At 41.8% G+C, this 115343-nt stretch carries 95 protein-coding genes and 1 tRNA gene (1 of these 96 running past the window's edge); 51 read left to right on the forward strand and 45 right to left on the reverse strand.

Going from position 1 to position 115343, the window contains the following annotated elements:
* The 6 genes from ftsA to G511_RS0108740 form a co-directional block, all read left to right on the forward strand.
* Positions 1-747, forward strand: a 747-nt coding sequence (gene ftsA, locus G511_RS22285; RefSeq protein ID WP_036551732.1) for a cell division protein FtsA, incomplete at its 5' end; no start/stop codon positions are given.
* Positions 748-825: 78 nt separating this feature from the next.
* Entirely contained in the window at positions 826-1989 is a 1164-nt protein-coding gene (ftsZ, locus tag G511_RS0108720) for a cell division protein FtsZ (protein WP_028469296.1), read from the forward strand.
* 91 nt (positions 1990-2080) lie between these two features.
* The gene (lpxC, locus tag G511_RS0108725; RefSeq protein ID WP_028469297.1) at positions 2081-2995 is read left to right on the forward strand and encodes a UDP-3-O-acyl-N-acetylglucosamine deacetylase; all 915 of its coding nucleotides are present in this window, start codon (positions 2081-2083) and stop codon (positions 2993-2995) included.
* 194 nt (positions 2996-3189) lie between these two features.
* Positions 3190-5937: a preprotein translocase subunit SecA gene (gene secA, locus G511_RS0108730; protein ID WP_028469298.1), complete on the forward strand. Its 2748-nt coding sequence runs from the start codon at positions 3190-3192 to the stop codon at positions 5935-5937.
* 83 nt (positions 5938-6020) lie between these two features.
* Positions 6021-7238 carry a bifunctional glutamate N-acetyltransferase/amino-acid acetyltransferase ArgJ gene (gene argJ, locus G511_RS0108735; protein WP_028469299.1) on the forward strand — a complete coding sequence of 406 codons (1218 nt, stop codon included), beginning with the start codon at positions 6021-6023 and terminating at the stop codon, positions 7236-7238.
* A 20-nt stretch (positions 7239-7258) separates the two neighbouring features.
* On the forward strand, positions 7259-8191 hold the full coding sequence (locus G511_RS0108740) for a Nudix family hydrolase (protein WP_245573876.1): 933 nt from the start codon (positions 7259-7261) through the stop codon (positions 8189-8191).
* Here the strand turns inward: G511_RS0108740 and G511_RS24195 are convergent.
* From G511_RS24195 to G511_RS24505, 4 genes are all read right to left on the reverse strand, one after another.
* The gene (locus G511_RS24195) at positions 8172-8381 is read right to left on the reverse strand and encodes a DNA gyrase inhibitor YacG (RefSeq protein WP_084629052.1); all 210 of its coding nucleotides are present in this window, start codon (positions 8379-8381) and stop codon (positions 8172-8174) included. The genes G511_RS0108740 and G511_RS24195 overlap by 20 nt on opposite strands.
* The gene (coaE, locus tag G511_RS0108745) at positions 8378-8992 is read right to left on the reverse strand and encodes a dephospho-CoA kinase (protein WP_028469301.1); all 615 of its coding nucleotides are present in this window, start codon (positions 8990-8992) and stop codon (positions 8378-8380) included. Before coaE ends, G511_RS24195 begins: the two co-directional genes overlap by 4 nt.
* A 67-nt stretch (positions 8993-9059) precedes the next feature.
* Positions 9060-9926 carry a prepilin peptidase gene (locus tag G511_RS0108750; RefSeq protein WP_028469302.1) on the reverse strand — a complete coding sequence of 289 codons (867 nt, stop codon included), beginning with the start codon at positions 9924-9926 and terminating at the stop codon, positions 9060-9062.
* 770 nt (positions 9927-10696) lie between these two features.
* Positions 10697-10867 (reverse strand): hypothetical protein, encoded by a 171-nt coding sequence (locus tag G511_RS24505; RefSeq protein ID WP_169565744.1) that lies wholly within the window; start codon positions 10865-10867, stop codon positions 10697-10699.
* A 149-nt stretch (positions 10868-11016) separates the two neighbouring features.
* Between G511_RS24505 and G511_RS0108765 the strand changes: the two genes are divergently transcribed.
* Both G511_RS0108765 and G511_RS0108770 read left to right on the forward strand, forming a co-directional pair.
* Positions 11017-11886, forward strand: coding sequence for a BrxR family transcriptional regulator (locus G511_RS0108765; RefSeq protein ID WP_028469303.1), 870 nt, complete (start codon positions 11017-11019; stop codon positions 11884-11886).
* 1001 nt (positions 11887-12887) lie between these two features.
* Positions 12888-13079, forward strand: coding sequence for a hypothetical protein (locus G511_RS0108770; RefSeq protein ID WP_028469304.1), 192 nt, complete (start codon positions 12888-12890; stop codon positions 13077-13079).
* Here the strand turns inward: G511_RS0108770 and G511_RS0108775 are convergent.
* A protein-coding gene (locus tag G511_RS0108775) for an IS3 family transposase (RefSeq protein ID WP_156905184.1) occupies positions 13055-14232 on the reverse strand; the annotation gives its coding sequence in 2 pieces (ribosomal slippage) (positions 13055-13974 and positions 13974-14232; 1179 coding nt in all). The genes G511_RS0108770 and G511_RS0108775 overlap by 25 nt on opposite strands.
* A 1113-nt stretch (positions 14233-15345) precedes the next feature.
* On the opposite strand from G511_RS0108775, the gene G511_RS0108790 reads away from it, so the two are divergent.
* The 4 genes from G511_RS0108790 to G511_RS0108805 all read left to right on the forward strand — a co-directional run bounded on the left by G511_RS0108790 (position 15346) and on the right by G511_RS0108805 (position 20123).
* Positions 15346-16308, forward strand: a complete 963-nt coding sequence (locus G511_RS0108790; protein WP_028469308.1) for an Abi family protein — start codon at positions 15346-15348, stop codon at positions 16306-16308.
* A gap of 355 nt (positions 16309-16663) precedes the next feature.
* On the forward strand, positions 16664-17866 hold the full coding sequence (locus G511_RS0108795; protein WP_028469309.1) for a hypothetical protein: 1203 nt from the start codon (positions 16664-16666) through the stop codon (positions 17864-17866).
* On the forward strand, positions 17863-18306 hold the full coding sequence (locus tag G511_RS0108800; RefSeq protein ID WP_028469310.1) for a three component ABC system middle component: 444 nt from the start codon (positions 17863-17865) through the stop codon (positions 18304-18306). The genes G511_RS0108795 and G511_RS0108800 overlap by 4 nt, the downstream gene beginning before the upstream one ends.
* Positions 18303-20123 carry a DUF3732 domain-containing protein gene (locus tag G511_RS0108805; protein WP_036551735.1) on the forward strand — a complete coding sequence of 607 codons (1821 nt, stop codon included), beginning with the start codon at positions 18303-18305 and terminating at the stop codon, positions 20121-20123. The genes G511_RS0108800 and G511_RS0108805 overlap by 4 nt, the downstream gene beginning before the upstream one ends.
* Positions 20124-20498: 375 nt before the next feature.
* On the opposite strand, the gene G511_RS22290 is transcribed toward G511_RS0108805, so the two are convergent.
* Positions 20499-23393: a UvrD-helicase domain-containing protein gene (locus G511_RS22290; RefSeq protein ID WP_156905185.1), complete on the reverse strand. Its 2895-nt coding sequence runs from the start codon at positions 23391-23393 to the stop codon at positions 20499-20501.
* A 121-nt stretch (positions 23394-23514) separates the two neighbouring features.
* Positions 23515-23766, reverse strand: coding sequence for a carbon storage regulator CsrA (gene csrA / locus G511_RS24820; protein ID WP_051221766.1), 252 nt, complete (start codon positions 23764-23766; stop codon positions 23515-23517).
* A 440-nt stretch (positions 23767-24206) separates the two neighbouring features.
* Here csrA and G511_RS24510 point away from each other — a divergent pair, with 440 nt between their 5' ends.
* Complete coding sequence (locus tag G511_RS24510; RefSeq protein ID WP_169565746.1) at positions 24207-25397, forward strand: HNH endonuclease; 1191 nt, start codon at positions 24207-24209, stop codon at positions 25395-25397.
* Between the two features lie 67 nt (positions 25398-25464).
* On the opposite strand, the gene G511_RS24935 is transcribed toward G511_RS24510, so the two are convergent.
* Positions 25465-25707, reverse strand: coding sequence for a helix-turn-helix domain-containing protein (locus G511_RS24935; RefSeq protein ID WP_036551737.1), 243 nt, complete (start codon positions 25705-25707; stop codon positions 25465-25467).
* Between the two features lie 68 nt (positions 25708-25775).
* Here G511_RS24935 and G511_RS0108835 point away from each other — a divergent pair, with 68 nt between their 5' ends.
* The 4 genes from G511_RS0108835 (at position 25776) to G511_RS0108850 (ending at position 27556) form a co-directional block, all read left to right on the forward strand.
* Positions 25776-26426, forward strand: a complete 651-nt coding sequence (locus G511_RS0108835; RefSeq protein ID WP_156905186.1) for an NIF family HAD-type phosphatase — start codon at positions 25776-25778, stop codon at positions 26424-26426.
* A gap of 9 nt (positions 26427-26435) precedes the next feature.
* Positions 26436-26762 (forward strand): MbcA/ParS/Xre antitoxin family protein, encoded by a 327-nt coding sequence (locus G511_RS22305; protein WP_036551739.1) that lies wholly within the window; start codon positions 26436-26438, stop codon positions 26760-26762.
* On the forward strand, positions 26759-27142 hold the full coding sequence (locus G511_RS0108845; RefSeq protein ID WP_028469314.1) for an antitoxin VbhA family protein: 384 nt from the start codon (positions 26759-26761) through the stop codon (positions 27140-27142). Before G511_RS22305 ends, G511_RS0108845 begins: the two co-directional genes overlap by 4 nt.
* Before the next feature lie 81 nt (positions 27143-27223).
* Positions 27224-27556 carry a low molecular weight phosphatase family protein gene (locus tag G511_RS0108850; protein ID WP_036551740.1) on the forward strand — a complete coding sequence of 111 codons (333 nt, stop codon included), beginning with the start codon at positions 27224-27226 and terminating at the stop codon, positions 27554-27556.
* Between the two features lie 475 nt (positions 27557-28031).
* Here the strand turns inward: G511_RS0108850 and G511_RS22310 are convergent, their stop codons facing one another.
* The 6 genes from G511_RS22310 to pilB all read right to left on the reverse strand — a co-directional run bounded on the left by G511_RS22310 (position 28032) and on the right by pilB (position 37347).
* Positions 28032-28505 carry a hypothetical protein gene (locus G511_RS22310; protein ID WP_051221769.1) on the reverse strand — a complete coding sequence of 158 codons (474 nt, stop codon included), beginning with the start codon at positions 28503-28505 and terminating at the stop codon, positions 28032-28034.
* Positions 28505-31216, reverse strand: coding sequence for a hypothetical protein (locus G511_RS0108860; RefSeq protein WP_028469316.1), 2712 nt, complete (start codon positions 31214-31216; stop codon positions 28505-28507). The genes G511_RS22310 and G511_RS0108860 overlap by 1 nt, the downstream gene beginning before the upstream one ends.
* Complete coding sequence (locus tag G511_RS22315; RefSeq protein ID WP_051221771.1) at positions 31209-32915, reverse strand: site-specific integrase; 1707 nt, start codon at positions 32913-32915, stop codon at positions 31209-31211. Before G511_RS22315 ends, G511_RS0108860 begins: the two co-directional genes overlap by 8 nt.
* The gene (locus tag G511_RS22320; protein ID WP_051221773.1) at positions 32908-34122 is read right to left on the reverse strand and encodes a site-specific integrase; all 1215 of its coding nucleotides are present in this window, start codon (positions 34120-34122) and stop codon (positions 32908-32910) included. Before G511_RS22320 ends, G511_RS22315 begins: the two co-directional genes overlap by 8 nt.
* Before the next feature lie 248 nt (positions 34123-34370).
* The gene (locus tag G511_RS0108875; protein ID WP_028469317.1) at positions 34371-35594 is read right to left on the reverse strand and encodes a type II secretion system F family protein; all 1224 of its coding nucleotides are present in this window, start codon (positions 35592-35594) and stop codon (positions 34371-34373) included.
* Between the two features lie 37 nt (positions 35595-35631).
* Entirely contained in the window at positions 35632-37347 is a 1716-nt protein-coding gene (pilB, locus tag G511_RS0108880; protein WP_028469318.1) for a type IV-A pilus assembly ATPase PilB, read from the reverse strand.
* Positions 37348-37710: 363 nt separating this feature from the next.
* Here pilB and G511_RS0108885 point away from each other — a divergent pair, with 363 nt between their 5' ends.
* From G511_RS0108885 to G511_RS0108895, 3 genes are all read left to right on the forward strand, one after another.
* A complete protein-coding gene (locus G511_RS0108885) occupies positions 37711-38130 on the forward strand; it encodes a pilin (RefSeq protein ID WP_028469319.1) in 420 nt (139 codons plus the stop codon).
* Between the two features lie 76 nt (positions 38131-38206).
* Entirely contained in the window at positions 38207-38635 is a 429-nt protein-coding gene (locus tag G511_RS0108890) for a pilin (protein WP_051221775.1), read from the forward strand.
* A gap of 30 nt (positions 38636-38665) precedes the next feature.
* The gene (locus tag G511_RS0108895; protein ID WP_028469321.1) at positions 38666-39013 is read left to right on the forward strand and encodes a hypothetical protein; all 348 of its coding nucleotides are present in this window, start codon (positions 38666-38668) and stop codon (positions 39011-39013) included.
* A gap of 80 nt (positions 39014-39093) precedes the next feature.
* On the opposite strand, the gene G511_RS0108900 is transcribed toward G511_RS0108895, so the two are convergent.
* Positions 39094-39483 carry a 3-phosphoshikimate 1-carboxyvinyltransferase gene (locus G511_RS0108900; protein WP_245573878.1) on the reverse strand — a complete coding sequence of 130 codons (390 nt, stop codon included), beginning with the start codon at positions 39481-39483 and terminating at the stop codon, positions 39094-39096.
* Positions 39484-39511: 28 nt separating this feature from the next.
* Positions 39512-40366 (reverse strand): carboxylating nicotinate-nucleotide diphosphorylase, encoded by an 855-nt coding sequence (gene nadC, locus G511_RS0108905; protein ID WP_028469323.1) that lies wholly within the window; start codon positions 40364-40366, stop codon positions 39512-39514.
* A 107-nt stretch (positions 40367-40473) separates the two neighbouring features.
* On the opposite strand from nadC, the gene ampD reads away from it, so the two are divergent.
* The 3 genes from ampD (at position 40474) to G511_RS0108920 (ending at position 44047) form a co-directional block, all read left to right on the forward strand.
* Complete coding sequence (gene ampD, locus G511_RS0108910) at positions 40474-41037, forward strand: 1,6-anhydro-N-acetylmuramyl-L-alanine amidase AmpD (RefSeq protein WP_036551742.1); 564 nt, start codon at positions 40474-40476, stop codon at positions 41035-41037.
* A 147-nt stretch (positions 41038-41184) separates the two neighbouring features.
* Entirely contained in the window at positions 41185-42231 is a 1047-nt protein-coding gene (locus tag G511_RS0108915) for an ABC transporter ATP-binding protein (RefSeq protein ID WP_028469325.1), read from the forward strand.
* A 238-nt stretch (positions 42232-42469) separates the two neighbouring features.
* Entirely contained in the window at positions 42470-44047 is a 1578-nt protein-coding gene (locus G511_RS0108920) for a PglL family O-oligosaccharyltransferase (RefSeq protein WP_169565748.1), read from the forward strand.
* Between the two features lie 29 nt (positions 44048-44076).
* Here G511_RS0108920 and G511_RS0108925 read toward each other — a convergent pair whose 3' ends face one another.
* The 3 genes from G511_RS0108925 to G511_RS0108940 form a co-directional block, all read right to left on the reverse strand.
* A complete protein-coding gene (locus G511_RS0108925; protein WP_036551745.1) occupies positions 44077-45747 on the reverse strand; it encodes an ABC transporter permease in 1671 nt (556 codons plus the stop codon).
* A gap of 90 nt (positions 45748-45837) precedes the next feature.
* Positions 45838-46866 carry a Fe(3+) ABC transporter substrate-binding protein gene (locus G511_RS0108930; RefSeq protein WP_028469328.1) on the reverse strand — a complete coding sequence of 343 codons (1029 nt, stop codon included), beginning with the start codon at positions 46864-46866 and terminating at the stop codon, positions 45838-45840.
* A 192-nt stretch (positions 46867-47058) separates the two neighbouring features.
* A complete protein-coding gene (locus tag G511_RS0108940; RefSeq protein WP_028469330.1) occupies positions 47059-47775 on the reverse strand; it encodes a 16S rRNA (uracil(1498)-N(3))-methyltransferase in 717 nt (238 codons plus the stop codon).
* A 106-nt stretch (positions 47776-47881) separates the two neighbouring features.
* Here G511_RS0108940 and G511_RS0108945 point away from each other — a divergent pair, with 106 nt between their 5' ends.
* Both G511_RS0108945 and phbB read left to right on the forward strand, forming a co-directional pair.
* A complete protein-coding gene (locus G511_RS0108945; RefSeq protein WP_028469331.1) occupies positions 47882-49228 on the forward strand; it encodes an MATE family efflux transporter in 1347 nt (448 codons plus the stop codon).
* Between the two features lie 183 nt (positions 49229-49411).
* Positions 49412-50161, forward strand: a complete 750-nt coding sequence (phbB, locus tag G511_RS0108950; protein WP_028469332.1) for an acetoacetyl-CoA reductase — start codon at positions 49412-49414, stop codon at positions 50159-50161.
* A 60-nt stretch (positions 50162-50221) separates the two neighbouring features.
* On the opposite strand, the gene G511_RS0108955 is transcribed toward phbB, so the two are convergent.
* Positions 50222-53056, reverse strand: a complete 2835-nt coding sequence (locus G511_RS0108955; RefSeq protein ID WP_028469333.1) for a DUF349 domain-containing protein — start codon at positions 53054-53056, stop codon at positions 50222-50224.
* Positions 53057-53218: 162 nt separating this feature from the next.
* Positions 53219-53647 carry a YchJ family protein gene (locus G511_RS0108960; protein ID WP_028469334.1) on the reverse strand — a complete coding sequence of 143 codons (429 nt, stop codon included), beginning with the start codon at positions 53645-53647 and terminating at the stop codon, positions 53219-53221.
* Between the two features lie 85 nt (positions 53648-53732).
* On the opposite strand from G511_RS0108960, the gene sbcB reads away from it, so the two are divergent.
* A complete protein-coding gene (sbcB, locus tag G511_RS0108965; protein ID WP_028469335.1) occupies positions 53733-55187 on the forward strand; it encodes an exodeoxyribonuclease I in 1455 nt (484 codons plus the stop codon).
* The gene (locus tag G511_RS0108970; protein WP_028469336.1) at positions 55184-55636 is read left to right on the forward strand and encodes a hypothetical protein; all 453 of its coding nucleotides are present in this window, start codon (positions 55184-55186) and stop codon (positions 55634-55636) included. Before sbcB ends, G511_RS0108970 begins: the two co-directional genes overlap by 4 nt.
* An 85-nt stretch (positions 55637-55721) precedes the next feature.
* On the opposite strand, the gene G511_RS22325 is transcribed toward G511_RS0108970, so the two are convergent.
* Positions 55722-58535: an insulinase family protein gene (locus G511_RS22325; protein ID WP_051221777.1), complete on the reverse strand. Its 2814-nt coding sequence runs from the start codon at positions 58533-58535 to the stop codon at positions 55722-55724.
* Positions 58536-58718: 183 nt separating this feature from the next.
* Between G511_RS22325 and G511_RS0108980 the strand changes: the two genes are divergently transcribed.
* The 4 genes from G511_RS0108980 to G511_RS0108995 are packed head-to-tail and all read left to right on the forward strand — an operon-like array spanning position 58719 to position 62554.
* On the forward strand, positions 58719-59099 hold the full coding sequence (locus G511_RS0108980; RefSeq protein WP_028469337.1) for a DUF6394 family protein: 381 nt from the start codon (positions 58719-58721) through the stop codon (positions 59097-59099).
* A gap of 3 nt (positions 59100-59102) precedes the next feature.
* Positions 59103-60791: a potassium channel family protein gene (locus G511_RS0108985; protein WP_028469338.1), complete on the forward strand. Its 1689-nt coding sequence runs from the start codon at positions 59103-59105 to the stop codon at positions 60789-60791.
* 12 nt (positions 60792-60803) lie between these two features.
* Positions 60804-61700, forward strand: a complete 897-nt coding sequence (locus G511_RS0108990; RefSeq protein WP_028469339.1) for a DMT family transporter — start codon at positions 60804-60806, stop codon at positions 61698-61700.
* Between the two features lie 35 nt (positions 61701-61735).
* Complete coding sequence (locus G511_RS0108995; protein ID WP_245573890.1) at positions 61736-62554, forward strand: Tim44 domain-containing protein; 819 nt, start codon at positions 61736-61738, stop codon at positions 62552-62554.
* A gap of 68 nt (positions 62555-62622) precedes the next feature.
* On the opposite strand, the gene yaaA is transcribed toward G511_RS0108995, so the two are convergent.
* Positions 62623-63399, reverse strand: a complete 777-nt coding sequence (gene yaaA / locus G511_RS0109000; protein WP_028469341.1) for a peroxide stress protein YaaA — start codon at positions 63397-63399, stop codon at positions 62623-62625.
* A gap of 229 nt (positions 63400-63628) precedes the next feature.
* Here yaaA and trpS point away from each other — a divergent pair, with 229 nt between their 5' ends.
* The 3 genes from trpS to G511_RS0109015 all read left to right on the forward strand — a co-directional run bounded on the left by trpS (position 63629) and on the right by G511_RS0109015 (position 66859).
* Positions 63629-64909, forward strand: coding sequence for a tryptophan--tRNA ligase (gene trpS / locus G511_RS0109005; protein ID WP_028469342.1), 1281 nt, complete (start codon positions 63629-63631; stop codon positions 64907-64909).
* A 55-nt stretch (positions 64910-64964) separates the two neighbouring features.
* A complete protein-coding gene (locus G511_RS0109010) occupies positions 64965-65828 on the forward strand; it encodes a sulfurtransferase (protein WP_036551748.1) in 864 nt (287 codons plus the stop codon).
* A 101-nt stretch (positions 65829-65929) separates the two neighbouring features.
* Positions 65930-66859, forward strand: coding sequence for a Dyp-type peroxidase (locus tag G511_RS0109015; protein ID WP_028469344.1), 930 nt, complete (start codon positions 65930-65932; stop codon positions 66857-66859).
* Positions 66860-67026: 167 nt separating this feature from the next.
* On the opposite strand, the gene G511_RS0109020 is transcribed toward G511_RS0109015, so the two are convergent.
* Positions 67027-67713: a DJ-1/PfpI family protein gene (locus G511_RS0109020; protein WP_051221779.1), complete on the reverse strand. Its 687-nt coding sequence runs from the start codon at positions 67711-67713 to the stop codon at positions 67027-67029.
* 16 nt (positions 67714-67729) lie between these two features.
* Complete coding sequence (locus G511_RS0109025; RefSeq protein ID WP_084629053.1) at positions 67730-68362, reverse strand: FMN-dependent NADH-azoreductase; 633 nt, start codon at positions 68360-68362, stop codon at positions 67730-67732.
* Between the two features lie 96 nt (positions 68363-68458).
* On the opposite strand from G511_RS0109025, the gene pdxR reads away from it, so the two are divergent.
* From pdxR to G511_RS0109040, 3 genes are all read left to right on the forward strand, one after another.
* Positions 68459-69970: a MocR-like pyridoxine biosynthesis transcription factor PdxR gene (pdxR, locus tag G511_RS22330; protein WP_051221781.1), complete on the forward strand. Its 1512-nt coding sequence runs from the start codon at positions 68459-68461 to the stop codon at positions 69968-69970.
* A 269-nt stretch (positions 69971-70239) separates the two neighbouring features.
* Positions 70240-72360 (forward strand): TonB-dependent receptor plug domain-containing protein, encoded by a 2121-nt coding sequence (locus G511_RS24515; RefSeq protein WP_211224885.1) that lies wholly within the window; start codon positions 70240-70242, stop codon positions 72358-72360.
* 2 nt (positions 72361-72362) lie between these two features.
* Positions 72363-72911, forward strand: a complete 549-nt coding sequence (locus tag G511_RS0109040) for a YfiR family protein (protein WP_028469348.1) — start codon at positions 72363-72365, stop codon at positions 72909-72911.
* Positions 72912-72955: 44 nt separating this feature from the next.
* Here G511_RS0109040 and cysK read toward each other — a convergent pair whose 3' ends face one another.
* Positions 72956-73924: a cysteine synthase A gene (gene cysK, locus G511_RS0109045; RefSeq protein WP_028469349.1), complete on the reverse strand. Its 969-nt coding sequence runs from the start codon at positions 73922-73924 to the stop codon at positions 72956-72958.
* A 211-nt stretch (positions 73925-74135) separates the two neighbouring features.
* Between cysK and G511_RS0109050 the strand changes: the two genes are divergently transcribed.
* From G511_RS0109050 to G511_RS0109060, 3 genes are all read left to right on the forward strand, one after another.
* Positions 74136-76868: an ATP-binding protein gene (locus tag G511_RS0109050; RefSeq protein ID WP_028469350.1), complete on the forward strand. Its 2733-nt coding sequence runs from the start codon at positions 74136-74138 to the stop codon at positions 76866-76868.
* A gap of 13 nt (positions 76869-76881) precedes the next feature.
* Positions 76882-78996: a putative bifunctional diguanylate cyclase/phosphodiesterase gene (locus tag G511_RS22335; protein WP_051221784.1), complete on the forward strand. Its 2115-nt coding sequence runs from the start codon at positions 76882-76884 to the stop codon at positions 78994-78996.
* Positions 78997-79058: 62 nt separating this feature from the next.
* On the forward strand, positions 79059-79529 hold the full coding sequence (locus G511_RS0109060) for a tetratricopeptide repeat protein (RefSeq protein WP_028469351.1): 471 nt from the start codon (positions 79059-79061) through the stop codon (positions 79527-79529).
* Positions 79530-79546: 17 nt separating this feature from the next.
* Here the strand turns inward: G511_RS0109060 and G511_RS0109065 are convergent, their stop codons facing one another.
* On the reverse strand, positions 79547-80947 hold the full coding sequence (locus G511_RS0109065) for a DUF4139 domain-containing protein (protein ID WP_028469352.1): 1401 nt from the start codon (positions 80945-80947) through the stop codon (positions 79547-79549).
* Between the two features lie 589 nt (positions 80948-81536).
* On the opposite strand from G511_RS0109065, the gene G511_RS0109070 reads away from it, so the two are divergent.
* The 5 genes from G511_RS0109070 (at position 81537) to G511_RS0109090 (ending at position 87560) form a co-directional block, all read left to right on the forward strand.
* Positions 81537-82025, forward strand: a complete 489-nt coding sequence (locus G511_RS0109070) for a DUF2271 domain-containing protein (protein ID WP_051221786.1) — start codon at positions 81537-81539, stop codon at positions 82023-82025.
* Positions 82026-82031: 6 nt separating this feature from the next.
* A complete protein-coding gene (locus tag G511_RS0109075; protein ID WP_028469354.1) occupies positions 82032-84206 on the forward strand; it encodes a PepSY domain-containing protein in 2175 nt (724 codons plus the stop codon).
* Between the two features lie 15 nt (positions 84207-84221).
* Positions 84222-85592 carry an ankyrin repeat domain-containing protein gene (locus G511_RS0109080; RefSeq protein ID WP_028469355.1) on the forward strand — a complete coding sequence of 457 codons (1371 nt, stop codon included), beginning with the start codon at positions 84222-84224 and terminating at the stop codon, positions 85590-85592.
* Positions 85593-85869: 277 nt separating this feature from the next.
* Positions 85870-86517: a YccT family protein gene (locus G511_RS0109085; RefSeq protein ID WP_028469356.1), complete on the forward strand. Its 648-nt coding sequence runs from the start codon at positions 85870-85872 to the stop codon at positions 86515-86517.
* A 116-nt stretch (positions 86518-86633) separates the two neighbouring features.
* Complete coding sequence (locus G511_RS0109090) at positions 86634-87560, forward strand: porin (RefSeq protein WP_028469357.1); 927 nt, start codon at positions 86634-86636, stop codon at positions 87558-87560.
* 279 nt (positions 87561-87839) lie between these two features.
* On the opposite strand, the gene G511_RS0109095 is transcribed toward G511_RS0109090, so the two are convergent.
* The 3 genes from G511_RS0109095 to kdsA form a co-directional block, all read right to left on the reverse strand.
* Positions 87840-90023 (reverse strand): esterase-like activity of phytase family protein, encoded by a 2184-nt coding sequence (locus tag G511_RS0109095; RefSeq protein WP_028469358.1) that lies wholly within the window; start codon positions 90021-90023, stop codon positions 87840-87842.
* 98 nt (positions 90024-90121) lie between these two features.
* The gene (locus tag G511_RS23810; RefSeq protein WP_051221790.1) at positions 90122-92098 is read right to left on the reverse strand and encodes an SUMF1/EgtB/PvdO family nonheme iron enzyme; all 1977 of its coding nucleotides are present in this window, start codon (positions 92096-92098) and stop codon (positions 90122-90124) included.
* Positions 92099-92175: 77 nt separating this feature from the next.
* Positions 92176-93021, reverse strand: coding sequence for a 3-deoxy-8-phosphooctulonate synthase (kdsA, locus tag G511_RS0109105; RefSeq protein WP_028469359.1), 846 nt, complete (start codon positions 93019-93021; stop codon positions 92176-92178).
* 97 nt (positions 93022-93118) lie between these two features.
* Here kdsA and G511_RS0109110 point away from each other — a divergent pair, with 97 nt between their 5' ends.
* Positions 93119-93616: a HugZ family pyridoxamine 5'-phosphate oxidase gene (locus tag G511_RS0109110; protein WP_051221792.1), complete on the forward strand. Its 498-nt coding sequence runs from the start codon at positions 93119-93121 to the stop codon at positions 93614-93616.
* Between the two features lie 3 nt (positions 93617-93619).
* On the opposite strand, the gene G511_RS0109115 is transcribed toward G511_RS0109110, so the two are convergent.
* From G511_RS0109115 to G511_RS0109140, 6 genes are all read right to left on the reverse strand, one after another.
* Positions 93620-94528, reverse strand: a complete 909-nt coding sequence (locus G511_RS0109115; RefSeq protein WP_028469361.1) for a hypothetical protein — start codon at positions 94526-94528, stop codon at positions 93620-93622.
* A 14-nt stretch (positions 94529-94542) separates the two neighbouring features.
* Positions 94543-95121, reverse strand: coding sequence for a LemA family protein (locus G511_RS0109120; protein ID WP_028469362.1), 579 nt, complete (start codon positions 95119-95121; stop codon positions 94543-94545).
* Between the two features lie 50 nt (positions 95122-95171).
* On the reverse strand, positions 95172-95378 hold the full coding sequence (locus G511_RS0109125; protein WP_028469363.1) for a DUF2788 domain-containing protein: 207 nt from the start codon (positions 95376-95378) through the stop codon (positions 95172-95174).
* Positions 95379-95496: 118 nt separating this feature from the next.
* Positions 95497-96411, reverse strand: coding sequence for an HDOD domain-containing protein (locus tag G511_RS0109130; RefSeq protein WP_028469364.1), 915 nt, complete (start codon positions 96409-96411; stop codon positions 95497-95499).
* 130 nt (positions 96412-96541) lie between these two features.
* Entirely contained in the window at positions 96542-99277 is a 2736-nt protein-coding gene (locus G511_RS23815) for an EAL domain-containing protein (protein WP_051221794.1), read from the reverse strand.
* A 333-nt stretch (positions 99278-99610) separates the two neighbouring features.
* A tRNA-Tyr gene (locus tag G511_RS0109140) sits at positions 99611-99694 on the reverse strand.
* Between the two features lie 382 nt (positions 99695-100076).
* Between G511_RS0109140 and nrdA the strand changes: the two genes are divergently transcribed.
* The 3 genes from nrdA to yfaE all read left to right on the forward strand — a co-directional run bounded on the left by nrdA (position 100077) and on the right by yfaE (position 103839).
* A complete protein-coding gene (gene nrdA / locus G511_RS0109145; protein ID WP_028469365.1) occupies positions 100077-102341 on the forward strand; it encodes a class 1a ribonucleoside-diphosphate reductase subunit alpha in 2265 nt (754 codons plus the stop codon).
* A 93-nt stretch (positions 102342-102434) separates the two neighbouring features.
* Entirely contained in the window at positions 102435-103565 is a 1131-nt protein-coding gene (nrdB, locus tag G511_RS0109150; protein WP_028469366.1) for a class Ia ribonucleoside-diphosphate reductase subunit beta, read from the forward strand.
* 10 nt (positions 103566-103575) lie between these two features.
* On the forward strand, positions 103576-103839 hold the full coding sequence (yfaE, locus tag G511_RS0109155; RefSeq protein WP_028469367.1) for a class I ribonucleotide reductase maintenance protein YfaE: 264 nt from the start codon (positions 103576-103578) through the stop codon (positions 103837-103839).
* Positions 103840-104233: 394 nt separating this feature from the next.
* On the opposite strand, the gene nth is transcribed toward yfaE, so the two are convergent.
* The 9 genes from nth to cysD all read right to left on the reverse strand — a co-directional run bounded on the left by nth (position 104234) and on the right by cysD (position 114101).
* Positions 104234-104878, reverse strand: a complete 645-nt coding sequence (nth, locus tag G511_RS0109160) for an endonuclease III (protein WP_028469368.1) — start codon at positions 104876-104878, stop codon at positions 104234-104236.
* Between the two features lie 240 nt (positions 104879-105118).
* A complete protein-coding gene (locus G511_RS0109165; protein ID WP_028469369.1) occupies positions 105119-105835 on the reverse strand; it encodes an electron transport complex subunit E in 717 nt (238 codons plus the stop codon).
* Positions 105832-106464 (reverse strand): electron transport complex subunit RsxG, encoded by a 633-nt coding sequence (gene rsxG, locus G511_RS0109170; protein ID WP_028469370.1) that lies wholly within the window; start codon positions 106462-106464, stop codon positions 105832-105834. The genes G511_RS0109165 and rsxG overlap by 4 nt, the downstream gene beginning before the upstream one ends.
* Entirely contained in the window at positions 106464-107513 is a 1050-nt protein-coding gene (locus G511_RS0109175; protein WP_028469371.1) for an RnfABCDGE type electron transport complex subunit D, read from the reverse strand. The genes rsxG and G511_RS0109175 overlap by 1 nt, the downstream gene beginning before the upstream one ends.
* Positions 107514-107528: 15 nt before the next feature.
* Positions 107529-110093, reverse strand: a complete 2565-nt coding sequence (gene rsxC / locus G511_RS0109180; RefSeq protein ID WP_028469372.1) for an electron transport complex subunit RsxC — start codon at positions 110091-110093, stop codon at positions 107529-107531.
* The gene (gene rsxB, locus G511_RS0109185) at positions 110090-110701 is read right to left on the reverse strand and encodes an electron transport complex subunit RsxB (RefSeq protein WP_028469373.1); all 612 of its coding nucleotides are present in this window, start codon (positions 110699-110701) and stop codon (positions 110090-110092) included. Before rsxB ends, rsxC begins: the two co-directional genes overlap by 4 nt.
* A gap of 13 nt (positions 110702-110714) precedes the next feature.
* Positions 110715-111296, reverse strand: a complete 582-nt coding sequence (gene rsxA / locus G511_RS0109190; RefSeq protein ID WP_028469374.1) for an electron transport complex subunit RsxA — start codon at positions 111294-111296, stop codon at positions 110715-110717.
* Positions 111297-111458: 162 nt separating this feature from the next.
* On the reverse strand, positions 111459-113135 hold the full coding sequence (cysN, locus tag G511_RS0109195; protein WP_028469375.1) for a sulfate adenylyltransferase subunit CysN: 1677 nt from the start codon (positions 113133-113135) through the stop codon (positions 111459-111461).
* A gap of 48 nt (positions 113136-113183) precedes the next feature.
* Positions 113184-114101 (reverse strand): sulfate adenylyltransferase subunit CysD, encoded by a 918-nt coding sequence (cysD, locus tag G511_RS0109200; protein ID WP_028469376.1) that lies wholly within the window; start codon positions 114099-114101, stop codon positions 113184-113186.
* Positions 114102-114368: 267 nt separating this feature from the next.
* On the opposite strand from cysD, the gene G511_RS0109205 reads away from it, so the two are divergent.
* Positions 114369-115154, forward strand: coding sequence for a sulfite exporter TauE/SafE family protein (locus tag G511_RS0109205; protein ID WP_028469377.1), 786 nt, complete (start codon positions 114369-114371; stop codon positions 115152-115154).
* A 79-nt stretch (positions 115155-115233) separates the two neighbouring features.
* Positions 115234-115343, forward strand: the 5' portion of a protein-coding gene (locus G511_RS0109210; protein ID WP_028469378.1) for a nitrite/sulfite reductase. Its footprint extends 1549 nt past the window's final position; only the first 110 of its 1659 coding nucleotides appear in the window; it begins with the start codon at positions 115234-115236; the stop codon falls past the right edge of the window.

A 115343-nucleotide genomic window follows, 5' to 3' on the forward strand; every position in this document is an offset into this window, starting at 1 on the left:
GTGCTAGAGCAATTGGCCTCTAGTTATGCCGTATTGACCGAAGATGAAAAAGACCTTGGTGTCTGCATGGTGGATATCGGTGGCGGTACCACAGATATTGCTATTTTTACCGGCGGCTCTATTCGCCACACCGGTGTGATCCCTATTGCGGGTGATCAGGTCACCAATGACATTGCAATGGCGTTGCGCACACCGACTCAGCATGCCGAGCAGCTGAAGATGAAATACGCCTGTGCCTTAGCGCAATTAGCCAGCATAGATGAAACCATTAAAGTGCCGAGTGTCGGTGATCGTCCTCCTCGTGACCTATCACGCCAAGCATTGGCGGAAGTGGTTGAGCCACGTTATGACGAACTGATCTCGCTGGTACAGGCCGAACTGCGCCGCAGTGGTTTTGAAGACCTCGTGGCCGCGGGCATTGTTTTGACGGGCGGCACAGCAAAAATGGAAGGCGTTGTTGAGCTTGCTGAAGAGATTTTCCATATGCCGGTACGTTTGGCGATGCCACACGGTGTACGTGGCATGGATGATATTTTACAAAACCCTATTTTTGCAACCGGCATTGGCCTGTTGCACTATGCGAGCCAAGGCGGTCAAGTAGGAAGTGCATCATCAGTACATATGCCTTCCAAATCAGCAGTTTTAGCTGGTGAGAAAAGAGAAAGTAAACAAGAAATTTTAAAACCAGTAAAGCAAGGCCCTGGGCTGTTTAGTCGGGTTAAAGACTGGTTTAAAGGCAACTTTTAATTTATTTGATACCCTGGGATGGGGTCAATATGTATCGTCGGATTGCTGTAAAGGCGTTGAGTCCGACAGGAGAATGAAATGTTTGAGCTATTAGACAGTGATCCACAGAATGCCGTGATCAAAGTGATCGGTGTAGGTGGCGGTGGTGGAAATGCCGTTGAGCATATGGTTAAGACTGAGCTTGATGGTGTTGAGTTTATGTGTGTTAACACTGATGCTCAAGCGCTAGCTAAGATGTCTGCTAAGGGGTTGTTGCAGCTGGGTAGTGAAACAACAAAAGGCTTGGGCGCGGGTGCTGATCCTGAAGTAGGGCGCTTGGCTGCAGTAGAAGATAGAGAGCATATTGCTGAGCTGTTGGAAGGTGCTGATATGGTCTTTATCACAGCAGGCATGGGCGGAGGCACCGGAACAGGTGCAGCTCCTATTGTTGCTGATGTAGCTAAAGAGCTTGGTATCCTAACGGTTGCTGTTGTTACTAAGCCATTCCCGTTTGAAGGCCGTAAGCGAATGAAGTTGGCCGATGAAGGGATTGCTGAGTTACGTGAAAATGTAGATTCTTTAATTATCATTCCTAATGAAAAGTTAATGAAAGTACTGGGGCGTAATTGCAGCCTGATTAACGCGTTTAACACAGCCAATGATGTTCTACGCGGTGCTGTGCAGGGAATCGCTGATTTGATTACTCGTCCTGGTATGATTAACGTCGATTTTGCAGACGTGCGTACAGTAATGTCCAAAATGGGCATGGCGATGATGGGTACTGGGTCAGCGAAAGGTGAAGACCGTGCGACGGTTGCTGCTGAAGCAGCGATTAATAGCCCACTTTTGGAAGATGTCGACCTAAAAGGTGCGAGCGGTATTTTAGTTAACATTACAGCAGGCTTGGATTTGAGTCTGGGTGAGTTTACTGAAGTTGGTAACATTGTCGAAGAATATGCCTCTGACGATGCAACAATTGTTGTCGGCACCGTTATAGATCCTGAAATGACTGATGACATTAAAGTAACAGTCGTTGCAACAGGTTTTGATAAGCGTGCAGAGCCGATCAAGGTTGTAACGCCAACGCATCAGCGTAACGATGGCTCAGTTAATTTTAACCAAATTGAGTTGCCAACGGTGTTACGACGACAGAAGCAGGAAGCATTACTTGAGCCCTCATCAGGCCAAGAGTTGAAGTCGGATAAGCAGCAAGATGTTGAGATGTTAGATATCCCAACTTATATTCGTCGACAAGCGGATTAAGATGGTTTTGCGTTAACGGCTTGTGTTGCCGATTTGACGCTATTTTGTTACCATTTTGGGTTATTGAGACAATTAAAATATTGGCGGACGCATGATCAGACAACGAACACTGAAGAACAGTATTAAGGCTACCGGAATTGGTCTGCACACCGGACAAAAAGTGTATCTGACTCTCCTGCCAGCCGCCGTAAATACGGGTATTGTTTTCCGTCGTACTGATATAGAGCCAGTCATTGATATTGCTGCTTGCACCGAAAACGTTGTTGATACCACACTGTCAACTAATTTGGGTAAAGACGGTGTGCGTGTAGCTACTGTAGAGCATCTATTATCTGCTTTGGCAGGTTTGGGTATTGATAACGTTGTTATTGAATTGAGCTCTGAAGAGGTGCCTATCATGGACGGTAGTGCAGCACCGTTTGTGTTCTTGATTCAGTCAGCGGGTATTGATGAGCAAGATGCGCCTAAACAGTTTATTCGCATTAAAAAAGAGATAACGGTTAGTGCTGATGGTAAGTCTGCGACATTCCGTCCTTTTGAAGGTTTTAAAGTGGGTTTTTGTATTGAGTTTGAACACCCCGCTTTTGAAGGCCGTAATAAAGAAACGACATTGGATTTTTCTAGTACCTCGTTTGTAAAAGAAGTGAGTCGTGCAAGAACTTTCGGTTTTATGCGTGATTTTGAATACCTGCGTTCACAAAACCTAGCTCTAGGCGGCAGTTTAGAGAATGCTATCGTTGTGGATGACTATCGTATTTTAAATGATGATGGTTTACGTTACGACGATGAGTTTGTAAAGCATAAAGTACTTGATGCCGTTGGTGATCTTTACCTGTTAGGAAAAAGTTTAATAGGTGAGTTTATTGGTTTCAAGTCAGGGCATTCTTTGAATAACTTACTATTAAATAAGTTATTAGAAACTAAAGATGCTTGGGAAGTGGTTACTTTTGAAGACCATGAGCAGACTGCTCCAATCTCTTATCAAAAGCCAGTTTTGGCAGATTAGATTATTAGAACATTAGAATGCCGGGCTTTGCCCGGCTTTTTAATATAAAGCGATCTGAGTTATAAGATTGTGAGTTAAGTGGTTGAAATTTATAAATCAACCCTAATAGAAAAGACATTCACTTTGTTATTTACCTTAATCATAAAAGTGCAGTTGCTTTCGGCTTCTGGGACTCACGGAAAGATAATCAATATATGTTTACCTCATTGTTTAAAAAAGTCTTTGGTAATAAGAACGATCGAGAGTTAAAACGTATGGGGAAGCTAGTTAAGCTGATCAATGCGTTTGAAGAAGAGATCGAAAAATTATCAGATTCTGAAATAATTGCCAAAACTGAAGATTTTAAGCAGCAAGTAGCGAATGGTACTTCTTTGGAGGCTATTCTTCCTGAAGCATTTGCACTGGTACGTGAAGCGTCTAAGCGCTCAATGGAGCTGCGCCATTTTGATGTACAGTTGATCGGTGGTATCACGCTGCATGAAGGTAACGTAGCTGAGATGCGAACAGGTGAGGGTAAAACGCTTGTAGCAACGCTAGCCGTTTATTTGAATGCACTTGAAGGGAAGGGGGTTCACCTTGTTACGGTGAATGATTATCTAGCAAGCCGTGATGCGGAATGGATGCGCCCTTTATACGAAGCATTGGGGTTAAGCGTCGGTGTTGTTTTATCCCGCCAAGATCCGGATGTAAAGCGTGCTGCCTACGCAGCGGATATCACTTATGGAACTAACAATGAATTTGGCTTTGATTATCTGCGCGATAACATGGCCTTTAGCCTTGCAGAGAAAGTGCAGAGAGAGTTTCATTACGCGGTAGTGGATGAAGTTGATTCCATCCTTATTGATGAGGCGCGTACCCCTTTAATTATCTCAGGTCCAGCTGAAGACAGCTCTGCGATGTACCATAAGGTAAATCTGCTCATCCCTAACTTGTTACGCTTTGATGGTGAGATAGATCCTAAAGATACGGAGCAAGAAATTAATGAGCACTTTGTTGTTGATGAAAAGAACCGCACGGTTGAGCTAACGGAGGCGGGTCATCAGGTTATAGAAGAGCTACTGACTAAAGAAGGGATTCTGGAAGAAGGTGAAAGCCTTTACGCACCTCATAACCTTAACCGTTTGCATCATGTATTAGCGGCCCTTCGTGCACACAATCTCTTCATCCGCGATAAAGATTATATTGTTCAAGATGATCAGGTTGTTATTGTTGATGAACATACGGGCCGTATTATGCCTGGGCGTCGCTGGTCAGAAGGTCTTCACCAAGCCGTTGAGGCTAAAGAGGGCGTTTCTATTCAATTAGAAAGCCAGACTCTAGCATCGACGACGTTCCAGAACTACTTCCGTCTTTACGGTAAGTTAGCGGGTATGACGGGTACCGCAGATACTGAAGCATTTGAGTTGAATCAAATCTATGGGTTGGATGTTCTTGTAATACCGACGAACAGAGAGGTAGCCCGAAAAGATTCTAACGATATTATTTTTCTAACGATGGAAGAAAAATATGATGCAATCGTTAAAGAGATAGCTGATTGTCGTGAGCGCGGACAACCTGTATTGGTAGGAACTGCATCTGTTGAATCATCTGAATTAATCTCTAGTTATCTGAATAAAGCCAAGGTCGAGCACAACGTACTTAACGCTAAGAATCATGAGCGCGAAGCGACCATTATTGCTGAAGCAGGAAGCCCGGGCGCAGTTACTATTGCGACTAACATGGCTGGGCGTGGTACTGATATTAAGCTTGGCGGTAAGTTAGAGCTAGAGCTAGAGAACTTGGTTGATCCAACGGAATCTGATATTGAATTAGCTAAAGCTGATTGGGGAAAGCGTCACGAGCAAGTACTTGCTGCAGGTGGTTTACACATTATTGGTACAGAGCGCCATGAGTCGCGCCGTATCGATAATCAGTTACGTGGACGTTCTGGTCGACAGGGTGACCCAGGTTCTTCCCGTTTCTTCCTGTCATTAGAAGATGACTTAATGCGTATCTTTGCATCCGACCGTGTGCGTGGTTTTATGCAGGCCTTGGGTATGGAGAAGGGTGAAGCCATTGAACATAAAATGGTTTCAAATGCGATTGAGAAAGCGCAGCGTAAAGTAGAAGGTCGTAACTTTGATATTCGTAAGTCTTTGTTGGAATATGATGATGTAGCGAACGATCAGCGTACAGTTATTTACAATCAGCGAAATGAATTAATGGCTTCAGATGATATTTCAGACACGATGAAAGCGATTCGTGAAGAAGTTGTTGATAATTCTATTAGTAACTACATTCCTCCCCAAAGCCTCGCTGAGCAGTGGGATGTTGCAGGCTTAGAGCGAGCGCTAGAAGCTGAGTTTTCATTAAATATGCCTGTTAAGCAGTGGCTTGATGAAGATAGTTCTCTACACGAAGAAACGTTAAGAGATAAAATTCAAGCAGAAATTACTGGCGCATATGATGCGAAAGAAGCCATTGCTGGCGATGAAAGTATCCGCTTATTTGAGAAGCAGGTCATGCTTCAAGTGCTGGATACCCTATGGAAAGAGCACCTACAAACAATGGATCATCTGCGCCAAGGTATTCATTTGCGTGGTTACGCTCAGAAAAACCCTAAGCAGGAATATAAACGTGAGTCGTTCTCATTGTTCCAAGAGCTTTTAGAAAACATTAAGCGTGATGTAGTAAAAATTCTCAGCCACGTGAAAGTGCAAATGCCTGAAGAGGTTGAAGTGATTGAGCAACAGCGTCGTGAGCAATTAGCACAGCAGCAAATGAATTTTGAGCATCAAAGTAATTCTGGTTTTGCTGAAGATTCGGCTGAAGACACAAGCAAAAATGAAGCGCCTGAATTACCTGAAACATTTGTACGAGACGAGCGTAAAGTTGGCCGGAATGAACCATGCCCATGTGGCTCGGGGAAAAAATACAAGCAGTGTCACGGACAATTAAATTAAGACGGTTAAGTAAACTTTTTAATAATATATTATAAAAGAAAGCAGCCTTGGCTGCTTTCTTTATGTTGAGAGAGGATAAGAAAATGGCAATCGGACCCGCTACATTACCAGTACTACACCCGGTGAACGGTGTGCGTTTAGGTGTGGCATCTGCAGGTGTTAAGACAGCAGGACGTAAAGATGTAGTCGTTATCGAAATGGCTAAAAAGTCTACCCTGGCTGGGGTTTTTACTAAAAATGCTTTCTGTGCCGCTCCGGTTATTGTTTCTAAGGAGCATTTAAATCAAGGTAAAAACCGCTTTCTATTAATTAACACGGGCAATGCAAATGCTGGCACTGGTGAAAAAGGCTTAAAAGATGCTTATGCATGCTGTAGTGCTTTAGCTGATGCCGCCCATGTGAAGCAAGCGGATATCATGCCTTTTTCGACAGGTGTTATTGGTGAGCCACTTCCTGTTGATAAGATCATTAATGTTTTCCCTGCTGCTTTGGATAATCTAGATGAGAGTCATTGGGCAGAAGCTGCTGAAGGCATTTTAACCACTGATACACGTCCTAAAGGAGCCTGTGTTCAGTTCATACATGATGGCCAGACGATAACCATTACGGGTATTTCTAAAGGCTCCGGTATGATTATGCCTAACATGGCTACTATGTTAGGTTTTGTTGCAACAGATGCTGCTATTAGTACTGAGTTATTGCAGTCCTTACTTGTTGAAGCCGCAGATTTAACGTTTAATCGTATAACGGTTGATGGTGATACTTCAACAAATGACTCATGTATGTTGATAGCGACTGGGCAATCTGGCGCTGTTCTTACGCAAGAAAATGAAGCGCTTTATCGCCTCTTTAAAGATGCACTTCACCAAGTTATGTTGGAGCTATCGCTAGCCATCGTGAGAGATGGAGAAGGGGCTACTAAGTTAGTAACTATTCGTGTGGAGCAAGCCGCCACTCAGGAGGAGGCGTTAGCGACCGCTTATACTGTTGCACACTCGCCACTAGTAAAGACTGCACTTTTTGCAAGTGATCCAAACTGGGGGCGTATCTTAGCTGCAGTAGGTCGTGCAGGTGTAGAAAATTTACAATTGAATGACCTACAGATCTACCTAGATGAAGTATGTATTGTTGAGAATGGCGGTCGTGCTGATAGCTATACGGAAGAAGCGGGTAAAAGGGTTATGAGTCAGGAGAACATACTGATTAAGATTGTTTTAAATCGTGGACCTATCAATGAAACGGTATGGACCACTGATCTTTCTCATGACTATGTCACCATTAATGCTGACTATCGCAGCTGATGCTTCATTCAGAGAAAAAAATGATACATGTTGCCGCTGCTGTCATTGACGATGGCGAAGGTAATATTTTTCTGGCAAAACGCCCTGATGATAAACATCAGGGTGGTTTGTGGGAATTTCCAGGCGGTAAAGTTGAACAGGGAGAGTCTTCCGAAGTAGCGCTGGCAAGAGAGCTAGATGAAGAGATTGGTATTAAGGTTAATCAGGTTGAGCCTCTAATACAGATCCCTTATCACTATTCAGACAAGTCTGTTTTTCTAGATGTATTTCGTGTCACTGGATTTTCTGGCGAGGCATGGGGGAAGGAAGGTCAGGAAGTCCGTTGGGTACCGCTCAATGAGCTTGATAGTTATCCTTTTCCTGCGGCAAACAAGCCTATTCTCAATGCTGTTTTACTACCTGATAAGCTTTTAATTACGAAGGTTTATAATTCTTTGTCCGAGTGTATTTCTGGGACTGAAGGTGCGATAAATAATTTCTCTTTAAGTTGGTTTATGCTTCGGCAAAAGCAACTATCTGAAGAGGAATATGTTCAATGGGTAAGGGGTATGCGTGAAGTTTCCCCGTTAAATAGTAAGCGTTTGATGCTGAGCTGTTCGGTAGGACTTGCCAATAGCTTAAAAGCAGACGCCTTGCATTTGACTTCTCAGCGCTTGATGGAAATGTCTGGTCGAGAAGAGTTTTCTGGGCGCTTTTTAGGGGCTTCCTGCCATACGCAAGAAGAGCTTAATAAAGCGCAATTAATGCAGTGTGACTATGCGACCTTGTCGCCGATCAATCCAACTAAAAGTCATCCTGATACACCTGCATTAGGCTGGGAAGCCGCCTCAAGCATCATTGCTCATGCAGCTTTACCGGTGTTTTTATTGGGAGGCATGAATCAGAACGATTTAATACAAGCTAAGAGTATTGGTGCTCAAGGTATCGCTGCTATTAATGCATGGTGCTCGTAAAGTTGTGGCTGTCGCTACTGGGCTGGTCATCATAGTCATCGACAGATGGTGACACCGGTAGTTGGTATTCCTCACTTGCCCATGCACCTAAATCAATAAGCTTACAACGATCACTACAAAAAGGGCGCGAACTATTAGTTTCATCCCATATTGATGGGCCGGAACATTGAGGGCATTTTATCTTTTTCATGTGCGGTACTCGTTTACTGCTAACTCACGTAATTTTATGTCGAGTAGCTTTATTTGGTTTATTAGATTGCCTAGATTGGTGCTGTTATCTACTACAGTATCAGCAAGCTCGAGCCTAGCCTCGCGACTTAGCTGTGCTTTCATAATACGTTGTACCTGCTCTTTATTGTTTTGATCACGCGATATAACCCGCTCAACTTGTAAGCTTTCAGGGACATCAATAACAATAATATGATCAACCATTTTATGTTGATCTGTTTCAAGCAAGAGAGGAGAAGCTAAAATGACAAAAGGTGCAGTTCCTTGATAGCTCTCTATCTTTTCCATAATTCGGTTACGAATGATGGGATGCAGCAACTGCTCAAGCCACTCTCGTGATTTAATATCAGAAAAAACAGTTTCCCTTAAGCTGGCTCGATCTAATTTTCCGTTCTCTGACAGCATGTGTGAACCAAATTGTTCAACTATTTTTGTTAGTGCTGCCTCGCCCGGCTCCACCACTTCACGGGCTACAATATCAGCATCAATTATAGGTCTTCCCAATAGTTCGAACTGCGAAGATGCTGCACTTTTTCCGCTACCAATACCGCCAGTTAAACCAACCACTAACATAATAAGGACCTAATGAACCTTGGGAAAATATTTTTAGAACTAAAACTGTTTACTATATAGGCACTATTTATAACATTAAAAGATAAGCCGCGGTTATCTGATCACCCCAAAGTAGTGCTACCCAGCCGGCAATAGCAAGATAGGGCCCAAAAGGAAGCGGGTTTTGGGCTTCGTGTCGTTTAAATGACATCAGCATAACTGCAAGAATAACACCGGCCACGGAAGAGAGTAAAATTATTAACGGAAGTGCTGCCGCGCCACACCATGCGCCTAAAGCCGCTAATAATTTGAAGTCCCCATACCCCATGCCTTCTTTGCCAGTCAGCAATTTGAATGCCCAGTAGACTGACCAAAGAGATAGGTACCCAAGTGTGGCTCCCCATACAGCCGCTTCCAAAGATGCAAAGCTATTTTGTGTATTAATCAACAGGCCTAACCATAGCAATGGCAATGTGATTCTATCTGGGAGGAGTTGATGGTCAACATCAATAAATGTGAGTGAAATTAAACACCATGTGAAAAATACCGCTGCCAGTCCGTAAGCATTGAAGCCGAATTGATACATGGCAACAACGCTTAACATTGCAGTTAATAACTCAATTAAAGGGTAGCGTAGAGGTATGTGGTTTTTGCATGAAGAACACTTTCCACGTAGTACGATATAGCTAACAACAGGAATGTTTTCATACCAGCGGATTTTATGCTGGCAAGAAGGGCAGGTTGAATCGGGTTTCGATAAATTAAATGTATCAGTTTTGTGTTCAGATTCTTCGTCACTGCCTTCTCGTATGCTTTCTTGCCACTCACGCTCCATCATTACCGGAATGCGGTAAATAACGACATTAAGAAAGCTGCCTACTAATAGAGAGAAAGTAAAAGTAAAGATGGCCGCATATAGCGGTTCTGAGCTTAACCAGTTTATTAATGGGGTCATATTGTGTGTAATACCAGAACTTAAGTTACAAAGAATATAAAACTCGGATGGTTCTTCATATTAAAGCAGTAAAAAAATGTTTCATTGTGTTGTTTTTGAATTAAAATCCTTAATATTCAATCTCTTACACCTCTTTCATATTGTTAGTAATTATATTTGTTTCAAAATCATTCAAAAATAATAGGATTTCTGTAAAGAATTAGAGTTTATGAAACGATTGCTTCGCTTAATAAGTAGTCCAGCGAAACAATCTTAAGATTAGCCAAGAAACAAAAAAAAGCAAAATGGTTGATCGGGGCTCTAATACAATCCTCGCAAAAGTTTGATGATGTTAAGCTTAGATTGGCTCATGTGTGGCCATTGTAGCAGCCAGTCATTGCCGAGATTATCTTAAAGTTATGCACTAATAGATACTAGCATCTGTTGAGCTTTTATAAATAAAAAGAGATCTTTTCCTTAAGATCTCTTTTGTTAGTTAGTCTGGCATAGAACGAAAATGTGTACCTACTTCTTCCCAGCGACCTAAGCGAAAACGCAAGTAACCACACACATGGACAATCTTCGGTTTAACCATAATGAGACCTCTTAACTAAAAGTTGAGAAGGAATCTCTTGAAATATTCGACGCTTCCATCTAGTCTTCATACTGTTACGTAGGCATGAGTATTAAATGAGTTGGTATGAGACCTCCTTACATAATACCAGTAGCAAGCTTCTTTAGAGCTTATTACTTGTCGAACTGATGAATAGGCATTGATGTGGAGTCAATGTCTATTTTTCTTTGCGTACTCCCTTATACGGCTTCCCATCCTGTTTTACATCCATAATTCTCCCTGTATCTGAATCCCTCTTTGCCCAATTTCCTGCAGGTGTTTGGAATTGAGAGCGCTTGCGAACGGCTCCTTGTCTATGTCCATCACCATAAGGTGCATTTGTAGCCATTGTTTAATACCTCTTTATCGTTAAGATTTAACAATATCCGCCAAACTTTTAGTGGATATTAATCATACTATACCGATCATATTGATTATGTCAATAAGTCAAAATAGTGCTATTGTTATAATCATAACTATTATAATTAAGGCAGTGCTATGAACTTTCCTAAAGCAACTCTAGAGCGTTTCAAGCATATTGAATTCCTTCTGCAGTTTAGGGGCTGGGTTAACAGAAGCGACTTAATTGATTACTTCGAGATTGGGGAGGCTGCTGCGACTAGGGATTTCCGACATTATAAAGATCTATGCCCAGAGAATATGGCGCTAAATAAAAGCAGCAAAAAATGGGAATTACAGGCAGAGACTTTTATCCCTCGATTTCCACTTACGTCATCAACAGTGTTTGCCAAGCTTAGAAATCCACAACTGAGCGAGGCAGTAGGCCTTGGTATTGGAGACTATGCTCTAAGCCCTCCGCGCCTTTCATTCCCTGATACTGAGACGCTTGCTGTAATAACACGAGCGATAGCATTAAAGTCGGCAGTAAGAATAGTATATGTTGCAGCTTCTAGAGTTTCAGAGTTCGCTGAAATAGTTCCTCACTCATTAGTGGATAACGGATTAAGGTGGCATGTTCGATCATATGATCGAACAAATAATAGGTATTGGGATTTTGTATTAGGGCGAGTTAGTAGTGCAGAGCTAATAAACGGAAAGCTCCAACTCCATGAAACAATTGAAAATGACACTCAATGGAACAGGCAAGTACGTCTTGAGTTAATTCCACATCCGAACAAAGAGAATCTGCCTAATGCTGAAGCGCTTATGCTTGAATATGGAATGGAAGAGGGATTATTAATTCATACTGTAAGGGCTGCGGTAGCGGGCTACTGGTTAAGGTTATGGAATGTAGATTGCTCGAAAGATTCCTCACTTAAGGGGAAACATTACCAGCTTTCACTTAATAATCCTCAGACACTCTATGATGTCTCCAACGCACTCATGGCCCCAGGGTATTTGAGCTAGGGGTTACCCATATAATCTTGTATCAGCACTTACTTCTACTTGATTATTTCATAAAAGGGCAGAGTTGACGCGAACTAGCTGTCTTTCTGGTGATTATCAGCTGAATTGTTAAGTCAGAATAACCTAGGTATTCGACTGCCCCCCAAGCTCCTGTACTTTGAGCTCGTGTTTGCTTATCCATGATTAGAGATAGTGGTGAGTTAAAACATCGGTATCTGTTAAGCATTCCTACAAAGGCCAGTTATTGGGTAACATATTATTAGTAAATTTAACGGAAAATTTGTGTTACGTCGTAACAAATTAAATAAGCATGGAATACAACGCGCGAATAACATGGGTCCTTCCTACCTTGAAGAACACATAACTCCTGTGCCTTCAAGTTTACCCCCCAACGAACTCAAATTATGAGAAAGACTATCTTGGATTGTGCTCACAAGTACCCACCTGAGAATCCTTAAGTACTGTTTGGTGGGATAAATCCAGACTGAGAGTCGATTACAAGTCTGCTAATATAAAGTAGCTTCTTAGGTGAATTATATCCACTAAAGCAAGAGTGACTGAACGTGACATTCATAAGATAATACAGTGCATAGGTTTTGTGCACAGCTATAAAAATTACCACTCATTCGTACTGATCACTGCATGATCGATAAAGGTTTCAAATGAGAGGGGTAGAGCAAAAGCTATAGTAGGTTGGGTGCACGAAAATAGTGAGAGATCGATATAGTGATCCCGTTGTAACGCCAAATGCTTTTTTACCAGCGATGGGTATGAATCTTTACTAACAACGCGAAACTCGGTGAGTGATTACCAGGCATCAAAAAGATGCTGTTAAAGCACTGTCTAAGGCTTTTCAAAGAAATGTTGGTTTACAGCTAGTGGTGAAACATGAGCAATTTTAAAAAAACTACAAAATATGTATTTAGAATGATTTTGTTCTAAAGTTCTTCCATCGTGTTCTCTACTCTTCGTGACGAAAATTGGCATACTTAGGAATATATATGGCAAGCAAAAAAATGCTCAGTGTTGATGAGACTTGGTATTTTAAAGAATATGTAATTAAGCTGCTAGACCCTTACAGTAAAAGCTATAATAAGTGGTTTGATCTTCGAGGAAAAATTGAATTAAAAGAATGCTTATCAAAGCTAATCGATGCTCTGTGTAGTGGTCAAGTAAAACTAGCCACGTTTTGAGAGGTATTCCAGTAACGAGCTTCGACTACGTTAGGTGAAACACCCCCGTTAAATTGATGCGGTCTAGTCTGGCTGTAGTAGCCAATGATATATTCAACTATTGAACACTTGGCTTCAGCCAGTGAACGGTAACCTAGCTTGGGTACCCATTCTGTTTTTAAGCTTCTAAAAAATCGCTCCATGGGCGCATTATCCCAACAGTTTCCTCGGAGACTCATGCTTTGCTTTATGCGATAACGCCACAATGTCTGTCTAAATTTAAGACTGGTGTAATGACACCCCTGGTCAGAATGAAACATAACATCGGCGGGCTGCCCGCGTGTCTCGTAAGCCATTTTCAACGCCCTGACAGTCAGCTCACTATCAGGTGATCGAGAGATAGCCCACCTCACAGGTTTACGGCTAAATAAATCCATCACCACTGCGAGATAAGCCCAGTGTTGGCCCGCCCAGATGTAAGTTACATCACCGCGCCATATCTGGTTGGGCTGTGTAGGTGAGAATTCACGATTCAACGTATTAGGAATCACCCTGTGTGGCTTCGTTGCTTTTGTATACCTTGGATGTGGCGGCTGACTACTGTGTAATCCCAGCTTTTTCATCAGCTTAGCTGCTCGATAACGGCTTAGCTTAGTGCCTTCATTCGTTAAAATTCCCGCAATGCTTCTTGCGCCAGCAGAGCTATTACTGAGTTCAAACGCTTGATTAACTTGAACTTTAAGCTGTTCGTTCGCTAGATCGATTGTATCCTTATGATTAACCCAGTAACGATAACTACTGCGATTAACATTGAACACTCTACAAGCCAACGCTACCGAAAAGCTCTCTTGTAATTGATGAATTAACGTAAACCGTTCACCGAGTCTGACATCAAGAGAGCCGTAGCCTTTTTTAGTATCTCTTTCTCCATCTCAACACGCTTAAGTTGCTTCTCCAGCTCTTTAATACGTTGTTGATCAGGCGTGAGTGGTACGCCAGAACTAGGCTTGCCATCACGTTCTGCGCGTAACAATCTAGCCCACTTATCGATTGTAGATTTCCCTACGTTCATTGCCTCAGCGGCTTCTCGTACGGAGTAGCCTTGATCAACAATGAGCTGAGCACATTCGAGTCGAAACTCAGGTGAGAAATTACGTTTACTTCGGGTAGTCATTTTGCTTACCTGTATTATCAAGAGGTGATGATATCACCTCTAATCAGGTGGCCAAATTCACTATGCCACTACAAGCAGACTTGCTTTGAAGGACAGGCAATATCTATTATGCAGGGGAGAGTGTGAGATGCTCACAATGAATGGAGCCTTTTACTTCATATTTAAACTTCTCTGTGGGGGAAGTAATCCTTCTGCCTATGAGGTTGAAAGGGTAAACAATAGTTAGTTCTTGGCTAAAATGAGCAACGAAAGCAGCTTTGAAATGAAAGATTTTAAGGTCAATTCTGAGTAACTATACCTTACCCCTTATTGTGCTCTATTTATTCACGGGATGTTTCTTTCAAATATCTATATTTCTTTTAAGTTTTGGTGTTTGTTGGGATGAAGGGCGTATGTTTTCTTTTTTGCTACTTGCAGCCAAATTTAGTACCAATGATCCACCCATGTAGGTTGTATCGAACATGCGGCAGAACCAATAGGTAGGCGAAAACTCAGCTTTAGAAGTTATTAAGTTGCTAAGCACGTTGATTTCAAAAAAAGATGGCATCCCATATGCTGTCTACTTGGATAATAATAGTCAGAGTTTGCTAGATGACTTATGAATAAGACCGTCTTTTTGACATTTAGTCTAGCTGATTAGGATTTCACTCCTAGCAGAACGAAAAATCACTTGTTCTAAAACGAGAAAAGCCACCCGAAGGTGGCTTCCTGAAACTATTACGTCTTGTTTATCACCAATAAATGTAGCCAACTGGGAGGGAACGCAAAACGTGTATATGAGGTAATTATCTAGTAGGTGTTAGTGGTTGTCAAGACATGCCTAGGCTAGATTGGTTGAAAATAGCTTATTATCTACAACAGAAAAAAATATCTGCTTAAGAACGAGAAAAGCCACCCGAAGGTGGCTTCCTGAAACTATTACGTCATGTTTATCACCAATAAATGTAACCAATTGGGAGGGAACGCAAAACGTGTATATGCTGATTAGTATCTAGTAATACTTAGCGGTTGTCAAGATAGTAAAGGCAGCGCATGATACTTCTTAGGTAGTTAATTTAAGGAGTTATATAGGATATTATCACGGTATATTGTATTACATGGACTGTCGACATAATGGAAACGTTTATTTCTAATTCTAGGTTAAGAACCTATGAAAGAATACTATCTTTATCCACTGCTGATAAACAGCTGAAAGCATACTACTGGAACAAACGATTGTGTGCAGCTCTCTATCCTGCTATGCAGGCCTTGGAGATTACTCTAAGAAACGCCCTTAACGAATCAGTAAAAAGCAATGGGGCAGGTACATATAAAGGAAATGATTGGTGGTTTGAACATATAGCGATCAAAGTTCAGGACAAGAAAATAAAGAACATGAGCGCTTATAGCAAGACAAAATGGCTTAAACCAGATGGAAACAGGAAAAAACAAGGGTATCAGGAAGCTGCAATTAAGAAGGCTATTAATGATCTAACAAAGGAAGGTCGAGTACCAGTTTTTCATGATGATGTTCTAAGTAGACCTACTTTTGGTTATTGGTTGGCATTTATTCATAAAGACTACGAAGATGTAACAAATAAAAATCTTCTTTGGCCAAACTTACTTACTTCTGTTTTTCCCAACTGTCCAGGAAAGGTAAGTCTTGATAAAGTTTCAGAAAGGCTAGGGTGGATCAAGGATCTCCGCAATCGTATGTCACACCACGAACCCGTTTGGAAATTTTACAGCAATAAACCAAACGGGTCACCCGATTACTCAAAGCCTATTTATGGTCTAAATGCATCTATAACCATTCTTGCAAAGCAATACAATGAAATTCTAGAAACAATAAGTTGGATGTCTCAAGGAAGGTACGAAAGTTTTCTAGACGCAGGTCTAGATATAGAATTTCGAAAACTGTGCTCAATAAATGGTTTTAATGCACTTGTTAAGCCTCATTTGGTGAAGCCTGTTGTTGCAAGATCTAGAGCTAAGCGCGAAGCACGGAAAATTTTAGAAGACTCTAGAAATGGTATAGTAACCCGCATAACTAGGGCTGGAAAAACCTATGCGATTATTGGAGTTCATGGATATTAACTTGCGGAGTAACATTCCTAATGTTTTCGTTGGGTCAATGTATTTATTTGCAATTAAGCCCTTACAGGCGGCTTACTCTTACTATAAGAGACTAGTGGGGTCGGTGTAAGGGTTTTGGACAGGCCCTCCAAATAACAGTTTGAGTATTAGAGAATGTATTTTAAAGTGTTGGAGAAAAACAAGGCGAAATTTTAATAGAAGATTATATCAGGAAAGCCTCTTCTCTGATGATCTGAACCTTTATTATAATACGAAGGAAAGGGGCATATAACAACACCACGGATTTGGATGTTAAGGCTCTTTTACAAGGACATCCAGACCGTATGCTTTAATAGAGAAGGTAATTGAGACTCGTATGTCAAAGGGATTTTTTGAGAAAGTTGCGGCCGACAAAACACAGCTAGGGTTTGACTACCAAGACTTTGTTTGTCTCGAGTACCTAATCGATCTGAAACCAGGTGAAACAGTTGGTCTTGAAGTGTTTGATGATGTTCATCATGAAAGAGTTTGTGGTGGCAATGCCCTTATTCAAGTAAAGCATTCCGTTAATGGTGGTAGTACTCTTACAAACAGAGATATAGATCTTTGGAAAACACTACATAACTGGAGTAAGGCTTTAGAGGAGCTCGGTCCAAGTGGTATTGAATTTATCTTCTTTACTAACAAAAAGAAAACAAAACAGAGTGGGATTATTCAAATATTGGATGCTAAGCAGCCGAATATACCTGATTTAGTTAGGTTTATTTCTGAAACTAAAGCAGGTATTAACCTGAAGGAGAATGAAAAGAAGGCTGGTGAGGCAGAAAATCCAATAAAAAAATATGTAGATTATATTGATGGTTTGAATGAAATAAGCAAGAAAAATTTATTCAGTAAGATTAATATTATTTTCTCGACTGAGGATATTATTTCTCGTTTGGCCCAGAAAATACAGTTCTTTTCTATTAGGAAGGATCAGACATTAAATGTCGTATATCTCCTCATTGGTGCCTTTAAAGAGCAAAAATATAAATTAATAAAATCTAATAAGAAAGTTTCAATAGACTACGCTACATTCAGAAAACTATTTCAATTTGATCGAATCATACAAATATCGCAAGATAGAAAGATAGATTTTAGTCGATATCATCAATTCAAAAATGTAAATAACATTGATCCCAAAGATGGTTTGTTTGCAAAACAGCTTTCTGATATTGATATTTCGCTAGAAGATATAACTGAACACGCAATTGAATATGCTGCGACCAATATGTATATACAAAAACTAATTATTGACGGTCAGTTTAGTGAGTCTGAGAATGAATCTATTAATGAAGAGGTTTTTTATGGGTGGAAATCTTTGCATGACACACTGTATGACCAAGGTGGAATAGATGGCACTAAGGAACATAATCGCGTTGCAAGAAGGTGCTTTCGTAGTATTGGAGATACACCTGTAGTTGTTGCAAATTCGTCACTGTCTCGAGCAATGGTAGTAGGAAAAGGAGTTGAATTGTCCGATATGTGCCGTATCGGATGGAGGAAAGACTGGGAATATATATATGGAAATAAAAAATGATCGGGATTCTGAATAATGAAGCACTAGGTTTGATCGCAATACAGTCTGTCTTGGCAGTAAAACCACGCCTTAATATTGCAAATTCTTACATAATAGCCCCTCTTCTGTTTGACAAAAAAATACGCGGGTATCTCAAGCGTAAAACTACAAATGTTCTATCTGCTCAAGAAATAGTGACAGCACGGAATGACTACTTTATTGGATTTAATGAGAAATTTATTGACTCATTGATAGTTAGTACAAATGCTATCGCAATGGGTTTAGAGCTTAAGTTATTCGACTTGGAAGGCCGTTATTTGATTGAAGTGGTGCCACCTTCTATAGAAAAAGGGGAGGCTGGGCGCAAAGTTAATGACATTCTCCTAGCTTCTGAAAATGTTTCAAAGATGTTATCCGAACCACCAGTATCACTTTATGCGTTATTGAGGATAGAAGTATGACTGTGCAGATTAAAAATATATTGATTTGGCAGAAAAGTGGTGTTCTTCGAAACTTGGAGTTAAAACGTAACTCTGTAAACGTCATCACTGGGGGATCTGGAAAGGGAAAATCATCTATTCTTCATATCATTGATTACTGTTTGCTCTCGTCTACAGCAAATGGAATATCAAAGGCAAATATTGATGATAAATCCAGTTGGTACGGACTAAGGTTATATACTAGTAAAGGCCTAGTTACTATTGCTCGCACTGCTTATCATGTTGGAGAGATGGATACAGTTTATTTTTCTGATAACGGTGAAATTCCTGACTTCCCTATACAGAATCTGAAGGTCGCGAGCTTAAAAAAGGTTTTAGATAAGGAATTTGGTTTAGATAGTGACCTTAGAATTCCGTATGGTGGTAAAACTATAGCGGCTGGTTCAAGAGTTTCTTTCAGGCATTTTTTAAGCTTCTGCTATCAAGACCAAAACGCCATAGTTGCTCCAGATTATTTATATAATAAGCCTAGTGATCTAAAAGTTACTGAGAGAATTGAACGTACGTTTAGAATGGCTTTGGGCATCGTTGACGTTAAAGGTGCAATTGTAAGCGAAAGGCTCGCTAAGTTGAGATTGGAGCACCTAAGCATGAAGCGTCGTTCAGAGGTTATCGGAAAGAAACGGCTAGAGTTTGAAGAAGATGTTTTTCTTCTTGAAGAAGAAGCTATTTCTTTGGGGCTTTTAGAAAAAACTAATAATGATATCCTGTTAACGTTAGAAGCTTTAGGAAGAATTGCGAACTCTCCAATTGATCAATTTGATAATATAGGTGAGAAAGTCAAAGCGCTTGAATCAAGGGAGTTTGAAATCACCAGAAAGCTACGACGATTCAAAAATTTTAATGAGGGCTATAAAAAATATCAATCTGTTCTCAAAGAAAGTGATGATTCAATTCGCCCTGTGTCATACCTAGTTGATAAGTATAGAGAAATTTTGCCAGGGACTAAAACTAGTGAAGTTCTACAAGCATTAGAGAATGAATTAGCTTTAGCGAAGGAAAGTTGGAAGAAACGTTACGATTCTTTATTGTATGTTGATATTTCTGATCAAACTAAGACTCTGAAAGCAGAACTCAATGACCTTTCCATTAAGCTCAGAGAGCTTAGAGGGTTATCTGCACGTTTATCTTCACCTAAAGAAATATATCGTTACCAAGGTAAGCTAGAAGTTAAAGTTGAGCTTTATTCGGATAAGGCTACCCCACTAGATTATACCGATAAGCTGTCTGAAATAGATGCTAAAATTGCTCAACTAGATGGTGTTGTTCAAGACATAGAGTCGAAACGAGAGTTTGCGATAGGAAGGCTCAACGACAAAGTCAATGAGCACTTAAGCCGACTAAAACTAAAAGGTTATGAAGCAAGTCAGGCCGTTTTCTTAGAGAGTGAAAAAGCTATAAACCTGATCCTTGATAATGGGCTCTCAGTAGAGAAGATGATTGATATTGGTAGTGCTTCTAATTATTTATATATACATTTATCTTACTTCATGGCATTACATGAAGTCGCACGTGAGAAGAAAGTTTCTTGGATGCCTCATTTTTTAGTTTTTGATCAAGTTAGTACACCTTATACACTTGAAATCCCTGATGACATATCCAGCCTTGACCTAGCTCTTCAAGAGTTAAATATATTTGTAGAGAGCATGAAAGAAAAAGGCGGTATTCAGGTTATCCTCATGGAGCATATTTCCGAATCTCATTGGAAGAATCTAAAACTTGATAATTTTAAATTAGTAGATAAAGAGCTTATCGATGAGTATGGACTTATAAATTAGCTAGGAATGAGATTTCACTTGTCGCTTCCTAGCTAATTTTTGAAGTTGAGAATTTGGTAGTAACTTTGCAGACGAATCTGCTGGAAATTATTGTAGTAGTTACAAAGTTAATTTTGTTTTTTAATTCTTTGGAAATACTAAATTTTCAGATTCGGCCATTAATATTTTCTGTTGAATAGGGCAGAGGTATATTCAAATATATTTCCAGAATATATAAGTTATTGGTCAACGTAATTTATTACAACACTCTTGGTAGGCCTGTAAGAGAATTCTTCCATGAGGGTTTGGTAATAATTCAACGAGTCGCCTGACTATGTGCCATTTAAGCTTAGGCTGCGGTTTCTTAACTCCTTAACTCCTTAACTCCTTAACTCCTTAACTCCTTAACTTTGAGGGGGAAGAAATAATCTTTTCTTTGTGGCCACAGCTAGGGCCTTTAGATCTATAGCTGCTACATCCCCAGAATTTACCATAACGCCCGTCCCGACTCTTTAAATCACCATGACATTCAGGACATGTTGGTATCCACCCGTCACAATTATCACTTGAACAGACTCTATATCTACCTGACTGCTTCATGTTGCTGTTACACTGTGGGCAAGTGCTTTCTTTATGAGCACAAAGAGGGTAATTGGTGCACGCTAAAAATGAACCATACTGTCCTTTTTTCTTCACCAGTATTCCTGATACACAAGATGGACATTCATATTCGGAAACCGCTAACTGAGATACTTCAGTGTCGAATTCATTGAGTTCAATATCGTAGTTATCTTTTAACAGCTCTTTTACGAAGTCGGACTTTTTGTTTATGTCTGTGAGCAGGTAGCATCGATGCTTAGCACGCGTCATTGCTACATAGAACAAACGCCTTTCTTCGGCATCTGGATATGGTTCGGCTTTAGGTAACAACAAATCTAATAGCGGATCTGTAATTTTACGTGAAGGAAATCCATTTTTACTGTTATCTAATCCCAGGATGACGACGTAATCAGCTTCCTTTCCTTTTGACGCGTGGAATGAATGTTGTTCGATTTTAAGCGTAGGAACTGAACGCTTTAACTGCGCCAGTTCGTTAGATTCTAAAAGCCTGAAGTGATATCTAGCCAACAGGTATACAGTATCACCTTGCTTAGATATTACTGCTAGTTTCTGAAGTATTTCTAAAGTGTGCTTGAATACTTCTTTATTTGAAATAGGCTTCATGACCAAAGAAACAGCAGGCTCCTGCACAAATGTATGTGTCGTGATTCGTTTCTTTACCTGCGATGGGTTCTTCATGACAAACTGCGAAGCCACATCATTAATGCTGTTGTTAAATCTGAATGTTTTATCTAATGATGTTATTTGTGTAGGACCAAACAATGACTCAAAGCCTGTTGTAAGGCCTACATCACTGCCAGTAAAACGATAAATGGCTTGCCAATCATCTCCTACACAGAAGATGGAAGAGTTCTTTCTGGAGTCTCTTAATGCTTTGACCAATCGTGCACGAGGTTCGGAAATATCCTGAAACTCATCAACCAAAATATAAGACCATGATGAATTGAATGACCCATCGTCAATATATCCAATGGCCTTAGCAATCATATCCTCAAAATCGATTTCGTTATTTGACTTCAGTAAGGCTTCATAACGCTCAATAATTGGCCTTAGTAAATCCATGGCTGCTTTCAACTGGCCTGCTCTTTCTGAATAGCCCTCTAACCGCTCTAACTCACCTGGAGCATAACAATTTGCGCGATATCGTTTTAAAAGACTGGATAGCAGAACGGAAAAATGAGTGATTGCCCCGAACTCACGCAATGTATGTAAAACAGCATCAGCGGGTAAAGGCTTGAACTGAACACCCGCGCTCGCTAACTTTGATTCTAGGCTAGATAACAAACACCTTTCGCGTTGTTCATAGTGGTAAGTCTCAACGAGACGGGTTGAGTGTTCGCTATGCAGTTGTCGTTTCCACTGTATTCCTGCGTTATAGCTTTCTTTATCTATATATGGAGCCGTGTTTCCATTTCTATCTATACCGAAGTGCTCAATATAAATACCAAACTCTGTTAGATAAAAATCAGGTTGATACTGCCTGAAGTCAGGCGTTCTGGTGTTACTTTCAAGATAAGATGGCTCGTATTTGTACTCAATCCCCATCGCAAACAACCAATTGGCAATGAGACACTCTTCAAAGCTCTTAACATTTTCGCCTTTTAGCGTTCTTATTTCATTTTCTCGGATGTATTCGTAGTACTCACCCTGGTTTTTAAAGTCGAAGGGGTTGGCCTCAGGAAAAAGGTAGTTTTCAAAATATTTAAGAGTTATTTCTTTGTATCCTGGCACTTCCAGTAAATCTGAAAACCATTGGTTTACATGGCTATTCAGAAGTTTTTCATCCGTAGCTAAAGGCGAAATAGACGGTTTCTCACCTTCTACACTGGAAATTATCTTTTGACCTAATATATGAAATGTCCATGCACTTACTGCGGTAGTCCCCAGCTTCTCAGTGACACGGTCACGCATTTCCTGGGCAGCTTTATTACCAAAAGCTAACATCAATATTTCTTGCCCAAGCGCCTGCTTACTCTCTAATAAGTAAGCAACTCTACCGACCATCGTGCTTGTTTTGCCTGTCCCTGCGCCTGCTAAAACAAGGTTGTTGTCTTCATCGATGATACAGGCTTCACGTTGCCGCTCTGTTAACGGATTTGATTCAATATTGTCGAATAGTTTTTGATAGCAATGTTTCTGCTCAAAGACATACTTCGACCTCATTCCCTGAATCATAGAGGTATCTAGTTCAGCCCAACGCGTAAGTTCATAAAAAATCTCTTTGATAGCGCTAGGCAGAATTACCTCGTCAGAGGGCATTTGTATCGTCCCCAACGCCTTAGTGATGAATCGACTAATAGTGATACAGTGACTACTTCTTAGGTAGCCTATTTTTTGAAGATGGCTAGATATTTTGGCGAGTGCCTTCGCAGCTTGGGCGGAATGATAAGTGTAATATTTTTCAGTAAATAACGTCGACAAAGTTAATGCGTCGGATTGATTTAGCCATCCGACAGAGATTGCCTTTCCACTCCATTCAAATCCAACCTTGTCAAAAAATAGACTCGGGGATAGTTTGCAGGCACTGCTTACGTCTTTCCAGTCAAGTACGGTTTGCTTTTGATCGGTACTGATCAATATGACGCCTGTGTCTTCTAGGCGTATTTCTTCAAATCGATTACCGAAGTACTTTCCTAACCAATGAGATTTATAAGACAGTTTTTCTACCACTGATCAGTTCCCTTGACGTGTATAAACAATGCAGTATCAATATTTACTCTGATACATTAAGAGCATACGTATACTTTGATTCAGATAATGGTGTGAATCAAAGGAAGTACTTAATGTTTGATTATCTATGTAACTTATTGGATAACAATCTTAATACAGTTTTTGTGGCTCTACATTCCCTAGCATCATCAAACTTATCACTGTCTAGAGTATGCCCATGTATACGTTGATAAAGCTCTTCACGATGAACGGGTATGTCTTTAGGTGCTTCAGTACCAAGGCGCACCTCTTTGCCTGCTATTGCTAAAATTGTGACGGTGACATCATCACCGACCATCAAAGAACCTCCATTTTCTAGCGTGAAAATCAGCATTTCTCAACATTCTTGTTTGTAGAGTCCTTATATCCATAAATCAATATAAACTTAGCCCGCATGCCATATCAAACCATAACAGATAAATTAATAAATCTCTTATTCTGTGTGTATAAACAGTATATGGTTTTTGCATGCCAACTTTCATTCCATTAAAAGCTCAAGCGGGTATCGCAGGGTTTGAACGCACTGATCTATCGTTAACCTAGGAGCAGATTTTAATCCATCACCCGTCCGCAACCTATCTATGTATTCTCTATCCTTTAAATAACCTAACTAAAGTATAGAGTTTTATCAAAAGTCTAGTTTAATATAATACGCTGCTTCGAAAACAGCCTATATTCGACGCCTTTCAAGAATATCATGGTAGGTGTTTTCTTAAGATACTTCATTAATATGAATAACAGATAAAATAAATCATTGTTTAGGTAGAGCCTCTGATGGGATACCCCTTTGACTGCAACCCCTTTGATACCCATTTGCACTCTCTCCAACGGGTATTACTACTTAAAAGAACAGTGGCTAATTCTGTCGATCTTTTAAAAAATAGTCTAGCTCGCCCTCTACTAGTAGCAGAGTTAAAACAGCTAAGTGACATTGAAGCTAAACTAATAAAAAAGCTACATTTGGAGCCTAGGTCTTTTGACTTCTTTGGCACGGGTTTTGATCTTGAGTGGCAGGCATTCCTGAAAGAATTTCCTCAACCTCCTGAACCTTCGTTGTGTCTTCATAATTTGAGTGAGCCGAGATCCAAGTATCACTCTAATGGCTCACTTCATATAGTAGTGCAATGCCTAGAGTGTGGTAATTCATTGAAAACACTTAAACGGTCAGATTATCCAAATTGGAAACAATGCAGTGAATTTGATTATGAGTTGCGATTCAAAGATCCGATTGCAAAGGAATATAGATATTGGCGGGAAATAAAGAGCGAGCATTATCAAATGCTTATGGAAAAGTATCCAAAATTTACACCCACAGGACAAGCGGTACTTGAGCTCATTAAAGATCAACATAAACATGCAAAGGAAAAGCTTCTTCAAGACTTTCCAGAGCCCATCCACCGTGATAACTGTGATCACAGTAGTACAGACGTTACTATTCGGCTCCTTTCTTCAGGAAAGCAGGTTGTTCAACAGTGTCTTAGTTGTGGTCATCATCTTAAGGCTATTTCCAAAAACAAAACAGAAGATATAGGCTGTCTTCCCCTTTTTGATGAGGAAATTGAAAAGCTTAGAGAGCCCGAGTTAGCTCTATGGCAATCGAGAGTTAGAAGTTTGGATAAATACTGGGGTGGTCTTTATCGTAACGCCTGCAACGAAAACAGCCAGCCTGTTCGAACATTTGAGCAATACTATTCATCTGAGGAGTGGTCGCGAACACGACAGCGTATTTTTTATAGGGATGATTGCATATGCCAAGCCTGCAGATCAAAAGCAGAAATCGTCCACCACATAGTGTACGACCGTCTTGGTAGAGAGAATGATCTAGACTTAATTTCTCTATGCAGTGATTGTCATGACCAGCTTCACACTATGCAGAATGCGGTCTCTAAAGCTTTATATAATATAGCCTATCGTTTAACCCCGAATGACATCAGGAGGCAAATCTGGTTGAAGCCTGATGATTAAAATTGGAAATTTTTTGAGACAAAGCTTTTCAATCGGATTCGTTATAAAATATTTAGCTTATAGAAGTCTATTCTTCGGTATTTTCTAAAATCTGAATTCCATCAATTGGCTCAAGTTTGAGCGCCTTACAGTATTGATAATATTCAAGAGCGCTGAGCTTCCTCGATCTTGTTTCAATTTTAACGATCACTGAGTGTCGTTCATTGAGTAACTCTGCTAGGTCGCGCACAGTTAATCCTTGCCTCTTACGAGCAGAAATCAGCCATTTAACTAAGGCTCTATATTTGGGGTGATGAACACTTTTAATCATTGAGTTTTTATATGGGGACGTGATACCGTGGTTCGAAATTGGAACCACGATATTTACTGAGGTGTTAAGTGTATATCTGCACAAAAACTAATAAACCAATGGAGTTAACAGAGAAAAAAAGCTTAATTGTTGACCTAAGTAGCTTGAAAGATGACTTCAGTGAAGCAGGCCCGTTGGTTTGTATTAGTTTAGAAGGAACACTTTTTCGTAAAATAAGGCCATCAAATATCTCTTCAACTCCAAAGCAATGGCTTGATGGTGCTATCGAAATAACTTATTCGCAAGCTGATCAAGTAGAAAAAAATATTCTAATTCAACGGCCTGGGGCTGCTGACCTGCTCGTTGAGTTGAGTAAACATGTTAGTTTGATGGTTTACTCGTCACAGACCTCCGAGTTTATTGACGAGGCATTGTTGCAACTATCGATAGTCCAGGGTGATCCAGATAACTGTACTGATTTGGAATATGCTAGAGCAGAGGCATATTACAATCTTGACGTATGGTCTAGAGATCAGTGTATTGAGGCGAAGGAGGGATATAGGAAGTCGCTTGGTACACTCTCAGAATTTTTTGATAGCGGAATCAATGATATTTGGCTTATTGATCATAAGCCTGAGCAGGTCGACTTTTCTAATCATGTTATTTGTGTTTCTGAGTTCTTTGGAGACCCTGATGATCGGGAGCTTTACAAGCTCATCGATAAAATGTTCATTAATTAGCTGTCTGTTATGACTATGTTTGAGTTGAGCAACATTGCAGAACAAGACCTTATTACAGCAAGAAAAATCGTATCACGTATTCTGCAAAATCACTGGAGTCTTTCAGAAAGACAGATTGAAGATCTCTTTTTTTTTGAAGAAGAAGTGATTGTTATCTCAAGGGTTTTTAATATATATAGGGCATTAAGAGAATTATTTCAGAATGAGCAACAAGCTGACAGTTGGATTCATAAATCCAATAAGGCTTTTGGCGGAATTATCGCTCTGGAAATTATGATTAGCGATTCGAATGGCCTGAAGAAAGTGCAAGATTACGTTTGTAGTCAACTTGTATGAAAATTTCTGTATATATTTATTTGGCTCCTCATTCTGAGCCACTGGTGAGAGATATCGACGTTCTTGTTCAGATGAAATGGCTAGATCTTGATAATTACTGGCTTCAGTTCATTTCTAGTGAAATCCATATCTATATGCCAAATGGAAATCAGTATATTCGTTTGTGTGATTTAGAGTGTTTTTGCTCTCAAAATAAAATCAAGCTCGATATTTTAAAAGGGCTAGATGCACAAAAGTCTCGAGCGTTTGCTATCGCTAATTGTCGTCTTTCAGGTTTGAATCTAAGCGCTCTAACGTTAGAGCTTCTCGATAGAGTGAAAGTGGGTGAGCTATCAACTAATGAAGCGATCAATATATTGTTATCAAAATCGAAACAGTGAAATGGCTTAGCCTGTTTCTTGTATTACGGGTTAGTCTATTTTCGTACGACTCATATTTCCAGGCGATATGGAATCACACTTATGAAAATACTGTTTTTGTGTACATCTAACATTCACCGCTCACGCACAGCAGAAGATATTTTTTCGTGTGAAATGCCCCAACATCATTTTAAATCAGCAGGCTTAAGTGAAAAAGAATGTCGAAAAAATGGTACGACTATTTGTAACGAAGAAATGCTGAAATGGGCGGATAGGGTCTATGTGTTTGAGGCGATGCACTTTGAACGTATTAAAAAGCATACTGGATGCATGTATATTGATAAAATTCAGTGCCTCAATATTGAGGATATTTATCAGTACATGCAGCCTGAATTGATTAATTTACTGCATTGTGTACGTTCCCATTTGGGTTGACTGCTTGACCGAACTAAACATTTTTCAAGTACGCAATATTTGAAGTGGTTTATGTACCAGCGCAGGGGGGGAGGGGCGGTTATCTGTCTAGATCAGCGATGCATTTGAAGATGAGTGGACTGGACGCTTTAGCATTGAGACACTGTGTTGAACAATTTTAAAAAAGCTATCAATAGGCTGAACGAAACGTCCATTAGCAGAGCTATTTAGTTTTTTTCATTCCGTGCCGTCTTTATACGAAAAACCCCAGTACAAGGACTGAGGTTTTAGTAGGTAATACAAGGAATTTGAGTTTTTAACGTGGGGATGTTCCTACCACCACAAGCGATTTATTATGTTCCATCAATAGAATCTTAGCAAGTTTAATACCTACTTATCAATTCTAACGGTCAAGCTATATCGAGTTGTCTTTGGGAATTATCCTGCAATCTACTTCTGAATACTGTCTACAGCTATTATAGTTTCTGCTGATTATTCATTTTTTCTTGTTCCTTAGCATAGCAATAACTGGATCATTAAAGTCGAGAATGTTGTCATCTTTTTTCTTACGGTTCGCTTTAAGTAATGGAGATTTTTCAGTGAACTCTTCTGGGTCTATGTTTCTGCGCCGTGCGACCATTGCAGCGTAAGCAAGTGATTCTCGCGCTCGATCTCTTTCATCTTCAACATTTTTGATGCGCAGCTTTAGCTTTTCTATTTGAGATTCGAGCTCGCTTACTTTTGAGCGCTCTAGTGAGTACACCAAACCTTTGTTTTTGTAGCTTTTGACAAGCGTCTGGATGCGATTGAATTCTGATTTAAACTCTTTATTTCGCCACATCGTAGGCTTGCTTGCGCCAACCTTTTCGATGAAGTAATCCCATTTAAATGACGAAGGTTCTAAGATTTGGCGCTCGAACTGAGAGAGTAAATCAAAAGCTTTATTCCATTGCTCTTTACTAACAGCCATTAGTCATCTCCACACTGAAAGGGGCAGTCGTCTGGGTAAGAGCCATTCTTTTGAAATGGCATAAACTCATGCTTTGTTTCGGCAAATGACGTGCCCAATAATGTATCCGCCATTTCTAATGTCGTGTTTGCATTTTTGTATATGATAAGGTGGCGATCTATGTGTAATTTCGCTGCTTTAAGTCCATTTTCATAGACTTCTATGAGTCGTTCTAATTCAACAGCTGTCTTGTCGCGCTCGGCGATCAAAGTTTCTCGCTGATACTCATCTTTCAAGTCAAAAATGTAATGTTTGCAGCCATCACCATCAGAACCCACTAGACACATCATGTTCAGTTCGCATGGTTTGAGATTCAATGAGCGAATACAGTAGCCAATAGGGGTGTGCTGCGCTGTCTGCATATTTGCATCAAGATATTCAGTAATGTCCGTCACTGGAATCTTATCATGCTGAAATTGGCGTATTTTTTGAGGAATATTGCCAGCGAATCTATTCGAATCTTCTAGCATTAGCTCCCCGACAGCTTTCGCTCTCTCTGAGCCAGTGTTGTGATCATAGTGACGGCCTTGAAGCTCTGTACGGCCCATCCAGCGGTTAACAATGGCATCTGAAACACCTGCTCTGAAGAGAGAGGTTGTACGCCAATGCCGTCCTTTGTGTGATTGCCAGGTCTCAGTCACATGCAGAGGGGTGTTAACTTCATATTTAATAAAGCCATTATGATAGCGATCATTGCCAGTAAAAAAGTATCTAACGGCATTATATCCTAGTATTTCTGGGGCAAGAGGGTTCGGCTCAGTGCCTCCAGTTCCAAGATCTGAACGTAGGAATAGATGCTCAGATACCTTTTGCTCAACTTTGAAAGATTTTGACTGGATTGTTAGGGCTTTTGCTTCAAAACCTTTCTCTTTTGCTTCCTTTCGATCTTCGTTTGCATCTCTAAGGTCGGCTTCGTATAGCTCCTTCTCTAATGCGAAATTATTATCAGTAAAGCGATTGTAGACATATCTATCGATAGAGCTGTGACTGATGATAAATGCAGAGCTGACTGAGTAACGAACATACTGATCTTCAGTTTTTACTTTAACTGTAATCTTTTGCTTGCCAGTGATATCGAAGTCTTGGTTAAGCTCTATGAAGCTTTTATCGCTATTAGAAGACATAAGAGTTATTTCTGGAAACAGCTTTCTGAATGTCAGAACATCGATATGAGTAGTAATATCGTAGCTTCCATACGCATAACTAGTTAGCTTTGCAATGGCATCGTCCTTGCTCATTAGGGCGGGAGCGCGACCCTTTCCTTCGAATCCAGCAGGATTAAACGTATAGCAGCTCGCAGTACTTCCTTCAGCTGCCTTGGTGAGCGCTGAGATAGATTTATCACCAGAATTTTGCCTGTGAACGTCACGGCCATGAAGTAAAGTCAAAAACTCCTGTTCTGTGATTGAAGATGTGCGAAGTTGGATTTGATGCGCAACAAAATCAAGAATTGCCTTGCCGCCTACTGAATATTGATTTTTCCTAGCTCCAAGCGGTGTAACAGTAAGTCGTAATTCCCACTTTTCATAGGCTTTTACTTTTGATGGTGTTGCCTTAGCTGTACTGTAAATTGGGAGAATATCGTTTAACTCATCAAGTGTATATTCACGTAAAGGATCAACAGTTTTCTTCAGCGTCCATGCGGTTTGAGCTTCTATGTTCTTGAGTTCTAGAAATGTTTCTAAGTCGTTAGTGAGTATTTTCGCATCTGCACGACGCTCCACTTTAAACTTCTCTAAACGGGTTCTGATAGCTGATAGATACTTATTTTCTTCAAGCTCGATGGCGTGCTTGCGATACGGCTCTGTTAACGTATTTATCTGTTTAACAATATCAGTTAAAAGTGAACGCCAGACCTTTGGAATATAGCGTGAGTGAGGCGTCATGCCCTTTTCAGTCCAGACCTTACAGAAAAGTTCACCATTGACCTCTTGTATGCAGTCATGTGGTAGCCTCAAAACTTCGCCAATTCGCAGCCCTAGTCCGTACTGAAAGGATTGTGTGTAGATCGACAGAAGGTCTGAGATAATGCGATGATTGTTTGGGTTTTGTTCAAACTCTTCTTCGACTTTCCACTTCAGTTGAATTACTGCCCTTACAAGTTCAGGAATTGGCATCTTTTCCTTTAGTGCAGGAAGTCCTTGCTTCTCCTGTACTGCCTTGTTTTTCGTGGGGCTGAGCGTATCTATTGTTCCAGATAGAAGGTATTCATTTTGAAGAAATTTAACATACGCATTTAGGTCTTGAAGAGGATGTGCAGGTTGAGCGTAATGATCTGTCATCATCTGGAATGCTTGGTAATAGACATCATATGTCAAATCTTCAAGCTTGGTCATTCCAGCTTTGATAAGAAATGGAGTAATATTTCTAAAAGATGACGCCCGACTAAATGAAAGTGGGGTTGCTCGAACACGTAAGTCCCAAAGGTGCCCTAAGGTTAGCAGCTTGATGGTTTCTTCGACTTCAGTCGGCCAGTGTGTGCGTTTTTTGCCTTTGCTATTATCTGAAAAATAGAGATTTTCTCCAAGGTATCTCCATACGCTTGAATCGTAGCTTTGGCCTTTAAATACATCGAGCTTTGAGAAACGATCACGTGCTTGCTCACAAAGAATTTGATAGTTCGACTCAATAGAACGTTCGCGCTTATCGTTTAAATTAATAATGTTATTCATGCTGACTGCCGATGATAGGGGTTGCTGTTGAGGTCTCACCATTTTCAATAAACATAACTGCTTCACCTTCGGAGAAAGCGATAGCGGCTTTACACCCAGCAACTGCTTCATCTAATTGGTGAACGGCTGGCCCAGTAGATGTTCTCTCCAGTTTGTCAGTCTTTTCAAGTAGATTCTCTAGTGCGTTCTTATGCGCCTTCGTATCTTTGTTCGGGCAGAATCGGTCGCATTGATAGCAAGCTACAGCAGGCTCAAGCATACAGAGAGAACCTTTATGGCACTTACCGATAACGGTGAAGTATTTAAGTTCAATTATCTCTTCACCATATATGTTTCCCGTCTGGTCGCCTTCACGAGTCCAAGCTGCAACGAAGTGGCGTTGCTCGACACGCTTGTTAGTTGCGTCATTGAGAATTTCAAACATCTCCTGGGTATATCGAAAATAATGCTTCACTGAGCCTGTATTGCTATGATCCAGAAGATCCGCCACCTCTGCTTCTGTCTTACCTTCTGAAACTGCGTTGGTGCCAAGCGTGTAACGGAATCGATAAGGATTTAAGTGAAAGCGCATACATGTTCGAGGGGATCGCGGGATGAAGTTTGCGATGCAATTTAGACGGTAATAGATACCGTTGGAACTGAGGTGATGGCCTTCATCGGTTTTTTCGCTGTCATCGTACAAGTCCTGATATGGCTGGACTGTGTGATTAGTATGTACACCAGCTTCATCTGCATTCTCGCTATAAAAAGAGTTTTCGTGACGCAGCATATAGGGGTGTAGCTGGGAGTAGAAAAGTTTGGTTCTACGCATAATCAGAGGTGGATCTTTCAGATCTAATTCTCCATAAACCTCTCCATGTACTTCTATCAAACGACGAATCATCCCCGCAAGCTCATCACTTAAAATACGTTTCGTGAATTGCATTCTTCTAAGTTTCTGCCGCTGTTTAACACGGGGTACATTAAGGTAGGCTATTCCAACCTTATCACTACCCACAAAGTCTGATTGTTTCATCAATGAGATTTGAATAGGTCGCATTCCGAAGACGATGCTGAGGGCTAGAATTACACGGTCTTCAAGATGAATATATGGATTATTCACTGCTTCTTGAATGATTAACATCTCCTCCCGAACAAACGGCCCCATCTCTGCATCTAGGGTAAAGAGTGTTGAATATGCATTCTGAGTGCCACCACGTGAGAGTTTTATAACTTCAGCGTGAAAGTCGTATGGATATTCTTCATGTTCGTATGCGATCAGCCATTTGGATAGGGTTTTAATTGCAGTCAGGTCGCTATCTTTTCTAATATCTAAAATAGCTGCTTGAAAGGCATCAACAATACTCTCACCTTGTATAACGCGGGAGGTTATAAGCTCAATGCCTTCGCCATAGTAATTAACACTGCTGGGCATGTAGTGTTGGAGCATGTGAAACAACATGGCAGAAGTAATGCGATCTAGCTCTTCATCACCAGTAAAGAAAGGTGTGGTTTTTACTCTAGTAACCCTGCCGTTATCATCGGGCCATTGAATTTCCTTTAGCCACGAGCCTGAGTAATCCTTGATCTCAATCCGATACTCATGACGGCTGCTCATGTAGCGCTCAGATTCAGGGCTAACTGGCTGGAGGTAGTCTTGTCTGCTGTCGTTGTGTAACGCTTCTACTTCGATCAACTCTTCAGCTAATTCATTACTCATTATTTGAGTCGCCTTTTAAAACTCGTGATTGTACGGAAAGGGTAAAATCGCAAACCTTGCGCTGAATTGAACCTTTGGCATAGTGATCAGGCATTGCGCTGCCTTTAGCCCAGCCACCTGAGTACTCCATTAGTTGTGCCATGATGCCTTGCTTAGCAATCGGGCCTTCTGCCTCATGCTCCTTATCAATTTCATCACGTAACGTATCAAAATAGGTATTGCGTAAACGGTGTGGACTGAGCTTTCCTTTAAATTCGGGGTGCTTTTTGATCAGTGCATTTAAAGCATCATTAGGGGCTTGTACACTCATAGGTTTGTGATCATCGAATGATAAAAACACATAGTCTGAGTATTTGGCGTTTTTAAGAGTTGGAAGCACCTGAGTGATGTAATAGGTAAAGATTTCAACAAGCACATCGTTTAGGTGTACATCCCGCTCTTTGGTCTTTACAGAAGGGCGTTCTTTACGTGCATAGCCTTGATGTTCATCTTTGCGGATTTGGAAGTATTTACGCGCTTGCTTAGGGCCAACCAGGTTAAAGTCAGCGGTTTTTAAGCCAAGAGATTCCCCTTTGCGATTTCCGCCGAGAATCATTGTGAGGAAAAGACAATAATTGCGCCAACGAACATAGTTACTTTTCCACGGATTGAGCTTGTTCTCTTCAAGCGGATTGATGATCGATAGAAACTTTACTTTTTGCTCTTCATCCAAACCGATCTTATCGGACTTATTTCCTAAATACGGTGTTTTTCCGTGGAGGCCAAATGAAGTTAGCATCGTTTCAAGCTTGGCGCTGGCAGCCTTAATTTGAAGAGGGTCTTTAAGTCGTCCCTGATAAAAGCTCCAAACAAACTTCACAAAAGCTTTGGTTACGATCCACCGAAGTTTAAATGTGCCTGAGGCAACTATTTCTCCAGTATCCACACGTGCAGAGTAGAAAGCACTTAGACCCTCTATTTCACCTATCTGTAAATGGTCGCCAGCGGCGAATCGAGCACTGAGACTAAATCCTCTATTGGCACAGAACTCGTAAAGCTTCTTGATAACATCTGCTTCGGCTTTGAGTGTTTTATAAGGGTGCCCCTCATCGTAGCGCTGCATGGTGTAGCTCGCTGCTGTGAGATCCACAGATCCTTCGATTATCACTAAAGGAAGATGCTGATTGGCTAATTTATCAAACTTAGTACTGGCAACTTGTATATTCATAAGTATTGCTCAAAATGAAACACTTTTTAAGTCCTGCGACTTATCTATTTTAGGATAGGGTTTTGAGAAAGCCAACAAAATAATGAAACGATAGTTATGGCATACGACTAACGTAAATTTTTTATATTAAATGAAACGTTTTATTTTGGAGCCTAAAAAGAAGGAGGTGCCTGAAAGATAATAAAAAAGGGGGCTGTAGTGGAATAGCCCCCTTAAAATGAAACGTTAGTAATTTTGACTTAGCTAAGCTAAACGACGTTACCTAGCTGGAATATTGGTAAATACATAGCAATAACCAAACCACCAACTAAGACGCCTAGAACAGCCATAATCATTGGTTCCATAAGGCTAGAAAGATTATCTACTGCATTGTCGACTTCTTCTTCATAGAAAGCTGCCACCTTATCGAGCATCATGTCTAGTGAGCCAGCTTCTTCCCCTATAGCGATCATCTGAATAGCCATATTAGGAAAGATACCTGTCATAGTGACTGCGTTTTGCAGGGATTGGCCAGTCGATACGCCGTTACGGATCTGAATGATTGCCGTACGATAGACGACATTGCCGGCAGCTCCTGAAGCAGAATCTAACGCGTTGACCAGAGGTACGCCGGCAGCAAACGTGGTAGAAAGCGTACGAGTGAAACGAGCTATGGCAGCTTTGTGAAGTATTTCACCAAGCACGGGTAATTTTAATACTGCTCTATCGATAAAATCCGCAAACTTTTGTGATTTCTCTTTTACTTTGACGAAGGTATAGCCGATTAATATGAATCCTACAAGGGCTATAAACCAGTAGGATTGGGCAAATACCGAAAGCTTGAGTACAAACTGAGTAAATGCAGGCAGTTCTGCACCAAAACTTGAGAAAACACTTTCAAACTGAGGTACTACTTTAACCAACAAGATAGCGGAAACAATAATACCAACAAATAGCACTGCTGCAGGGTAGGTCATTGCTTTCTTGATTTTTTTCTTTAATGATTCAACTTTTTCTTTGTAAGTGGCGATACGGTCAAGCATTGTCTCTAGTGCCCCTGACTGTTCGCCAGCACTAACTAAACTGCAATATAGGTCATCAAAGTATTTAGGGTGGTCGGCTAAAGATACGGCAAAATCTTGTCCGCCATTGACGGAGGAGCGTATGTCATAGATTAATTCTTTAACTTTAGTCTTTTCAACGCCATTGGCAACAATATCCATGCCTTGAAGTAGGGGGACCCCTGCACGCATCATAGTGGCTATTTGTCGGGTGAAGTAAGCAATATCTAATGGCTTTATTGGCTTGTTCTTATCGCTGAATAGAGATATTGACGATTCTCTAGTAAGTTTCTTGGGTAAAATTCCTTGCTTGCGCAATAGTGCTTTAGCATTTGCTACATCACTGGCATCAATTTTACCTTTACTGGTATTGCCGCTTTTATCTTTGCCTTGCCAATTATAAGTGATGGATTTTTTTTGTTTTGCAGCCATGTCAATTGATCTCTCTCAAGCCATTAAGTTAAAGCTATTAGGTCTTAATAACGCGATTCATTTCATCTAGGCTAGTAAGCCCTTGTGCAACTTTGTCTAACCCGGTTTGACGAAGTGGTCTGAAGCCTTGTTCTTGAGCAATGCGGATAATATCAATAGAGGAGCCGTTGTTCATAATGACTTCAGCTATTTCTGGCGTCATGGGTAACATTTCATAGATACCAACACGACCTTTATAGCCTCTAGTGCATTTAGGGCAACCATCAGGGTTTGCTTCATATAGATCAATACTACGAAGCTGTTCTGGAGAAAACCCTTCTTCTATTAAAGCAGCTTCTGGTACAGATGCAGGTTTTTTACAAGGCTCGCATAAGCGTCGTGCGAGGCGCTGTGCAATAATTAAGCTAACAGAGGTGGCAATGTTGAATGATGCAACGCCCATATTACGCAAACGTGTTAATGTCTCAGGGGCGCTGTTAGTGTGCAGGGTTGATAAAACCATATGGCCAGTTTGAGCCGCTTTAATAGCAATTTCGGCTGTTTCCAAATCACGAATTTCCCCTACCATAACTACATCCGGGTCTTGACGTAAGAACGAGCGTAAGGCTTCTGCAAAGTTTAAACCTACTTTTGCATTAACATGTACCTGGTTTATCCCCTCAAGGTTTATCTCGACGGGGTCTTCAGCAGTAGATATGTTTAATTCAGGGGTGTTCAGAATATTAAGCCCGGTATAGAGTGTTACTGTTTTACCGCTACCAGTAGGGCCTGTAACTAGTATCATCCCTTGCGGCTTATGCAGTGTGCTCATATACAGATCATTTTGGACTTGGCTAAAACCTAAAGCATCTACCCCCATTTTCGCACTGGAAGGGTCCAGTATACGTAATACTATTTTTTCTCCCCATAGCGTAGGCAGGGTATTAACACGAAAATCAATGGCGCGATTTTTTGAGATTTTCATTTTAATACGCCCATCTTGAGGCATACGCCGTTCAGAAATATCCATTTGTGACATGACTTTTAAACGGGCTGATAAACGTTTAGCAAGGTTGTTTGGTGGCTTGGCAATTTCTTGTAATATGCCATCGATGCGGCTACGGATACGGTAGCTTTTTTCATATGGCTCAAAGTGAATATCCGAAGCGCCTTTTTTTATGCAGTCTAGTAATATCTTATTTACAAACCGCACGATAGGAGCGTCTTTAGAAGCATCCTCGCTGGTTTGTTCCTCTTCTTCTTCTTTGCTGCTGCCATCATCAATTTCTAGAGAGTCTAAATCGGTATCATCTAGCTCTTCAAGGGCTGAGCCTTGGTCATCAAGGAATGCCTCAATAAGTTGTTTGAGTTTGTCTTCTTCAACAATAACGCCCTCGGTCGTTATTCCAGTGTGGAATTTAAACTCATCAAGTGCTTGAATATTGGTTGGGTCTGCTAAAGCAACATATAGCCGGTTATCACGCTTTACCAAAGGCAGGGCATGGTGCTTAGAAATCAAATTATCAGCAACGACTCCTTGGGGAATAGATTCTGTATTAACACAGTTTAGGTCGAGTAAGGGGAGACCAAATTCATCAGAAGCAGCACTTGCTGCACGGTGAGCGGTGACTAAACGTTCATCAATTATATGACTGATAAAAGGTTTTTGAGAAGCGCGGGCTTTTTCAATGGCGTTGCGCGCTACATCCGCTGAAAAAACTCCATCTTTAACCAGTCTTCTTGCTAAACCGCTTAAAGGTTGCTGAACCTGCATGATCTCTCCTTAGTTCTACTGTAATTGCTAGTTCCATCACTGTCGTAATTATTATAGCTCTTGAGAGCTATAATAGAGGTTGCACATAATAATAGTTTTAATTTGGATCCCCCCCTTCACAAGCCGTAAATAATTATAGGCTAAAATACTGGCAGCAACATCATTAACTAAAGCGTATAAATAAAGGTGGAGTTTTTATATTAGATTTAATCAATTTTTTTCTTGTGTCTGTGGTAATTACAAAAAGCTGGTCTACACTGGTCAGTAAGTAGCACTTGTACAGAGGAATCGATACAAGGGAATACGGATTTACCAACTTAATTTGAGTTTCGAAAAATCGCTGGAGAAGTACAAATGAGAAATATGAAAAAACAACAAGGTTTTACATTGATCGAGCTGATGATTGTAGTTGCGATTATCGGTATTTTGGCAGCGATTGCTTTGCCTGCGTACCAAGACTACACAACACGTGCCCGTGTAACTGAAGGCTTGTCTTTAGCCAGTGGTTTTAAAGCGACGGTAGGTGAGAATATCTCATCAAATGGTGGAGTAATAAATGCTTCTGGTGGTCAGTGTGCTGGCGTTACAGATCTTGGTGCAACAGGTGCTGTAGCTTCTGTTACATGTGCTGATGCGACTGGGATTATTACAGCAACTATGGCTGCTAATGCTAATAGTGCTGTGCTGCTGCTAACTCCTACAGCTGCTGCAGGAACTCCGATTACTTGGGCGTGTAGTACTACAACTGATCAGCGCTTTGTTCCTGGTGAGTGTCGTAACTGATTTAGCGTAAATGCTCTAACTTAAATGCCGTGCTCTTAACCAAGAGCGTGGCATTTTTAATTTAAAGCGATAAAAAATGATGTTAAAACAAACTGGCTTTACATTAATTGAGTTAATGATTGTTGTGGCTATTATTGGTTTGTTGTCTGCTATTTCAATTCCTGCCTATCAAAACTTCACTATACGATCGAGAATTTCAGAGGCATTGATTTTTGCTGGGATGGATAAAGTTACTGTCGGTGAAAATATTTCACTGAATAATGCCATAAATTCGGGTTCTTGTTCGGGTGTACACATAGTTGCAGTAGCCAGTAGTACTGCTAATATTCTTTCATCTTCATGCGATGCATTAACAGGTACGCTCGTTTATAATACGACAGTAAAAGCGGGCAGTATTACACTACGCCTTCAGCCTACATTAGATATCACTGGTTCAGTTACATGGGATTGTTTGGTTGATACAGCGGCGAACAATAAATTTGTTCCTTCGGAGTGTCGTATATAAATACAAAATTTTTTGAATCAATGGACATATATGAAACGCACAATCATTATTCTTCTTATCGCTGCTTGCGTAGCTGTCACTCTATATATCAACCAGACAAAAAAACTAATACCCCCTGAGGTTAAGGCAAAGGTTGAGCAGACTTTGTTGGATGATGTTTTGTTTCCTGCACGTCCTGTATGGTGGAGCGATGATAAAATTCTTGCAGTGGGTATCGCATCAGAAAGCATGACGGGTAATGCCGCAGCTGAGAAAGCATGTCAGTTACTTAAAAACCGTTCATTGCCTATCTCCGGGTTAATTATTGAAGTTTACGATGTGATTAAAATTCAAAAGGCCGATGACTGGAGCCTGTTAGGCTCAGGAAAGTGCCCGTAAGGTAGATTTTTATACTGTAAAACGACGTACTAAAATGATATAAAGTGCAGCCATTTCTTATTAATGGCTGCATATCGTATTTACATTAAGAACTGGTTCTTAAACCAACCCCACAGTCCTAAAGAGTAATTTGGGAATAGATCTATACCCATTGCAGACTTTATTAAATAAAGAACAATAAGTCCTAGCAATGTAGCAAAAGCCAAAAAAAGAGCTATCGCAAATGTCGTAGCCATGCGGGATAGCTCCTGTTCACGTCTTGTTAGATCGCGTTTGTTTCTACCTGCAAGAAAAACAAAATAATAACGCCAGCGCCAGATACGAAGAGTACCGCGCAGGTCTACTTTGTGCTGCCCCCATTTTCTTGCGCCAAAGGCTACTTTGAGGGCAGATAGCTGTTCTTGGCTAAAAGACTCTTTCAGATCATCAGGTAATCGTTCTTTCAAACCGTTTATAAAAGAGTCGCTCACTATTGATTCTTGTCCTTAAGGTGAATAGTTAGATCAGACGCATGGACAAGTCAGTTGCACGACAGTGCTTTGTTAGTGCGCCAATTGATATGTAGTCAACACCGGTCTGAGCTATTGGCAGTAGAGTTTCATCTGTAATGTTACCTGATGCTTCTAATTTAGCTTGGGAGTCTTTTGCTAGTGCCTGATTGATAGACACGGCTTCGCGCATTTCATCTTCTGTGAAATTATCGAGCATTATAATATCGGCTCTAGCCTTAAGCGCTTGGTGGAACTGTTCAAGAGTTTCAACTTCAACTTCAACTTTTTTATTAGGAGCATTCTTTTTTGCTGTTTCAATAGCTTGAGCTATACCACCGCAAGCCATGATGTGATTTTCTTTAATCAAAAATGCATCATAAAGACCGATACGGTGGTTGTAACACCCACCACAAGTAACAGCATATTTTTGAGCCATACGTAGTCCGGGTATGGTTTTTCGGGTATCAAGTAAGCGTACTGAAGTGCTGGCCACTTTATCTGCATATTGCTGGCTAATAGTTGCGGTACCAGAAAGTGTTTGTAAAAAATTAAGAGCACAGCGTTCTGCTGTTAGTAGTGAGCGAGCCGCTCCTGTAGCAGTAAAGAGAACTTGATCGGGTTTTATTCGGTCGCCGTCTTTTACTTGCCATTGAATTTGCATATCAGGATCTACTTGATGAAATACCTCATCAACCCATGCGGAACCGCTGATCACTGCAGACTCGCGTGAAATAACACGTGCAGTTGCTTGCTCTGTTTGAGAAATTAACATGGCAGTGATATCGCCGGTGCCGACATCTTCAGCTAATGCGGCAGTGACGTTTGCGAAAATAACAGGTTTAAGGTCAGTGGTAGTTAGCATGAAGGTCCGGCCTTTTAAATAAAGGGTTGTATAAATTTTACGTGGTAAAATACGTAAATTGAAGCAATGACGATTTTAACTGAATAGTATCAAGGCGAGTAGGTAAAGTGCTGAAAACAGCTTATAAAGTTCATGGTGGCCGATTGCAAGGCAGTAAGTGGTGCCCTTCGCCTAATTATAATGAGCGAGCGCAACAAGTCAGTGTTGATGTGTTGGTCATTCACAATATTAGTTTGCCTCCTGCACAGTTTTGTAATGGCTATATTGAGGCATTTTTTCAAAATCGTTTGCCTACAAATGAGCACTCATACTTCACTGAAATTGCTGAGTTACAGGTGTCGGCTCATCTTTTAATTACACGCAATGGTGGTGTGATCCAGTTCGTTAATTTGAATGACAGAGCCTGGCATGCGGGAGAGTCTTGCTTTGAAGGGAGAAATAACTGCAATGATTTTTCTATAGGTATAGAGATGGAAGGTACTGATGATTTACCCTATACCTATCAACAGTATCAAGTGCTTGTTAGTGTAACAAACTCGCTTATTGAAGCTTATCCTCAGATTAGCCGGCGGTCGATTGTTGGTCATGTTGATATTGCGCCGGGAAGAAAGACTGATCCTGGAGAATCGTTCAATTGGCCTTATTTTAAGCAGCTACTTTGTGAATTATAGCCGAATCCTTAGAGGCCCTGTTTGGGTACTTTATTAGAGGTGAACGTTATTCTTAAGTACAGTTTTCTCGACGCATTAACGCTATAACTGATAATTGTTTTCATCTATTATACGTTTTCGAATATCAGCATACTTGGTTGTTTTTACATGTCTTCATTGTTATCTGTTGAGTCTCTTTCCTGCTCGTATGCCAATCAATTGATTGTTGAAGGTGTTAGTTTTTCAATCAATGAAGGAGAGATTGCTTGTTTGTTAGGCCCCAGTGGTTGCGGTAAGACGACATTGCTGCGTGCATTGGCTGGTTTTAATACGGTAACTTCGGGCTCTATCTATATGCAAGGGCAGGAAGTCTCATCTAAAAATACTACGTTGCCACCTGAAAAACGCCAAATGGGCATGGTGTTTCAAGACTATGCACTTTTCCCTCATTTAAGCGTTGCTGATAATATTGCTTTTGGTCTTAAAAAAAGCTCAAAAGCTGATAAGGCCGCCATTATTCAATCTATGCTGCAACTAGTCAGGTTGCCGGACTTATCTAAACGTTACCCTCATGAGCTCTCAGGAGGACAGCAGCAGCGCGTGGCATTAGCTCGGGCTCTAGCGTCTCGCCCTCGTCTATTGTTAATGGACGAACCTTTCTCAAATTTAGATACAGAGATGCGTAAAGAACTTTCGTTAGAAGTTCGTGACATTATAAAACAGCAAGGAATAGCAGCGGTTGTTGTAACACATGACCAAGAGGAAGCATTTGTTATCAGCGATGTACTGGGTATTTTGGCAGATGGGAAGCTGCAGCAGTGGGGTACTGCTGAGTCTCTTTATTACACACCGCAAACTGTACAGGTTGCTAAATTTGTTGGTGAAGGCGAGCTGTTTGAAGGGGTTTGTCTATCTGAAACTAAAGTGCAGACCGAGCTTGGGCTTTTGGAGTTCGCAGAACCGCTTTTATTGGAGCTACAGCAAGCAGTAAGCCTGTTTATCCGCCCCGCAGATATCTTTCCTATAGCTGATAATAGCGGTCACGCAACAGCGCAAGTGCTTAGCAGAGAGTTTATGGGAGAAGCCACACGCTACCTTTTAAAGCTTGAATCAGGAAGAATTATTTCAGCATTAGTAAGAGAGTTACTACCGTTTAAAATTGATGATGTAGTCGGGATCAAAGTGGCTGTACATCGGCCAATTGTTTTTGCTTAAGCGCAAAACAATCAATCCTATCCTATTATTTAATTCCGACGGTTAGAATAAGCATGCTAAAGAGTGTGCGGCCGATACAAATAAGGATTTCTCTTTGCGTTTTACATATTTGTTCTCGTATACAAATGCATCCTTTTGGTTTGCGTGCACTTTTTTATTTTTTTCTGCTTTTTATTATCATCCTAATATGGGAGGTGAAGGGCTATTTTTTCCTTATAATTCTGTAGTGTGGATAGCTATGGCGTTGGTTATTCCGCTGGCTATTTGGAAAATGTTGGAGCAACAGATTGTTCGGGTGCCTGCTTTTACTAGTTTGATTCTAGCTATGCCTTTATTAATCTTATTAGCAGGTTTTGTTGTTGGTATGGAGCAACCTCTCTCTTGGATGATGCGCATATTGGCTATATTACTAGGGTTTTCAGTCTTTTATTTGTTTTTCCAGTTCAATATTTCGCGCCGAGATATTCATGGTTCGTTGTATCTTCTTTGTTCGGCGTTTATTGTTCATGCTTTTATTGGAATTGTTCAATTATTACCTGGCTCACTACTTTCGACATTAATTCCGAATGTAGGAAGCCAAATACCAATAGGTATGTTCCAGCAGCCTAATTTACAAGCTAGTCTTATGGCTACCGCCCTTAGTTTATCAGTCTATCTTTTGAGCGCGCCTGATTTTCATGGTCGTTCCACATGGGTTAAATTACTGCCAATAGTCTGTTTATTGCTCTCTTCTTTTGTATTACTTAGTGCCAGCTCACGTGTTGGTCTAATCGGTGGTTCGGTTGGATTGGTTCTTATATTATCGGCACGTTATCGTTTGCTCAAACGTCGCCGGCAATGGGCATTAGGAATGCTGGTTGCGTTGCTGATTGGAGGAGGCTCGGGGTTAATAGTTAATGATGGAGTGGTGCGCGCGTATTCTAAAATGGAACAGCTTGGTGCTGATGGTCAAGATGTTAGAAAGTATATCTATCGTATTGGTTTAGATATTATTAGCGATAAGCCGCTTTTAGGTCATGGGATTGGTAGCTTTCAGCGGGTCTTTCATGATAAGGCTGCTGAGTATCAAGCTGAAGACAGTAATTTTAATCTTGGTGTAAGCTTTAGCCATCCCCATAATGAATTGCTTTTATGGGGGATTGAAGGCGGTATTGTTGGACTATTGGCTTTTGGGTTTGCTATAGGTGCTGTTATACGACAATTACTATGTTTGGGCTGGCAGAGAGGGGGGGCAATGGCAGGGCTATTGCTACCAATAGCTTTACATACACAGGTTGAGCACCCCTTTTATATCTCTGCTTATCATTGGTGTGTATTTTTATTTTTGTTATTTGTTCTATTTCAGCCAGGATGTAAGAGTTTTTCTCTGAACTTGAGCTCATTTTCAGAGCGATTGATTAAAGGTTTGTCAGGTGTATTGCTAATAGTTGTTCTTGGTTTTTGTGGAACATCACTATATTACTCATACCAAATAACTTACATAGTTTATTCAGGCGAAGCTAAAGTATCGGACTTAAGCTCAATGAGTAAACATCCCTACTTTTCTGATGTGGCGACTCGCTACATGTTGGCTAGCCTTTCAAGAACTGAGCAGTTATCAAAGGGTTCAGCTATAACACTAAATTATGCTCAATGGATGGAAACCTATCTTAAAAATAAACCTAATGCGGGGATATTTGTAGACTTGATCCGAGTTTATAGTTATCTGGGAGATTTTGAGCGAATGATAGTGACGATTAAGCGTTCACTTTACCTTTTTCCTGATCAGCCTTTATTGTTGAGCGTTGTTGATGAGGTGCTATCTAAAGATAAATAAACTAAGGTTATAGAAAACGCTGAGCTATCTCAATGCGCTGAACGAGTTCCTGTAATAGATTTGCTCAGCATTATTACTGGAATAATGCCTACCAAAACTATTAATAGTGCCGCTAACGCGCATTCTTCTAGTTGCTCATCTGATGCATATTGGTACACAAAAGTGGCCAATGTGTCGTAATTAAAGGGTCTTAAAATCAGTGTTGCTGGCAGTTCTTTCATACAGTCCACAAATACAACTAGCATGGCAGTTAATAGGCCACCTTTAATCAACGGGAAGTGAACTTTCACTAATGTCTTTCCAGGTGACATGCCTAATGAGCGAGCCGCCATGTCCATGGTTGGAGTGACTTTATTGAGTGAGCTATCAACAGCGCCTGTTGCTACAGCTAAAAAGCGTACACAGTAAGCAAAAATAACGGCAAAAACAGTTCCGCTAAGTAACAATCCCGTCGATATATCAAATTGTTCACGCATCCAAGCGTCCACTCTATTGTCAAACGCAGCCAGTGGAATGATGACTCCTATAGCCAATACAGCCCCAGGAAGAGCGTACCCAAGACTAGAGAAGCGTACTGCAGATGTAAGTCCTAAGCGGTTTGGATTTAAGCGTTTGGCGTAAGTTAGTAATACGGCCAGTATTAGGCATAGTAGTGCTGCACCACCTGAGAGTAAAAAGCTGTGGCTGGCATGTTTTAAAAAATCTGTAGTGAAAAATTGATCGAGATGGCTGATTGAATATGTAATTAGCAAAGCGACCGGAATAATGAAACCTAATAGTATCGGTAGTAAGCAGGCAATAAAGGCGAGTATGCTGCGGGTGCGGTTTAAAGGGTAGGCTTGAATAGCTTTGAATCGATCGGTGCTATGAAATTGCTTTTGTTTAGCGCGAGCTATGCGCTCTAGGGCAATAAGAACAACAACAAAGATCATCATCATGGTTGCTATTTGGGCAGCGCCGCCCAAGTTTCCCATATTGAGCCATGTATCATAAATGCCAGCACTCATGCTTTGTACCGCAAAATAGTCGACTGTTCCAAAGTCATTAAGCGTTTCCATTGAAACCAATGACAAGCCGACAGCAATAGAAGGGCGAGCGATAGGTAATGAGATGCGGTAAAAACTTTGCCAAGGAGTACAGCCCATCAAACGGCTAGCATCTTTTAGGCTCATAGATTGTTCTAAAAATGCCGCTCTAGACATCAAGTACACATAGGGATAAAGCACTAAGGTGAGCATCGAAATTGCTCCTGATAGCGATCTGATCTCAGGAAACCAATAATCTTTAGCGGTTTGCCAACCAAAAATGTCTCTTATAAATACTTGAACGGGTCCTGCAAACTCAAGGATGTCCGTATAGATATAAGCAATAACATAGGCGGGAACTGCAAAAGGGAGTAATAAAGCCCATTCAAAAAAACGCTTTCCTGGAAATTGGCACATAGTTACTAGCCAAGCAGTACTTACGCCGATAATGACAGAAAGAGAGGCGACACCAACCATTAGCTTTAAGGTTGTACTAATATAAACAGGTAAAATAGTGTCGGCGAGATGTCGCCAGATATTTTCTTCTGGAAAGAAAGCCAGGTAGAACACCGAAAGAACAGGAAGCGCAACGAATAATGCCGCTCCCCAGCTACTGATGTACCAACCGGTAGTGTTACTAGCGCGTATTGGGCGTGTAATAGTGTTTGTATTCATTAGCCAAAGCAATAAAACGATAGCCGCGAAGACTACCGTTTTAACTTATTAATGTCACTAGTGTATTAGTTAATTAAAAGACCCCATTCCTTAGTTATCAAAACCAACTTTATCAACCAGTTTCGCTGCTGCAGCACGTTGTGCAGATACTTTTTGTAAGTTGATCGAATCGCCTTTAAATTCACCCATGAATTTCTCGACCAATTCTGAGCGTGGAGTGTTCGGGCGTACAGGGAATTCGAAGTTAACATCAGCATAAAACTTTTGAGATTCTTTCTTTGTTAAGAACTCAATTAGTTTTTGTGCCGCAGCTGGGTGAGGGGCATTTTTAGTGATCCCTGCACCTGAAATATTCATGTGCGTACCGCGGTCTGCTTGGTTAGGGAAAATCAAATTAACAGATTTCGCCCACTCTTTTTGCTCTGGATTTTTCTCGTTTGTTAACATCTTTCCGAAGTAATAAGAGTTACCTAGTGCAAGGTCACATACACCTTCTTTTACCGCTTTAACTTGAGCGCGATCGTTACCTTGAGGTTTGCGCGCAAGGTTTTCTTTAACAGCGTTTAACCAGTTTTCAGCTTTTGCTTCGCCATGGTGAGCGATCATGCTACCAATAAGAGAAAGGTTGTACGTATGCTTACCGCTACGTGTACAGATGCGTCCTTTCCACTTTGGATCAGCCATCTCTTCATAAGAGGTGATTTCACCCTCTTTAACGCGCTCTTTAGATGCATAGACTAGGCGTGCACGTGATGTTAGTCCTACCCAGCGACCTTCAGGATCACGGAACTGCTGAGGTACGTTCTTATTAACTACTTCACTTGTAAATGATGAAAACAGACCTTTTTCGGTCGCATCAAATAGAGGGCCGATATCAGAGGTTAATAGAATGTCAGCTGGTGAATTACGGCCTTCATGCTCTAAGCGTTCTAGTAATCCTTTCTTTGCAAAAACAACATTAGTTTTAATGCCAGTCTCTTCTGAGAACGCTTTCAATAAAGGTTCAATCAGGAAGGGTTGACGGTAAGAGTAAATATTTACTTCTTCTGCCTGCGCCATGGAGTTGAAGCTCAGCGCTGTTGTGAGAGTGGCAAATGCAAACAGAGACTTGCGTAACATAGTTTTTACCCTACTTATTAATGAATAAAATGATTGAAAAAGTGAAACATGAAAAGATAACGCGAATTATTATCGTTAAGACATACAAAGTCAATGCGGATGAGTATAATTCTCAATACGATTCTCTTATAAGTTTATATTCCTTGATTCAGATCATATCCCTGTGGGTAATAGTGCTAATATTTTATGAGATCAAATAATTGGAAATATCCGTGAAATGATGGCCGGAATAGCGGTTTCAACCCGTAAAATGCGTTCACCAACATGAAAAGGGGTGAGACCTGCTTGTTGAAGTTTCTCAACTTCGTAAGGAATGAAACCACCTTCAGGACCAATTGCTAATGTAGTAGGGTCTATAGTGGGTTCTGGACAAGTAATGGCGTCGTAGGGGTGCGCAACTAAACCTCTAGTATTTAGGCTAATAGAAGGGAGTTCGTCTTCTACAAAGGGTTTGAAGCGCTTTCTTATATGTACGCAAGGCATTTGTGTATCGCCCGCCTGCTCTAAACCTAATTGAAGCTGTTCCTTAATCGAGTCTTCCGATAGTAAAGGAGTGGACCAATAGCTTTTGTCTACCCTATAACTATTTAATAGGTAGAGTTCTTTGACGCCCATTGTGCTGATGGTTTGTAAAATACGTTTTAACATCTTTGGTCTAGGCAGTGCTAAAAGTAGTGTAAGCGGTAATGCTACTGGAGGTGGTTCGGACAGACTCACATGTAGGGTGACTTGTTGATCGTCAATACTGACGACCTCTCCTATACCTTTGTGACCGTTGATTTGTCCTATACGTAATAAAGAGTTCGGCTGCGCTTTATGAATATCGGCAATGTGTTTATGGCGTCTATCACGTAAACAAATATGTTGAGTGCTGCAAAAATCACTGTCTGTAAAAAGAATAAGATTCATTAATTATTCGCTTGATTGCATCTTGGGAACATATTCTTCCATTATGACGGTTTTTCTTTTGCTTATCAGCCGTTAGGATAGCTGCTTACTTTGAATCGAGTTCTTTATGGCAACGCCTGATTTACTTAAGGACACAATTCGTCCGACGCTCCTTCGTATGACCGTTCCAATGATGGTTGGGATTGTCAGTTTAATGCTGTTTAACCTTGCAGATATCTATTTTGTGTCCCTTTTGGGTACAGCCCCCATGGCTGCTTTAGCATTTACTTTTCCAGTGACGTTTTCTGTTGTTAGTTTAGCTATTGGTTTTGGGATCGGAACATCGGCGATTTTAGCTAAATTAATTGGTGAGGGGCAGCAGGAAAAAGCGGCAGAGCTAGCAACAGATAATTTGATGATGACGCTTTTATTGGTGTTAAGCATTAGTTTGGTTGTGCAGTTATTTATGGTGCCTTTGTTCACGTTAATGGGAGCTACTGAACAACAACTACCCTATATTTTAGAGTATATGGATATATGGTGGTTCGGTGCTGTTTTTCTTGTGACTAATATGGTGGCAAACAGCGCATTACGTGCCAGAGGTGATACCAAAACTCCTGCATTGGTGATGGCTGGATCCTCCGTTTTGAATATGCTGCTGGATCCGTTATTAATTTTTGGTTGGGGCTCTGTACCTGCATTCGGTATTCGAGGGGCGGCGATGGCCAGTGTTATCTCCTGGTCCTGTGTTTTTGTGATTGTAATTTACATTCTTTATCGGCGATATAACTTAATTATACTCATGAAGCCTGTTGCTAGAAGAATCGTTGATCATTGGCTTAAAGTTATGAAAATTGGCTTGCCTGCAGCGTTGTCGAACATGATGACTCCGTTGGCAGGAGGGGTGCTCACCGCAATGGTTGCGCAGCACGGTGCTGAAGCTGTAGCGGCATTTGGTGTGGGTAATAGGCTTGAATCGTTATCTTTACTGGTGTGTCTCGCTCTATCCATGACGTTGCCGCCTTTTGTTAGTCAGAACTTTGGTGCTGGACAGATTCAGCGTGTAGTGTCTGCCTATAAAGGTGCTATTAAATTTGCTCTGATCTGGCAGTTCTTAGTTTTTATGATGTTATGGATATTTAAAGATGCCATTGCTGACTTGTTTGCAGCTTCTGATTTAATCAAAGGCCCTTTGATTATGTGGCTTGGCATTGTGCCTCTTGGATTTGGGATGCAAGCAGTTATCTTTTTGAGTGCATCAACATTAAATGCATTACACCAACCATTAATAGCTATGCGTATCAGTATATTACGCTTGTTTGTGTTTTTTATACCCATGGCATGGATCGCTAATGAATTATGGGGGTTGCAGGCAATGTTTATAGCTTTCGTGTTAGCTAACAGTGCGGCGTCATGGGTTGCATATCGTAGCGTTAGTAAGGTCTTAGCAGTGAAAAGTGCGGTACATCAATGAAGATTAAGGTAAATCGGGCCTATCATTAATCATTAACAATCAGCTACTATCCTAAAGACTATAAACCAAAAGTCATATTATTAAATGGCAGTCTTAGGTCTATGATCGATCTTAAGGCTGCTTAGAAAAATAAAAAAGCAAGTCACATAAAACACAATAAATTGAAAGAAAAGGGATGTGAATATGGGTAAGTTGGTTGCTCTTGTAACAGGTGGTACTGGTGGACTGGGTGCTTCAATATGCCGGACTCTAGCAGATAATGGGTTTACAGTAGTAGCAGGTTATAACAGTGGTGGTAATCACGAAAAAGCTAAAGCATGGCAAGCAGCACAAAAAGCTGATGGATATGATATTCATGTAGCTTATGGTGATGTGACTAATACAGCTTCTTGCGAAGCGTGTATTGCAACAGTACAAGAACTAACGGGTGGTTCAGTTGATGTACTAGTGAACAATGCAGGTATTACCCGTGATGGTCAGTTCAAGAAAATGAGCTGGGATCAGTGGGACGAAGTACTAACAGCAAACTTGGATTCAATGTTCCATATGACTCGTTTGGTCATTAATCCAATGCTAGAAAAAGGCTTTGGGCGCGTTATCAATATTTCTTCTGTAAATGCACAGAAAGGTCAATTCGGTCAGTGTAACTACTCTGCTGCTAAAGCCGGCATTCACGGTTTTACAAAGGCTCTAGCTCAAGAGGTTGCTTCTAAAGGTGTGACTGTTAATACGGTTTCTCCAGGTTATGTGATGACGCCGATGGTAGCTAAAATTGCTGTCGAAGTTCAGCAGAAAATCTGCTCTACTATTCCTGTAGGACGCTTTGGTACACCTGAAGAGATTGGTCGTATTGTAACCTTCTTGGCTGAAGAGCAGTCTGGATATATCACAGGTGCTGATATGTCTATCAACGGTGGTCTTCATATGTCTTAATGACATATCGGTAGAATAAAAAAACCCGCTCTATAGCGGGTTTTTTTATTGGTAATGGGTTCAATTGAATACAGTACTTACCAAATCCTGAAAGCGCTCATTAAGTGGCTCATTGGCTTTACGAAAAGGAATGCTGAGAGATTCTAATTCTAGCTTCTTAATATCTGTTAAGTTCACTGCTTGCTGCTGTTGCTCCAATGCTTTTTGCAGTCGCTGCATTTGGTACTCCATCCGCAGTGCTTGGTCATAGCTAGGGGACGGCAAGTTAAGCGCTATTTCAAGGCGTATGCATATTTCACGCAGCTCTTTATCGGCATTGATTAACAAAGCGCCTAGTTCACTTTCCCCTGCGGCTATTGATTCAATTAAGCTACGGCGGTTGTGAATTTTCTTATGTAAGTCGCTACTCTGCTGAAGATTCCAGTGCGCAAAAAAATCTTGATTGGGTTCAGTTGTTGGGTTGTTGAGCAAGTGCGTTTCAAGCTGGTCACACAAGACAGAATGTTCTCGGAGTTGAATATTATCGGCGTGATCTGCAAAGCGTTGGAGCGCGTTTGCTTGCTGTTCAACATAGCGTGCGGCTTTACTGAACCGCTCCATATCTTTAGCAGTAAGGCTCTCTTTAAATGTTTCAACGAGTTGACGAGCTTCGATAATACTTTTTATTTTTTGTGCCGTATGTAATGGGACTTCTTCAAAGCTTAAAAGATCATCTGTCACTTGGTTTAGCGTTACTTTGGCTGCGTGTGCAGCCTCGCGTGAAGGAGTTTGGTCGTGAAGGCGCTGGAAGATAACATCACAGTGAACTCTAAATGCTTTCCAAAGCTTACGTTCCTGGCTATGGAAAGTGGGCCCGCATTCCTTCCAGTCTTTTTGTAGTTTTTTAGCTTGCTCTGCTGCGTCGATAATATCATCTGCAGTTGTTAGTGCTTGTGCATCAGCAATGAGCTTCTCTTTAGCCGCCATTGAGTCTTCTTTAGCGGCCTGGAAGTGGTTTTCTGCATCAAGCAGTAATTCATTAAATTTGATTTGTAATGCTTGTCCAGGGTTCCTATCAACGGGAGTGAAACGTCTCCATTCTTGCTTAGCCGTTTGAATGATCTGTTCAACCGCACGCCAGTCACATGTTTGCCAATCTATCTGTTGAAGATAGGCGGCGACTTCTTGATAGATGAGCTCTTTTTGTTGCAAGTTATAACGACGCGACTCGTTTTGTGATGCAAAATACACTTCACAAGGCTCGTACGCCTTATCGGAAGCGGTTTTAAAACGCTTCCAGATAGCCTGAGAGTGGAATGGGTCGGTAGCGTCGAGTAGCTTCCATTGTTGCTGAAGTTGTTTTATTTTCTTGGCTTGTTCTTGAGGAAGGGCCTCTGCATTAATGAGACTCTCCATATCTGCGCAAAGTTGTTCTTTTTTCGGGGTTACTGCATAACCCTGCCAGTCTTTAAGCTCTTCAAGACGAGTATTTAAGCCTTTATATTGCTGCTCGAAAGAGTCTCTGGCAGTGCCTTTAATTTGTGTTAATAACTCGACTGTTTTACGTGATTCTTTCTCAGCAGTTTTAACTTCACCTTTCTCGATAAAGCATTCCAATTGAGCAAGTTGTAGTCGTAGTTTCTCAGTTAGCTCTAGTGATTTTTGAGTAAGTAACTGCTTTTCGTTTGTAAGCTTGGCTATTAGGTTATCAAGTTGTTGTAATGTATCTGGACGCTCTAGGTTTATAGGCCAGGCTGTTTTTGTAAGAATTTTACTCGCTTGTTTTAGTTGTTCTGGGACTGCTTTTTTCTTGAAGCTGTTCTGTTCGCAAAATGATAAAAATTCTCTGATATCGTTTAGCTTACTATCTACAGATACGGCATGTGAGTGAACTCTACTGAGTATTTGAGTAAGCCGATTGTAAGTTTTCAGTTGATTGGCAGACGCTGTGTTACTAATGCTCGTCCACTGAGTTTGGAAGTTTTCTTGTGCTTTTACTAATTCAGAAATACTTCCATCTTGTTGCGAATATGAAGTTGCTTCTGCGCTAGTAGCAAAGTCTTGGAGCTGCTGCAATATGGTTTCAGCTTTCTCGCGGGCAAGCTTAATATTGAGTTGCTCTTGAGCTTTTTCAGCTTCTTCCGCAGCGATGGCTTGTATTCGCTTTTGGCATGTATCGTAGGCATTAGAGAATGGTTGTTGGAACTCTTCCGTTACAGAAGATGAAAAGCTATTCCATTCTTGAGTCAATGCTTCAAATTTCGCAGGGTAAAGAGGGAACCACTCGCCTTTAGAAAGGCTTGTGACTTGCTCAATCACGCTCATCGCACGATCACGTAAAGCCTGTTGTCGCTTTGTGTGTTCGCGTAGTTCATTGCATTTATCGCGCATGATGCGGTAAATGGCTTTATCATTTTGCTTTGTTGCTTTTAGCAACTGCTCAAGCAATGCCGGGTTTGAAATTCGTTCGGCGGCGACTTTTCGAGTGTTAACAGGAGCAGAAGAGGTCGCAATTTCTACTAGTAAACTCTGATCTTCAATATCGTTAATCAGCGTTATTTGTAATTTTGGGTATGATGTTTGGTTGATGATTCGCCACATGACTGTAGTTTCGAGCTTGCTTGATAGCTGTTCGAACAGTGTTTGTGGGTTAGCGTCATTACTCAGTTTATGAGCTAAGCGCGTTTCTATTGCTAAAGAGTTTACATCAGGCTCTTTCAAAAGCTGGATGAGGTTGTTGATGCTCATAATCTGAGCTATCGCTGCTTGCCTGACGCTAACATCAGGGTCTCGAATAGCTAGCCCCGATAAAATAAGATATTGATCATTAGATTCGTCACTTAAACTTTTAACGGCGTTCAAACGAATGACTGGGTTGGTATGTTGCCACTTAGGCTTAAAAAAATTCGATAACATGAACGGTTTCTTGTATTAGCAAAACTGGATGATGGTTATCCAGGTGAATGGGGGAGGCTTATTCTAAGGGCTTGAAGCAACCAGTAAAAGCCTTGACGAGTAAGTTTAACCAGGGAAGTTTATAATCACCTGATTAAACTGTTGTGCTGATGCTGTCTTTCATCAAACGGCGGGTCTGACTTCAACCTCGCCGTCTAGATAGAACCACTGGCCATCTTTCGCGTAGAAGTTTGAGCGTTCGTGTAAAACACATTGTTCTTCTTCGGTTTCAAATGCTGCTTCAAACTCGATCATGCCTTGGGAGTCTTCTTTATGTCCTGCCTCTTTCTCGAGTATTGTTAGGCCAGTCCATGTCGTAAACTGAATCTGCTCGGCAATAATTGCGCGATCTATTAACTCGCGCTTTTCAGGAGCAGTAGTCTCTATAAGATAATCAATGGCGCCTAGCGCAAAAGCGGTATAACGACTACGCATCAACTGTTCGGCAGTGGGTGCTAGTTTTTGGCCTTCAATATAGGGCTCGCAACAAAATGCAAATGGCTTTCCTGATCCACATGGGCAACGATGTTCTGTTGTTTGACTGGTCAGCATATGTAATCCTCCCTATCATACTTGGTACTATTTGACTGTTATTATAGCCTGCTTACTTAGCATTTATCACGGATATTTGAAAACAATGACTGCGGAACGTACTTTTTTTTGGCACGATTATGAAACCTTTGGTATCGATCCTAAAAGAGATCGCCCGGTGCAATTTGCTGGTATTCGTACTGATGAAAACCTGAATATCATTGATGAACCTATTATGTTGTACTGCAAGCCTGCTGACGATATTTTGCCACACCCTCAAGCTTGCTTAATAACAGGTATTACACCGCAAAAAGCGATACGTGAAGGGCTATGCGAGGCGGAGTTTATTTCCCAAATTCATGCTGAGTTTGCTAAGCCTGGTACATGTGGGGTGGGTTACAACAGTATTCGCTTTGATGATGAAGTGACGCGTTATACCTTGTATCGTAATTTTTTCGATCCTTATGCGCGAGAATGGCAAAATGCTTGTTCACGGTGGGATATTATCGATATGTTGCGATTAACGCGTGCCTTACGTCCTGAAGGTATTGTTTGGCCGGATCATGATGATGGCACTCCTAGTTTACGGCTTGAAGATTTGACCAAAGCAAATGGTATTGATCATGGGCATGCGCATGATGCGCTTTCGGATGTTTATGCCACGATTGCGATGGCGAAATTGATTAAAGAAAAGCAGCCAAAGTTATACGAATTTGTATTGTCTAATAAAGGTAAAGCTTCAGCTCAGCGTATGTTAGATGTGCTTTCAATGAAGCCGGTACTCCACGTTTCATCAAGATATTCAGCATCATTGGGTAACTTAGCGGTAGTCGCTCCAATGGTGCAGCACCCTATTAATAAAAATAGCACGTTAGTGTGGGACTTGCGGGTAGATCCTACACCACTGCTGACCTTATCGGTGGAAGATATTCGTCATTATATGTACCTGCCTCGCCACGAACGGACAGAGAGTGATCCAGCCATTGCTTTAAAGCAGGTACATGCTAACAAGTGTCCGATTTTGGCTCCAGCCGGTATGTTGAATAAAGATGAGGCTGCTCGATTTGGTATTAACGGTGATGAGTGCCGAGCTCATTTGGCTATTTTAAGAAATTATCCTGAATTAAAATCAAAACTAGCCGATGTAATAAGTGAAGATAGTTTTGAGTCGGATGGTGATCCTGACCATATGTTGTACTCGGGTGGTTTCTTTAATGACACCGATAAGAAAATGATGCAGCAGGTGAGGGAAAGCGACCCTAATACACTGGCTGAATTGGAGTTTGCTTTTCAAGACCCGCGATTAGAAGAGATGCTGCTTCGCTACCGTGCTCGTAATTATCCTTGGACACTTAATGATGAGCAGCAATCACAATGGGAACAATACCGTAGTGATAAGTTGCTAGTGACAGATAAGCGGAGGTTGTTAACCATGAAAGAATTTTACGAGCACTTGAATAGCTTGTATCAAGATCAGAATCTCGCTGCCGCGCAACGCGAGATTCTTGAAGAGTTAGCAATTTACGCTGAATCTATCTACCCAATGGAGATGACGTGGTGAAACAGATCTGGTTCTCAGGTTTGGCTGTAGGTTTGGCTTTGTTGACTCAAACCTCGCAAGCACAAGGTCTTGTTGTTTCAGAGAATAGCCTTATTGCGTACGAAGTTGTTTCACCTCGTGGTTATGCTGAAGGCGTGGATAATGGTAAAACTGCTTACCACAGGAAAAAACGCGGCGTATTTGATACTGAGCCTATGTATGAGGTTGCTTACATTAATAAGCCTTCTGATTTACCCCCGCCGACGGTAATTGCTCCTTCGCCATTACCGCTGGTAAGAGAGTATAGAGCGGGGAAAGTGCTTTCTAAGTCGGATCTTAAAGGTGAAGATGCCGTGTTCCAGCGCATCTACGATGATAAAGAAGCAGAAAAGTGCTTATGGGAGCCTGAGTCTTGCGAGCTTGCTAAAGGCGCTCAGCAACGCCGTCAGTTTGTGGTCCCCAAGCCCTAATCAAGCCAATAAAGCGGCTCGTTACTAAAGCCGCTTCCTTTCATAAGTATTTACACTATGAACAACTCATCTATACATTAACTCCCTATTTTGTACTCTCGAGTGCTGTTGCATCGGATATGAGGTTTTGCTTAGCACCAGCTCCCGTGTTTTGTAGTACAAGCTGTCGAGATAGTAGCTTGTTATAAATGTTAACTAAATCACTATTATCCAACTGATTAATTGCTTTAGTTAGCTTCTCTTGAGTATCAAATTTAGTATTGTTTTGATCAATTTCTTGCCAAAAGCGGTTACTCAGTTCTTGGAGTTGTCGCTCTTGGGCGTTAATTCTAGCCACTAGACTGCTTTTAAATTGTGCCATTTGTTGCTTTGGTATTTTTTCTAGTTTGCTTCTGAAATTATTTAAGAAATTGCGAATGCTTTCTAAAATTGCTTCAGGGCTAGATGCGGGAGATTGAACAATAAAAGCTATGCCAGGAACTTTTCTAAGCGGCATAGGTGTCGCAAATACGATGTATCCGAGTTGTTGCTCAGTGCGTAGCTGTGTATAAAAAGGAGCAGATAAAATCTCACTTAATAAAGCGGTTGCTGCCCGCGTTTGAGTGGATAGGTCATTGCCTTGAAGGTACAAAATAGTCGCGGAGTCGTTGTGCTCAATATCTAACGTTTTTGTTAATACGCTATCTTCTTTTAAGCGAAGTATATCTACTTGTGGTGCTACCTGAGCAGTTTGTATTGGTTGTAGCTCTTGGAGTAGAGAGTTTGTGAGTTTTTTAGCTTGAGAGGCGGTTAAATTTCCGTGAGACAGTACCCGCACTTCTGTTGACTTAAATAACTGCTCTATTAGCGATGAAAGTTGATCTAATGAATAATCGTTGGCTGCTTTTTGCAGTTCGCCCAATCTAGCGTTATGCATCAACACTTCATAGCCGACACGAAAAAGCTGGTTGTAGGGTTTGTCTTTATCTGAGTTATTTAGCTGCTCTTGGTAGGCTTGTAGTACTCGGTTAAAACGCGCTTGTGACAACTCGGGTTTTCTCAGAGTTTTAGCTATTAGCTTGCTTAGCACTTCAATTTTATCATCAAAGCCAGAAATGCGTACGCTGATGCCACGTTGGTGGGCGTAAATACGTGCGCTTAACCCGGCTGTTCCTGCGTCATAAAGAGATTTATTTAACTCGTCGCTAACCATGTCTGTATATAGGTTTAGCCCCGTTGTTACCTCAGCACCATTCCTAGCCAGTGGCGTTAAAAGTGTAAAGTATAGATCTGCCTTTGGGACTTTAAATGTTGTATCTTGGAGTTGCCATAAGGTTACTCCAAGTTTACCTGTATCTAATTGTATAGGCTTTAGCAGGTCTTCAGTCAAAGGCTGTAGATTAGTGTTTTCGGCAATAAAAGGGTTGGGGTTTCGAATATGCAGGTTGTTAATTAGTTCTGCTTGTTGCCAGTGCTTGATGCGGCTAGCACTAATCTGATTAATGCTATATTCGCTATCATAGTAGGGCTCAGTCATATTCGTTTCTAGGTTTTTGGCCTTAACCGATAGCACCATATTGTTAGGGCGAATAGCTTGAATAAATTGAGTGATGGCATCAAGGTCATATTGTTCAAGTATATAGGGTGCATTCAACCAGTTTTCTTGCGGGTAATCCTGCATGCTTTGGGTTAGCTGTGTGACGTAATGTATAGGCTCTTGTTCAGCTAAAAAACGAAATTGTTGCGCATTGAGTAGCTTTTCTTCGTTATAGATCGCTTGGCTAATACCTTCTTTTTTAATGCTCTGAATAAATGAGAAAAATAGACTAACTATATCGTCTGTATGCTTGAGGCCTTCTGGCGTTAAGCTTACTTGAATATGAAAACTCGACTCGGATACGAAATTTTGCCCCGGAGAAGCGCCTAGCCCAGTTGCCCAACCTTTTTCTTTAAGCAAAGCCAAAAGACTTCCTTCTCCTTCGTAACCAATTAGGCTGCTCAGTAGGTAAAGGGGTTTGCTTTTCCAAAAGGGTAAGTTGGCTTGAGTAGGGAAACTTAAGCTTAGAGACTGGGTGTCTTTGAGTGTCTTGATGGCTAACTCAAGAGGGAGGTCTTCGGGTTTGAACTGAGGTTCTTTGATAACAAAAGTCTGTGCTTTAGTGTTCTTTATGGTTGAGAAATATTGCTTTGTAATCGACTCAAGCTGACTCAGCGGTTGTTTACCTATAATGACAAGATTCATCTGGTTCGCAGAGTAATACTGCTGATAAAAATTGATTAAATCGCTTCGCAAGCTTCCCTCTTTATCGTTAGGCAGTGTATCAAGATTGCCGACAGCAAATCGGCTTGCAGGATGAGAGGGGTTCATCGCTTGCTGGCTAGCAGCGTAAGCCCTGCGTCCATCGTCTCTTATTTTAGCGCTGTATTCAGAGTTGACGGCGTGTCTTTCTCGGTCGGTATACTCTTTAGAAAAGAGCGGTGCAATAAAGAATTGAGAGAAGCGGTCAAGAGCCGGTTCAAGGTCGTCAGCGTTGATATCGAAAAAGTAGTTGGTGTTTTTTAATGCAGTAAAAGCATTATGTGAGCCGCCATGAGATTGGATAAATGCTTGGTATTCTCCTGCTTCTGGGTACTTATCAGTACCCAGAAATAGCATATGCTCAAGAAAATGCGCTAATCCTGCACGGTTTTTTGGGTTGGCTGCAGAGCCTACGCTTACATTAAGCGATGCTGCTGCTTTGTCTGTATTGGGGTCTGATACAAGCAATACACTTAAACCGTTCTCTAGTGTGATGGACTGATAATCACGCATATCATTCTGGCTTTTTGTGATATCAGAGGCATAGGAATAAGACGCCGCGCAAAAAACAACAACTAATGAAGTAAGTAACTTTCCTAGTGAAAAATGCTCTGTACGCATTAAACAGTCCTCAAAACTCAGAATGAAATCAAATAGCTACCCCTGCTTGGGATAATCAGCCAATAGACATTAACTTATCTGGCTGGTTCCGTGAATCAGCATAGCCATATTTACCAACAGTCGATACAATCGGCTGGTAAGTGTGCATGATAGCTTTGTTTTAGTGAAATAAGGGATGTTCTGATGAATCGTGAAAAAGTGATTTTTGCTTTCTTTATCGTATTGGCATTGACGCTGAATTTTGGTTTTTTTCTCGGTGAGATAGATAAAGAAATTCATCATAATGTTTTCGAGCTATTCGCGGCGTTGGTTGTCAGTATGATCTGTACGGTATTGAAATTTGGGGATCGAACTCACCTAGGTGCTTTAATGTTGGCAACTAGCTTAGTGGCCGATTTGCAATTAGTAATTGCAGCTATCCTTTGGGGTTTTGCCGAACAAATTAGTGGCGGCATGACTGACTCGATGATGTCGAGTGTCGTATCTCTTTCAGGTGGTGCGCTTTTAGCTAACGTTATCTCTGTAATACTTCTCGTGGTTGAGACGATTGTTGTTCGTCGTTAAATCATGAATAACGTCTTTTATCTGCTTTTACGGCGGCTTCGTGTTCCTTTTATCACGATGATCGTGGTCTATTCGATTTCTATTCTTGGCTTTGTACTAATACCGGGCCAAGATGATGTGGGTAATGTGTGGAGAATGGATTTTTTCCATGCCGTTTACTTTGTGTCCTTTATGGGAACCACTATCGGTTTTGGTGAAATTCCTTTTGCCTTTACTGATGCGCAAAGGATGTGGACTCTACTGATGATCTACGCAACCGTGGTTGCATGGTTATATGGTATTGGGTCTATGTTAGCGCTTTTACAAGAGCCTGTTTTTGGTCGCTTATTACGGCGTCGTTCTTTTACCAGTGAAGTGGCCGGTTTCGCCGAGCCTTTCTATTTGATTTGTGGGTATGGGGTGACGGGTCGTCTCATCGTCCATAAATTAGCTAATAGAGATATCAGAGCGGTGGTTATAGATATAAGCCAAGACCGTATTGATGATTTAGAAATGGATAGCTTACCTATTCGTGTCCCGGGTTTATGTGCAGATGCAGGGTTACCCGATGTGTTGGATGATGCAGGATTACAGCATCCGCATTGCATAGGCGTACTGGCACTTACTGATGATGATAATTCTAACTTGTCCGTTTCTATTGCCAGCAAACTGTTAATGCCTAACCGGATGGTGATAAGCCGTACGGAGGCAGAAGTTACGACGGCTAATTTACTTTCCTTTGGTACAAACCAGGTCGTTGATCCTTTTGAAGCCTATGCCGGCTACTTGTCTATGGCTATACATACACCTTATAAACATCTGGTGTATGACTGGCTAGTAAACCCTTACCATCGACCACTTTCCAGTGTTTATCAGCAAAAACAGGGTCGTTGGATTATTTGCGGCTTTGGTCGTTTTGGGCGAGCACTTTATAAGGCCTTTAAAGCGGATGATGTTTTTATTACGGTTATTGATTCCAAAGAACAAAATGTAAACCAGACAGAGCAACAAATCTGGGGCATTGGAACCGAGGCTAGAACGCTTGAAGAGGCCAATATACATGATGCAGTGGGCATTGTTGCAGGCACTGATAATGATGCTGATAACCTCTCTATTATTATGACCGCGAGAGGTATTAAACCCAAACTGGTAACGGTTGTTAGACAGAATCTAGATGCAAACCGCTTAGTTTTTCGTCACTCGGGCGCTGATTTTGTCATGGAACCTGGTCGAATAATCGCTAATCAAATAATGGCGCAAATCAAGACACCCCTTTTACCTGCATTTATTGAGGCATTAAAAGAATACGATGATGTATGGGCTCATACATTGTTAAATCGTATGAGTAGTGTTGTAGGAGAAGATGAATTAGAGAGCTGGGCTTTTGTTCTCGGTGAGGAAGAAACGCCAGCAATTAGGATGGCACTGGAAGAGGAGACGATCATTAAAATGAAAATTTTCCTTAAGGATCCTCGCGACCGCAGCCAGATGTTGCCAGGTTTTCCTTTAATGTTGCGTAGAGGTGATGACATTAAAATTTTACCCGGCGAGCTCACTGAGCTGCAACTGGGAGATGAAATTCTTTTCTGTGGTTTGAGTAAAGCGTTTACCCAAGTCGAGTGGACGGTTAATAACTACAATGTATTGCAATATATTTTGACAGGTAAAGATGCAAACAACACACTTTTGTCCCGCTGGTTTAATGCCGATTAATAAAGGATTGTAATGGCTTATCTTTTACTCACACTAACAACACTTTTCTGGGCCGGTAACTTTGTTCTTGGGCGCGCGATGAACGATGTACTGCCTCCGGTTGTGATGGCCGAGATGCGCTGGGGGCTGGCATTAATACTTATATTGCCATTTTTGTTACCTAAGCTAAAAGCACATTGGCGAGTCATCTTAAAGCATTGGAAGTGGTTACTGCCAATGGGTATGTTGAGTGTCGGCAGTTTCAATACTTTTATATATATTGGCTTAACGATGACGGGTGCAACCAATGCAACTCTTTTACAGTCAGCTATTCCTATTTTGATTTTGGTTATTACAGGTTTTTTTCTAAAAGAAGTTGTAAGTACTCGGCAATGGCTGGGAGTGGTGTGCTCTTTGTTCGGGGTGCTTACCTTGGTCTCATTAGGAGATCTAAGTCAGTTATTTAGTTTGGATATTAATAAAGGCGATCTTTGGATACTCGCTGCGGTGCTTTGTTGGTCAGGGTATTCAATATTGTTACGTTGGCGCCCTGCAGAGTTAGATGGTTTTACATTTTTTGGAACAACCGTTGTGATTGGTGTTGTTGTGTTATTACCCTTTGCATTATTTGAGCTTAGTGAGGTCCCCAGTTTTGAGCTAAAGCCTGAAGCGCTAGGCTCAGTTTTATATATGGCTATCTTTCCATCCATCCTAGCTCACTTGTTCTGGAATCGAGGTGTGGCAGAATTGGGGGCAGCTAAAGCGGGCTTATTTATCCATCTTATGCCATTATTTGGTATGTTGCTTTCAACAGTTTTTTTGGGAGAAGAGATTCACACTTACCACCTGACTGGTATGATATTGATATTCATTGGAATTTACCTTGCAGTAGTTTCTAATGTAATGAAACGGATTTCTCAACAAAATTGAGGTAGTTGATGCGAAATGTTCTTTTAGCAGTTTTTATGATGTTTTTTACACTGAGTATTGTTGCGTCAGAGGTACAAGCAAAACGATTAGGTGGAGGGTTTAGCCTCGGAAAGTCATTTTCATCACCTAAGAAAGTTAGTCCATCACCTACTCAGCAAAAAGCACCTGCGCAAAATACGTCGGGTAGCAGTGCTAAAAAATCAGGCTTTGGTGGAATGGGCGGTATGCTAGGAGGGCTTTTGGCGGGTGGTCTTCTTGCTTCTTTGTTCATGGGTGGCGCGTTTGATGGTATTCAAATGATGGATATCTTGATGATTGCAGCTTTTGCATTTATCGCTTTTAAACTATTTTCAATGATGCGAAAGAGCCAAGTGACACCAAGTTATGCCGGTGCACAGCATCGTTCAATGGAGCCTTCAGAGACGCATCACTTTACACCTATGTCTGCTGCGAATACGCAGTTATCTCAACCAGACTTGGTATTACCAAAATGGTTTAATAAAGTGACTTTTCTTGATGGTGCACGCGAGCACTTTACTCATTTGCAGTCTTCTTGGGATAAGCAAGATTGGGATGATTTAGCAACGTATACATCAGAAGAGTTGCTGGAACAGCTTAAACAAGAACGTTCAAAATATCCTGCTCAGCAACATACCGAAGTTGTTTCTGTCATGTCTGAATTAATTAACTTTATTGATAATCAGGATCATGTGGTTGCTAGTATTAATTTTTATGGATGGCTTAAAGAATCTGGCGATCAACAAACAAGCGAATTTAATGAGATCTGGCACCTGACACGAAATATGGCTGAAGAAAATGCTTCATGGCACATTGTTGGGATTGAGCAACCTTAATCAATCGTTGCTTGAATTAAACAGATAAAAATGGCGTCCTAGGACGCCATTGTTTTAGCTATTAAAATCTACTCTTCATGATCACGGATAAATACCCATGAGTCGCCTTCGGACATCGACTCTGCAAAGCGGTAGCCTTCATAGTCAAAGTTTTTTAAGGCGTCTGGTTCGTTAATTTGGTTTTCAAGAATATAGCGTGCCATAAGGCCACGGGCTTTCTTCGCGTAAAAGCTGATGATTTTGTATTGCCCTGATTTCCAATCTTTAAAGATAGGCATTACTACTCTTGCATTGAGCGCTTTGGGCTTGATTGCTTTAAAGTACTCGTTGGATGCAAGATTGATAATTGTCGGATGATCATCTTGGCTTAGTTCTTCATTCAGTGACTCAGTTAACTGAAGATCCCAGAACTGGTAGAGATTAGTGCCGCGGGGTGTTGCTAATTTGGTACCCATTTCTAAACGGTACGGATACATAAGGTCTAGTGGTCGTAATACACCGTATAGACCAGATAATATACGCAAGTGTTGTTGGGCATAATTTAGCTGGGCTTCAGATAATGTGGAGGCATCCAATCCTGTGTAGACATCGCCTTTAAAAGCAAAGATAGCTTGTTTGGAGTTGTCGCTCGTAAGATCGGTTGGCCAAGAGTTATAACGTGCCACATTTAAGCTAGCGAGTTTGTCACTGAGTTTCATCAATTCAGCGACGCCTTGCACAGATAAAGTGTCTAAAACATTGATCAGCTCAGCAGAGTTCGATAAAAAACGAGGCTGCGTAGATTGCTCGATATGCGGCGGTGTTTCGTAATCTAGCGTTTTTGCAGGTGAGATAACTGTCAGCATAGTATTCCGTTGTTACTTTAAGTGGTTAGCCAATAAGAAGAGTATGACATTAATTTCTTAAGTGTTGCCTATAAATAGATTCTCTTTTTACCATTCATTGATGGTCCGGGGAAGTTATTGGATAAAGTTCATTTGATGGGAGAGATAAGTTAGCTAAGGGCGAATAACCGTTTGAATTTGTGTATTATTAATCTGATTTTTCTCTGTTTTGTCTTAGGGTTTATTTGCAATGTCGAAAAAGACTGTACTCACCGGAATCACTACAACCGGTACACCGCATATTGGTAACTATCTTGGTGCTATTAAGCCAGCCATACAGGCGAGTGAAGATGCTCGTTATAATAGCTTTTTCTTTCTGGCTGATTATCACGCACTGATCAAATGTCATGATCCAGCGCGCGTTGCTCGCTCATCTCAAGAGATTGCAGCGACGTGGTTAGCATTAGGGTTAGATACAGATAAAGCGACATTCTATCGTCAAACAGATATTCCCGAGATTACAGAGTTAACCTGGTTGCTAACCTGTATGACTTCAAAAGGTTTGATGAATCGCTCTCATGCATACAAAGCATCGGTAGATGCTAACCGTGAGGCAGGAAAAGACGATGTAGACGACGGCGTGACGATGGGGTTATTTGGCTACCCTATATTGATGGCTGCAGATATCCTTATGTTTAACGCAGATATTATTCCGGTAGGGAAAGATCAGATTCAACATATTGAAATGGCACGAGATATCGCTGGACGTTTCAATCATACATATGAGCCTTTATTTACCTTACCCAATGCACAAGTGGATGAATCATCGCAGTTAATTCCTGGGCTTGATGGCCGGAAGATGTCAAAAAGCTACGATAATACTATTCCTCTTTTCTGCTCAACAGACGAGTTGCGTAAGCTAGTCAGCCAAATAGTTACAGATACGCGTGGCCCTGGTGAACCCAAAGACCCTGAAGGTAGTACTTTATTTCAGCTTTACAGTAGCTTCGCTTCTCCAGAGCAGGCAACAGACATGCGGCAGAGATACTTTGAAGGTATTGCCTGGAGTGAGGCGAAATCTGCACTGTTCGAATGTCTTGATAATCAATTGAGTGAGCCGCGAGCTCGTTATAATGAGTTGATGAGTGACCTTGGAACAGTTGAGGATGTACTGCAAAAAGGAGGAGTTAAGGCGCGCGAAAAATCAGCACCTTTCATGGATAATGTGCGTATAGCCGCAGGTATTCGCCCTTTAACTTACGTGCCAGCAAAACCGCAAGCTGATGTTCCTGCTAAAAAAGAGAAAAGTGTGGAGGAGCTTGCGCGTGTTGAACAAGGGCGTCGTAGGGCTATTATGATGCAACTTAAGCCTCTGTTTGAACGAGTAACGGCGGCTGATGATAAAGCTGAAATGGCTAAACAGGTTTTGGCTGAAAAGTCAGCTGAAGTTGAGCAGTTAAAGAAAAAGCAAAAGCAAAAAGCACAAAATGAATTAGACGTTTTAGCTGAAGAGTTAGCTCAATACTTGTGATATTGAGTGCTGGCTTTGAAGCTAGGTCGGTAGGTTATGAGTTGGGGGTGTGGGCATGTACCAAACGTTAATAAGTGTTGAAGAATTACAGCAGAATAGTTCATCCCAAGGTTGGGTAGTGGTTGATTGTCGTTTTGATCTAGCCGACCCGTCAAAAGGTTATCAGCTGTATCGAGAAGGTCACATTCCCCATGCTCAGTTCATGGATCTTGAAGAAGATTTATCTTCGCCTATTGCTAGCACTTCAGGCCGGCACCCTTTACCTGATTTACAGAAATTTAAAGAAAAACTCGGCAAGGCAGGTATCACTGCTAGATCGCAGGTCGTGATTTATGATGATTGTTCAGGAGCAATGGCTTCGCGTCTTTGGTGGCTATTACGTTGCTTAGGTCACGAAGCTGTTGCTGTCTTAGATGGTGGTTTTCCTGTGTGGAAGCAGCAGGTAGGAGAGATCTCAACAAATGTATTCTTGCCTGTAAAAGAAGTTTATCAAGAGGTTGGTGTGAATACTGACTTGCATGATGGCTGGAAAAACCTAGCAATGTCAGTTATTAGCAGTGAGAAACTGTTCCGATCTTTGGCGGATGTTCAGTTGGTTGATGCAAGAGTCGCCCCTCGATTTAATGGGGAGGTTGAGCCGATTGATCCTGTTGCTGGGCACGTTCCTGGAGCATTGAATCGACCTTTTGTCGATAATCTGACAGCTGCCGGCATTTTCAAACCTGCTGATCAATTAGCCAAAGAGTGGTCTGCATTAGTTGACGTTGATAAATCAGTAGTGCATATGTGTGGTTCGGGTGTGACGGCTTGCCATAATATATTAGCGATGATGCATGCAGGTATGACTAACACAGTATTGTATGCCGGGTCGTGGAGCGAATGGATTCGTGACAGTCAGAGGCCTGTTAGTCGTTTGTAATGTGCTTATAAAAAAAGACTATCAACTCATTTGATTTTAGTCATTGGTGTAGATACCTCGTTCCTCGTTATGATCAAGGTATACTTTTAGGGAGATGAAATATGCCAGCCAACTACCAGTCGGGCACTGTTGCCGATGCGACGAGTGATGCATTATTCATTACTCTTAACGTTAAGCCGGGTTATGAGTATCAAGTTAGCCAAGCGCTTAAGCAAAGCCAGAAGACCGTCGCTACGTATCAAGAGAAATTTTCCGGGCAATCTTTACATGCAGTTATTGCGATTGGTAGCGAGTATTGGGACAGACTAAACTTCTCTGAAGGAGATACCTCTAAACCCGCACTACTAACCTCTTTTCCGCAGCTACATGGCGCTGTAAATATGCCGTCTACACCTACTGATCTATTATTGCACTTACGCTCTAATCGGCGTGATATTACCTATGAACTTGCGCGTGAGCTGTTGGGCGAGTTGCCTGATGCTGTGGAAATAGTAGAAGAAGTTTCTTGTTTTCGTTACCTAGATGCTCGTGATCTTACAGGCTTTGTTGATGGCACTGAAAACCCACAAGGCGATCATAAAAAAGCGGTGGCTTTGGTGGGGGAAGAAGATGCAATTTTTTCGCAAGGCTCCTATATACATCTACAGCGTTACGTACATGACTTGAATCATTGGGAAAGACTGTCGCTCAAGGAGCAGGAAGATACTTATGGGCGGACGAAAAAAGATAATATTGAGTATCCGTCTGCAGAAAAGTCATTAAATGCACATACAAAACGAGCTTCTTTAAAAGATAGAGAAGGCAACTCCCTCGAAATACTGCGTCATAGTATGCCTTACGGAAGCTTATCGGAAGCAGGGTTGCTGTTTGCTAGCTATTGCCGGACACCTGAAAACTTCACCTTGATGCTTAAAAGTATGGTTGAAGGTGATGCACATGGTCATACAGACCATTTGATGCAATTCACTACAGCCGTTACTGGACAATCTTTTTTTGCTCCGCCTTTAGACTGGTTCAACAAGTTATCGTAAGTGTTTTACAGTGCATAAGTGGGTGGTTATCTATGTCGTAAAATGGATAGCCACCGTTTGAGCAGCTTTATTCTCTTCACGTTGCGCATATGTTCACCATTAAACTCTCATAGAAAATTATAGCTGACAACTCTGTGAGTCATCAGCCAATAAAGCGCTTAAGCATTCTAAAATGCTGTTTCCAGCCGGTTAAACTGTATTAGTTCTGAGATTTCTTTAGAGAAATTTTCAGAACTAAGTTTCTCTAGTAAAGAAAATGCGGCTTGATAACTGACTGGACCGCCATTTGATGTTAATACTCCGTCGTCAATAACAACGTTTTGGTCGAATTGAACTTTTACTTTTGGGTAAGCACTAGCGAAATCTTTTTCGCCACCAGCCCATGTTGTTGCTTTCTTACCATCGAGAACGCCTGCTTCGGCCAAAATAAGTGCACCAGAGCAGTTACTTGCCATCCAGCTTGCCTGACGGTGTTGGGTTTCAACAAATGTAATTAGTTTTTTGTTGTTAATCACCGAGTCCATATCATATGAACTTGCTACGATTACGACATCCAAAGTCAGTGGGTCATAAATCGTTTTATCTGCAGTTATGACGAGCCCTTCTTCCGTCTTAATTGTCTTGTTCTTTGTTGCAGATACAACGACAACTTCATATTCAGAGAACCAGGATTTTTTGCTAGCAGCACCAAAAACTTCTATAGGGGCTGTTACATCGCTCGTTAATACCCCGTCATAAACAATAATACCGATTTTGGCATTGGCCGCATGAGCATGAATATTTAACGTTAAGAGTAGGCAGACAAGAATTGACTGCCAGATAAGGTTATGACGTTTTTGTATATAGTTTTTCATCGTATAACTCCACATTTTATTTGAAATTTTTGGCGAGCAAGCTGGCTTGGTCATAGGCTTGTCTTTTTGCAGTTAGAACTCTGCTTTCATCCGCTTCGGTTGGTGCGGAAGCAATTTTTTGTACATGACAGTTCATGAAAGTTACCAGCCAGCGCTCAATATAATTAAGCCCGAAATCATCATTTTCATTGCCCGAACCTGGATGAAAACCTTGTCCGCTAGAGCTTAGTACCAGTGCTGTTTTATTCTGCAATAGCGATTGGTAGCCAGTTTCTTGGCTCCAGCTAAAACACAGGCCTGGTTGGGTGATCACATCAATATAATGTTTCAGTACGTAGGGAACATTAAGGTTCCAGATTGGCATTACTACTACAACAGCATCAGCACGACTGAATCGTTCTAGATGCTGTCTTACTTGTGACCAGCCATGTGCCTGTTCATCATTTAACGGTTGCCCCTCAAAAAAAGCATATTTTGCCGTTAAAATTTCACCATTCATTTCAGGAAATGATTCGTCCCACAGGTTTAATTTATCAATGTTCCAGCTAGGGCCACTGCTTTGTAGGCTTGTAATAAAGTGTTCAGCTAACGGCATAGTATTGGAGTTTTCATTTCTCGGAGTGCATTGAATTACTAAGAGAGTTTTCATGCGTTGCCTATTCCGCGTTTGTTATTGATGTGCATCATAGACTATAGTGGTTCAGCTTAAAGGAGCCGCTTTCTTGTTTTTATAGGAACCACTATTGTGGCAATCAAACAGTTACGTTTTCAGTTTGAAGCGTTATCGGTGGATCTGAGTGACTCTACTGCTCTTTTTCGTCAGCTTGAAAATCAAATACGTGAGGCTATTTGGCAGGAGCGTTTAAGTGCTGGAGAAAGGCTTCCTTCAACTCGTCACTTGGCTAAGCAGCTAGGTATTGCCCGTAACACTGTTATTAATGCTTATGAGCAGCTTACGGTAGAAGGTTTTATTGTTACTAGGCACGGCTCTGGCACTCATGTAACAGATAATTTTCCTCAGCGAGATAGTATTTTAAAAAAGAAAAGTAACGAGCTGACGGTGTCGATAGAGCCTTTCGACTTTTCTACACGCTACCAAAGGTTAGTAAGCCATAATGTTTCAATATCACAAGGAGGTAGTGGTGCCACTCGTCCCTTCAGAGCTAACATACCAAACTATTTTGAATTTCCTAAAGCCCAATGGGCCCAACTGGTCACCAAACGGTTACGCCAGAAAACCGCTAGCTGGATGGAGAAAGTTCATCCATGTGGCTATGAGCCTTTAAGGGCGGCGATTGCTAGCTATCTTGGTGCTGCGAGGGGGCTGAGTACGACTGGCGAACAAGTGATCGTAACGGCTGGGGCGCAACAGGCTATCGAACTACTCGCAAAACTATTGATAAACCCCGGTGATATCGTTTGCTTTGAAGACCCCGGGTATACCCATGCAGCGATGGTTTTTGAGTTGGCCGGAGCTAAGGTTGTTACCGTTCCTGTTGATGAAGATGGTTTGGATGTCGATGAGTTAAGAAAAACCGTGAGCAAAGCAAAATTGATTTATGTAACGCCTGCTAATCACTTCCCTTTGTGTGTAACTTTATCACAATCAAGACGACAGGCTTTGCTGCAGTGGGCTAAAGAAACAGGCGCAATCATTCTGGAGGATGATTATAATGGCGAGTATCGCTATAGAGGTCGACCATTACCCACTCTACATACGATGGCTAGCGAAGGACGAGTCATTTACATCGGCAGTTTCAGTAAATTATTATTTCCAGCACTCAGGCTAGGTTATATGGTTGTTTCGCATCAATTGATAGAGCCTCTTAGTAGCATTCGTTGGTTGTTAGACCGCCACTCTCCCGCTTTGGAGCAGATTGTGCTTACCGACTTTATTAATCAAGGGCATTTTTCTCGACACATAAGGCGGATGAGGGTGCTTTATGCTGAGCGACAAAAAGCTCTACTTGACGCAGCGAAAGAGTATTTAGTAGGGATTCTTGATGTTCCCCCTCTAGATGGTGGCCTGCATTTGATAGGTTGGCTTCAGGTGGGTGTTGTACAAAAAGATGTGCTCGCAGCTGCCGCAAACGTTGAAATAGAATTAATATCCACTTCATTATTCAGTTTTAAAGAGCCTGCTAAAGAAGGAATTGTTTTTGGTTACGCGCCTTATAGTACTGATAGTATTCGTCACTCTATGAAAGAGCTGCGGGCTGCTTATTTTAAGTTAAAAGATAGAAACGTATTGTTGTAAGCTGAGGTGTTTGTCTTGATTTTAAGCGAGGTAGCATTTCAGGTTTTTTAAGGTGCCATGTTATTTCAGATGAGATTCAACATGATTGCCGGTAAACTACTTTTCTACGCATAGCTGTTGTTTTTCAGGACTTTCACATGTTTGTAAAAGAGGGTCTATACTCAGATAGCAATCATTTTAAAATAACGTAAAAACTTTTTTTATGCTTTGCTCACTCTATTCTAGTCGGAAAACTTATGCTAGGAATTTGTAATTACAGGACGTTTATCTTGGCAGGAGCGTTGCTTTTTAATAGCAGTGCCGAGGCTTCAGGCGACTTAACAATTGATGACTTGAAAGCTTTACCTATTGATGAACTCTCTTCGCTCGAAGTGGGTATTGCTTCAAAAATTCCTTCTCGAATTAATGAAACACCTGCTGCCGTGTTTGTACTTACCGCTGAAGGTATTAGACGCTCGGGAGTTCGAAGCGTACCTGAAGCTTTGCGAATGGTGCCGGGGTTAAATGTTGGCTCTGTTAGTGGCAGTGCTTGGGCGGTTAACTCTCGTGGTTTTAATGAAACATTCGCTAATAAATTCTTAGTATTATTGGATGGCCGAAGTCTATATAACAATACTTTTGGTGGTGTGTATTGGGATATGCAAGATGTCCGTATGGAGGATGTTGAGCGTATAGAAGTCATTCGAGGGCCTGGCTCCGCTGTATGGGGAGCTAATGCGATGAATGGTGTTATTAACATTATCACGCGCTCCTCATATGCAACACAAGGCGGAGAAGTTGTCAGCTTAGTGGGTAACCAGCATAAGGAAGTTGGCTTTCGTTATGGTGGAGAGGTAAATGAAAGAAGCAGTTATCGATTGAGCTTGAAAGCACTCATCAATAATGAAAACTCACCAACACCCTATTCTGGTTTTAACAGCCAAGGTGCTATCGCTAATGATGATGGAAAGCATGCTCGTTTATCTTTTCGAACAGATACTGATTTTGGTGAAGGTGAGTCGCTTTTAGTTGATATGGGGTTATTCAGTGGTGAATCAGATCAACGGCTTTTTGCATCAGAGAAGGTAGCTTCTGCTCCTGATTTTAATACAGTAGTAGCACCTGCAATTAATAGCCTGATTGCAAACGGTGCTTCTCAAGAGCAAGTTTTTGCAGCATTGGCGTTTCCTGAATTTGGTTTATGTACATTTTGTATGATGGACATTAGGGATAAGCAGAAATATAAAGGGGGCCATATACTTTCACGCTGGAAGCAGGTGAATGATGACCGTTGGCAAACGATACAAGCGTATCTGGATTATACGCAGCGCGAGGATTACCAGCTTGACCAGCAAGCGATTGCTTTAGATCTGGATTATGAGCGTGGTTGGCAAAACCAAAGAGGTAAATTTGCTTGGGGAGTGGGGCTTAGGAGTGCAGCTGATGATTTGAAAGCAAATTTGTCTCCGACGTCGGTGCTTTCCTTTGGGCCAGCGTCTCAACGTAATAACATACTTAATGCTTTTATACAGAGTGAATTAAATTTATTACCTGATGTTAAGTTGTTAACGGGGGCAGGTTACGAGTACTCTTCAGTATCGGGAAGTCAAATACAGCCAACTATAAGAGGGATTTGGTCTGTTAATCCTGAAACACAGTTTTGGAGCTCGGTATCATACTCTTCTCGTGTTCCATCAAGGGCAGAGACCTCAAATGTCAGTGCAAAAAACGCCTATGAGTTTACTGGTAACCCTGATCATGATTCAGAGAAGCTGACTTCATGGGAGCTTGGGTTGCGGTACACACCAAGCAGCACTTTATCGTTTGATATAACGGCTTTCCGTTATTGGTATAGTGATCTGACAACGATAAAAATTGAACGCCCATTTAATCCCTTTATAAGTACCAGTGATGCCGGTGTGTTAAGCATTGGTAATGACGCCGATGCTGATTCCTATGGTGCTGAGTTATCAGCTAGGTGGCTAGTTCGTCCAGGCTGGGATATTCAGGCTTCTTATAGTTGGTTGCAACAATCACTTGAACATTTACCTTCGTTAACAGAGCCTCTGCTAAGTACAAGTAAAGCGCCTGTACACCAGTTTTCACTGCGTTCAAGCTGGGATTTAACCTCAAATGTGGAAGTAGATTTGGGGGTGTATTATGTGTCCGCCCTGTTTCCTACCGGGTCTGACTTTCTGGTTTTTGGTGATTATGGTGTAGATGAATATGTAAGAACTGATCTTCGCGTGGGGTGGCAAATATCACCTGAGGCAGAGCTGAGCATTATTGGTCAAAATCTGTTGAATAAAACGCACCAAGAATTTAATTCATCTCCGTTAAATGTCGCTGGTTTCCCAGAAAATACTGAAATAAACCGTAGTATTTCTGCTAAATTGACGGTTAGGTTTTGAAGATGCCAGTATTCTTATTCAGGCATATGTCTCTTTTTAGATCCGTTTTTATCAGCGTTTGGTTGATCTCTTCAGCTTCCCTAGCGTTAGCAGATGATAATGTTATCGATAAAATAAAATCAGTCTATATTTATAATTTCTTGTCGTTCATTCAGTGGCCTGAGCCTAAGGTACCAATGACGGAATATCAGTTATGTATGATTGCTGATCAAGAGATCATACAGAAACTCAAGAGTGTTGTTGTGGGTGAACTGATGAATGGCTTGCCCATAATAGTTACCTTGCTCTCCGATAATAACCTTATAACTGGCTGTCACCTTCTTTATATACAAGGTAATAGAGAGGTGTCCTCGGTTTTATTACGTGAGGCTTTTCAGTCTGGAACTTTGCTTATAGGTGATGCTAAAAGTCTTAACTCGAAAGGCCTAGGAATGGTAGGCTTTGAGACACGTGGACGTAAAGTACGTGTGGCAGTTAACCTTACTCGGTTGAAAGAAGCGGGTTTTAAAGTAAGTTCAAAGCTTCTTAGAGTTGTTAGAATTGTAAGGTAAAAGTAAAAGGTCACTCAATGAGAGTGACCTGTGTGGAAATACACTTATTGAACTTGTTCATTCTCAGTGAACATACCGTCGTATAACACAGTTGAAAGATAGCGTTCACCAGAGTCCGGCAAAATAACAACAATAGTTTTACCTTGATATTCCGGTAACGATGCAAGACGTAATGCCGCAGCGGTTGCTGCCCCGCAAGAAATACCTGCAAGAATCCCTTCTTCTTTCATTAACCTTTGTGCTGTAGCGATTGCTTCATCATTTGTGACTGTTTCAACAAGGTCTACGAGATCAAGATCAAGGTTGCCAGGTATGAAGCCAGCGCCGATTCCTTGTATTTTATGCGGGGCTGGTTGGACTGTGTCGTTGTTGATTGTCTGAGTAATAACAGGTGAATCAACGGGCTCGACAGCAACGCTAGTGATGGCTTTGCCTTGTGTATTTTTAATATAACGAGAAACTCCGCTGATAGTACCGCCAGTGCCTACTCCAGCAACGAGTACATCCACAGTTCCATCGGTATCCCGCCAGATCTCAGGTCCTGTTGTTTCTTCATGGATCTTTGGGTTTGCAGGGTTTTGGAATTGCTGCAGCATTAAGATGTTATCAGGGTCGGTATCAACTATTTCCTGGGCTTTATCAATCGCTCCTTTCATGCCTTTTTCAGCAGGGGTGAGAATGATCTCTGCTCCCAGTGCTTTCATCAGTTTACGTCTTTCGATACTCATTGACGCTGGCATAGTTAGTATAAGTTTGTAACCACGTGAGGCTGCAACAAAAGCTAGCGCTATTCCTGTATTACCGCTGGTGGGCTCCACAAGCGTCATTCCTGATTTTAGCTGGCCAGATTTTTCAGCTGTCCATACCATGCTCGCGCCAATACGACACTTGATAGAACCGGCAGGGTTACGTGATTCAATCTTTGCATAGATAGTTGCATTAGGAGCAAGTCTAGATAGCTTAATTAATGGGGTGTTGCCAATAGAGAGTGAGTTATCTTCAAAAACCTGCATTTTTTCACCTTATTCTAAATGAGAGAACTTACTGAAGTGTACTGCTGATGGTAAGGATTTCACAGATTCCTTTGCTATATGTTTATTGTTAATCATACTTAGGGTGTTAGGAATGAAAATTTTAGCTGCGACAATGCCATTCTTGAAGACCTGTTCTAAACTGTTATGTCTTAAATGTAGTTTTAATATCTTGTTTATATAGGTATTTATTTTGAAGCAATTTCTGCGGGACTTGCCTGTTCGCCACAAATTGACCGCTATTGTGATGGTGACATCGCTAATTGTGTTGATCATATCTTATGTGTTTTTTATCGCGAATTTTTGGTTTAACAGCAGAGAGCAGTTAGTGGGTTCGGTACACACGTTAACCAAAGCTGTCAGCATTAATACAACAGCGGCATTGGTGTTCGATGATGAGTTAACAGCTACAGAGTTATTGAGTACGTTAAGTGCGAATAAAGATATTGAATATGCTGTATTACGAAGTATTGAAGGTGATGTCTTTGCTGAATACGGACTCTTGGTACCTGTTGAGCGTAGCGTTAATGTGCTTCAGCGTTTGCGTGATGCCTCTAACGATAGTAACGCTGATGATTGGGGGTATGAGTTTTACGATGACTATTTAGTGCTTGAGCAGCAGATTAAAGAGAAAGATCGGCTAATAGGAAGTTTGGGGGTTCGTGTTAGCCTTGCAAGTTATAAAGAGATGGTTAATCAATGGATACTCTTTGGCTTGCTTGTGGTTATGGGTGTGTTATTCATCGGTTTTTTTATCTCATCTCGTTTAAAAAAAGTCATTATAAATCCTATCGATAAACTGATTCATACCATGCGAGTTGTTTCAGAAGTGAATGACTATTCACGAAGGGTAGAAAATCATTCATCAGATGAATTTGGTGTGATGGTGAAGGGCTTTAACACCATGATTGGGCAAATTCAGGAGCGAGATGAAGCGTTAAAGCACGCAAAAGATATAGCAGAAGAAGCCAATAAGGCGAAGTCTCGTTTTTTAGCCACAATGAGCCATGAGATAAGAACGCCTATGAACGGTGTTTTAGGTATGGCTGAGCTACTTTTGAATTCGGAGTTAACGAGTGAGCAGAGGCGTAATGCTGAAATAATCCACCGCTCAGGTGGTTCTTTACTGAGTATTATTAATGACATTCTTGATTATTCAAAAATTGAAGCGGGCCAGTTGATATTAGAATCAGTATCGTTTGACTTATATGAACAAATTGAAGAAGTAATGCTTCTACTAAATGAAACAGTGAATGGTAAAAAGTTAGCAATATCACATCAATTTGACCCTGATTTTAATGGGCTGATGACGGGTGACCCTGTACGACTCAGGCAAATTCTTATGAACTTAATAGGAAATGCTCTGAAATTTACACAGGTAGGTCGTGTGAATGTAAAAGTCTCAGCGTTGCTTTTAGAAAACGCTCCATTCTTACGAATAGAGATTCAAGATAGTGGTCCTGGCATTTCAGAAACGGCCATAGGGAAAATATTTGAGTCGTTCTCACAGGAAGACTCTTCCATAACACGTAAATATGGTGGTACGGGGTTGGGCCTTGCCATTTGTCAGCAACTTGTCGGATTAATGGAAGGGGAGATCGGTGTACAAAGTATAGAAGGAAAAGGTTCAATTTTTTGGTTTGAGCTGCCTTTACATACACGGGGTGCACATGGTTCTGATGTTGGGAAAACGTTACTGAATGGCTCACGAATTTTGCTCATTAGGCAGCACGAGAGCACCAGTAGCTATGTGTCCCAATTATTAGTTGATTGGGGTGTTGTGCTTACGGTTGTCAATTCACCGGATGACGCTGAAGCTCAAATACAAGAAGCAGCTTCTTTACATAAAAACTTTAGTCTCGTTCTGTTTGAGCATTGGGGACAAGAAAGAGAATTATCAAAATTTATACACTCGTTGAACTACCGTTATAGTCAATTTGCGACTAAGTTTATGGTTGTTGCTTCAGGTGCTATATCGACCATGCGTTTGCCTGAGTATGTTTGTGTTATTCGTGAAAAAGAAGGACATATCAGACCTTCTTTATTATTGGATCAGCTCTGCGATATTTTAGCGTCACAAAAAAAGGTAAAAGTAACTCCTGCATCAGTGATGAGTGATAAGCCTGCTACGTTGTCTAATTACCGAGGTCATATTCTTCTAGTAGAAGATAATGCCGTTAACCAACAGGTGGCGATGGGGTTGTTAAGGTTGATGGGCTGTACAGTAGATGCAGCTGATAATGGTCTTGATGCCATAGAAATGTGGCGTACGCACGCCTATGATTTGATCTTGATGGATATTGAAATGCCTGTACTGGATGGCATAACAGCAACAACATCAATAAGGAAAGATGAAAGGCACCAACAATTGCCTAGTACACCTATTGTTGCCGTTACCGCGAATGCAATGGATGGAGATAAAGAACTTTATTTAAGCCGAGGAATGGATGATTACTTGAGCAAACCTTTCAGCCGCCAAAGTTTGCATCAAATGCTAGGTCGTTGGCTAAAAAAACATTCTGATAGATCGTTAGCCGATGACAAGGTGGAACAGAGCGTGATGGAGAGTGCTGCTGAAAGTGATTTAAACATAGTGCAATTGAATAATTTGCGTGATTTATTGGATGAAAATGGTCAGCCACTCTTGAATAATCTCATTTGCATCTATACTGAAACCAGTAGTCAAATCATGCAAGAGTTGTCTGCGGCTATTGATCGAAAAGATTTTGATGAAACGCGCCGTTTGGCTCACGTATTAAAATCATCGAGTGGGACGATAGGGTTAGATAAGGTGCATGCATTAAGTCGGGAAATTGAGCATGGGTGCAGGTTATCAAATACAGATAATATGGGTACGTTATATCAATTACTAGTAGAGGCAAATCTATCGGCACAGCAGAAATTAATGGATTTCATAAGATGTTAGGGAGTGATAATCTGTGATTGACCACGTTGAAAGCCAGACGATACTTATAGTTGATGATGACCCCGTCGCAAGAATGGTGGCTGCTGCACACCTCCGCAAGGAAGGTTATGCTGTTGCATTAGCAGAAAATGGTGCCGTTTTTCTTGAGATCCTTCAGGATATAAATCCAGATTTAATTTTGCTAGATGTTGATATGCCAGTATTGGACGGATTTTCAGCTTGTCGGCAACTGAGGAGCTTACACTCAGGAAAAGCAGTCCCCGTATTAATGATGACGGGTCTTGAGGGCGATAACTCTATTGAGGAAGCTTACGAGGCTGGTGCCACTGACTTTATAGCAAAGCCGGTTAATTGGACGTTATTAAAGCAGCGTTTGCGGTTTATGTTACGTGCTGTTAACGCAATGAGTGATCTTGTAGAAAGTGAATCGAGGCTAGCTAAGGCACAATCTATCGCTGGACTTGATTACTGGCGTTGGGATCTGGTTCGGGAGAAAATGATATTCTCTGACAAGCTGGCTGAGCGTTTCAATTTCAATGTTAATAGCATAACTGTACAGCAGCTGGTTGATAGAGTCGCTGAGGCGGACCGTCCGCGTGTGACACAAATTTTACAATGCTCTAATGATCCCACATCTATTCCCGCTGATTTTGAAGTAACACTGGATCATCGTAGTGACACTGAAGAATATAAAGTATTTAGAGTACAGTCAGAGCTTGAGTATGATACTCAAGGTGCTCTTGTCGCGATAGAGGGCACGTTGCAAGATATTACAGAGCGTAAAGAGGCTGAAGCTCGAATTCAGTTTTTATCTCGCTTTGACAGGCTTACAGGATTTCAAAACCGGGAATCGTTTACTCGAGTTATGTATAGCCTGATAGGTGAGTGTATAAGAAGAGATGGTTGTATTGCTTTAGTATTAATCGATATTGATCGTTTTGTGCGTATTAATGATATTTATGGTCACCGGACAGGTGATGAAGTGTTGCTTGAGGTTAGTCGGCGAATTACTGCTTTTGTTGATCAACTTCGCCAGGAAGTTGGAGACTTGAGAAGTGAAGTTTGCCGCTGGGGGGGCGATAAGTTTGGCTTAGCAATCTGTTGTTCTTCTAGTTTGGATTGTAATGTCGATGTGACGACTCGGTTGATGGATTGTATTTCTGCTCCGTTTCGAGTCAATGGCCATGAGGTGTCTTTGACCTCGTGTATTGGATACGCACGAGTTGTTGATACAAACTTGGATTTAGGTACATTGCTTCGTAATGCTGAAAACGCTATGCGTAATGCTAAACGTCAAGGACGCAATATTGTACGTTGTTATGATGACAGTATGCTCGAGCTCACTGAGCGTCGCATGACGCTAGAAGTCGAGCTGCGTAAAGCGCTGCCAAATGAGCAGTTTAAATTGCACTATCAGCCGCGGATTAATGCAAAAACGAAGTGCATTGTAGGGGCTGAAGCATTATTGCGTTGGGAGCATCCAATTTTAGGTAGCCTGTCCCCTGTTGAGTTTATTCCCGTTCTAGAAGAGATGGGCTTAATTCATGAAGTCGGTGCTTGGGTGATGGAGGCTGCTTGCCATCAATTAAAAACTTGGCACAACTGTGGGTTCAGTGATTTTGTTCTTTCTGTGAACTTAAGTGCTGTGCAATTTCGAGATATACGTTTAGCTCAAGAGATTGGTGCTGTCATAAGTCGTACGGGTATTACACCTGAATATTTGGAGTTTGAACTGACAGAAACTGCGATCATGGAAGACGTAGCTCAAACACAAGCGACTCTGGCTTTATTAAAAGAGATTGGTGTTCAACTGGCGGTTGATGATTTTGGCACGGGGTATTCGTCTTTAGGTTATCTGCGCAGTTTTCCATTGGATACACTGAAAGTGGATAGAACATTTGTCAGTGAGCTTCCAGGTAATAGTAGTGATCGATCCCTTACCTCCGCGATTATTGCAATGGCTCGTTCGCTCAGCTTACATGTCGTTGCTGAAGGCATTGAAACACAGGCCCAAGCTGAGTTTTTACTCGAAAAACAGTGTGATGAATTTCAGGGTTTTCTATATTCGAAACCAGTAGATGGTCAGGCTTTTGATGCATTACTAAAAAGTGGTAAATCTTTGGGTTAATACCCGACACATGATTATGAAAATGCTATATTAACATCCTCTAATTTTTAGGTGTCCTGACCATGCGTGCTCTCATCAAGCTTCTAGCGCCTAGCATTTTTTCGCTAGCCTTTTTTGTGTTTCGCTCTTCTTTGTTTCAAAAGTCGCCACGTAAGCATCAATGGGTTATGCGAGTTTTTCGTTTTACGGCTGATAATGATAGCTGTAAGGCGCTATCTGTATATGGGCATTTGCTGCATTTTCGTGGAGAAGATGTTCAGAATCGCATTCAAGGTGCTATTTATATACAACGAGCTGCTGATAAGGGTGATATGAAATCGCAATACCAGATGGGTAAGGTTTATGAAATGGGATACGAAAGTTATTTTTCTGTATCAGATGAAAAGTCTCTGCATTACTACCGCTTAGCTGCATCACAAGGGCACTCATTGGCTATCAGTCGAATGATTAAGGTTTATAAAGAAGGTCAGTTAGGTGAGGAATCTAACGTAGACGAGGTAAAGCACTGGCAGTCTTTGCAGCCAGCGCTTTGAGTTACTCCGTCTATTTATTATTTCTTTTTAAGACGTGCACGTATTGTTAGCAGTGATTCGCTATTACCTGGTACTGTTACTTTCCACTTAGCCATACCGGCATTCTTTTCAATAGGTTGTAGTGTGCTACTGATGAGCTTCCACGGTTGAGAAAATAAGCTGCTAAGCTCTACATCTCGGCTTTTTAGTGCGCTGTTTTTGATGCGTAGTTCATAAGCAACAACGGTACCATCAAATGCTGTTTGAAAATCAGTTTGATGTTGTGTAATAGTCACATCAAATGCTTTCCCCATGGCTAATTCAACTTCTTCACCTATCGCTGTCTGGTTTAAGTGAGCGCTTCCTACATAATGTAACTCCTGAGTCTTATCAGGTGAGAAAAAGCGTACTTGCCCAGCAGGTAATGGAGTGCCAAGCCCCTGCTTTTTATTATTTGTAAAGCGAATGAAAGATTCGGGCTTAACTTTTAAAGTTTGGTTGCCGACACGAGGGCTAATGTAAAACTGGTAACGTTGAAGTGAGTCAACATTGACCTTATCTGCATGCAGTAACGGAACTTGAGTGCGTTGCTGGTGCTGGAGTGTGACTGGGGCTTTTAATGTATATAGCTGATAATCACTTAACGCTTGAGGAGGCGGTGCGCCGGTATCTTCTGCCATTGCTTGCGCCATCATGACAGTTTTAGCTCGGTGCCTAGGGTTTCTATCCTGATATACATCCCCTGCCAGTAAACGTACTCGAGCATTTTTTAGTAAGGTGCCAGTATCGTTCACTAAAGAAGCAAGGCCGTCGACAACCAGCGAATTATTATCTTCTGATAGAGTCATTACGTAGTCCATCTGCCAACTAAGCCCTTGGGTAAGGTAGCTCAACTGAGCCGTTCCGGCTTTGTTTGTTCCTTTGCTGCGAAACGTTAAGCTGGGCTTTAACAATAACTCGGGAGGTCTTGATGGAAAAATAATTCGCCAGTCTGATGATAGAGGAATAGATTCAATACGGCCGCTATTGTCGACTAACGCGGTGTTACCTTCAACATTTAAGAGTTGCACGGTTTGTTGTAGTTCTTGTCCATTTGGCTGATTGTGAGCCAGTATTACGTTTTTTCCGATATGGTGTTCTAGCAACGTATAGTAGTTGAGTGAAGCCTTATTGAGCGTTTGTTCCTTAATGCTTCCGGCGCCCCTGATTTGCAAGGTTTCTGTTTGCATTTGCTTACTAACATCGCTGATGACAACAGTATCTTTTGTGGTTAGAGCCGGAATAGTTCGGCTGTCCTGAATTAAGCCGAGGTTATGCGTATACAAGGTGACTGCTAAATCTGTTTGTTCTTTATCGGTAATAGTTACAGGGGCTGCATGTGCAATGTTGGGGCTGAGCAACGCAGTGAGTATTGCAATGGGTAGAAGTTTTGGCAGCATATTCGGTAGTCCTTTTGTAACTGTGCTCTTTGGAAAAGTATCAACTGGTAATTTATGTGCAGTAATTATATTTTTAACAGTGTATACCTCAGCATTATACAATCCAGAAATGAGCCTGAAGGTCGAGGGTGTTAAGCCCTCATTTTATGTTGCTCATGGAGTTGTTTGAATTGAGTACCTCTTGCTAAGTTAATCAGTAGCATTATCGCCCATTTGGCTGGCGAATGCATTCAGCTGTTTTAAGGTGCTGCTTGGCTTTAAATATTGGCTGGGCCTGGCTAGCGAGAAAAATTCTTCGAAGGGCGCCATCATGTCGTTATAGAGATATTTTCTGTTGCTTACCTTTGCTGTCAGTGATCGCTATTGGAAGTTGAATTCACGAGTAAGTTATTAATAATTCAAATCTTATTGACATTGATTTCTAGTTGTCGATAATGGTTCGCATTATTATTATCATTAAATAGTTGGAAATGATTATTAGATATTTTCATGATAACTAATTGTTTTCTTGAGCTATTTATTTGTATCGCACCATTCCCATTCAATGTGTTGGGGCGTGCATTAATTCTACTTCCACTGGAGACCTGAAATGTCGTTATCATTCCTAGCGCATTTGCGCGCACGCTTGCTTATTTTGGCATCTTTACTAGCGCTTGCTGCGCCTAGCCAAGCTAAAGAAGCTGTGGTGTTAGTTCAGCTAAACGAATACAAAGGTCCGGAAGCTTATTTCCATCTCTATCTGGTTAATCCAAAAGGCAAGTTTGATCGCACTTTGTGGGTTTCAGGGCCGGAAAAAATTTGGTGGCCTGATTCTAAGCGCTGGTTTGGTTACCACAGCCGCACCCGTGAAAATGTCGATGGGATAACTGGAGCATCTACAGCAGGGGGGGCTCGCTCTGTAATGCAGGTTAAAATTGATGAAGCGCTGGTCGATGCGGGTTACAAACTGCGTGTAGAAACCTCAGTGGAAAATGCAGACAACGTACAAGCGGATGCAGAGATAGAATTAACGAGTGATAATCAGCGCAAGAAAATCCCCGGCACGGGTTATGTACGTTACTTGCGCTACAAGCTCTAAATAACAATGTGGAGACAAGTACACCGCTGGCAAGGAGTAGTACTGGGGCTGCTATTAGTTTTTCTGTCAGTGACCGGTTCTATTTTATCGGTTGATCCTATATTGCAGCGTTTTGATCGCAATGTGCATGATCTTGAAGGCTTTACTGTGGCTGACGTTTTGAAGTTGTCTGCGCGCAAAAATCCTTACTTTGAGATCGACCGGATCCGCGTTGATTTTTCGGGCAGAGTGCTACTGCGCGGAGCCGATGCAGCGGGCTCACGGGAGGTGCCGTTCAATCCGCGTAACGGGCGTTTGGCGCGCAAAGATAGACCGCGGCCGGTTATGGGTTTAGTCAATAACTTACATCGCAACTTGGCGCTTGGGCCCACAGGACGACCTATCACTTTAGTTGCAGTGATTATCATGCTTGGGCTAGTTATAAGTGGGGCTTTTTTGTTAGCGCGGCGTCTCGGAGGTTTCTCTCATTTGTTGCGGCCTGTAAAAGGGCGCGGGGTAGATAAGTGGCATAGCTGGCTAGGTCGCCTGTTACTGATTCCCTTGCTGGTTACTTTAGTGTCAGGCACTTGGATGTCGTTGGTGTCGAATGGCTTACTACCCTCTGGGGTGGATGATGGGCCTAGTTATCCTGAAACTCTGATAGAAGCAGAACCAGTTCCGGCGGATGAGCTGGCGGTATTTTCAAGTATTAAACTGAGCGATTTAAGCGAGCTAAACTTTCCGATTTGGTCGGATTGGTGGGATGTTTACGTATTGCGCCAAGACGGTCAGTTGAGCTTTATTGATCGTCAATCCGGGGCTGTTTTGAGTCAAGCTAGTGCTCCGTTTATGAGTCGTTCCCTAGATCTTTTTACATTGCTACACACAGGGCAGGGAGCTTCTGTATGGGGGGCTATAGCGGGCTTGGTCTCTCTATCGGTACCATTTTTTACCTTTACAGGGGTGTTGATTTGGCTGCGCCGTCGACACCCTAAACTGCGCGGTACTGTTGCGCCTGAAAAAGCACAAGTAGTGATACTCGTTGGCTCGGAAACAGGGACGACTTGGGGGTTTGGACTGCATTTAGCGCAGCGCCTGAGAGATGCGGGAAAAGCGGTGCATTTAGGTGCTATGAACCAAACCTATCAAATGCCGGATGATGCAACTCTATTGGTACTCGTAGCAACATACGGCGATGGTACTGCGCCTTTGGGTGCGAGCCAGTTCATAGATCGATTACCGGGCTACCAAGGCGCCAAGCAGTTCGCAGTACTCGGTTTTGGTGATAAGGCGTTTCCTGCCTATTGTGCGTTTGCTATTGCCTGTCAGCATGCACTGCAAGCGTCAGGCAGGCAGTGCTTATTGAAAATGGCCGATGTCAATCGGCGCTCAGCACAGTCGTTTACCGGGTGGGGGCATCAGCTCGGTGTTGCAATAGGCTTGCACCAGCTACTGTTAGATTATACCCCACCGCGACCGCGCACCCGTCATTTGGTATTGGTAGAGCGTGAAGACTTTACCGGCTATGACGGCACTGCTTCGGCAATACTGCGTTTTAAAGCACCGGAAAAGCGTCGCTTGCCGGGCTTTCAAGCGGGAGATTTACTCGGTGTAGTACCGCCACAAGACCCAGTGGCCAGGCTTTATTCTTTGGCTTCGTCTAAGGGGGAGGCGATGGCCGAGCTTTGCGTAGCCAGTGTTGAAAGTGGAGTGTGTTCTAACTATTTACTTGGGTTGGAACTAGGGCAGCGCATCGATGCCTATGTGGAACACAACCCGGATTTTAGACCTGCACGCAGTGCGCCGACTATCATGATTGGAGCAGGCACGGGGATAGCGCCTTTTGCCGGTATGATTCGCAAAAACAGCAAACAACCAATGGAGCTGTTTTTTGGGCTGCGCCATGCTGATCACGATTTTTATTATCGTGATGCCATAATGCAGTGGTGCAGTGATGGCAGATTGAGTGGCTTTCATCCTGCTTTTTCACGTCATCAAGACTGTGCCTACGTGCAAGATAAACTGCGTGCTGCAGAAGATGTTATAGCGCAACTTTTACATCAGGGCGCAACAGTGATGGTGTGCGGTTCATCCCGTATGGCCAGCGCTGTCGCCCAAGAAATTGATATTATCTCAGCCAACATAGGGCTCAGCCTCAATGAGCTGCGTTCGTGCGGGCGTTACCTTGAAGACATTTACTAATAGAGGACCCAGCAAATGAAACTTGGAACCTTAATTTCCACTATAGCGGTTGCGGGGCTACTAGCTACTAGCGCCCACGCTAAAAACCCTTTCCTGACTAAAAAGTTTTGGAAAGAAGCAACTGTGCAAGATGTGCAAAGCAAAATGGCTGAGGGATACAGCTTACTTGAAAAGCAAAAAATCGGCCGTCAAGGACTACACTACGCACTGCGTGGCAGTGCTTCTATCGAGGTAATGCGCTGGTTGCTTGAGCAAGGTGTTCCCTACCGCCCAGAAGGGGGCAAAGGTGTGTATGCAGAATTGTACGCAGCGCGCTATGGCGATTTGGAACTGATCAAGCTGTTTGCCGAGTTCGGTGCCGACTATCAAGTTAAAGACTACATGGGGGAGACACCGCAGTACTGGTTGTCTAAAAATAAGAAGTTCCGTCCGGGGATAGTCGAATACTTTGAAGAGATAGGTTTAGACTTTGATCAGCAAAGCCGCTTAGGTATCACCCCGTTAGGAGCTTTCGCCTATAACAAGCGCGCTTTAAAAATGTATGAATTGCTTGAGGGCAAAGGTTATGACGCCGGCTACATCGATGGTGAGGGGCGCGATTTATTTATGCGTGCGTTAACCAAAAACGACAATGTAGAAATGCTAGAGAAGTTCTACAAGATGAGTGAAGATCCAGAAGTTACAGATAACTACGGTTATTCGGGGGTGCTGTTGACAGTATCAGACGATGGAACCTCGGAAGAGCGTTTAGCATTTTTAGAAGATCAAGGTTTCGATCTAAAAATTACTAATGATCGTGGCCAAAATGCACTGCATATGTTGATGGCCAGCCGCGAAGAGGAAGCAGAAGGTTACGATGCCTTGATGAGCCGCGACTTCGATGTTAACGCTGAAGATAACAGTGGTAACACGCCGCTCATCCTAGCGTTTGGCTTTAAAGAGGTAAGCGTAGTAGAAGCATTATTAGATGCGGGCGCCAACGTTACAGCTGTTAATCAAAAAGGTGTTAGCCCGCTGCTAGCAGCGATGTTACGTGAGGAAGAATTCGTTCCTGTGATTGAGCGTTTGATCGAAAAGGGCGCGGACTTAGCGGCCAAAGATGCTAAAGGTGGCACGGCTTTAACCTATGCTGTTAAGGGTAATCAGCCGGTCTTTGTGCTACAAAAAATTCTTGACGCTGGTGTAGATATCAACGCCAAAGACGGTGAAGATACCACCGCATTGATGCACGCGGCACTGTTGAGCAAAGATAGTGCAACGATTGAGTTCTTACTGGCGGCGGGTGCCGATAAGTCAATTACTGATGTGTTCGATGACACAGCATTACTAATGGCAATGGATAACCCCAATCTTAAAGGCCAGACATTCCTTGCCAACATGAAGTAATCGGTAGCTGATAAATGGCTGGAGCGGATGGAATTTCAGCCATTTCTTAGGGAGCATACGGTTAAGTCTTCAGCATGAAATAACCTCCATGATTGGAGGAGTGTTTGATGGGCCCTTAAAGGGTAATAGTTGGTTTATTTCTTATCTATTGTATCTTTTTATTTTATTTTATCTTTAATAATCATGAAATGTGATTGTAATAAATTAGCATTAAAGTAGTTGAATTAGTTGCAGCATGTATGAATATACGTTGCTTGTTTTATTTATGAGGATATATATGAAAATTGTCAGCACTATTGCTACCTTTTTAGTGTTTTTATTTAGCTCTTATTCTTTTGCAGATGTTTATTTGAAACTAGATGATGATATAAATTTATTAGCTGTAAATGGTAAAGAATTGGCAGATGCTAGTTGGCTGGATAATAAAAATGATATTTCCTTAAAGGATGGTGTTAACCAAATCCTTGTTGAGTTTTCTGCTGAAATTAAGACATCATCTAGTGAGTCAGACTTAGAAAGTTTAGGGACTTATATTATTGTATTTGAAGCTATTTCTGAACGTTTTAGGCTGGTTTTACCAACTATAAAGAACAGAAAAGACTTTGTTGAATTCAAAGAAAACCCTAAATGGATAATGCTTGATTCTAATAACGTTGTAAAAGATGTACGCGTTGATGAGTTAATTAAAGAGGGCTTTCAGTTAAGCCGAGATTATGAAAGTGAATTGCGTGAATATAATGAGTTGAATTTTTCATCTGAAGTTTATTCTGAAAAACATGAAGAGATTTCTATTAGGAGATCCTCTGTTATAAATACCAATCCTATTTTAAATGATCCTAATCTTTCTGGGAGAATGCTTAAGTATTGGTACTTGAATGCAAGCCCAAAAGTTAAAGCTGACTTTATTGCGTGGACTAAGGAATAACTCCACTGCAATTTAAATAATTGTTATATAAAAATTCTTATTTCTTTCGTCTGAAGGAAGTAAGCCTTATTTCGTCAATAAATTTAAAACTATTATATATTACTCTGGAGAAAGAAATGAAAAAGCTGATTTTAGCTGCATCTATTGCGGCAATAGCAACAGGTTCTGCTAATGCTGCGACAATTTATGAAGGCAAGGGACTCACCTATAAACTGAAGGGGGATTTCCAGGTACAATTACGCCAAGATGTAGGTGATGACCAGAATTTGGATGTAGAGTTTGACGACCTTGAGCTTAAAAACTCTGTAGTCTATGACTTGAATAATGGGTTGAAAGCGTTTGGTCAGCTAGATTTTGGTTTTAAGAATGCTGCTGAAGATAAGCAGGATGGTAGTGATCTTGAAGAAGCTTATATCGGTTTAGATTTTGGTAAAGTTGCGGTATCAGTCGGTAAGCAAAATTTTGCTACGGATGAATTTGGTGTTGAAGCTGCTTATGAACTCAGATCAGAAGCCGATCGTTTTGAAGAGCAAGGCACTGATGGTGATGACACTATTCGTGTGAATGCGTCTTTGGATAATGTTTACATTGCAGCTTCATATGAAATAGAAGCTGAAGGTGAAAGCAGTGAAAATGGACAGTCATTTGACTTGTTTGTATCTACTGAGGTTTCTGGTGTAGAGCTAGCTGCTGCTTATCAGACTATGGAAGCAACGCCTACTTCAGACTCTAAGGATACTTGGGGTGTGAGCGCTGCATATGATTTTGGTGTTGCTAAGTTAGCTGCTGATTTTAGTACAACAGAGGATGTTGCTGACCAATATAACTTGGCTGCAGTTGTTCCTGTTGCTAAAACAACTAAAGTTGCTGTCGGTATGCTCAGCATTAATCCTGAAGCAGGTGATGACGTTACTGAGTGGTACGCTAACGTAACGTATAAGTTCCCATCTCAGAAAAATGTTAGTGTTTTTGCTGAAATTGCAGACACTGATGAAGATGATGTTGAAATTGGTTACTTAGCGGGTATGCGTTTGAAATTCTAATAACGAATGATAGCGTGCTGAATGTCCCCTTCAAGTGTTTAGCGCGCTAGTATTTTGGGCCAGGTTTAACCTGGCTTTTTTGTGCATTTTTTTTGGGTATTGTGTGTGGTTAGTAGGGCTCTGACCAGAACAGCTATTATCACAACAGTACCATGGAAAGGTTATTTGTAGCTGGGGAGAAAAAAGTAGCCACAACCAACCTACTTGTGGCTACTAATGTGGAAGCTATAATTTGTTTGAAGCGATAGATTATTAACGGTTAGATATTAGGTTTTACATTCAAGGATACATTTTTCCAATGTTGAAGAAGAGGGTTTCACCTGAACTATCATCGACTCCATCATTATCGGTTACAGCAAACCCGTGACCGTTTGAATCAATACTGAAGCCTTCGATTTTATCCTGTACATATCCATTTAGAGATTTTAAGTCAGGTAAGAAGTCTCGTACCAAGGTTTTGCTGACCACAGGTAAAGTATTACCTATAGATACTGGTTTAAGCTCGTCTTGACTTACCTTGTATAAACGCTTGATTGAGGCGTTATCACCTAATTGATTATCGCGTTCGATGATATAAACCGAGTTATTATAATAAGTGATTTCTGATAAGCCTACCCAGCCTTGTGTTGCCTTATCTAATGGATAATGCACCGCGCCCCAAGATGCTGTTGTTAGGTTATAGGCTAATAATTTTACTCGATTGTTGGCGTCATCTTTCCAAGGGCGTTGAATAGCAATCCAGAGCGTATCATCTATTAAAGTGATGCCTTCTGCGCCAAAACGTCTCTCATGTTTTAGTAAATTGTCCGGAAAATTGATTGTTTGGTCTATCTCGCCCAAAGAATTGATATGGTAAATCGCGTGAGGAATTTCTTTTTTAGTCTTTCCCTCTGATGCTAGCCAGAAGCCATCTTTACCGTCGCTTGTGATACCTTCAAGGTCGAGGTTTTTGGCGGGCTTGCCCTTGCGAGTAACGGGTAATGCATGAGTTATAATGGCAGGTTTTTGCTTTGCATCGATGCTAAACACTGTTGGCTGGTTCGCATAAAAGCTATCATTCACAGCGTATAGGTTGCCTTCCTTGGATGGGTGGGCCGCTAAACCAGACAATGCGCCCCAACCAATGAGTGAGCTGTTTGATTTATTGCTTGAATCCGATGTGATTTGTGGGTAAACAGGTTCTGTTGCCGACAAATCATAGATCATCACGTGTGCTCGAGGGCCTTTATCTTCGATTAGGTCTTTTTCATTTGCGCTCACGAGTAAGTTGCGAGCTGGAATAGTTACGGCAGATTCAGGGCCAATACCAGAGGGCAGTAATTGTTGGAATTTTGGCTCATCCCCTGTATCTAGGTAGACACCAATAACGGATGCTCTTTCTGATAGCACAAAAATGTATCTGTTTTCACCATACTGGCCGATGGCGATTCCTTCGGGTTCGTTACCTTTTTTCCCTGAACGCTTATCTGGGTAGTGGCCTGCCATGATGACCTGCTCTTCAAATGAGCTTCCTGATTCATAAAGAACACGACCATCTTTATGGAAAATGGTAAAGCTACGAGACCCACCTTTGTAGTCGCCTTCATTTGCAGTGACGAAACGATCATTATCAAGCCATTTAACTGTATCAGGTTCGCGAAGTCTTGTTTGGGTGCCGCTAAAATTTAAAGTCTTATCTTTTTCTGTGTCTATATTCTGCAGATCAACACTTCCTGCAGAGAAGTGGTTAAGTATGTTTCCTGTCTCAGCAGAAACAATAACTAAATGGTTGTTTTCTTGTAATGTGACTACTATTTCGTTGTTGTCGTTAAAGTCGACAAACTCAGGTTCAGGGTCATCAGCACCTGTATTAGCAAGGCCAGTCATTTCTACTTTCTTGAGACTGTTACACTTAGGGATGCCTTTCTTGAGTTCTACAATAGCCAGCCATCCCGCAGGTAGTTGTGGCAAGATGCCGTCTTTTAAGTCTTCGTCACGTTCGTTTTCAATAGCAATGGCAGCAAATTTACCGTCTTTGGAGATGGCAATTGAATCAGGTTGCCCTCCCAACTCGCAACGGTTTGTTATTGATTGATTATTAAGTTGAATAGCCGCTAAATAACCGCTTGGCTTAAGAAAACTTTCTGATGTATTTACAGCCGCTAATACATAATTATCACCGACGGCCACGGACGTTGGCTCACCAGCGGTTTTAACGATACCTAACGCTTTGGGTTCTCGAGCATCACTAATATCGATAAAACCAATCGCACCAAAAGGGCTATCAGAATAGATCAGCGTGTTTCCGTCTTTACTGGCGGCAATTATTTCAGGAGATGTCTCTTGTTGAGTATCTACAGATGCAGGAAGGTTTTTTGTGGTATTAAAACTGGCGATGCGATTGAAGGACTCTGCTTGCGCAACGGAGGTCGTTGCTGCAATGGTTAGTGCAAGAAGAGACTTTCGAAATAAATGAGCTGGCATGTTTTTCTCCGTAGAAAGGCAAGTTAACTTGCGCATTCTACGGAGCTCACATGACAGAGATATGATTGAAATAAGTAAGATAATTAATCTTTACTATCTTACTTTAAATCTACAGCAACCCTAAAACCCCAGGTGTTTCTTGAAGCGTTGGGTGGATGTCGGTAGCGGCTGGCAGAACGAATAACCCTACTAATGTCAAACCATGAGCCGCCGCGCATAGAGCGAAAGTTACAGCTAGCCTGTGTTCGAGCGGAGCCGTCTGATGGGTGGCCTAGGTAGGTATCTGAATAGCAGTCTTGAACCCATTCATCCACATTACCGTTTAAGTCATGGAAGCCCCAAGGATTTGCCGCAAGTGATCCTATAGGCGCTGGGTGTTTACCATCCCATAACGAGCCGCACTCGTCACAAACTGCACGTTGCGGGGATAATTCATTACCCCACCAAAAAGCAGATTGCGAACCACTGCGTGCGGCGTACTCCCACTCAGCTTCTGATGGAAGGCGGTACTTTTCTCCTGTTTCAGCACTAAGCCATGCGGCATAGGCCGTCGCATCTTGCCAAGAGACGTTTATGACCGGTTGTGAGTCTCTTCCCCAGCCTTCATCGTTAGGAAGCTCTCTCCCAGTAATCTTGGCAAAATGATCGTATTGGGCAAAGGTCACTTCAAAGCGAGAAAGAGCAAAAGGGTGGATAAGTGTAATGGTTTGAATCGGCTTTTCGTTATCATCACCTTGCTGGTTAAGGTCGCCCAGTTGGAATGTGCCTGCTGGTAAGCTAATCATTTGTGGGCCATATGAGCCATTCTCTAGAGCATCTTGAAATACACCAAAGTTCTCTTCTAGCTTGGCCTCTTCACGAGGTAATACCGCGGCGGTGTTCTTTGCTGACGTTGTTGCAGCGAGTGTTGATATTTCAGGTTGCTCTTCGAGTTTCTTTTTTAGTCGTTGAATGGTTTGTTCATGATTATCAGCGGACGTTTTCCAGATTTGAGCTTGTTCTTTCCACGCGGCCACATGGTTATTAGTGGCTGCTTGCTGCTCTTGTGCTAAATAAAGGCTTGCCGTAAAACCAACGAGAACACCGGCGGTAAATAAGCTGGCCCATAAAAGCAATCGAATAGTAAATTTGGAAGGGCGCTTTGCATCTGTAATGTTTGGGTTGTATTCGATTGTTTCGTCGTCACCTTGATGTGCTGTAGCGCTGTTGAGTGAGTTAGTTTCTTTTTCTTCTTGCTCTTTAAAAAGTGCTTGGATTAGCGTTATAGCATTAGTTTGGCGCTCTTCAGGGTCAGTGGATAATGCTTGTTGGAGTTCTGCCCACTGATCTTTACTGGTCTTAGATGGGTGTTTTAGTTCCTTGCGAACATGTAGCTCTTCATCATCTGTTAGTGAGAAGGGCGCAGTACCTGATAGTGCGGCATACGCTATGCAACCCATAGAGTAAACGTCGGCAGCTGTAGGTAATAGATTAGCGTGAAAGGCTTCGGGAGACTGATAGGCTGGAAACTGAAAAGCCGGCTGTAACGTGAAACTGGTTTCTTGTAAAAGAGTGCGTGGGCTTATAGGTAATAACTTCACACCGCCCTGACGATTAATATAGATTAAATCTGGAGCTAAAGCACCGTGGGGTTGACGGACTTTGCTGGTAAATATATCCACTGCAACAGCTGTTTGTAGGAGTAAGCCGCGTAAATGGTTGGCTTTTAGCTTTGTCACTTTTTTTGTTTTTATAAGAGTGTCTAGTGTGAGTCCATCTAATGCCTCACAGGCAAAAAATAAAATTCCACCACGCTCAACAAAATAACCGTAAATTGAAACAATATGCTTATGGTGTAGGTTCTTGGCCTGGATAATTTGCTGTTTAAAGGCAGCAAGCAAGCCTTTGTGCCTGGTTAGTTCTGGGGCAATAACAATAATCGAAACGGGTGTAGGGCTGGGTGTGCTGATATCTTCAGCTTGCCAAAATTGCCCTAGAGGGTGCGCTGTTGCCGATCCTTTTAACTTAAATTTGTGATGTTCAGGGCCAATGACCTGACCATCATTCAGCGCACGTGATTGTTGTTGCTTTTCCATTGCCCATTCCTGCCTATATATCCGTTATTTATAATAGACAAGAATGGACAAACTTTTAAGTAGAATCAGCGGTTTATCTAATCGGTTTGTAAAGGTTCAAAGTTCTTAACTAGATCATCAACTGCTTTCAATTGAGCGAGGTAAGGTTCTAGTTTATCCAAGGGTAGTGCACAAGGGCCGTCGCATTTCGCTTCTGCTGGATTCGGATGAGCTTCTAAGAATAGTCCTGCTATCCCTTGAGATATTCCAGCACGTGATAACTGTGCTACGAGCCCTCTTCGCCCATCTGCAGAGTCTGAACGACCACCAGGAACCTGCAATGCATGTGTTGCATCAAACATAATGGGGTAACCAAACTCTTTCATAATAGAGAAACCAAGCATATCAACAACTAAGTTGTTGTAACCGAAAGTGCTTCCTCGTTCACAAAGAATGAGACGGTCATTACCCGCTTCACGGCATTTGTGCAAAATATGCTTCATTTCGTGAGGTGCTAAGAACTGCGCTTTTTTAATGTTAATAACAGCACCTGTTTCAGCCATTGCTTGGACAAGATCAGTCTGGCGTGAAAGGAAAGCAGGTAACTGGATAATATCGCATACCTGTGCCGCTGCCGCTGCTTGGTCAGGCTCGTGTACGTCAGTAATCAGTGGAACATTAAATGTGTTCTTAATCTCTTCAAGAATTTTTAACCCTTCATCTAAGCCTGGTCCACGAAAAGAGGTGAGTGAAGAGCGGTTTGCCTTATCAAAAGAGGCTTTAAAGACATAAGGGATGTTTAACTTATCAGTAACGGTTACATAGTGCTCTGCAATACGCAGTGCAAGGTCCCTTGATTCCAGTACATTCATACCACCGAATAAAACCATTGGTTTATCATTCGAGATTTCTAGGGCGCCTACTTGAACGACTTTCTGTTCCATGATTTATAACCTGACAAAAGCTTAAAACCGGCATTATACGTGAAGCTTTGATAAAATAATGCACGCCATTGCCTACAGTTTATAAATGAGTGCTTTTATGAATGTACAAACGAGTGAATATTTAGAGGCTTGCCTAGCATTATTGCAGTCATGTAGCTCATTACAGCTAGCCACTATCGATAAAAGTGGTATGCCGCATCTGAGTTATGCGCCATTTATTCGACAAAGTGAGCATTTTTTTATCTTTGTGAGTCAGCTGGCAAGCCATACGCAGCATCTAACAGATGTTCCTAATGCCAGCATAATGATCATCAAAGATGAAGCAGACTGTCGAAATATATTCGCGCGCGAACGCTGTACTGCCAGTGTGTCTGTAGAAGCGCTAGCACCTGATACAACAGGCAGTATTCTCGACCAAATGGAAGTTGAGTTAGGAAAAACTATGGCGTTATTAAGAACTTTACCTGACTTTGTTTTGTTCAAACTGACAGCCGAGGAGGCGCGTTATATAGCGGGTTTCGGTAAGGCGTTTGAATTAGATTTGAAGCATAATGAATTAATGCATGTGAGTGCTGAAAAACTTGCTGAGCGTTGAGTGTTAGAAAGCGAGTAAGTGGAAGAGTAAATAACTTTCACCGATTAATAAGAGAAGTGCTCCTACGCTATACCAGCCATAACGTGTGGCCAATTTTTCTTCGTCGAGTGTTGAAAGTAAATAGGGGTGCTCTTTTTCACTAGGACAGGAAAGCACATGCATAGTGGGAGCTGCTTCCATCGCTCTACGTCGCTTACTTGCTTCTTGGTGGGCTGCTTTTTGAACATTACTCCATTCTTGCATATCAAGCTTTTGATCACTGTTGCTATCAAAGCGCTGCAACAAATCATCATAGGATTGTTTCCACTCTCGAACGACCTCTCCAGATAGTTTCTTTATGGGAGGTAAATGTCGTCCGCCACCAACGCTCTGAAACTGCCCCAAAGCATAGATTTGTTCATGGGTGAATAATAAGGTTTCTTGGTATCTATAACGAGACCCGCCTAGGTCTTTTGTGAAAAGGGCACTTAAGTCAAAGCCTGATGTTTGATTCATTGATTGATTAGGGTGAGGCGTGTCGCCATACCATGTTCGTTTGTTGTCAGTACGAACGATAGCTCCTGCTGGGTCTACTAGTCCTATTGCTGTATTGTCGTTTATCTGGAACCAAGCATCTGATTTTCCGCTATCTTCAATATGCCAACTCTTGGTTTTGCCGCTACTTTTAAGGCGCGAAATATTATAGCTGTACCAAACACACTTCCTTCCTGAAAGTGGGGCGGTTAGCGGGCCGCATTCTCCTTCAATAATATGCCCAATCACTTCAACATAACCTTGGTGTGCCGAGCGTATTTTAGAAGTAGGGGTGCCTGTAATTAAACGGTAGCGTTTGAGAAGTGCAAAGCCTTTCCAAAGAGTCACTACAATAGCCGCAACTAATATGAAGAAAACAAAAGCTGTATCTATATTCATTTAGGGGTACTAAATTAATGGCTTTTAAACAGTTGCCCAATATTTACGTCGGTTAACTCAGCTTCTTTGAACTCAAGTAGGTCTCGAGATATAAAGTTCATTTGTTTGGCTATGAGTACATCTGGAAATTGCTCAATGCGAACATTGTAAATATTCACTGATGCATTATAGAACTCACGACGGTCAGCAATTGAGTTTTCTATACCCGATATTCTGTTTTGAAGGTGTTGAAATGATTCGTTCGCTTTAAGCTCTGGGTAATCTTCAGCCAGTGCAAATAAGTTACCTAGCCCTAATCGAAGCTGCGACTCTGCTTGGCCAAGTCCTTTTAAATCTTGTTTTTCACGAGCGTTAGATACTTGCGAGCGGGCTGCAATGACACGGCTAAGTGTTTCTTGCTCATACTGCATATATTCTCGGCAAGTATCGACTAACTTAGGTAGTTCGTCATGGCGCTGCTTGAGTAAAATATCAATATTTGACCAAGCTTGTGAGACATTGTGTTTTAGGCGGACCAAGTTGTTATACAGTGAGATTATATAAAAAGTGGCTACTGCTATAGCAACAATAAAAATCAGTGTGCTTGGTTCCATTTGTGAGATCTCTCCAGCCAGCCCGAACAATAATGATAGTGGAATGGCTGCTACACATTACCTTCAATCATTTCGACGGCAATGGTTTTAATGATAAAAGCAGCAAGCCCTAAACCTAATGCAAAAAATAGCACAAAAGTTCCGAATTTGCCGGCATTAGAGCGCTTTGCTAAATCATAGATGATAAAAAATATAAAACAGGAAAAAACAACAATGCCGATGTTTAACATCAGACCTTCGATATCAGCTAGGCGCATAGGATAAAAACCAAATATGAGTGAAGAAGTTGCGCGGTATTATACGTAAAAGCTGCTTAATTTTCGAGCAAGCTTTAGAATTACGGTTTGCAGGGGATTAGTGATAGGATTTTCTAGGTTAAACCCCTAAGCTTTCAGCGAGCTTGTCACTTTTGTCTATAAGCATGGGAAGTGCTTCGGCTATCATATCGATAGGTAGTTTGTGATCTCCCCAGCTTTTCATGATGCAGTGGTTATTAATATATGTTTTAAGCTCATTAGTCTTTAGCTGTTTCCAATCGGGCACTTTAATAGCCATCACACTAAGAAAGTCTGCAAACTGTATAATCAGGACAAGTTCTCTAAAGGTTTTTGGCGCTTTATTGTTACGACAAATATTATAGTTGTGATGGTGTCTCGCTACACTGGATACAACATTTGGCAGGTGTAGTTTTTGGCAGGCAATGTAGCCAATTTCAGCATGAGAAGTACCTAGTATCTTCTGTTCTACTAAAGGTAGCTCGTCAGGTGCTGCCCACCCGACAGCGTCTGTTTCATCGAGGGCTTTTGGCGCAAACTGGAACAAAACGAAACGACCGATATCATGTAGTAATCCGCACATGTAAGCCAAATCAGGATCAACTTCATGATGGTGTGTAATTTTAGTGATAAATGATGCAATTGTCGCTGTCTCTATCGAGTGCTTCCAGATGGCTTTGTGTTCGGGGAGCGAAGGTACGAAAACTTTCGACACAGAGAGCGTGGTAATAAGATCAACAATCGTTTGAGAGCCTACACGTGTAAGCGCTGTTTGTAGGCTGTTAATGGGAGTGTTGGGTGAGGAGGCGGCAGAGTTAGCGTAACCGAGTATGAATGTGGCTAAAGGTGGGTCTGTTTTTGCTAGAGCGTAGACGTGATCGTAGAACTCATCATCATCCGAGTTTAATTTCATTAGCTGGAATAATACACCAGGCAACATCGGGAGCTGGTCAATGTGACGAGTAATTTTTTCCAAATTAGATGTGGATTTTTTTTCTAATGATTCGTCGGACATTGATGCCTCAATCCATAGTGGCTTAGTGAGCTGCACTTCAAACTAGGTGAAAACTATAGTTCAAAGCAATACAGCTATCATAGCGTTATAAATATTATAGAAGATATTGGTATTTAATGTTCATGTTAAATTAAGCTTCGCTAAACACCTTTTCAAACTGGTGACTCGGCATAGGCTTGTCAAAATAGAATCCTTGCCCATAATCACAGCCTGCTTTCGTTAGTAGTTTATATTCTTCTTCTGTTTCTATCCCTTCGGCTATCACCTGCATGCCTAATTTGTGGGCAATCATGATAATTGCTTCACACAGTACTTTATCATCGGAATGGGGAGTGAGACCTCTTACGAAACTTTGATCAATTTTAATGAAGTCTACATCAAAATTTTTCAAATAAGATAAAGATGAGTAACCCGTCCCAAAATCATCAAGTGCTATTTGCACACCTGCTTCGCGAAACAGGTGCATTTTCTGCTGAACTTCGTCACTGGGTTCAATCATCATGGATTCAGTGATCTCTATAACGACTGAGCGAGCGGATAAGCCGAGCTGTTCCATAAACTGTAGCCATGAGAAAACATCATGAGTCGGGTCGTGAAACTGGAAAGGTGATGTATTTATACTGACACTAAAGCTCGGATTATATTGGTTTTGCCATAGGGATGTTTGGCGTGCGGCGTCACGAAATATCCAGTCGCCAATATGGGTAATGAGTCCGCTATCTTCAGCAATAGGAATGAATTCAGCAGGAGAAATCAGTCCTCTTGATGGATGGTGCCAGCGAATCAGCGCTTCTGCTTTAAACGTTTTTCCTGTGTTTAGCTCGACGATAGGTTGATAATAAAGTTCGAACTGCTCATGTTCAATGGCGGCACGCAGGTCACGTTCAAGAATCGACCTTGCCATTGCCTGTTCTTGCATGGAGGGTATGAAGTACTGGTAGCGTCCGCGTCCTTTTCGTTTTGCAGAAAATAGCGCATGATCGGCATTTTGAATAAGTGTTGATGCATTTTTTGCATCATCTGGACAAATAGCAATACCGATAGATGCGGTAATGAATAGCTCTTCATTATTAATATTGAAGGGTAAGCTAAGGCTGTCTAGTACTTTTTGTGCGATACGTTCGATTACACTTGTGCTGCCGAGGTCATTAATCAATATCGCAAACTCATCTCCCCCTAAACGCGCGAGCATATCGGTGTTGCGGATAATTTTATTGAGTCGTTGTGACGCTTGGTAAATTAAAAGGTCCCCAGCTTCATGGCTGAGTAAGTCGTTAATAACTTTAAACCTATCAAGGTTGATATATAACAGAGCCAAGCTACTATCAGATTTAAGTGTGTTAGCAACATCGACCACGATGCGGTCGCGAAGCATTTTCCGATTAGGTAGTCCAGTGAGGGGATCAAAGTTCGCTTGTTCCCATAACTTCTCTTCAGATGCTTTTTTCTGTGAAATATCGGTGAATAAACCTATATACCTATCCACAAATCCTTCGCTGTTGCTTTTCATTGCATTGATTGTCAGCCATTCAAGGTAAAGCTCACCATTTTTTCGTCTATTCCAAATTTCACCTTCCCACACACCGCTCTCGAGTAATGCATCCCTCATCTGTTGATAAAATGCTTTATCGTGCTTGCCTGAACTCAAAATGGAAGGCGTCTTACCTATGCTCTCCTCGTAAGAGTATCCAGTGATCTCAGCGAATGCTCTATTAGTATGAATAATCTTCGATGTCGCATCAGTAATAAGAACAGCTTCGTTGCTGTATTCATATACTCCTTCAGCCAAGCGAATGGACTCTTCGGATTTTATTTGAGCGGTGATATCTAGTGTAGTGATAATAACGTGAGAAAGTGTTTCTCGGTGCTCGGGTAGTACAGCGACTTTTATCGACAAGGTTTTGTTGGGTTTATTTGCACCTGCAAAAGAGCTTTGGTGGCTAAAAGACAGTTCCCCCGAAGCAATTTCGGCTAACTCAAGTGCAAAACCTGCTAACGCAGAGTCATTAATAAATGGGCTTAGTGGGCCTTCTATCTTTGTAATATCATTTGCAGCTGCTTGTTGTATGGCTGCTTTATTGGCGTTCACTACTTTAATTTTTGTGGCTAGCTCTCTGCATAAACGAGGGTTGTTTACAAAGTACTCTTGTAGCTCAACAAGTGATTTTTTTGGAATTGTATCAAAAGTCTTTTTGGCTTCTGACCAGTCCTCTTCCCACAGGCCAATAGGTGCATGCTGATATAAGCTATCTAACCTAGCTTCGTTTATTTTTAAATTTTCTGATACAGAGTGTTGTCTTATGTTATTGACAAAGAAGCAACACAGTAGCGCCGTAGTTAGCGGAAATATCGTTAATAGGGGCAGTGTTATTTGCTGCAAGACTTCATACCCAACTCCTCTTGGAAGGGTCAGCATTAGCAGTAGCGTTGCTATATGAGTTACTAGCCCAAAAATAAACAATTCATAAAACGACAGCTTATCTAAGTATAAATGTCTGTAATGTCTCCATATAAGCCCAATAGATGCCGTTGTGATAATAACTAGAATGCCAGTGAAAAATGCCCCTCCCAGTGTAAAACGATAAACCGCAGCAACAATGCATACGATGAGTGTTGGGATCGCACCAAAAAATAAACCGGTTGCACTGAGTAAAATAGACCGGGTGTCAAAAATAATACCTTCTGAGAAGTGCCACGGTGTCATCATTATAATGAGGGCTATGCCACTTAAGGCTGAGCCTGCAATAAGTTTTGATATCAATGACGATGCCGTGGGAACGGCTAGCAAATAATTGAAGATCACGATCATTGCGAGTAACAGTGCAATGTTATTTGCCCAAGTGATTTCAATAAAACTATTGACCATGCGTAGCGCTCTTTATTGTTTAGCTATTCCTGCTAAGTAAATGCTTTGTAGTGTGTGTTTTTGATACTGCTAAAGTAGATATTATTAATGTATCTAAATGGAGACAAGCAGAGTTGTGGATAATACCCCTTCAAAGTAAAAGGGTATATAGAATTTTAATCTAGATAGCTGATTACAGAAAAATTAGACGGGTAATATGATTTTTTGGATAAAGAAATAATTAGGTGAAGCTGGCAGGGTAGAACTTGGATATGTGTAAGTAAGGGCGTTACTGCTATGAAGAGATTTTTAACGATTACTTTAAGATAGGCATGTTTGAACTTGATAGAGAAATGGTAGTGAGGGGTGGATTCGAACCACCGAAGCTCGCGCGTCAGATTTACAGTCTGATCCCTTTAGCCACTCGGGAACCTCACCACAACGAGGCGCGAATAATAGACCGATCAAATGGATTTGTAAACGATTAAATACGACTTAATGACATATTTTTTTCATCTAAAAGTAATATTTCATATTTGAAATTTATCTTAAAATTATTTTTTATAGGCTTGATTTTTAGCGCTACCGCATGGTGCCTGTACTTGCGTCTTATATGCTAAAACTCGGCACAATAGATGACTAAAATCAAGACTGAAATAAGCTTGAAATAAAGATGGATACGTCTATATTTAGTGTCAGTTGGCAGTTGGTGCACCAGATGTAGTATCTTTTTTGCGACTCTACTACTTTTGGTCCATGAAAAACCATACAGAATCTTCATTTAATAATTATTATCTTAGTCGGAACAAAAGAGCCTCTTATGCAGCAAGATTTGATGGTCACTAAACGTGACGGGCGTCGTGAAAAAATTGATCTGGAAAAAATTCATAGGGTAGTTATTTGGGCAGCGAGCGGCTTGGATCAAGTTTCACCTTCTGAAGTTGAGTTAAAAGCACACATACAATTTTACGATGGCATCAAAACTTCTGATATTCATGAGACATTGATCAAATCTGCAGCTGATTTAATTTCAGAAACAGCGCCTGATTATCAGTACTTAGCTGCTAGGCTTGCTATTTTCCACCTGCGCAAGCGTGCTTTTGATAGTTTTGATGCACCAAATTTGTTTGATCATGTGACTAATATGGTCGAAATGGGCCGTTACGACAGGCATTTGATAGATGATTACAGCCGTGAAGAGCTTAATCAACTGAATGATTACATTGATCATTCGCGTGATATGAATTTCAGTTACGCGGCAGTGAAACAGCTTGAAGGTAAGTACCTAGTACAAAACCGTGTTTCTGGTGAAATTTATGAAAGCCCTCAGATTCTCTATATGCTGGTGGCTGCATGCTTATTTGCTTCTTATCCTAAAGAGACTCGCTTAGGATATGTTCAGCGTTTTTATGATGCGACTTCTTTATTTAAGTTATCTTTGCCTACGCCGATTATGGCAGGTGTACGTACGCCAACACGTCAGTTTAGCTCGTGTGTACTTATTGAGTGCGGCGACAGCCTTGATTCAATTAATGCGACGGCAAGCTCTATTGTTAAGTATGTTTCTCAGCGTGCTGGTATTGGTATTAATGCAGGGCGTATTCGTGCCATCGGCAGCCCTATTCGTAATGGTGAAGCTTTTCATACGGGCTGTATTCCTTTCTATAAGCATTTCCAGACAGCGGTTAAGTCTTGTTCTCAAGGTGGCGTAAGAGGTGGTGCAGCAACGCTGTTTTACCCAATTTGGCATTTGGAAGTAGAAACTCTGTTGGTATTGAAAAATAACCGTGGAGTGGAAGAGAACCGAGTTCGTCACTTGGACTACGGCGTACAGCTGAACAAATTGATGTATCAACGTCTTATTAAAGGCGGAAACATCACTCTATTTAGCCCGCACGAAGTGCCAGGTTTGTATGATGCTTTCTTTGCTGATCAAAGTGAGTTCGAACGCTTATATGAAATGTATGAGCAGGACCCAACTATTAGAAAAAGTACGATTAAGGCCGTTGAGCTGTTTGGCCTATTAGCGTCAGAACGCGCTTCTACAGGGCGTATCTATATACAGAATGTTGATCACTGTAATACTCATAGCCCGTTTGATCCTGCTGTTGCGCCGGTAAGGCAGTCCAACCTGTGTTTGGAAATCGCGCTACCTACTAAAGAAATGAATGATATTAATGATGAGGAGGGTGAAATTGCCCTGTGTACTTTATCAGCATTCAACTTAGGAGCTTTAGATAATCTTGATGAGCTTGAAGAGCTGTCTGACTTAATTGTTAGAGCTTTAGATAACTTGTTGGATTATCAGGATTATCCGATTCGGGCAGCTAAAAATGCAACAGATAATCGCCGTACGCTCGGCGTAGGTGTAACAAACTTTGCTTACTACTTGGCTAAGAACCAAACTCGCTACTCTGATGGTTCTGCAAATGGTTTAGTGCACCGCACGTTTGAAGCTGTTCAGTATTACATGCTTAAAGCATCGAATCAGTTAGCTAAAGAGAAAGGCCCTTGTCTTAAGTTCCAAGAGACTACTTATGCTAAAGGTATTTTACCTATTGATACCTATAAGCGAGAAGTAGATGAATTCTGTGAAGAACCATTGCATTATTTCTGGGAAACGTTACGCGAAGATATTCGTGAGTTTGGTTTACGTAACAGCACCCTCACGGCACTGATGCCTTGTGAAACATCTTCGCAGATCACAAACTCCACTAATGGTATTGAGCCTCCACGTGGTTATGTATCAGTGAAGGCGAGTAAAGACGGTATCATGAAGCAAGTTGTGCCTGATTATACTGAGCTTAAAGATAACTATGAGCTGCTTTGGGATATCCCTAGCAATGAAGGTTATTTACAGCTAGTCGGCATCATGCAAAAGTTTGTCGATCAATCTATATCGGCGAACACTAATTATGACCCAAGTAACTATCCGGGTGATAAAGTACCGATGAAGCAGCTTTTGAAAGACTTGCTTACCGCGTATAAATACGGTGTTAAAACATTGTATTACCATAACACGCGTGACGGTGCTAAGGATCAGCAGGATGATGACGGCTGTGAAGGCGGTGCCTGCAAGCTATAAGCTTTAATAAAGCTCTGAGTGGCAGGTGTCGGGCGTTTTTGCGACCGGCAACTGCTGAATCTCCTGTGGAATGAATTAGCAGATTACTAACGAATGTCTTACTCTACGTTTAACCCGAGTGCTCACGACGCAACCCTTGAACCGATGTTTTTTGGTCGAAGCGTCAATGTGGCGCGCTACGACAAGCAAAAATATCCTATTTTTGAAAAGCTGATCGAAAAGCAATTGTCTTTTTTCTGGCGTCCAGAAGAAGTTGATCTGTCGACTGACCGAAAAGATTTCATGAACATGCCTGAGCACGAGCAGCATATATTTTTGAGTAATCTTAAATATCAAACGTTACTGGATTCTGTTCAGGGGCGCTCGCCTAACGTTGCTTTTTTGCCGATTGTTTCCTTGCCAGAGTTAGAAACTTGGTTCGAAACCTGGGCTTTCAGTGAGACTATCCATAGCCGTTCATATACGCACATTATTAGGAATATCATTACTGAGCCTTCTGAAGTATTCGATCAGATCGTTACGAATGAAGAGATAGTTAAGCGTGCAGCAGCGGTAACACGTTTATATGATGAGCTAATAGAACTGACAAGTGTTTTCTCTGTTCATGGTGCCGGCCAGCATGTTATTGCTGGAAAGACCTATGATGTCAGTATGCGTAACTTGAAGAAAAAGCTTTATTTAACAATGGTTTCAGTCAATGTGCTGGAAGCTATTCGTTTTTATGTCAGTTTTGCTTGCTCATTTGCTTTTGCAGAGCGTGCCATTATGGAAGGTAATGCCAAGATCATTAAATTGATTGCGCGTGATGAAGCATTGCATCTGACTGGCACCCAGCATATTTTGAACATTCTAGCGTCAGGCGCTGATGACCCAGACTTTAAAGAGATTGCTCTTGAGTGTAAGGATGAGGCTATTGCCATCTTTGCTGAAGCTGCGCAACAAGAGAAAGAGTGGTCTTCTTATTTGTTCCGTGATGGTTCAATGATTGGTTTAAATGCAAAAATCCTGAGTGACTATGTTGAGTACATTACTAATGTGCGTATGCGTGCGCTAGGATTTGAGGATATGTTTCCTGCAGCACAAAACCCATTACCGTGGATGAATGCTTGGTTAAGTAGTGATAACGTCCAGGTTGCACCACAAGAGTCAGAGATTAGCTCTTATCTGGTGGGCCAAATAGATAACCAAGTCGATGATTCTGACTTCGATGATTTTGACCTGTAAGGGATAACCAATGGCCATTCCTAGAATCAAAGTTAATCACTTTCATACTTTCTATTATCAGTATGAATCAACTTTGTTAGATGCGTTGGAAGTTCAAGAAATTCCAGCGCCCTACAATTGCCGAGGAGGTTATTGTGGGTGTTGTAAGGTTCGTTTGATTGATGGTGAAGTTGAGTATGTTCGAGAAACTTTACTCGATATGGATGAAGGTGAAATTTTGACATGTTGCTGTGTTCCTAAGACACATATAGAGATAGAAATTTCCGAGTCTTGAGTCTGTGTAGATAGTCCCCTTCCTGATGTTACCTCCTCTCTTTCAGTAATCGATTACTTGGGAAGAGAGGGGATACGACTTTATTCGCGGCATAATCGATATAAGCAAAAAATATTGTAAATAGTAGAATTATTTGTGTGTTTTTTTATATCATCTACATGCAAATTTTGCTGGTAAGTATTAATCATAAAAACAACGTATAAAATTGATATTTAACTATTGTAATATATAACTCATTGTTTTTGTTTGATATTTTGTTTTTGCTTGAAATTCGGACAATTTAACATAGAGTGAGGTATGACGGGCCTTACAGGTATCTACTCAAAACATTTCCACAGAATTATCCACAGATTTTGTGGGTAACTTTTCATCTTAGAAAGTGTCCATTTTTATATTAATAACTGTCAATTTCAGTTTTTTCTTTGAACTCACATAAATCTTCAATCAAACAGCTTCCGCATTTTGGTTTACGTGCGGTGCACACATATCTGCCATGTAAAATCATCCAGTGGTGGGCATCAACAAGAAACTCTTTAGGAATGGCTTTTAGTAGTTTTTTTTCAACTTCTAGCACATTCTTACCGGGCGCAATCTTAGTGCGATTTCCTACCCTGAAGATATGTGTATCAACTGCCATGACAGGGTGTCCAAAAGCGGTGTTTAAGACAACGTTAGCTGTTTTCCTTCCTACACCTGGCAAGGCTTCAAGTGCTTCTCTGTCATCTGGAATAATGGAGTTATGCAGTTCCACAAGCATATTACATGTTTTGATAATATTCTCAGCCTTGGTGTTATACAGGCCAATAGTTTTGACGTAGCTTTTTAGTTTATCTATGCCAAGGTCAATAATTGCTTGTGGGGTATTGGCGACAGGGTAGAGTTTGCGCGTTGCTTTATTTACCCCCACATCTGTCGATTGTGCCGAAAGTAGAACAGCAATCAGTAATTCAAACGGCGTGCTGTACTCAAGCTCTGTTCTCGGGTTTGGGTTGTCGTTCTGCCAGCGTGTAAAAATTTCGTGCCGTATTACTTTATTCATGAAAGTATCTGTTCTGTAAGGGAGTTAGCTATAGTAGCGACCTTGGCGGGAAAATAAAATGCTCATAAGTGCTTCTTCAGCTGTGAGCTGTTGCTCCAAAGCTGGGTGTGAATTGAGAAGGTGTGCGGGAGGTAGTTAGTTGAAGAGAGTTAGCTTAAGAGGAAGGCACTAGAGTGTATATCAAGAGTTTGCTTACCCCTTGGTTCAAGTGAACCAAGGGGTAAGGCTGCATATTTGTCGTTAGCTGATGAGACCTGTCACGCGGACACGTTTAGTGCCAGAGTCTTGGTCAATGATCGGAGCGTTAGCTAGCTGGCGATCTTTAAGACGTTTATCAATAATGTTTTTCAGTGCGATGAGTAACCCTAATCCAACAAATGCGCCAGGGGGCAAAATTGCGAACAGGAAGCCTTTGTAATCCTCTACAAGAGTGATCGTCCAGTTTTCTGCCATGGGGCCAAATAGGAGGTGCATGTCAGCAAATAACGTTCCTGAGCCCAGCGCTTCACGTAGACCGCCTAATATGACTAATACGACAGTAAAGCCAATTCCCATCATTGCACCATCCAGTAATGATGCTGAGACCGGATTTTTTGATGCAAAAGCATCGGCACGCCCCATGATGACACAGTTAGTCACAATTAAAGGGATGAAGATGCCCAGGATTTGATATAACTCGTAAGTAACGGCCTGCATGAGTAGTTCTATGCAAGTAACAAAAGAGGCGATAATCATCACAAAAACAGGCAGTCGAACCGCATCGGGGACAAACTTCCTGAATGTGGAAATAGTTAGGTTTGAACCAATTAACACTAAAGTGCTGGCAATGCCGAGGCTGATCGAGTTAACTACCGATGCTGTCACAGCCAGTAGTGGGCACAAGCCTAATAGTTGCACCAGAGCAGGGTTGTTGTGCCAAAGTCCATCTAACGTGATTTTACGATAATCGATGTTCATGAAGCCTCCTTTACGGGCTTTGGACTTAACAGTAGATCACGGTTTAGTTTGAAAAAGCGTAGTGCTTGGCTTACAGCATTAACGATGGCGCGTGGCGTGATGGTTGCTCCGGTGAATTGATCAAATTGACCGCCATCTTTTTTGACCGCCCAGCTTGAATCGTTTGAGCTTGTCATGCTTTTGTCGTCAAAGCTCAGGATCCAGTCAGATTTTCTAAGATCGATTTTATCACCTAGCCCTGGTGTCTCTTTATGGGATAGAACGCGCACTCCGGCTACAGAGTTATCTGCATTAATGCCGACAATCAATGTTATATCACCAGAATAGCCATCAGGTGATATGACGGGAATAATTACCGCTTTCACTTTGTTACCGCGCTTTGCTTGATAGATCTTTGCAAGTGGGTATCCTAACTCTGGTACTTCAATATGGATAACATCTTCTAAAAGGTCGTTATCAATACTGTCTCGTGAAATTATTTCATATAACGCTTTTGCTTGTTGTGCTCGCTCGTTCTCAAGAATTTGATCTTTAGTAGATACTTGAGTAATAGCAATAAGCCCTGCTGTCACAATGGCAAATATAGAGATGCCTAGCGTATTTTTTCGCAATGAAGTCAGGAGTTCCATCAAGCTTTCCCCTTCATGCCGCGTTTAGGGGCTTTATGCCCATAAGCGCGCGGTTGTGTGTATTGGTCAATAAAAGGCGCCGCAAGATTCATTAATAAGATGCTAAACGCGACAGCATCTGGGTAATTACCCCAGGTGCGAATAATATAAATTAAACAACCAATACCGATACCAAACCAGATTTTCCCTTTATTACTCGTAGCCGATGATACTGGATCAGTCGCTATAAAAAAGGCCCCAAGCATGGTGCCGCCTACGGTTAAATGAAAGAACGGGTCAGCATAGGTGTCAGGTGAGATAATATAAAAGAAGGTTGCTATGCCGCCTAAAGATAATAAGAAAGCAGCTGGCGTGTGCCAAGAAAAAATCTTTTTATAAAGTAGTAGAACACCGCCCATTGCATAGGCTGCGCTAACGGCATGCCATGCACCTACATTGGCAAGCACGTCTGATGCTCTCCAAGCTTCTTCAGTTGTGAGTCCGCCGCGGTGGCGCATTTCATCAAGGGGGGTGGCAGACGTAAAAGCGTCGGCATGTTCTGCCCAGCTGCCAAAAATGAGTGATAGAGTGTCAGTGAAGGCTAATATATTCCAGCCTTCGCCATACAGCATAAAAGGGGCAGTCCAGCGGGTCATTTCAACTGGGAATGATATCAGTACCAAGGCATAAGCAACCATGGCTGGGTTGAAGGGGTTTTGTCCAATGCCGCCATAAAGTTGCTTGGCAATAACGATAGCAACAAATACGGCAATGGCGGTTAGCCACCAAGGCGCAAAAGGTGGTAGTGCTAGAGCAATTAACACTGCTGTCAAAATGGCACTGTTATCTTTCAAGTAAAAAGATAGCGGACGGTGACGTGCTTTAATGCAAAGTGCTTCAAAAGTGACCGCTAAAGCAGACGCCCAAATAATATTAATCAGGGTTCCCCAGCCAAAGAAGAATGTCATCGCCAGTATGCCGGGCAGCGTGGCTAAAATAACCAAGCGCATAATGCCCGCAGTGCTTGTTGGCTTATGTACGTGGGGCGATGTGATGCGAATCAGTGCCATAATCTATCGCATATCCTATTCAAATTGGCTAAGAGTATTGTTAAATTGAGTTGCTTGCTGCTGAGCGGCGAGTAACTCGTTCTGTAACGCATTCAGTTCGGCAGATTCAGCTTCTTGTGCTTTTTTAATGCTACGCTCAAGCTTAGTCACCGCTGCACGAGCGAGGGCTGCGTCTATTTTTAATTTTTTAAGGTCAATGCCTTGAGCCGCAGCCGCCTTAATTTTGCCTGCTTCTTCGGCATCTAGTTGTGCTTTAGCATCTTTGTGAAGTTGTGTCAGTCGAACTATTTCTTGCTGTAGCTCGCCTGCCTGCTCTGAGTCTGCTTCAGCTGAGGCAAACAAGGTTTCCGCTTTTTTGAGCTTGGTGCGCATAATTGAAACATTTTGCTTAAGTGCTTTTAAGTCAGCGGGTGTTCGTGCCGTCGGCTGTTGCTCGACGTTTTGTGCAGGTACTTCAGTTGCTTTAGGGGCGCTAGTTGTCTGAGTGTTTAGTTCAGCTGATTTTTGAGCAGCAAGTGCTTCTGTGTATTTTGCTTTTAGCTTTACAACGCCCGCTTTCATTTTTTCGGCGGCGGGGCTGTTATTAGCAATGGCAGTTTCCAGTGCTGCTTCTGCTTTTTTTAATGTTCCTAGCGCTTTATCCGTAGATTCTTTCAAGGCGAGTAGTGGGCTACCAGAACTGGCAGTACTTGTCTCTGCACTGGCAAAGGCGAGTTGTGCCGCAGCAGATTTCTCTTCCAGCTGTACAACGGTAGCGCGCAAAGTGTCAGCGCCATCGTGGCCTTTGTCTTCTGCTATTTTTAATGCCTGTTGTGCTTTCTTTAACTTGGTTCTGGCCACAGCTGCTTGAGTTTTAAGCTGTTTGATATCTGGAGCTGCAGAGGTTGTCGGTACCTGTGGGCCTGACTGTGCTAGCTCAAGTGCCTTTTGTGCCTCTTCGGCCGCATGATCGGCCTGTTTATACTGCAGGTCGAGCTGAGCAATGTTATCGCTACTGTCTGCTTTTGCAACTTCCAATGCTGATAGTGCTTTTTTAAGTTTGGTGCGTGTAATCGCTGCTGCTGTTTTCAGTTGTTTTATATTATCTTCAGGCGTTTTTGCTGCAGTTTCATTGCTTGCTTTCTTAGCTGCTTGAGTTTTTGCAGCCTGTTCTGCACGCTCTTTGCGGCGTATTTCTTTATCAAGAACCGCTTGCTCTAAACGAGCTTGTCTTGCTTCAAAGCGTTGTCGTGCTTGGTCTGATTTTCGTTGTTCTGCTTCTTCGGCTCTTATTTCATTTTTAGCAAAACGATAGTACTGAACAAGAGGTATATTACTTGGGCAAACGTAAGAACACGCGCCGCATTCTATGCAATCAAATAAGTTGTGGTGTTTTGCTTTTTCAAATTCACGGCTTTTAGAGAACCAAAAGAGTTGCTGAGGTAGTAATTCTGCCGGGCATGCTTGTTCGCATAAGCCGCATCGTATACAGGCCTGAGAAGGCGGCGCTGGTGGCATCTCTTCTTTGACGGCGGCAATAATGCAGTTTGACGTTTTGATGATAGGAATAGCATCGTCTTCAATCGTGAAGCCCATCATTGGGCCACCCATAACCAGTCTACTGAGTGTCTTATGGTTAACTTGGGCTGTTTCAAGCAAGTCGCTAATTGGAGTACCAATAAGGGCTTCAAGATTTTGTGGTTTGCCAGCGGCACCGCCCGTGACGGTAACGATACGAGATATCAGAGGCGTGCCGTGAAATACAGCTTGGTTAATTGCAGCCACTGTTCCAATGTTTTGACACACGATGCCGACATCCGCAGGAATACGACCGCTGGGGACTTCCACGCCTGTTAATAAGCGCACCAGCTGCTTTTCACCACCCGAGGGGTACTTAGTGGGTACGACGACAATATCTATATTTAATTCTGTGTGACGCAGTGCATCTTCAAGCACACGAATAGCATGTGCCTTGTTGTCTTCGATACCAATTAAAATATGGGTAGGGTTGAGCAAGTAATTGATAATCTCAATACCGCCGACAATTTGCTCAGCGCGTTCGCGAATGAGCATGTCGTCAGCTGTAATGTAAGGCTCGCACTCTGCGGCATTGATGATCAGAGTGTTAACAATATGGTCGTCACCTAGGTGTAACTTAACATCCGTAGGGAAACCAGCACCGCCCATGCCAGCAATACCGTGATTGCGAATGTAGTCGATCAGCTCTAGTTGTGGGAGGGAGCGATAGTCCGCTAATCCTTGATGGGGAGCCCACTGATCTTGACCGTCGGTTTTTATGCGGATACAAGGTGCTTCTAAGCCAGAGGGATGAGGTACCGCCTGTGGGCTGATATCTGTAATGGTGCCTGAGCTTGAGGCATGTATAGAAACACTGATTCTGCCTTGTGCTTCAGCAATCATTTGACCTTTTAATACCTGCTCCCCAACCTGAACGCATGGCTTGGCAGGCGCGCCAATATGTTGCTGTATAGGTATAGTCAATTGTTCAGGTATGGGCGCTAAGCGAATAGGTGCACGCGTTGATTGTTTTTTATTCTCAGGTGGATGAATGCCGCCATGAAAAGCAAAAATCTTACTCATGAAGGCGTTCCCTCTTTGTTTGATGCGTGAGTAATAGTGCGTCCCGTATCAGTCGCGATCAGTTCTATGCCGGGTACCGGTGGCGTCCACTTCCAGTTATTCAATGTGGTTTCAATGGGTAGCATATCTATACAATCAACAGGGCAGGGTTCAACACACAGATCGCATCCGGTGCACTCAGAAACAATAACGGTATGCATCTGTTTTGCAGCACCAAGAATGGCATCTACCGGGCATGCTTGAATGCATTTGGTACAACCAATGCATTCATCTTCTCGGATATACGCCACTGTCTTGATGCTCTCTTCACCATGTTCGGCGTCAAGCGGAACCGCTTCAACATCTAAGAGATCTGCAAGGGCTTCAATGGTGCTTTGGCCGCCAGGAGGGCATTTGTTGATCTGCTCTCCATTAGCAATGGCTTCTGCATAGGGGCGGCAACCCGGGTGACCGCATTGGCCACACTGTGTTTGCGGTAAAAGATCATCTATTTGATCGACAATGGGATTGCCTTCAACTTTGAACTTTACAGCAGCAAAACCTAGTACTAAGCCAAAAACAACGGCTAAGCTGAGAAGAACTAGAATGGCAATTAATACAGCGCTCATCAATACAACCTGCTCAAAATTTAACCAAGCCAGTGAAACCCATAAAAGCGAGAGACATAAGGCCAGCAGTAACCATGCCTATTGCAGCACCTCGAAAAGGTGTTGGAACATCGGCAACAGCGACACGTTCACGAATGGCCGAAAAGAGTATCAGCGCCAACGAGAACCCTACAGCGCCACCAAAACCATAGAAAATTGATTCCATAAAGCCGTTTTGTTTTTTGATGTTTAACAGAGCAACACCGAGTACAGCGCAATTTGTAGTGATAAGGGGTAGAAATATGCCTAAGACTTTATGCAGCAAGGGGCTGGTTTTCTTAACGACCATTTCAGTGAACTGTACGACAACAGCAATTACTAAGATAAATGAGATGGTCCTTAAGTAGCCCAGCTCAAATGGTAAGAGCAGGTAGGTATAAACCAAATAGCTACATACTGACGATAATGTCAGTACAAAGGTAGTTGCTAGTGACATACCCATAGCTGTTTCGAGTTTGTTGGACACGCCCATAAACGGGCAAAGGCCAAGAAACTGAACCAGTACAAAGTTATTCACCAGCACGGTGCTGATTAAAATGAGAAGAAAATCTGTCATGATCACTGCATCAAAATGCGAAAATCCATCTAGGTTTCCCTGATAGATCTTCGAAATTAACAAAAGCTGAAGTGTACCTTAAACTGCGATGTTAGGCACAGTTTAAGGCTTGATTTAACTCAATGAGAGGGTCGTCTTAACGACCGCTCTTATTGGTTCGTATTATATTAGCTTCAGTTCCTGTAATTGCTGCATTACCACAGAGATCTGCTCGTTACCTTGCGGTAATTTATCCGTTTGAATAGTCAGGTCAGCCGTTTCAAGGTCAGTATCAGTAAGTACCAACAAGCCATTTTGTTTTAACAGTTCGGCTACAGTGCTTGAGTTTTGTAGTAAAGCAGCAGGTAACGTATTTTTCGTTAGTGTTGCTACGCTACGCCCTGCTTTAAACAGTGCTTGTTCTAGAGAAAAGATTAGCGTTTGTGCAGAGTCTGCAGAGCCTTCTACTTTAATGATGGTCGGTTGTTGACCAAAGCGACGTGCTTTTTGTTCTGCACTCACTTGCGGCGAGCTTGACAGCGTTAGCTTGGTATCTGTTTCAGCATCTATGATCATGCCGGCAGCAACCGTTGTGTTGCTCAAGCGATCAACAACAATAAACGAGCCTGTGCCACGAAATGCTGTGTAGTTATCCGCAAGAATAGGACGCTCTAGTGTAATTTCGCACTGGCCGATCTCATTTAACTCAAGCATATTCGTATCTGATTTTTCAAGCGTATTGACATCAATTTGATGGCGAATGGCGGTGACAGACCCGGCTGTACGGCTCGTTAACAGCTTGATGTCGTATGTCTTACCTTGTGTCAGGGGTTGTTCATCCATCCAAACTAGCGTTGCATCAAAGCGGTTGGTCGCTTTAGGGATGTTGTCGCTGTGAACGATGATATCGCCACGGGAAATATCAATCTCATCTTCCAGCGTCAGCGTAATAGACATCGGCGGAAATGCTTCTTGAAGTTCGCCATCAAAAGTGACAATAGACTTAACGCGTGAAGACTTACCAGAAGGTAATACGGTAACTGCATCACCAGGTTTTACGATACCGGATGTTAGCGTACCGCAATATCCTCGAAAATCGAGATTAGGGCGGTTGACGTACTGCACTGGGAAGCGTAACTCGTCGAAATTTTTGTCGCGTGCAATTTTAACGGTATTCAGCGTTTCCATTAAAGGAAGACCTGTGTACCAAGGCATGTGCTCAGAAGGGTTTACAACATTGTCGCCCTTGAGTGCAGATAATGGCACAAACTGAATATCAGGCAGGTTTAAGTCCGCTGTAAACGCTAAGTAATCAGCTTTTATCTGTTCATAGCGCTCTTCGCTGAAGTCGACCAAGTCCATTTTATTGATGGCGACAATAGTGTGCTTAAGTCCTAAAAGCGACACAATAAAGCTATGTCGTTTAGTTTGTACTTGTACGCCATGGCGAGCATCAATCAGGATAATCGCAAGATCACACGTTGATGCACCCGTTGCCATATTGCGAGTGTACTGCTCATGGCCTGGAGTATCAGCAATAATAAATTTACGTTCAGCAGTAGAGAAGTAGCGGTAAGCGACATCAATGGTAATGCCTTGCTCACGTTCTGCTTGTAAGCCATCAACAAGCAATGCAAGGTCAAGTTCTTCACCGGCGTTACCTACGCGTGCGTTTTCACTTTGAATAGCAGCAAGTTGATCTTCATAAATCATTTTTGAATCGTGTAATAGGCGCCCAATTAGGGTGGACTTCCCATCATCAACACTGCCACATGTTAAAAAACGGAGTAGTTCTTTGTTTTCGTGTTGATGAAGATACGCTTCAATGTCGGTCGAAATCAGTTCAGACTGGTGGCTCATGGTATTGGTCTCTCATTCAGTATCAGATAATGGTTAAAAAAATAGATGTTAGAAATAACCTTCCATTTTCTTTTTCTCCATTGAGCCGGAAGAGTCATGATCGATGGCACGACCCTGGCGCTCAGATGTTGTGGTTAGCAACATCTCCTGAATAATTTCCTGTAAAGAGCTTGCATCAGACTCTACTGCCCCTGTTAGCGGGTAACAGCCTAGTGTTCTAAAGCGAACTTTACGCATTACTGGATGCTCGCCTTCTTCCAGTGGTAGGCGCTCATCATCAACCATGATCATCATGCCATTACGCTCAACGACTGGGCGCTCTTGTGCTAGATACAGGGGTACAATCGGGATGCTTTCTAAATAGATGTACTGCCAGATATCTAACTCAGTCCAGTTGGATAATGGAAATACACGAATGCTCTCGCCTTGATCAACGCGGGTATTAAAAATATTCCACAGCTCCGGGCGTTGATTTTTTGGATCCCAGCGGTGAAATTTGTCACGGAACGAAAATACGCGCTCTTTTGCACGCGATTTTTCTTCGTCACGACGTGCACCGCCAAAAGCCGCATCAAATTTGTACTTGTTTAGGGCTTGTTTAAGCCCCTGGGTTTTCATTATGTCGGTGTGCTTGGAAGAGCCGTGTGTAAATGGCCCAACTCCCATGTCTACGCCTTCTTTGTTGACATGAACAATCAAATCCATACCGGCTTCTTCTGCCATTTTGTCACGAAAAGAGATCATCTCCTTGAATTTCCATGTGGTGTCTACATGCATCAAGGGGAAAGGCGGCTTGCCAGGATAGAAAGCTTTACGAGCCAGGTGAAGCATCACGGCGGAGTCCTTCCCAATGGAGTAAAGCATTACTGGGTTATCAAACTCAGCAGCCACTTCGCGAATTATCTGGATGCTTTCGGCTTCCAGCTGTTTTAAATGGGTAAGACGGCGCTCTGGTATAGATGTCATCTGTTTATGCCTGCTCGATTTATAGCTTGGTTAAGCAGATAGGCTGCTTGAGGCTGCCCATCTGTCATATGTTGCGGTGCATTATTACAGAGAGTTTTTCTTATTAAAAGTAATAAATAGAAATCTGTTTATTCGTTTTTGGAATAAGAGGGAGTTCTCTTTATATTTCAAAAAAGAATAACAAGGTGATAAATTATTATTTTCTGTTATATAAAAAAATAAGTATGATGGCGTTCTGATTCATTTAGGGTAATGGGTACTCATTGTATGGAATTTGCTTACAGCTTTGCTGGGCTGGTTGTAGGGTTTATTGTCGGGCTCACAGGAATTGGTGGTGGTGCATTAATGACGCCGATTCTGATTGTTGTGTTCGGTATCCCTCCTATTATTGCCGTGAGCACAGACCTTCTTTACGCCTCCGTCACCAAGTTTGGTGGGGTTTTTGCGTATGCTCGTAAAAAATTAATTGAATGGCGAATCGTTATTTTACTGTTGTCTGGTAGTATCCCCGGCAGCTTGTTGACGCTGGAATACCTTAAAGGTCTTGCTGCTTTAGATGATATCGAGCATCTGATGAATCTGACGTTAGGTATTTCACTAATACTGACCTCTATAGCGGTGTTTGGTCGTAACAAAATTCGTAAGTTCGCCCTGAAAGTAGAAGGGCGTCCTTGGGTGGCGAAAGCGAAGAAAGTTCGCCCTGCAGTTACCTTGTTAACCGGTGTTGTATTGGGGGGCTTAGTTACGCTGTCCTCTGTTGGTGCAGGTGCGTTAGGTACGGCGATGTTAATTACGCTTTACCCACGCATGAGTATGCCAGCGATTGTTGGTACTGACCTTGTGCATGCCGTGGTGCTAACCGGGATTGCCGGTGCTGGGCATTATAGTATGGGAAGTGTGGATTTATCTTTGCTTGCTTATTTATTACTGGGGTCGTTGCCTGGTGTATTTGTAGGCAGCCACATCGGTGCGAAATTGTCACCTAAGGTGATGCAGCCGATAATGGGCTCAATATTGCTGGTTATCGGTGTACGTTTCGTACTGGCTGGTTGAAATAATAATTATTAACGAACAATTTAAATTTTCTAGAATCGTAAAAGGGCAGTTGAGCTGCTAAACGGGTGAAACATTCATGTATCAGTATAATGAAGTCGACCAAACCCTGGTTGACGAGCGCGTCGAACAGTACCGTGATCAGACACGTCGCTACTTGGCAGGAGATCTGCCAGAGGATGAGTTTCT

The organism is Neptunomonas japonica DSM 18939 (assembly GCF_000422765.1).
Lineage (GTDB): Bacteria > Pseudomonadota > Gammaproteobacteria > Pseudomonadales > Balneatricaceae > Neptunomonas > Neptunomonas japonica.

Bases quoted from the DNA above. Each gene is read 5' to 3' on its own strand.
- G511_RS0108925 (WP_036551745.1), bottom strand. From the start codon at position 45,747: ATGAATACAAACACTATTACACGCCCAATACGCGCTAGTAACACTACC.
- G511_RS0109095 (WP_028469358.1), bottom strand. From the start codon at position 90,023: ATGCCAGCTCATTTATTTCGAAAGTCTCTTCTTGCACTAACCATTGCA.
- rsxC (WP_028469372.1), bottom strand. From the start codon at position 110,093: ATGAGTAAGATTTTTGCTTTTCATGGCGGCATTCATCCACCTGAGAAT.
- nrdA (WP_028469365.1), top strand. From the start codon at position 100,077: ATGCAGCAAGATTTGATGGTCACTAAACGTGACGGGCGTCGTGAAAAA.
- G511_RS0108800 (WP_028469310.1), top strand. From the start codon at position 17,863: ATGATCGGGATTCTGAATAATGAAGCACTAGGTTTGATCGCAATACAG.
- cysN (WP_028469375.1), bottom strand. From the start codon at position 113,135: ATGAGCCACCAGTCTGAACTGATTTCGACCGACATTGAAGCGTATCTT.
- G511_RS0108995 (WP_245573890.1), top strand. From the start codon at position 61,736: ATGATGTTTTTTACACTGAGTATTGTTGCGTCAGAGGTACAAGCAAAA.
- G511_RS0109165 (WP_028469369.1), bottom strand. From the start codon at position 105,835: ATGAACATCGATTATCGTAAAATCACGTTAGATGGACTTTGGCACAAC.
- G511_RS0108990 (WP_028469339.1), top strand. From the start codon at position 60,804: ATGGCTTATCTTTTACTCACACTAACAACACTTTTCTGGGCCGGTAAC.
- G511_RS0108985 (WP_028469338.1), top strand. From the start codon at position 59,103: ATGAATAACGTCTTTTATCTGCTTTTACGGCGGCTTCGTGTTCCTTTT.
- G511_RS22315 (WP_051221771.1), bottom strand. From the start codon at position 32,915: ATGAGTAATGAATTAGCTGAAGAGTTGATCGAAGTAGAAGCGTTACAC.
- G511_RS0108765 (WP_028469303.1), top strand. From the start codon at position 11,017: ATGAACTTTCCTAAAGCAACTCTAGAGCGTTTCAAGCATATTGAATTC.
- lpxC (WP_028469297.1), top strand. From the start codon at position 2,081: ATGATCAGACAACGAACACTGAAGAACAGTATTAAGGCTACCGGAATT.
- G511_RS0108915 (WP_028469325.1), top strand. From the start codon at position 41,185: ATGTCTTCATTGTTATCTGTTGAGTCTCTTTCCTGCTCGTATGCCAAT.
- G511_RS23810 (WP_051221790.1), bottom strand. From the start codon at position 92,098: ATGGAAAAGCAACAACAATCACGTGCGCTGAATGATGGTCAGGTCATT.
- ftsZ (WP_028469296.1), top strand. From the start codon at position 826: ATGTTTGAGCTATTAGACAGTGATCCACAGAATGCCGTGATCAAAGTG.
- yfaE (WP_028469367.1), top strand. From the start codon at position 103,576: ATGGCCATTCCTAGAATCAAAGTTAATCACTTTCATACTTTCTATTAT.
- G511_RS0108795 (WP_028469309.1), top strand. From the start codon at position 16,664: ATGTCAAAGGGATTTTTTGAGAAAGTTGCGGCCGACAAAACACAGCTA.
- G511_RS0108875 (WP_028469317.1), bottom strand. From the start codon at position 35,594: ATGGCTGCAAAACAAAAAAAATCCATCACTTATAATTGGCAAGGCAAA.
- G511_RS0109070 (WP_051221786.1), top strand. From the start codon at position 81,537: ATGTCGTTATCATTCCTAGCGCATTTGCGCGCACGCTTGCTTATTTTG.
- G511_RS22325 (WP_051221777.1), bottom strand. From the start codon at position 58,535: ATGCGTACAGAGCATTTTTCACTAGGAAAGTTACTTACTTCATTAGTT.
- G511_RS0109020 (WP_051221779.1), bottom strand. From the start codon at position 67,713: ATGAAAAACTATATACAAAAACGTCATAACCTTATCTGGCAGTCAATT.
- G511_RS24935 (WP_036551737.1), bottom strand. From the start codon at position 25,707: ATGATTAAAAGTGTTCATCACCCCAAATATAGAGCCTTAGTTAAATGG.
- G511_RS0108860 (WP_028469316.1), bottom strand. From the start codon at position 31,216: ATGAATAACATTATTAATTTAAACGATAAGCGCGAACGTTCTATTGAG.
- G511_RS24510 (WP_169565746.1), top strand. From the start codon at position 24,207: ATGGGATACCCCTTTGACTGCAACCCCTTTGATACCCATTTGCACTCT.
- nrdB (WP_028469366.1), top strand. From the start codon at position 102,435: ATGTCTTACTCTACGTTTAACCCGAGTGCTCACGACGCAACCCTTGAA.
- G511_RS0108740 (WP_245573876.1), top strand. From the start codon at position 7,259: ATGATACATGTTGCCGCTGCTGTCATTGACGATGGCGAAGGTAATATT.
- G511_RS0109120 (WP_028469362.1), bottom strand. From the start codon at position 95,121: ATGGAACCAAGCACACTGATTTTTATTGTTGCTATAGCAGTAGCCACT.
- G511_RS0108885 (WP_028469319.1), top strand. From the start codon at position 37,711: ATGAAAAAACAACAAGGTTTTACATTGATCGAGCTGATGATTGTAGTT.
- G511_RS0109040 (WP_028469348.1), top strand. From the start codon at position 72,363: ATGCCAGTATTCTTATTCAGGCATATGTCTCTTTTTAGATCCGTTTTT.
- csrA (WP_051221766.1), bottom strand. From the start codon at position 23,766: ATGCTGATTTTCACGCTAGAAAATGGAGGTTCTTTGATGGTCGGTGAT.
- coaE (WP_028469301.1), bottom strand. From the start codon at position 8,992: ATGTTAGTGGTTGGTTTAACTGGCGGTATTGGTAGCGGAAAAAGTGCA.
- G511_RS0108790 (WP_028469308.1), top strand. From the start codon at position 15,346: ATGGAAACGTTTATTTCTAATTCTAGGTTAAGAACCTATGAAAGAATA.
- yaaA (WP_028469341.1), bottom strand. From the start codon at position 63,399: ATGCTGACAGTTATCTCACCTGCAAAAACGCTAGATTACGAAACACCG.
- nth (WP_028469368.1), bottom strand. From the start codon at position 104,878: ATGAATAAAGTAATACGGCACGAAATTTTTACACGCTGGCAGAACGAC.
- G511_RS0108770 (WP_028469304.1), top strand. From the start codon at position 12,888: ATGGCAAGCAAAAAAATGCTCAGTGTTGATGAGACTTGGTATTTTAAA.
- G511_RS0108805 (WP_036551735.1), top strand. From the start codon at position 18,303: ATGACTGTGCAGATTAAAAATATATTGATTTGGCAGAAAAGTGGTGTT.
- G511_RS0108960 (WP_028469334.1), bottom strand. From the start codon at position 53,647: ATGCTGACCAGTCAAACAACAGAACATCGTTGCCCATGTGGATCAGGA.
- G511_RS22305 (WP_036551739.1), top strand. From the start codon at position 26,436: ATGACTATGTTTGAGTTGAGCAACATTGCAGAACAAGACCTTATTACA.
- G511_RS0109010 (WP_036551748.1), top strand. From the start codon at position 64,965: ATGTACCAAACGTTAATAAGTGTTGAAGAATTACAGCAGAATAGTTCA.
- G511_RS0109175 (WP_028469371.1), bottom strand. From the start codon at position 107,513: ATGGCACTGATTCGCATCACATCGCCCCACGTACATAAGCCAACAAGC.
- G511_RS0109115 (WP_028469361.1), bottom strand. From the start codon at position 94,528: ATGAATATAGATACAGCTTTTGTTTTCTTCATATTAGTTGCGGCTATT.
- cysK (WP_028469349.1), bottom strand. From the start codon at position 73,924: ATGCAGGTTTTTGAAGATAACTCACTCTCTATTGGCAACACCCCATTA.
- G511_RS0109110 (WP_051221792.1), top strand. From the start codon at position 93,119: ATGAATGTACAAACGAGTGAATATTTAGAGGCTTGCCTAGCATTATTG.
- cysD (WP_028469376.1), bottom strand. From the start codon at position 114,101: ATGACATCTATACCAGAGCGCCGTCTTACCCATTTAAAACAGCTGGAA.
- G511_RS0108940 (WP_028469330.1), bottom strand. From the start codon at position 47,775: ATGAATCTTATTCTTTTTACAGACAGTGATTTTTGCAGCACTCAACAT.
- G511_RS0108945 (WP_028469331.1), top strand. From the start codon at position 47,882: ATGGCAACGCCTGATTTACTTAAGGACACAATTCGTCCGACGCTCCTT.
- argJ (WP_028469299.1), top strand. From the start codon at position 6,021: ATGGCAATCGGACCCGCTACATTACCAGTACTACACCCGGTGAACGGT.
- G511_RS0108750 (WP_028469302.1), bottom strand. From the start codon at position 9,926: ATGACCCCATTAATAAACTGGTTAAGCTCAGAACCGCTATATGCGGCC.
- G511_RS0108955 (WP_028469333.1), bottom strand. From the start codon at position 53,056: ATGTTATCGAATTTTTTTAAGCCTAAGTGGCAACATACCAACCCAGTC.
- G511_RS0109080 (WP_028469355.1), top strand. From the start codon at position 84,222: ATGAAACTTGGAACCTTAATTTCCACTATAGCGGTTGCGGGGCTACTA.
- G511_RS0108920 (WP_169565748.1), top strand. From the start codon at position 42,470: ATGGCGTTGGTTATTCCGCTGGCTATTTGGAAAATGTTGGAGCAACAG.
- G511_RS0109025 (WP_084629053.1), bottom strand. From the start codon at position 68,362: ATGAAAACTCTCTTAGTAATTCAATGCACTCCGAGAAATGAAAACTCC.
- G511_RS22320 (WP_051221773.1), bottom strand. From the start codon at position 34,122: ATGAATATACAAGTTGCCAGTACTAAGTTTGATAAATTAGCCAATCAG.
- G511_RS0109205 (WP_028469377.1), top strand. From the start codon at position 114,369: ATGGAATTTGCTTACAGCTTTGCTGGGCTGGTTGTAGGGTTTATTGTC.
- G511_RS0109090 (WP_028469357.1), top strand. From the start codon at position 86,634: ATGAAAAAGCTGATTTTAGCTGCATCTATTGCGGCAATAGCAACAGGT.
- nadC (WP_028469323.1), bottom strand. From the start codon at position 40,366: ATGCTAACTACCACTGACCTTAAACCTGTTATTTTCGCAAACGTCACT.
- G511_RS0108845 (WP_028469314.1), top strand. From the start codon at position 26,759: ATGAAAATTTCTGTATATATTTATTTGGCTCCTCATTCTGAGCCACTG.
- rsxA (WP_028469374.1), bottom strand. From the start codon at position 111,296: ATGACAGATTTTCTTCTCATTTTAATCAGCACCGTGCTGGTGAATAAC.
- G511_RS0109015 (WP_028469344.1), top strand. From the start codon at position 65,930: ATGCCAGCCAACTACCAGTCGGGCACTGTTGCCGATGCGACGAGTGAT.
- kdsA (WP_028469359.1), bottom strand. From the start codon at position 93,021: ATGGAACAGAAAGTCGTTCAAGTAGGCGCCCTAGAAATCTCGAATGAT.
- rsxG (WP_028469370.1), bottom strand. From the start codon at position 106,464: ATGGAACTCCTGACTTCATTGCGAAAAAATACGCTAGGCATCTCTATA.
- phbB (WP_028469332.1), top strand. From the start codon at position 49,412: ATGGGTAAGTTGGTTGCTCTTGTAACAGGTGGTACTGGTGGACTGGGT.
- G511_RS0108890 (WP_051221775.1), top strand. From the start codon at position 38,207: ATGATGTTAAAACAAACTGGCTTTACATTAATTGAGTTAATGATTGTT.
- G511_RS0109085 (WP_028469356.1), top strand. From the start codon at position 85,870: ATGAAAATTGTCAGCACTATTGCTACCTTTTTAGTGTTTTTATTTAGC.
- G511_RS0109130 (WP_028469364.1), bottom strand. From the start codon at position 96,411: ATGTCCGACGAATCATTAGAAAAAAAATCCACATCTAATTTGGAAAAA.
- G511_RS0109075 (WP_028469354.1), top strand. From the start codon at position 82,032: ATGTGGAGACAAGTACACCGCTGGCAAGGAGTAGTACTGGGGCTGCTA.
- G511_RS24195 (WP_084629052.1), bottom strand. From the start codon at position 8,381: ATGAAAAAGATAAAATGCCCTCAATGTTCCGGCCCATCAATATGGGAT.
- G511_RS24505 (WP_169565744.1), bottom strand. From the start codon at position 10,867: ATGGCTACAAATGCACCTTATGGTGATGGACATAGACAAGGAGCCGTT.
- sbcB (WP_028469335.1), top strand. From the start codon at position 53,733: ATGACTGCGGAACGTACTTTTTTTTGGCACGATTATGAAACCTTTGGT.
- G511_RS23815 (WP_051221794.1), bottom strand. From the start codon at position 99,277: ATGGTCAATAGTTTTATTGAAATCACTTGGGCAAATAACATTGCACTG.
- G511_RS0108850 (WP_036551740.1), top strand. From the start codon at position 27,224: ATGAAAATACTGTTTTTGTGTACATCTAACATTCACCGCTCACGCACA.
- G511_RS0109065 (WP_028469352.1), bottom strand. From the start codon at position 80,947: ATGCTGCCAAAACTTCTACCCATTGCAATACTCACTGCGTTGCTCAGC.
- rsxB (WP_028469373.1), bottom strand. From the start codon at position 110,701: ATGAGCGCTGTATTAATTGCCATTCTAGTTCTTCTCAGCTTAGCCGTT.
- G511_RS0108980 (WP_028469337.1), top strand. From the start codon at position 58,719: ATGAATCGTGAAAAAGTGATTTTTGCTTTCTTTATCGTATTGGCATTG.
- trpS (WP_028469342.1), top strand. From the start codon at position 63,629: ATGTCGAAAAAGACTGTACTCACCGGAATCACTACAACCGGTACACCG.
- G511_RS0109125 (WP_028469363.1), bottom strand. From the start codon at position 95,378: ATGCGCCTAGCTGATATCGAAGGTCTGATGTTAAACATCGGCATTGTT.
- G511_RS0108930 (WP_028469328.1), bottom strand. From the start codon at position 46,866: ATGTTACGCAAGTCTCTGTTTGCATTTGCCACTCTCACAACAGCGCTG.
- G511_RS22310 (WP_051221769.1), bottom strand. From the start codon at position 28,505: ATGGCTGTTAGTAAAGAGCAATGGAATAAAGCTTTTGATTTACTCTCT.
- G511_RS0109060 (WP_028469351.1), top strand. From the start codon at position 79,059: ATGCGTGCTCTCATCAAGCTTCTAGCGCCTAGCATTTTTTCGCTAGCC.
- pilB (WP_028469318.1), bottom strand. From the start codon at position 37,347: ATGCAGGTTCAGCAACCTTTAAGCGGTTTAGCAAGAAGACTGGTTAAA.
- G511_RS0108895 (WP_028469321.1), top strand. From the start codon at position 38,666: ATGAAACGCACAATCATTATTCTTCTTATCGCTGCTTGCGTAGCTGTC.
- secA (WP_028469298.1), top strand. From the start codon at position 3,190: ATGTTTACCTCATTGTTTAAAAAAGTCTTTGGTAATAAGAACGATCGA.